101 protein-coding genes and 2 tRNA genes (2 of these 103 running past the window's edge) are annotated in these 115343 nt (G+C 56.4%); 52 read left to right on the top strand and 51 right to left on the bottom strand.

Annotated features, from left to right (window positions below; genetic code table 11):
* From Pan97_RS09550 to Pan97_RS09540, 3 genes are all read left to right on the top strand, one after another.
* A protein-coding gene (locus tag Pan97_RS09550; RefSeq protein WP_144971957.1) for a Gfo/Idh/MocA family oxidoreductase crosses the window boundary here: on the top strand, window positions 1-733 show its 3' portion. It extends 569 nt beyond the left edge of the window; 733 of the gene's 1302 nt are visible here — the last part of the coding sequence; its start codon lies beyond the left edge, outside the window; the stop codon is at window positions 731-733.
* 77 nt (window positions 734-810) lie between these two features.
* Complete coding sequence (locus Pan97_RS09545; protein ID WP_144971955.1) at window positions 811-2418, top strand: ABC transporter permease; 1608 nt, start codon at window positions 811-813, stop codon at window positions 2416-2418.
* Window positions 2419-2482: 64 nt separating this feature from the next.
* Complete coding sequence (locus Pan97_RS09540; RefSeq protein WP_144971953.1) at window positions 2483-3619, top strand: DUF1570 domain-containing protein; 1137 nt, start codon at window positions 2483-2485, stop codon at window positions 3617-3619.
* Between the two features lie 127 nt (window positions 3620-3746).
* Here the strand turns inward: Pan97_RS09540 and Pan97_RS09535 are convergent, their stop codons facing one another.
* Window positions 3747-5075, bottom strand: coding sequence for a PQQ-like beta-propeller repeat protein (locus tag Pan97_RS09535; RefSeq protein ID WP_144971951.1), 1329 nt, complete (start codon window positions 5073-5075; stop codon window positions 3747-3749).
* Between the two features lie 58 nt (window positions 5076-5133).
* The gene (locus Pan97_RS09530) at window positions 5134-5373 is read right to left on the bottom strand and encodes an FmdB family zinc ribbon protein (RefSeq protein WP_144971949.1); all 240 of its coding nucleotides are present in this window, start codon (window positions 5371-5373) and stop codon (window positions 5134-5136) included.
* A 78-nt stretch (window positions 5374-5451) separates the two neighbouring features.
* On the opposite strand from Pan97_RS09530, the gene Pan97_RS09525 reads away from it, so the two are divergent.
* Entirely contained in the window at window positions 5452-6129 is a 678-nt protein-coding gene (locus Pan97_RS09525) for an NAD(P)H-hydrate epimerase (protein ID WP_144971947.1), read from the top strand.
* A 50-nt stretch (window positions 6130-6179) separates the two neighbouring features.
* On the opposite strand, the gene Pan97_RS09520 is transcribed toward Pan97_RS09525, so the two are convergent.
* The 4 genes from Pan97_RS09520 to Pan97_RS09505 all read right to left on the bottom strand — a co-directional run bounded on the left by Pan97_RS09520 (window position 6180) and on the right by Pan97_RS09505 (window position 10430).
* Entirely contained in the window at window positions 6180-6668 is a 489-nt protein-coding gene (locus Pan97_RS09520) for a GNAT family N-acetyltransferase (RefSeq protein ID WP_144971945.1), read from the bottom strand.
* 37 nt (window positions 6669-6705) lie between these two features.
* Window positions 6706-7641 (bottom strand): DNA integrity scanning protein DisA nucleotide-binding domain protein, encoded by a 936-nt coding sequence (locus Pan97_RS09515; RefSeq protein ID WP_144971943.1) that lies wholly within the window; start codon window positions 7639-7641, stop codon window positions 6706-6708.
* A 145-nt stretch (window positions 7642-7786) separates the two neighbouring features.
* The gene (locus tag Pan97_RS09510; protein WP_144971942.1) at window positions 7787-9355 is read right to left on the bottom strand and encodes a hypothetical protein; all 1569 of its coding nucleotides are present in this window, start codon (window positions 9353-9355) and stop codon (window positions 7787-7789) included.
* A 373-nt stretch (window positions 9356-9728) separates the two neighbouring features.
* Complete coding sequence (locus tag Pan97_RS09505; RefSeq protein ID WP_144971940.1) at window positions 9729-10430, bottom strand: HEAT repeat domain-containing protein; 702 nt, start codon at window positions 10428-10430, stop codon at window positions 9729-9731.
* A 381-nt stretch (window positions 10431-10811) separates the two neighbouring features.
* Here Pan97_RS09505 and Pan97_RS09500 point away from each other — a divergent pair, with 381 nt between their 5' ends.
* Together Pan97_RS09500 and Pan97_RS09495 are read left to right on the top strand one after the other, a co-directional pair.
* On the top strand, window positions 10812-11336 hold the full coding sequence (locus Pan97_RS09500; protein ID WP_144971938.1) for a hypothetical protein: 525 nt from the start codon (window positions 10812-10814) through the stop codon (window positions 11334-11336).
* 197 nt (window positions 11337-11533) lie between these two features.
* Window positions 11534-12955, top strand: a complete 1422-nt coding sequence (locus Pan97_RS09495; RefSeq protein ID WP_144971936.1) for an SPFH domain-containing protein — start codon at window positions 11534-11536, stop codon at window positions 12953-12955.
* 69 nt (window positions 12956-13024) lie between these two features.
* On the opposite strand, the gene Pan97_RS09490 is transcribed toward Pan97_RS09495, so the two are convergent.
* Entirely contained in the window at window positions 13025-13252 is a 228-nt protein-coding gene (locus tag Pan97_RS09490) for a hypothetical protein (protein WP_144971935.1), read from the bottom strand.
* 385 nt (window positions 13253-13637) lie between these two features.
* On the opposite strand from Pan97_RS09490, the gene Pan97_RS09485 reads away from it, so the two are divergent.
* Complete coding sequence (locus Pan97_RS09485; RefSeq protein WP_144971933.1) at window positions 13638-14546, top strand: nuclease-related domain-containing protein; 909 nt, start codon at window positions 13638-13640, stop codon at window positions 14544-14546.
* Between the two features lie 31 nt (window positions 14547-14577).
* Here the strand turns inward: Pan97_RS09485 and Pan97_RS09480 are convergent, their stop codons facing one another.
* The gene (locus Pan97_RS09480; RefSeq protein WP_144971931.1) at window positions 14578-15114 is read right to left on the bottom strand and encodes a hypothetical protein; all 537 of its coding nucleotides are present in this window, start codon (window positions 15112-15114) and stop codon (window positions 14578-14580) included.
* Window positions 15115-15129: 15 nt separating this feature from the next.
* Between Pan97_RS09480 and Pan97_RS26240 the strand changes: the two genes are divergently transcribed.
* The 7 genes from Pan97_RS26240 (at window position 15130) to Pan97_RS09450 (ending at window position 22114) form a co-directional block, all read left to right on the top strand.
* Window positions 15130-15291: a hypothetical protein gene (locus Pan97_RS26240; RefSeq protein ID WP_165698679.1), complete on the top strand. Its 162-nt coding sequence runs from the start codon at window positions 15130-15132 to the stop codon at window positions 15289-15291.
* A gap of 190 nt (window positions 15292-15481) precedes the next feature.
* Window positions 15482-15874, top strand: coding sequence for a hypothetical protein (locus Pan97_RS09475; RefSeq protein WP_144971929.1), 393 nt, complete (start codon window positions 15482-15484; stop codon window positions 15872-15874).
* 229 nt (window positions 15875-16103) lie between these two features.
* On the top strand, window positions 16104-17108 hold the full coding sequence (locus tag Pan97_RS09470) for a hypothetical protein (RefSeq protein WP_196782337.1): 1005 nt from the start codon (window positions 16104-16106) through the stop codon (window positions 17106-17108).
* A gap of 142 nt (window positions 17109-17250) precedes the next feature.
* Window positions 17251-18231, top strand: coding sequence for an MOSC domain-containing protein (locus Pan97_RS26495; RefSeq protein WP_196782336.1), 981 nt, complete (start codon window positions 17251-17253; stop codon window positions 18229-18231).
* Between the two features lie 148 nt (window positions 18232-18379).
* Entirely contained in the window at window positions 18380-19735 is a 1356-nt protein-coding gene (locus Pan97_RS09460) for an arylsulfatase (RefSeq protein WP_165698678.1), read from the top strand.
* A gap of 33 nt (window positions 19736-19768) precedes the next feature.
* On the top strand, window positions 19769-20839 hold the full coding sequence (locus Pan97_RS09455; protein ID WP_144971926.1) for an alpha/beta hydrolase family protein: 1071 nt from the start codon (window positions 19769-19771) through the stop codon (window positions 20837-20839).
* Window positions 20840-20923: 84 nt separating this feature from the next.
* On the top strand, window positions 20924-22114 hold the full coding sequence (locus Pan97_RS09450; RefSeq protein ID WP_165698677.1) for a M14-type cytosolic carboxypeptidase: 1191 nt from the start codon (window positions 20924-20926) through the stop codon (window positions 22112-22114).
* 11 nt (window positions 22115-22125) lie between these two features.
* On the opposite strand, the gene glsA is transcribed toward Pan97_RS09450, so the two are convergent.
* The 5 genes from glsA to Pan97_RS09425 all read right to left on the bottom strand — a co-directional run bounded on the left by glsA (window position 22126) and on the right by Pan97_RS09425 (window position 25389).
* Window positions 22126-23166, bottom strand: coding sequence for a glutaminase A (gene glsA / locus Pan97_RS09445; protein WP_144971922.1), 1041 nt, complete (start codon window positions 23164-23166; stop codon window positions 22126-22128).
* 18 nt (window positions 23167-23184) lie between these two features.
* Complete coding sequence (locus Pan97_RS09440) at window positions 23185-23955, bottom strand: MinD/ParA family ATP-binding protein (RefSeq protein ID WP_144971921.1); 771 nt, start codon at window positions 23953-23955, stop codon at window positions 23185-23187.
* 71 nt (window positions 23956-24026) lie between these two features.
* Window positions 24027-24518: an FHA domain-containing protein gene (locus Pan97_RS09435; RefSeq protein ID WP_144971919.1), complete on the bottom strand. Its 492-nt coding sequence runs from the start codon at window positions 24516-24518 to the stop codon at window positions 24027-24029.
* Window positions 24519-24769: 251 nt separating this feature from the next.
* Complete coding sequence (locus tag Pan97_RS09430) at window positions 24770-24958, bottom strand: hypothetical protein (RefSeq protein WP_144971917.1); 189 nt, start codon at window positions 24956-24958, stop codon at window positions 24770-24772.
* A gap of 95 nt (window positions 24959-25053) precedes the next feature.
* The gene (locus Pan97_RS09425) at window positions 25054-25389 is read right to left on the bottom strand and encodes a flotillin-like FloA family protein (RefSeq protein ID WP_144971915.1); all 336 of its coding nucleotides are present in this window, start codon (window positions 25387-25389) and stop codon (window positions 25054-25056) included.
* Window positions 25390-25541: 152 nt separating this feature from the next.
* Here Pan97_RS09425 and Pan97_RS09420 point away from each other — a divergent pair, with 152 nt between their 5' ends.
* A complete protein-coding gene (locus Pan97_RS09420; RefSeq protein WP_144971913.1) occupies window positions 25542-26381 on the top strand; it encodes an alpha/beta hydrolase in 840 nt (279 codons plus the stop codon).
* A 4-nt stretch (window positions 26382-26385) separates the two neighbouring features.
* Here Pan97_RS09420 and Pan97_RS09415 read toward each other — a convergent pair whose 3' ends face one another.
* From Pan97_RS09415 to Pan97_RS09395, 5 genes are all read right to left on the bottom strand, one after another.
* On the bottom strand, window positions 26386-27645 hold the full coding sequence (locus tag Pan97_RS09415; protein WP_144971911.1) for a glycoside hydrolase family 71/99-like protein: 1260 nt from the start codon (window positions 27643-27645) through the stop codon (window positions 26386-26388).
* A gap of 43 nt (window positions 27646-27688) precedes the next feature.
* Entirely contained in the window at window positions 27689-29179 is a 1491-nt protein-coding gene (locus Pan97_RS09410) for a di-heme oxidoredictase family protein (RefSeq protein ID WP_144971909.1), read from the bottom strand.
* 166 nt (window positions 29180-29345) lie between these two features.
* Window positions 29346-30794 carry a di-heme oxidoredictase family protein gene (locus tag Pan97_RS09405; RefSeq protein WP_144971907.1) on the bottom strand — a complete coding sequence of 483 codons (1449 nt, stop codon included), beginning with the start codon at window positions 30792-30794 and terminating at the stop codon, window positions 29346-29348.
* A gap of 105 nt (window positions 30795-30899) precedes the next feature.
* Window positions 30900-31349: a hypothetical protein gene (locus Pan97_RS09400; protein ID WP_144971905.1), complete on the bottom strand. Its 450-nt coding sequence runs from the start codon at window positions 31347-31349 to the stop codon at window positions 30900-30902.
* 51 nt (window positions 31350-31400) lie between these two features.
* Entirely contained in the window at window positions 31401-32291 is an 891-nt protein-coding gene (locus Pan97_RS09395) for a DUF1559 domain-containing protein (protein WP_144978266.1), read from the bottom strand.
* Window positions 32292-32541: 250 nt separating this feature from the next.
* Between Pan97_RS09395 and Pan97_RS09390 the strand changes: the two genes are divergently transcribed.
* Complete coding sequence (locus Pan97_RS09390) at window positions 32542-32937, top strand: methionine-R-sulfoxide reductase (RefSeq protein WP_144971903.1); 396 nt, start codon at window positions 32542-32544, stop codon at window positions 32935-32937.
* Window positions 32938-33048: 111 nt separating this feature from the next.
* Entirely contained in the window at window positions 33049-33945 is an 897-nt protein-coding gene (locus tag Pan97_RS09385; RefSeq protein WP_144971901.1) for a LysR family transcriptional regulator, read from the top strand.
* An 89-nt stretch (window positions 33946-34034) separates the two neighbouring features.
* Here Pan97_RS09385 and Pan97_RS09380 read toward each other — a convergent pair whose 3' ends face one another.
* On the bottom strand, window positions 34035-35066 hold the full coding sequence (locus Pan97_RS09380; protein WP_165698676.1) for a PDZ domain-containing protein: 1032 nt from the start codon (window positions 35064-35066) through the stop codon (window positions 34035-34037).
* Window positions 35067-35303: 237 nt separating this feature from the next.
* Between Pan97_RS09380 and Pan97_RS09375 the strand changes: the two genes are divergently transcribed.
* Window positions 35304-36248 (top strand): GNAT family N-acetyltransferase, encoded by a 945-nt coding sequence (locus Pan97_RS09375; RefSeq protein WP_165698675.1) that lies wholly within the window; start codon window positions 35304-35306, stop codon window positions 36246-36248.
* A 445-nt stretch (window positions 36249-36693) separates the two neighbouring features.
* Entirely contained in the window at window positions 36694-38103 is a 1410-nt protein-coding gene (locus tag Pan97_RS09370; protein ID WP_144971896.1) for a DnaA/Hda family protein, read from the top strand.
* A gap of 56 nt (window positions 38104-38159) precedes the next feature.
* On the opposite strand, the gene Pan97_RS09365 is transcribed toward Pan97_RS09370, so the two are convergent.
* Window positions 38160-38900, bottom strand: coding sequence for a DUF6690 family protein (locus tag Pan97_RS09365; RefSeq protein WP_144971893.1), 741 nt, complete (start codon window positions 38898-38900; stop codon window positions 38160-38162).
* Between the two features lie 125 nt (window positions 38901-39025).
* Between Pan97_RS09365 and Pan97_RS09360 the strand changes: the two genes are divergently transcribed.
* The gene (locus Pan97_RS09360) at window positions 39026-40219 is read left to right on the top strand and encodes a class I SAM-dependent methyltransferase (protein ID WP_144971891.1); all 1194 of its coding nucleotides are present in this window, start codon (window positions 39026-39028) and stop codon (window positions 40217-40219) included.
* A 12-nt stretch (window positions 40220-40231) separates the two neighbouring features.
* Here Pan97_RS09360 and Pan97_RS09355 read toward each other — a convergent pair whose 3' ends face one another.
* The 6 genes from Pan97_RS09355 to xseA all read right to left on the bottom strand — a co-directional run bounded on the left by Pan97_RS09355 (window position 40232) and on the right by xseA (window position 47006).
* Window positions 40232-41344 (bottom strand): hypothetical protein, encoded by a 1113-nt coding sequence (locus tag Pan97_RS09355; protein ID WP_144971889.1) that lies wholly within the window; start codon window positions 41342-41344, stop codon window positions 40232-40234.
* Between the two features lie 82 nt (window positions 41345-41426).
* Window positions 41427-42434, bottom strand: coding sequence for an NAD(+)/NADH kinase (locus tag Pan97_RS09350; RefSeq protein WP_196782335.1), 1008 nt, complete (start codon window positions 42432-42434; stop codon window positions 41427-41429).
* Window positions 42435-42497: 63 nt separating this feature from the next.
* Window positions 42498-44405, bottom strand: coding sequence for a 1-deoxy-D-xylulose-5-phosphate synthase (gene dxs, locus Pan97_RS09345; RefSeq protein ID WP_144971887.1), 1908 nt, complete (start codon window positions 44403-44405; stop codon window positions 42498-42500).
* A gap of 5 nt (window positions 44406-44410) precedes the next feature.
* Window positions 44411-45307 carry a polyprenyl synthetase family protein gene (locus Pan97_RS09340; protein WP_144971883.1) on the bottom strand — a complete coding sequence of 299 codons (897 nt, stop codon included), beginning with the start codon at window positions 45305-45307 and terminating at the stop codon, window positions 44411-44413.
* Window positions 45308-45396: 89 nt separating this feature from the next.
* Complete coding sequence (xseB, locus tag Pan97_RS09335; protein WP_144971882.1) at window positions 45397-45762, bottom strand: exodeoxyribonuclease VII small subunit; 366 nt, start codon at window positions 45760-45762, stop codon at window positions 45397-45399.
* A 20-nt stretch (window positions 45763-45782) separates the two neighbouring features.
* The gene (xseA, locus tag Pan97_RS09330; RefSeq protein WP_144971879.1) at window positions 45783-47006 is read right to left on the bottom strand and encodes an exodeoxyribonuclease VII large subunit; all 1224 of its coding nucleotides are present in this window, start codon (window positions 47004-47006) and stop codon (window positions 45783-45785) included.
* A 182-nt stretch (window positions 47007-47188) separates the two neighbouring features.
* Between xseA and Pan97_RS09325 the strand changes: the two genes are divergently transcribed.
* Window positions 47189-48994 (top strand): NPCBM/NEW2 domain-containing protein, encoded by a 1806-nt coding sequence (locus Pan97_RS09325; protein ID WP_144971877.1) that lies wholly within the window; start codon window positions 47189-47191, stop codon window positions 48992-48994.
* A gap of 11 nt (window positions 48995-49005) precedes the next feature.
* Here the strand turns inward: Pan97_RS09325 and Pan97_RS09320 are convergent, their stop codons facing one another.
* Both Pan97_RS09320 and dapF read right to left on the bottom strand, forming a co-directional pair.
* Entirely contained in the window at window positions 49006-49860 is an 855-nt protein-coding gene (locus Pan97_RS09320) for a lysophospholipid acyltransferase family protein (RefSeq protein WP_144971876.1), read from the bottom strand.
* Window positions 49861-49891: 31 nt separating this feature from the next.
* On the bottom strand, window positions 49892-50770 hold the full coding sequence (dapF, locus tag Pan97_RS09315) for a diaminopimelate epimerase (protein ID WP_241676379.1): 879 nt from the start codon (window positions 50768-50770) through the stop codon (window positions 49892-49894).
* A 190-nt stretch (window positions 50771-50960) separates the two neighbouring features.
* On the opposite strand from dapF, the gene Pan97_RS09310 reads away from it, so the two are divergent.
* Window positions 50961-51185, top strand: a complete 225-nt coding sequence (locus Pan97_RS09310) for a hypothetical protein (RefSeq protein ID WP_144971874.1) — start codon at window positions 50961-50963, stop codon at window positions 51183-51185.
* Window positions 51186-51192: 7 nt separating this feature from the next.
* Here the strand turns inward: Pan97_RS09310 and Pan97_RS09305 are convergent, their stop codons facing one another.
* The 3 genes from Pan97_RS09305 to Pan97_RS09295 all read right to left on the bottom strand — a co-directional run bounded on the left by Pan97_RS09305 (window position 51193) and on the right by Pan97_RS09295 (window position 56413).
* A complete protein-coding gene (locus Pan97_RS09305) occupies window positions 51193-51534 on the bottom strand; it encodes a hypothetical protein (RefSeq protein ID WP_144971872.1) in 342 nt (113 codons plus the stop codon).
* 235 nt (window positions 51535-51769) lie between these two features.
* Window positions 51770-55003: an AsmA-like C-terminal domain-containing protein gene (locus Pan97_RS09300; protein WP_144971870.1), complete on the bottom strand. Its 3234-nt coding sequence runs from the start codon at window positions 55001-55003 to the stop codon at window positions 51770-51772.
* A 108-nt stretch (window positions 55004-55111) separates the two neighbouring features.
* On the bottom strand, window positions 55112-56413 hold the full coding sequence (locus Pan97_RS09295; protein ID WP_144971868.1) for an ArnT family glycosyltransferase: 1302 nt from the start codon (window positions 56411-56413) through the stop codon (window positions 55112-55114).
* A gap of 332 nt (window positions 56414-56745) precedes the next feature.
* On the opposite strand from Pan97_RS09295, the gene Pan97_RS09290 reads away from it, so the two are divergent.
* A complete protein-coding gene (locus tag Pan97_RS09290) occupies window positions 56746-58344 on the top strand; it encodes an MFS transporter (protein WP_144971866.1) in 1599 nt (532 codons plus the stop codon).
* A gap of 238 nt (window positions 58345-58582) precedes the next feature.
* Window positions 58583-58771, top strand: coding sequence for a hypothetical protein (locus Pan97_RS09285; protein WP_144971865.1), 189 nt, complete (start codon window positions 58583-58585; stop codon window positions 58769-58771).
* Window positions 58772-58786: 15 nt separating this feature from the next.
* On the opposite strand, the gene Pan97_RS09280 is transcribed toward Pan97_RS09285, so the two are convergent.
* Together Pan97_RS09280 and tilS are read right to left on the bottom strand one after the other, a co-directional pair.
* Entirely contained in the window at window positions 58787-59911 is a 1125-nt protein-coding gene (locus tag Pan97_RS09280; RefSeq protein ID WP_144971863.1) for a glycoside hydrolase family 16 protein, read from the bottom strand.
* A gap of 20 nt (window positions 59912-59931) precedes the next feature.
* Entirely contained in the window at window positions 59932-60933 is a 1002-nt protein-coding gene (gene tilS, locus Pan97_RS09275; protein ID WP_144971860.1) for a tRNA lysidine(34) synthetase TilS, read from the bottom strand.
* 738 nt (window positions 60934-61671) lie between these two features.
* On the opposite strand from tilS, the gene rny reads away from it, so the two are divergent.
* A complete protein-coding gene (gene rny, locus Pan97_RS09270) occupies window positions 61672-63222 on the top strand; it encodes a ribonuclease Y (RefSeq protein WP_144971858.1) in 1551 nt (516 codons plus the stop codon).
* A gap of 27 nt (window positions 63223-63249) precedes the next feature.
* Window positions 63250-64062: a TIGR00282 family metallophosphoesterase gene (locus Pan97_RS09265; RefSeq protein ID WP_144971856.1), complete on the top strand. Its 813-nt coding sequence runs from the start codon at window positions 63250-63252 to the stop codon at window positions 64060-64062.
* A 13-nt stretch (window positions 64063-64075) separates the two neighbouring features.
* On the opposite strand, the gene Pan97_RS09260 is transcribed toward Pan97_RS09265, so the two are convergent.
* On the bottom strand, window positions 64076-64957 hold the full coding sequence (locus Pan97_RS09260) for a leucine-rich repeat domain-containing protein (RefSeq protein ID WP_144971854.1): 882 nt from the start codon (window positions 64955-64957) through the stop codon (window positions 64076-64078).
* A gap of 144 nt (window positions 64958-65101) precedes the next feature.
* On the opposite strand from Pan97_RS09260, the gene Pan97_RS09255 reads away from it, so the two are divergent.
* The 5 genes from Pan97_RS09255 (at window position 65102) to Pan97_RS09235 (ending at window position 71059) form a co-directional block, all read left to right on the top strand.
* Window positions 65102-65515, top strand: a complete 414-nt coding sequence (locus tag Pan97_RS09255) for a hypothetical protein (protein WP_144971852.1) — start codon at window positions 65102-65104, stop codon at window positions 65513-65515.
* A 99-nt stretch (window positions 65516-65614) separates the two neighbouring features.
* The gene (locus Pan97_RS09250) at window positions 65615-68677 is read left to right on the top strand and encodes a PVC-type heme-binding CxxCH protein (protein ID WP_144971851.1); all 3063 of its coding nucleotides are present in this window, start codon (window positions 65615-65617) and stop codon (window positions 68675-68677) included.
* Between the two features lie 135 nt (window positions 68678-68812).
* The gene (locus Pan97_RS09245) at window positions 68813-69247 is read left to right on the top strand and encodes a DUF2752 domain-containing protein (RefSeq protein ID WP_165698674.1); all 435 of its coding nucleotides are present in this window, start codon (window positions 68813-68815) and stop codon (window positions 69245-69247) included.
* Between the two features lie 58 nt (window positions 69248-69305).
* Complete coding sequence (locus Pan97_RS09240; RefSeq protein WP_144971847.1) at window positions 69306-69977, top strand: hypothetical protein; 672 nt, start codon at window positions 69306-69308, stop codon at window positions 69975-69977.
* Window positions 69978-70114: 137 nt separating this feature from the next.
* On the top strand, window positions 70115-71059 hold the full coding sequence (locus tag Pan97_RS09235; protein WP_144971845.1) for an alpha/beta hydrolase: 945 nt from the start codon (window positions 70115-70117) through the stop codon (window positions 71057-71059).
* A gap of 40 nt (window positions 71060-71099) precedes the next feature.
* On the opposite strand, the gene Pan97_RS09230 is transcribed toward Pan97_RS09235, so the two are convergent.
* From Pan97_RS09230 to Pan97_RS09200, 7 genes are all read right to left on the bottom strand, one after another.
* Complete coding sequence (locus Pan97_RS09230) at window positions 71100-71984, bottom strand: LysM peptidoglycan-binding domain-containing protein (protein WP_144971843.1); 885 nt, start codon at window positions 71982-71984, stop codon at window positions 71100-71102.
* 551 nt (window positions 71985-72535) lie between these two features.
* A complete protein-coding gene (gene secD, locus Pan97_RS09225; RefSeq protein WP_165698673.1) occupies window positions 72536-76393 on the bottom strand; it encodes a protein translocase subunit SecD in 3858 nt (1285 codons plus the stop codon).
* Window positions 76394-76504: 111 nt separating this feature from the next.
* Complete coding sequence (gene yajC, locus Pan97_RS09220) at window positions 76505-76858, bottom strand: preprotein translocase subunit YajC (RefSeq protein ID WP_196782334.1); 354 nt, start codon at window positions 76856-76858, stop codon at window positions 76505-76507.
* Window positions 76859-77166: 308 nt separating this feature from the next.
* A complete protein-coding gene (locus Pan97_RS09215; protein ID WP_196782333.1) occupies window positions 77167-78513 on the bottom strand; it encodes a PQQ-binding-like beta-propeller repeat protein in 1347 nt (448 codons plus the stop codon).
* A gap of 107 nt (window positions 78514-78620) precedes the next feature.
* A complete protein-coding gene (gene tgt / locus Pan97_RS09210; RefSeq protein WP_144971839.1) occupies window positions 78621-79787 on the bottom strand; it encodes a tRNA guanosine(34) transglycosylase Tgt in 1167 nt (388 codons plus the stop codon).
* Window positions 79788-79851: 64 nt separating this feature from the next.
* Window positions 79852-81183 carry a DNA-directed RNA polymerase subunit alpha C-terminal domain-containing protein gene (locus Pan97_RS09205; RefSeq protein WP_144971837.1) on the bottom strand — a complete coding sequence of 444 codons (1332 nt, stop codon included), beginning with the start codon at window positions 81181-81183 and terminating at the stop codon, window positions 79852-79854.
* A gap of 154 nt (window positions 81184-81337) precedes the next feature.
* Window positions 81338-81411: transfer RNA gene (locus Pan97_RS09200), tRNA-Thr, on the bottom strand.
* A 760-nt stretch (window positions 81412-82171) separates the two neighbouring features.
* Between Pan97_RS09200 and Pan97_RS09195 the strand changes: the two genes are divergently transcribed.
* The 3 genes from Pan97_RS09195 (at window position 82172) to Pan97_RS09185 (ending at window position 85971) form a co-directional block, all read left to right on the top strand.
* Window positions 82172-83098 carry a diacylglycerol/lipid kinase family protein gene (locus Pan97_RS09195; protein WP_165698672.1) on the top strand — a complete coding sequence of 309 codons (927 nt, stop codon included), beginning with the start codon at window positions 82172-82174 and terminating at the stop codon, window positions 83096-83098.
* Between the two features lie 179 nt (window positions 83099-83277).
* A complete protein-coding gene (gene kdsA, locus Pan97_RS09190) occupies window positions 83278-84102 on the top strand; it encodes a 3-deoxy-8-phosphooctulonate synthase (RefSeq protein ID WP_144971834.1) in 825 nt (274 codons plus the stop codon).
* 9 nt (window positions 84103-84111) lie between these two features.
* Complete coding sequence (locus tag Pan97_RS09185; protein ID WP_144971832.1) at window positions 84112-85971, top strand: tetratricopeptide repeat protein; 1860 nt, start codon at window positions 84112-84114, stop codon at window positions 85969-85971.
* Between the two features lie 13 nt (window positions 85972-85984).
* On the opposite strand, the gene Pan97_RS09180 is transcribed toward Pan97_RS09185, so the two are convergent.
* Complete coding sequence (locus tag Pan97_RS09180; protein WP_144971830.1) at window positions 85985-86845, bottom strand: phosphoribosylaminoimidazolesuccinocarboxamide synthase; 861 nt, start codon at window positions 86843-86845, stop codon at window positions 85985-85987.
* A 297-nt stretch (window positions 86846-87142) separates the two neighbouring features.
* On the opposite strand from Pan97_RS09180, the gene Pan97_RS09175 reads away from it, so the two are divergent.
* From Pan97_RS09175 to Pan97_RS09165, 3 genes are all read left to right on the top strand, one after another.
* Window positions 87143-88636: a hypothetical protein gene (locus tag Pan97_RS09175; RefSeq protein WP_144971828.1), complete on the top strand. Its 1494-nt coding sequence runs from the start codon at window positions 87143-87145 to the stop codon at window positions 88634-88636.
* 106 nt (window positions 88637-88742) lie between these two features.
* Entirely contained in the window at window positions 88743-88964 is a 222-nt protein-coding gene (locus Pan97_RS26490; RefSeq protein ID WP_196782332.1) for a hypothetical protein, read from the top strand.
* Between the two features lie 228 nt (window positions 88965-89192).
* A complete protein-coding gene (locus Pan97_RS09165; protein ID WP_144971826.1) occupies window positions 89193-90806 on the top strand; it encodes a 3-keto-disaccharide hydrolase in 1614 nt (537 codons plus the stop codon).
* A gap of 86 nt (window positions 90807-90892) precedes the next feature.
* Here the strand turns inward: Pan97_RS09165 and Pan97_RS09160 are convergent, their stop codons facing one another.
* Window positions 90893-92581 (bottom strand): SpoIIE family protein phosphatase, encoded by a 1689-nt coding sequence (locus Pan97_RS09160; protein ID WP_144971825.1) that lies wholly within the window; start codon window positions 92579-92581, stop codon window positions 90893-90895.
* A gap of 223 nt (window positions 92582-92804) precedes the next feature.
* Between Pan97_RS09160 and Pan97_RS09155 the strand changes: the two genes are divergently transcribed.
* From Pan97_RS09155 to Pan97_RS09140, 4 genes are all read left to right on the top strand, one after another.
* Window positions 92805-92875: transfer RNA gene (locus tag Pan97_RS09155), tRNA-Gln, on the top strand.
* Window positions 92876-92964: 89 nt separating this feature from the next.
* The gene (locus Pan97_RS09150) at window positions 92965-94170 is read left to right on the top strand and encodes a S1C family serine protease (RefSeq protein ID WP_144971823.1); all 1206 of its coding nucleotides are present in this window, start codon (window positions 92965-92967) and stop codon (window positions 94168-94170) included.
* 29 nt (window positions 94171-94199) lie between these two features.
* On the top strand, window positions 94200-94877 hold the full coding sequence (locus Pan97_RS09145) for an HAD family hydrolase (protein ID WP_144971821.1): 678 nt from the start codon (window positions 94200-94202) through the stop codon (window positions 94875-94877).
* A gap of 125 nt (window positions 94878-95002) precedes the next feature.
* Window positions 95003-96097, top strand: coding sequence for a M24 family metallopeptidase (locus tag Pan97_RS09140; protein ID WP_144971819.1), 1095 nt, complete (start codon window positions 95003-95005; stop codon window positions 96095-96097).
* 11 nt (window positions 96098-96108) lie between these two features.
* Here Pan97_RS09140 and Pan97_RS26800 read toward each other — a convergent pair whose 3' ends face one another.
* Window positions 96109-96546, bottom strand: a complete 438-nt coding sequence (locus Pan97_RS26800; RefSeq protein ID WP_196782331.1) for a hypothetical protein — start codon at window positions 96544-96546, stop codon at window positions 96109-96111.
* Between the two features lie 287 nt (window positions 96547-96833).
* On the opposite strand from Pan97_RS26800, the gene accB reads away from it, so the two are divergent.
* The 10 genes from accB (at window position 96834) to Pan97_RS09085 (ending at window position 108643) form a co-directional block, all read left to right on the top strand.
* Complete coding sequence (gene accB / locus Pan97_RS09130) at window positions 96834-97343, top strand: acetyl-CoA carboxylase biotin carboxyl carrier protein (protein ID WP_144971817.1); 510 nt, start codon at window positions 96834-96836, stop codon at window positions 97341-97343.
* 48 nt (window positions 97344-97391) lie between these two features.
* Entirely contained in the window at window positions 97392-98735 is a 1344-nt protein-coding gene (gene accC / locus Pan97_RS09125) for an acetyl-CoA carboxylase biotin carboxylase subunit (protein ID WP_144971816.1), read from the top strand.
* A gap of 240 nt (window positions 98736-98975) precedes the next feature.
* Window positions 98976-100550 (top strand): arylsulfatase B, encoded by a 1575-nt coding sequence (locus Pan97_RS09120; protein ID WP_144971814.1) that lies wholly within the window; start codon window positions 98976-98978, stop codon window positions 100548-100550.
* Between the two features lie 459 nt (window positions 100551-101009).
* Window positions 101010-101642, top strand: a complete 633-nt coding sequence (locus Pan97_RS09115; protein ID WP_144971812.1) for a hypothetical protein — start codon at window positions 101010-101012, stop codon at window positions 101640-101642.
* A gap of 132 nt (window positions 101643-101774) precedes the next feature.
* A complete protein-coding gene (locus Pan97_RS09110; RefSeq protein WP_144971810.1) occupies window positions 101775-103538 on the top strand; it encodes an HDOD domain-containing protein in 1764 nt (587 codons plus the stop codon).
* A 123-nt stretch (window positions 103539-103661) separates the two neighbouring features.
* Window positions 103662-104528 (top strand): LamG-like jellyroll fold domain-containing protein, encoded by an 867-nt coding sequence (locus tag Pan97_RS09105; RefSeq protein WP_144971808.1) that lies wholly within the window; start codon window positions 103662-103664, stop codon window positions 104526-104528.
* A gap of 244 nt (window positions 104529-104772) precedes the next feature.
* On the top strand, window positions 104773-106068 hold the full coding sequence (locus Pan97_RS09100) for a 6-phosphofructokinase (protein ID WP_144971806.1): 1296 nt from the start codon (window positions 104773-104775) through the stop codon (window positions 106066-106068).
* A 204-nt stretch (window positions 106069-106272) separates the two neighbouring features.
* Window positions 106273-106800: a c-type heme family protein gene (locus Pan97_RS09095; protein WP_144971804.1), complete on the top strand. Its 528-nt coding sequence runs from the start codon at window positions 106273-106275 to the stop codon at window positions 106798-106800.
* 276 nt (window positions 106801-107076) lie between these two features.
* Window positions 107077-108147 carry a DUF1559 domain-containing protein gene (locus tag Pan97_RS09090; protein WP_144971802.1) on the top strand — a complete coding sequence of 357 codons (1071 nt, stop codon included), beginning with the start codon at window positions 107077-107079 and terminating at the stop codon, window positions 108145-108147.
* Between the two features lie 82 nt (window positions 108148-108229).
* Window positions 108230-108643, top strand: a complete 414-nt coding sequence (locus Pan97_RS09085) for a hypothetical protein (protein ID WP_144971800.1) — start codon at window positions 108230-108232, stop codon at window positions 108641-108643.
* Here the strand turns inward: Pan97_RS09085 and sigJ are convergent.
* Together sigJ and Pan97_RS09075 are read right to left on the bottom strand one after the other, a co-directional pair.
* Complete coding sequence (sigJ, locus tag Pan97_RS09080) at window positions 108640-109509, bottom strand: RNA polymerase sigma factor SigJ (RefSeq protein ID WP_241676414.1); 870 nt, start codon at window positions 109507-109509, stop codon at window positions 108640-108642. The genes Pan97_RS09085 and sigJ overlap by 4 nt on opposite strands.
* A gap of 60 nt (window positions 109510-109569) precedes the next feature.
* Entirely contained in the window at window positions 109570-110082 is a 513-nt protein-coding gene (locus tag Pan97_RS09075) for a hypothetical protein (RefSeq protein ID WP_144971796.1), read from the bottom strand.
* Between the two features lie 202 nt (window positions 110083-110284).
* Here Pan97_RS09075 and Pan97_RS09070 point away from each other — a divergent pair, with 202 nt between their 5' ends.
* Entirely contained in the window at window positions 110285-111409 is a 1125-nt protein-coding gene (locus Pan97_RS09070; RefSeq protein WP_165698671.1) for a sialidase family protein, read from the top strand.
* Window positions 111410-111420: 11 nt separating this feature from the next.
* Here Pan97_RS09070 and Pan97_RS09065 read toward each other — a convergent pair whose 3' ends face one another.
* The 5 genes from Pan97_RS09065 to Pan97_RS09045 all read right to left on the bottom strand — a co-directional run.
* On the bottom strand, window positions 111421-111885 hold the full coding sequence (locus Pan97_RS09065; protein WP_144971792.1) for a hypothetical protein: 465 nt from the start codon (window positions 111883-111885) through the stop codon (window positions 111421-111423).
* Between the two features lie 94 nt (window positions 111886-111979).
* Window positions 111980-113017: a DUF1559 family PulG-like putative transporter gene (locus tag Pan97_RS09060; protein ID WP_144971790.1), complete on the bottom strand. Its 1038-nt coding sequence runs from the start codon at window positions 113015-113017 to the stop codon at window positions 111980-111982.
* 278 nt (window positions 113018-113295) lie between these two features.
* Complete coding sequence (locus Pan97_RS09055) at window positions 113296-113598, bottom strand: hypothetical protein (RefSeq protein ID WP_144971789.1); 303 nt, start codon at window positions 113596-113598, stop codon at window positions 113296-113298.
* A 125-nt stretch (window positions 113599-113723) separates the two neighbouring features.
* A complete protein-coding gene (locus tag Pan97_RS09050) occupies window positions 113724-114773 on the bottom strand; it encodes a DUF1559 domain-containing protein (protein ID WP_144978254.1) in 1050 nt (349 codons plus the stop codon).
* Between the two features lie 347 nt (window positions 114774-115120).
* Window positions 115121-115343, bottom strand: the 3' end of a protein-coding gene (locus Pan97_RS09045) for an FG-GAP repeat domain-containing protein (RefSeq protein WP_144971787.1). The gene runs 965 nt beyond the window's last position; the window shows 223 of its 1188 coding nt (coding positions 966-1188); the start codon falls outside the window, past its right edge; the stop codon is at window positions 115121-115123.

Raw genomic sequence — 115343 nt, 5'->3', positions numbered from 1 at the left:
ATCGGTGATCGCGACGGTCGAAAAGATTAAGGAAGGCCTGATCGGCGACGTCGTTTCGATGCAGGAAAACTACCTGGCCGGTACCCTCTGGCACCGAGGTAACAAGGAAGAATGGTCGGAGATGGAATACCAGATCCGCAACTGGCTGTACTTCACCTGGCTCTCCGGCGATCACATCGCCGAGCAGGCCATCCACAGCATCGACAAGGCGCAGTGGATCATGGACGACCAGCCCCCGGTCAGCTGCTACGGTCTGGGCGGTCGTGAAGTCCGCACAGGAGAAGAGTACGGTAACATCTTCGACCACCACGCCGTCATGTTCGAGTACGCCGGCGGCCAGAAGATGTTCCACTACACCCGTCAGATGGCTGGCTGCTTCAACCAGACCGAAGACTTCATCATGGGCACCAAGGGGAACGCCAAGATTCTCGCCGGTGTGATCGAAGGTCAGAACAACTGGAAGTACGACGGCCCCGGCGGCAACATGTACGACCTGGAACACAAAGCCCTCTACGAAGGCATGCGTTCCGGTAACATCATCAACAACGGTGAGTACATGACCAAGAGCACCATGTGTGCGATCATGGGCCGTATGGCTACCTACACCGGTAAGCAGGTGACCTGGGACGAAGCCTGGAACAGCCAGGAAGACCTGACTCCCAAGTCGTACGAATGGGGCCCCGTCACCATTCCTACCCCGATCGCCGTTCCTGGTAAGACCAAGTTGGTTTAAGCCACGGATCGTGCAAGCGAGCCCGTCGGATTACACTAGAGGCCAGGAATTTCCCTGGCCTCTTTTCTTTTCCGCTTGTGACTTCGCACCTTACCCCAGCTCGACGTCCTCTGCTGCCAGCGGCCCTGTTTGCCCTGACCGCCGCCGCATTGGCTATCGCACTGCTGATCTGGGGCGATCCCCTCTCGGTTCGCTTAACCTTCGCGACGGCCATCTATGCGCTGGCCGTGATCGCGATCACCTTGCCGCCGGCAACCGCGACGAGCCTGCTTCTGTTTCGCTCGAACCTCATCGGCCGAGGCGTACTGGTTTCGCTGCTGACGATATGGCTGTTCATTCCGATCTACGTACACATCGCCGGCTGGCGAGATCTGTTCGGACCGCAAGGATGGCTCGAAATTCCCAGTCCTTTTGACACCAGCGCCAACCTGATCGATGGCTGGACGGGCCTCTTGTGGCTGCACAGCCTGGCCGCGTTTCCTTGGGCCGTGCTCATCACCGGCATGGCCTTCACGCGAAGTTCCGCTGGTCTGGAAGACGATGCCCGGCTGGAAGTCACGCCGCTGGCCGTGCTGGCCAAAGTCACTTTGCGGCAAAACTGGGACGCGGTGCTGGTGGCCGCGGCATGGATCATCGTCACCGTCTTCGGCGAGATGAGCATCGCCAGCGTCTGCAACGTGCGAACCTATGCCGAGGTCGTCTTCACGGGCATTCCGCTGGGGCAATCGACCAGCCAGTCGACGCTCACCGTTGCCCCCGGCACCGTCTTGATCGTCGGTCTGATCTTGCTCACGGCCTGGCTGGCCCATGGTCTGCGACCGGCACCCACCGACGTCGAAGTCAGGCAGCCCAAACTGTTGCCGCTGGGGCATCGCCGAGCCATCGCTTCACTAGCCGTGTGGCTGCTCTTTCTGATTGCCCTCGCGCCGCCGATCGTCGGACTGGTTTACAAAGTGGGAATCACCATCGACCAGGTCGACGGCCAGTTCGTTCGCGGCTGGTCGTTGGCGAAGGTCTTCATGCTTACGCTTAGTAGTGCGAGCATCTACCGTAAGGAACTCCTCTGGACGCTGGCCCTCAGCATGTGCGTGGCGGCCGTGACCACGCTCATCAGCTTGCTGCTTAGCGATCTTGCAACACGCGGCCGCTGGGGAGGCCGCCTGGTCTCGCTGACATGCGCATTGCTTTTCGCATTGCCGGGACCGATCGTGGGGATCGGCATTGCCTGGGGTTCGAACTGGCCATGGCTGGCACCGCTGGCACCACTGATCGACCGAAGCATCTTTGCTCCCACGCTGGCGATCCTCACGGTGACGGTGCCGCTGGTGACCTTCTTTTACTGGCACACGCTCAATGCTTCGCGGCAGCTGTACGAGATGGCCCGCATCGACGGTAGCTCCTGGTGGCGAACGTGGACACGTGTGGTCCTTCCGGCGAATATCCCGGCGATCGTCGCTGGCTCGCTGATCGCGCTGGTGCTGGCAGCTAACGACGTTTCGGCCTCGGTGATGGTGCTTCCGGCCGGCATCGATACCATCTCGCGAAGGATCTTTGGCCTCTTGCACTTCGGCGGAGAAGACAACGTCGCCGGCATTTTGTTGATGAACCTGGGCGTAGTGGCCGTGCTTTCGGTGGCCATCCGCCGCCTGGTCAGTTGGCGCGGTCCTAGCGATTTTGGCGATTGAGTGCCGTAAATCGCAGTCGCGTACTATACTGCCAGTGTCCGTTTGCTTGACCCAAGGAGTCCCGATGCGTTTATGGAATTCACTATCGTTGTTACTCGCGTTGCTCGCCGCGGTCCATCTGTGCGCGGACGAGATCTCGTTTGAACGCGATGGCAATCGAATCGATCTTAAAGGGGAAGTCATCGCCACGCATGAGGCTGGCGTCATTCTGCATACGCCGGACGGGAAGATGTGGCCGATTCAAAATGAGGAGATCGTCCAGCGAGCGAAGACGACCGCTCCCTTCCAATTGCAAACCAAAGAGCAACTGATCGAGACGGTCCTGGCCGAGATGCCGCCAGGCTCGCAGGTGATCGAGACCTCGCACTACATCGTCGCCTACAACACTTCGCGGGCCTACGCCCAGTGGGTCGCCGGGATGCTCGAGCGGCTTCATCGCGGCTTTACCAGCTACTGGACGCAGCGCGGCATGAACCTGGAAGAGCCGCAGCAGCCGCTGGTCGCGCTGGTGTTCGACAATCAAGACAGCTTCGCGCAGTACGGTCAGGCCGAACTGGGAGACGCGGCCAAGAGTGTGATTGGCTTTTACAGCATGCACACGAATTACGTCGTGATGTTCGACCTGACCGGCGGCGGAGCAGGGGACGCGTCGCGCCGCACGATCGGCATTCGAGACATTCAGCGGCTCATGTCACGGCCTGACTTCCAGTGGAGCCTGGCCACGATCGTGCATGAAGCGACCCACCAGTTGGCCTTCAATGCCGGTCTTCAGCAGCGTTATGCCGACGTGCCGCTGTGGTTCTCGGAAGGGCTGGCCATCTACTTCGAGACGCCGGACGTTTCCAGCAGCCGCGGCTGGCGAGGCATCGGACAGGTCAGTGCCCCGCGGCTGAAGCAGTTCCAGCAAGCGGCCCGCGAAAGCTCGCAGCCCTTTTTGCCGGACATGCTGATCAATGACGACTCGCTGCGCAAAGCAGCGACCGCGATGGATCGCTACGCCCAGGCCTGGGCCGTGACGTACTTTCTGCAGAAGCGTAAGCCGGAACAGTACGACGCCTACCTCCAAGAGCTTTCCGAGATTCAACCACTGCACGATCCCTCGCAAGCCGAACGCGTTCGCTTGTTCCAAAAACACTTCGGTGCGGATCTAACCGAACTCGAAAACGAAGTCCGCCAGATGATGCTTGGCTTGCGGCCGTAAGTTTCTGGCGAAGAAGGTTTAGCCACGGAGGGCACAGAGAGCACTGAGGGAAGAAGGGAAGAGTGACCACGGATTACACGGATGGTCACTCTTCCCATCCTCCCTCCGTGGCAAAACCTCGTCCAAATTACTTCTCTTCACGAATGCGGTAGAGGTTCTCGGCGGTGCGGATGACCAGGTTGCCGTCCAGGAAGATGGGGTTGGCCATGATGCGTTCGCCCAGGTCGTTTTCGGCGATCACGTCGTACTCGTCCCCAGGCTTGATCACAGTCGTCATGCCGGACTCGCTGCAGAAGTAAATGCGACCGTTGGCGTACGTCGGCGAGGCGGCGTAGTTGCCGCCCATGCGGCTGGTCCACACTTCCTGGCCCGTCGCCGCATCAACGCAGGTCGCCACGCCACGATCGCTGACCATGTAGATTCTGCCGTCGACGACGACCGGCGAAGGGGTCGTGGGAACCTGGCGGCTGAAGGTCCATTCGATGTGCGAGTCGGTCACGTCCCCCTCGCCATCGGTGCGAATCGCAAACAGTTGAGGACGCATGAAACCGGAGCAGATGTAGACGGTTCCGTTGTCAAACACCGGAGCTGGTACGTTCGAGAAACCGCTGCCGTGATCAGCACGCCATAGCTCTTTGCCCGACTTGGGATTGTAGGCACAAACCCACTGGGCACCTGGGATGATGACCTGGGTTTGACCGTTTACCTCGACCACCAGCGGCGTGGCATACGCCTTCTTACGATCGCCGTCGTCGGTACGGAAAGGAGGCCGCTGGGTCTTCCAGGCGGTCTCGCCGGTCTTCTTATCGACGGCGGTGATGTACTGCTCGTTCACCCCGTCGCACGTCAGGATCACCAGGCCCCCCACGACCACCGGCGAACTGCCAGGACCGACGTTGTATTCGAGGGCATTTTCGTTGTTCCTCCAAATGACCTCGGCCGTCTCGGTATCGATGCAGCACGCGCCGTAGGTTCCGAAGTAGCAATAAACGAACTTGCCTTCGGCAACCGGGGTGGGCGAGGCGTACGAATTGGTCAGATGCACCGGCAGTGGATCGGTCACGTGAAACAGGTCTACCGTACGCAAGAGCTTGCCGGTCTTGTAGTCGACTTCGACGGCTTTCAAATCGACGGTCGATGCAAGGTTCGATTGATCACGCTGAAATGGCTTGGCGTCTTTCAGGCGTTCGTTCTTCTCCTCTTCCGACAGCAGCGTCACCAGGGCGGTGGTCAGCCAGATCTTGTCACCCACCAACACCGGCGACGACCACCCTTTGCCGGGGATGGCTGTCTTCCAAACGACGTTCTCGTCGGCCGACCACTTCAACGGAACGTTCTTCGCCGGGGCGATGCCGTCGCCACTGGGTCCGCGGAATTGCGGCCAGCTTTCGGCCGAGGCCGCACCGGTCCAAAGTCCCGTCACAAGAGCAAGCGTAAGTAGGCGAAAGATGGTCATGGGCGAGAACCTGATTGGGTGGGAAGGAATTAGGAGAGAGAGGATTGGCGAAGTGAACTTAACCGAACTGGCAACCGCCGCTACCGCATTGAGGCAGACCACAGCCGCCGCCACTGCTGGGCATCGGTCCGCATACCGGAAGCGAATTCGACTTGCCGCCGGTATGTGCGGCAGGCACGCTCCAGGCCTTTTCCAATTGGGTACTGCCACACTCGGGGCACTTGGGCTTTTCGCTGCCACGCACTAGCAACTCGAACTGGCTGTGGCAGGCCTCGCATGTGAATTCAAACAGGGGCATCGGTTCACCTGAAATCAAAATCGGATAGAGTCAAGTAAGCTCACCGTATTGTAAATCATAACCCAGGAAACTCCATCCATGTCGGATCGACCCTTGCTTACCCGAGAACAGTCGCGCGCCGTCGACGTGCTGGCCGCCGAGAAATACCACATTCCAGGGGTGATTCTCATGGAAAACGCCGGGCGGGGCAGCGCCGAACTCTTGATCGCTCGCCGGCCTGCCAGCGTGCTGATCTGCTGTGGGCCGGGCAACAACGGCGGCGACGGCTACGTCATTGCCCGACACCTGGACCTGGCTGGCATACCGGTGAGAATTGCCTTGCTGTGCCCTCGCCAGCGAATCCAGGGGGACGCACTGATTAATTTTACGATTCTCGAAGCCGCTGGCATTGAGATTCTCGATTTCGCCGATGAGTCTCTTTGCCCGTCGTTTGCCCAGTCGCTTGATAGGGCTGACTGGGTGATCGATGCGATGCTGGGGACCGGCGTCACTTCGCCGCCGCGCGAGCCAATCGCGTCGGCCATTGGCCAAGTGAATGCGGCGACGGCCCAAGTCATGGCGATCGACATTCCCAGCGGCCTCGACTGCGACAGCGGCGTGCCTTACGAGCCAACGATCGTCGCCGACTTCACCGCGACGTTCGTGACCTCGAAGCCTGGCTTCGCCAAACCATCGGCCGAGCCGTATGTGGGTGAAGTCCACGTCGTCGACATCGGCACACCCCAAGCACTGCTGCGCGAAGTGTTTCGATCGTAGAGGGATCTCTTGTCCCCTCTCCCCCGCCTCGCGGTGGAGAGGGGACAGGATTAGGACACAACAGGCTTCTTGAAGAAGCTCATCGCGTCGGTAGCCGGGTTGCCTTCGACGAAGCCGTGGCGCAGATACAGTTGGCGGGCTCGGTTATCGGCTCGGACTTCGAGCGTGACGAACGCACAGGCCTCTTCTTTCGCGAGTTGATCGACCGCCTGAAGCAGGGCACTGCCGACACCTTGACCGCGCGCTTCCGGGGCGACGGCCAGGTCATGGATATTGATCAGCGGCCGGGCTTTGAAGGTCGAGAAACCGAGGAAACAATTTGCCAGCCCGACGAATCGCCCTTCGAACTGGGCCAGGAGCCCGCGAAATTGATCGACTTGCCGCAAGCGCGGGATCAAATTCTCGTGCACCTCGGGGGGCAGCGGAGCGTCGCTCCCCATCGGGTCTTGCGAGTATTGATCCAACAAATGCACTAGCGCTTCGGCGTGCCGCAGATCGTTTAAATCGATGCGAATGATCTCGCCAGAAAATGCAGGCATACGTGAACCTCGCCTGGGAAAAGCAACGTGGCGGTGACTAATCGTTCGCGCTTTGAATATTGTCGAAGTCGAGATCCTTCCACTTCATCGCCCGCCGTGAAGGCTCGATGCGTAGTACGACTTCACCGTCCTGGAACAAGCGAACCGTTCCGTTTGACTCGCTGACGGCAATGGAGATGCCCTTGGTCTTTTTACTGATCGCGGCCGCGGCCCAATGACGAGCCCCGAGCCCTTTGCTTAACGTCACGTTGGCCGAGGTGACGTCGAGCATGCGACACGCGGCTTCGACCGTACCATCGGCGGCAATCACGAACGCTCCGTCCAGTTGGGCGAGTTCCTTGAGGTTCTCGCGAACGCTGCGATCGGCGATGTTGCGTTCTTTCTTGGCGTATCCCTTCGCCGGATCGAAGCCACTGGGGGCGCTGTTGGCCAACACCTTGCGATGATCCCCCACGACGAAGCAGGTACCCACCGGCTTCCCTTCGCGCCCTTCACGGCCGATCTCGACGGCCAGGTCGACGACGATCTTGAGGGTTTCCAGCGGCACGCTCGTTTCGAGCTTGCGAAGATCGCGCGAGGTCAGTCGGCCCAGGCGTTCATCGAGGCGAATGAAGCTGATCGTATCGATGCGTTCTTCGTCGAAGCCGCTATACAGGGCAACCACTTTGGCCCCGGTGGAAAGCTGATCGTTGGCGACCGCCTCGACCAGTGCGTGCATCAGCTTTTCGAGGATGGGGCTCTCTTCCAGTTCGACCACCACGCCGTGCAGGTCGGTCTCGTCGATGCCTTCCAGGAACTCTTCGCGATCAGCAGCGACGATGACCTTGTGGTCATCGGCCACGGCCTTGAGCTTGTCCCACTCTGGCTGGCCATCCACGAAAATGAGTACCGCGTCCGCCTCGGCGATTTCGAGCATTCGAATCGCGAGCTTCAGAAACTCGGTGAACTGACTCGAGAGCTTTTGATATTTCATCCTCGGCGGAGTTTCATTCCCAGAAGTAAAGCCGGCTATCAACGCGCATGTGCCGACAATCGTAGGACAGATCTCCTCCACTGACAAGCGCTGCCCACGCATTTCAGGACCAGGGACAGCCAATTTTTAGAGAAACCGTCTGCGATTAGTCGTGAGACGCTTGCAGGATCTCGGCGGTGCGACTGCCTGGCTTGGTTCCGAAGACAAGCTGGTCGTACAAGACCAATGCGTGCAGCGCGTGCCCCTTGGGGCCGATGCTCCACTCATGCTTCGGATTCCGCTCCAGGATCGTGGTAATGTAGTTCACGGCCCGCACGATTTCAGGCGAAGTCAGCTCTTCGGGCGGCAGCGAGAAAATCAGGAACTCCAGGATATGACCGGAGGTCTGAATGCGACGGTCGACGTCGCGGTCCATGCCGCGTCCCTCGAACCAATTGGTGCTGAAGCTGCCGTCTGGGTTCTGAATCTGAAACGAATGCTGGTGGTAGGCGTTGATGTACTCTTCGGCCTTGGCCCAGACGCCATCCATCGGCAAGCCGGCCTTCTTGCGGCTGGACACGGCAAACGCAATGCCGGTCAATCGGTGCGTTCCACCGCAGGCCGCACCCACCACCTTCTGCGTGATTTCTTCTTTGAGCAGCCGCTCCAGGCTCCACTCTTGCCCGTCGCGCGAGGTCCACTTGGCGTCCGCTGGCAGGTAATAGGAAAGAGAGATCAGCTTGAAGGTCAGTTCCGACTTCGGCTGGCAGGTCTCTTTCTCGAACTCGATCAGGTCGGCGACGGTGAACGACTGACCGTCGACTTGGATCTCGAACGAAGCAGGCACGTAGCTCTGGGCGAGCATGGCCAGGAACTGACCGTGATGCCCTTGGACGCGCGGCCCTTGCCGGGCTTCCAGTTTGCCGTTTTTGATTTCAAACAGACGATGGCCGCGACAAGGCTTGTTCCAGCAGATCCAACCGATCGTGCTGACCGGCTGGCGATACTGGGACGTGCGGATCAGGGCATCGACGCCCCACGGCAAAAAGCCATGCATCGTCTCCCACACGTCGTCCTTCGTGGCATCGGATGGCTGGGCTCGATAGTAATAGTTGAGCACCCTGGCGATGCGTGGCTGCAGCGATCGCACTTCCGGCGGCAGCGGCTTCTCGACTTGGGGCTCGTCTTCGGTTACTGAATCGGCCGGCTTGGTGGCCTTCTTCTCAGCCTCCGCGCCTTCCTCTTTGATCGGCTTGGCGTCTTTGTCCTGCATCAGCGGAGCCGGCTGCCGCGATTCGGCTTCGGCTGGCTTGCCTGGCTCTTCTTCTTTCTCTTCGGACTTGAGCGCATCGGCAGGTACATCCATCGCCTTGGATGGGTCCGGCTTCGCCTCAGCATTTTGACTCTTTTGCTCACTCTTCTCTGCTGGTGCATCCTCACCAGGAGCGGCATCCCCAGCAGTCTCGCCAGACTTCTCGTCTTGCTCAGCAGGGGGAACCACTTCCCCCTTGGGTTCTTCCGCAGGAGGAGCTGGTTTGAAGGGGTCGTTCTTTTCTTGCGGGACCGCCGCAATTCGGATCATCGGCTTGTCGGCTGAGAGTTCCACCGGAGTGCCGTCCGCATGACCCAATATCGGAGCCACAACTACTTCTTGAGCGAGCGTCGTGGTCATCGAGAGCGTTGTCGTACCCCAGAACGCGATCGCGCCGAGGAGGTTCACATTCCGTCTTAGCATGCGTCTTCGTCTTTAGTTCTTAGGCAGCCTGGTGGATGGGCATTGAGGCTGCGAGAGAGTCATCAAACAGTTCAAACCGAAACGTGGGGCAAAATGCGTGATGTGGCGTGGTTTCTCGCACAAGCGGCTGAGAAAGATGAAATACCGCGTTGTCGTTGCGAGGCTCATGCATCTTCGTTTCTGGTTTCAGTTATACGGCACGCCACGCTAATAGCAAACGGCATCCCTGGCGGTTGAACTGAAATGAAACCGACGCCATTCCCAGTTTTTGCGTCCCCATCAACATTGGTCAATTGGCGTAAGATGGGAATCCGTAACCGCACCAATTTTTCTAAAGTCAGCGCTTGCCGGTTATGCCAATCGCAAAGGACAACTACCGAAAAAAGCTGGGCACAATTTGATCGGCAATCGAATAAGGGGGCGGCTCAGGATTGCCACCCATGGCAAACTCGCGCCACTTGGCCGTGTCGCCTTGGTAGTCGACATTGCTGGTTCTGCGTAATGATTCGATGGCAGCGAAACGCATTGCCGGATCCCGTGCATCGAGCGCCGGCACAAGCGCCTCTTTCGCTTTCTGAGTTTTGTACTGGCCCAGCGCCGTCGCGGCCGCGATCCGCACATCATAGTCCCGATCACGGATCAGTACGTCGGCCAGGGCGTCGATCGCTTCGGGATTCTTCGATTCACCCAGCGCAACGACGGCTTCGCGACGCACGTCGGCAGCGCTATCGTAAATCGACGACTTCATCGCCGCGAACGCCTCGGGAGTGTTCAATTTAGCTAAGCTGCGCAGCATATGAACGCGGATCACTTCGTTCTTCTCTTCCGGAAGGGCCTTGGCGATCTTGGCGGCCTCTTCCGATCGCCGCTCGGCCGACATGCCGCGAGCACCGGAAGCCAAATCGTCCAACGCTTCAATCCGCTGAATTGGGGTCGGGCCATATTTGGCGAGGTCTGCTGGATCGTCTTTGTCCCACCAAATGATTGGGTCGACGATCGCTCCGTTCGAGGCACATCCGGTCAGCCCCAAAACAAGGGCGATCAGGATTCCGCAAAGCGGGGACTGCTGGTCCATGAATATTTGTCCAACTGGCCTAGGATTAAAGACTTTTTGCGACGTAACCGCACAGACGCTACCAAAATGATCGGCCCTGTTCCAGGCGAATTCCCACTCAATTTTTATGCCTACGATTGGCCCCTTAAAAAGTTCTAGAGATTGTTTCCCACCACACCAAAAACCTGATATGGTAACGGCTTAGCGTGATCTTACGGGCCGCCACAGACATCGCTGTTGGCCGATGCATCCCAAGATTCCACGCAATCCAGCGAAACACTGGCGGAGATTTCACTGAAATTCAAAGCCAACTTCGCCTTAGCACATGACAACTCATCGCACAGTTCATCGAGACACGCGTTACAGCGTCTCTTGCTCTTTACCCCCAATGGGAGGCCTCCGGTGATCGATCCTCAACAACATGCCAAGAATCGAGGGCTCGTCGAGTCGATACTCCAGTACATCCCTGGTTTTTCCGGCTACCTGGCCCGCGAGTATCGCCGCGAGAGCGATAGCATGACCCGGAACTTCCTGGCCGACAAACTTCAGAAGTCGAAGAAGGGGCTCGACGAGTATGGCAACACACTGGTCGGCCTGGGTGCCATCGATCAATTGCCGATGCTCGAGCGTCTTCGCAGCCGATTGGATCTGGCCATCAATCGACTGAAGTCCCAGATGCCAGGCTACAGCGGCTTCTTCGACTTCGTGCAAGTCGACGAAGAACTGCTGACCGACATTTACGAACACGACCTGGCCCTCGTCCAACAAGTCGATGGCCTGGCAAACGAAATCACGAACCTGGGCACCTCGCAGCTGACCCCAGCCCAAGTGGTGCCGGAGATCACCGCGAAGATCGATGGCCTATTGGCCAAGATCGATCATCGCGAAAACATGCTCAAAGGCGTCGCCGCCGGCGGGGATGCCTGATAGTAAACATAGGAACGAGTACCGTTCTCTTCTCCAGTCCCAATTCCTGTCCCCTCGCCCCTGCGGGGAGAGGGTTAGGGTGAGGGGGCGAACTGGGTACCCGCTTCACCAACCCTCACCCTAGCCCTCTCCCTTGGGAAGGGAGAGGGGACAAGAATTAACATCGCTAATAAACGTCATAGAAAGAGAGAACCCTGATGAGCCTGCAATTGGAAGTCATTCAGTTTTTCGATAACTCGAATCGCTCCATCGTGCATCGCATGCCGCCTGAGGGCTCGGCCGCCATTAAGTATGGTGCCCAACTGATCGTGCAGCAGAATCAGGAAGCCGTCTTCTTCATGGACGGCAAGGCGATGGATTCGTTCAGTCCTGGCCGCTATACGCTGCAGACGCAGAACATCCCGCTGATCACCAGCATTCTCACCATTCCGTGGGAAAAGTCTCCATTTCAGGCGTCGGTCTATTACTTCGGTAAACAGACCTTCCTTGATCAAAAATGGGGCACGCGACAGCCGATCACCATCCGCGATCGCGACTTCGGCATGATCCGCCTGCGAAGCTTCGGGAAGTTCTCGTTCCGCGTGGTCGACGCTCCGCTGATGCTCAACACGATCGTCGGTACCCAGGGCAAATACACCACCGACGAAGTCAGCAGCTACCTGAAAGACCTGATCGTTTCGCGTCTGACCGACCTGCTCGGTACGTCTCAGATCAGCATGTTGGACCTGCCGAGCAAGTTCGACGAGATCGCCGCCGGGACGCGCATCAAAGTCACCGACGACTTTGCCAAGTACGGGCTCGAACTGGTCGACTTCTTCATCAACGCGATCACGCCGCCTGAAGAAGTTCAAAAGGCGATCGACGCTCGCAGCAGCATGGGAGCGATCGGCGATCTTCGCGCCTTCACCATGTACCAGGCCGCCAACAGCATGAGCAAGATGGCCGAGAACAGCGGGGAAGGGGGTGGCGCCGGCCCCGGTGCGATGCAAATGGGCATGGGTGCCGGCTTCGGCATGATGATGCCCGGCATGATGCACGCCGCCATGCAAGGGTATCAGCAACCCGGTGCACCGCCGATGGGCGGACCAGGCACCCAGCCGATGGGCGCTCCGACCGGACCGAACCCAGGACCTGCCCCAGCCGCCGCCATGGGCGGAGCCATGAGCTTCGACGACCTGCAAGGCAGCAAGGGTGCCGCCCCCACGCCTAAGTTCAGTGCGAAGGACATCGTCAAGGCAGTCGCCCAAACCAGCAACTGGCCGCTGATCGAAAACAGCGAAAGCGACTGGACCATCAACGTTCCGGTCAGTTCGCTGCGCAAACAAAACGTACACGTCACCTTCGGCCAGAAGGATGACGACGGCAACGAACTGGTCGTCTACCACAGCCTGTGCGGCCCAGCCAACGAACGCAACGCGATGGCCCTGCTGCGCTACAACACGAAGATGATCCACGGAGCATTCGCCGTCGAAAAAGGAGACGCCGGCGAAGTGATCACCGTCCGAGCCAACCAACTGGCCGACGCCGTCGACCAACTGGAAGTCACCAAAACCATCACCGCGATTGCATGGCAGGCGGATAAGGTGGAGGAGAAGATTTTGGGGACGGATAATTATTAATTAGCAGTCCGCCTCACGTAGTGACCACGACATGAACTGCCACTGCATTTTTTAAGCCCCAAAGGAGCGCTAGATAATAGCCTCTGATTCGCGCTGCGGTACGCCTGCCTGCATGGCGGCCTGAAACGCGGTTTCCTCCTGGGCCTCCTGGCGACGGATAATGGCCTCCAACGTCGGCCCCTCCGGCCGCTTCATGCGCTTGCCCCCTGCCATCGTCGGGGGCGTAAACTCTTGCCCGGCTTCTCCTCCACTGGCTCGCCTGACAACACCATCAACACCTCCCCACAGCAAGGGCAAAGAAGCCGATCCCCCTCGCGCACGGCGACCTGAGGGCTGTGCTCCGAAGAGCCAGCTCCGTGATTTTCAGGTTGGGGTGCGTGGTGGTTCAACATGGTGAATGACGGTGTGAAAGCAAAGCCCCACGCCAGCTACGCAGCGGACGCGGGATCAGGCAGAAGTGACGTGCCCAGGGAGATTTCCTGGGGCATGGTTTAGGTATACCAGCCTGATCGTGCGGGAAGATAGTGCGCGCGGGATTTCATTGTGAAGAACCTATGAAGAGATGATGCGGAAAGTGCCTATGCCCCTGTCCTATCTATATGCAGAATATCTATCTATGTATAAGGTGTGACAACATTCCCCAACTCTATTTCCTATAACACCATCACTCTCACCACACCTTATGCTGATCGAATATCTCAAGATACTCTTGCCCGTGGCGGTTATCTTTTTCGCATTCTTGCCTCCGACCGCTTTACTCTTGTTTGCTCATCGTCTTCGCATGCAGCGTAAGACACCTTTAACTAAAGATCTTTTGCGCCCGCCAGGACACTCACTTCGTCTGGTCTATGATGAGTTACGGGAAAAAATCGACATGTATCTCGTCATGACCATCATACTCCCAGTCACCGGGCTCTCTGCCTACCTCCTTTGGGACCAATCCAAGTCTGAACCGATCGTTACTGCCGTAGCGATTTCCTTGGCAATCCTGTTTTGGGAATTGTTGCTACTTTGGCTAATGTGGAAGAGTGTACGTAAGGCCCATCAAATCCGCGTAGGACTCGATGGTGAAATGGCCGTTGCGGAAGAACTCAACTTACTCATGCTCGAGGGCTGTCGGGTTTTTCATGATGTACCCATCGAATATGGCAATATTGATCATGTGGTTGTTTCGCCAAGTGGCGTATTTGCCATAGAGACGAAAACGGTTACTAAACTTCCTGAGAAGGGGATGAACGCAAAGGTGTCCGTCGACAGCAAATCAAACGTGATTCATTTCCCAAACTTTGATTTCAAGATCAATCTTGATCAAGTCGAGACCCAAGTTCGATGCCTTACAGATTTCCTTTCCGAATCCACAGGAGATCAAATTCAAGTCAAACCGATCATCGTGATTCCCGGTTGGTACGTCGAACGTACATTTGGCCAACAAAAGGTTCGGGTCATCAACCCGGCACTCGCTCGCCAGTATCTTTGCACTTCCACAAAAAAGTTGAACAACGAACAGATTCAACGAATCGTCTTCCAATTAAACCGAATTTGCCGTGATGTCGAACCTTCTCTAAAACACAAACAGGAAACTCTGTCCTAAAAAAGTATCTTAGGCTGGGCCTATCACTTCGTTACGGAAGCGTCACAACAAAGACAAGAGCCTCCTCGTCATCCAACCCGTCTGACCACTCTGGGTTGTAGGCGCGATAGGAAACGCCACTGCTTATCGATACAAACCCGTAGGCGATCAGGTGATATTCATCTCCATACTTCCATAAGACGCCAAGCCACTTTTCACTGATGACCGGAAATGGAAAACCGCGGATTTCGTCTGAATCCCTAACAGTGCCTTGAACCTCAACGGTAACAGTTCCCCGAAAGACTTGGCGGATATCCGGATTGTCGGTCACCAGAAAGGGAAGCGTGATTTCGTCGACCGGTTCGATCTCTAAGAACCAGCCGCGACTATTAACGTGGACGTAGCTCGATGCCTCAGGCAAGGGAGTGACAGAATTCTCCAACACCATCCACAACGGCATCTTCGAGTCAAAAACACAAATGCCAAGATCACCGATGTAGAAGTTGAACCCTTCACATTTGAATCGCCGTGGGGTTTTCGGAGTTGCCGTGTCGAAGAATGCGTATCCGTATTTGTCTGGCTCAATCACGAAGTTGACCTAGATATGACTTACGTCTCCACCTCACCGAACCAACTGTATCAAAATCACATCCCCGGCAAAGCACCCGCCTTTATAGCAAAGCTGCTTCCCGCCACCACCGCCAGCGAATTTCTCCTGACACGCATTGCGGATAAGCCAGCCGGGGCCGTTGACGGAGCCGGTTAGATCGATGGCTCCGTCGGAATCGAAGTAGCTCGCTCGGCCGTAGTCGTAGTTTTCGCCGCCGAGGTAGGTGCTGTAGGTGAGCTGGCGGAAGTCGGGGGATAGAATGACGGCGGGTACCGTTCCAGGTAGTGCAGAGCTACATAGCGCACGTACGATTTTATACCTCTAGACCAGGCAGGCACCACCGACGATGTTTTCCTTCTTCAAACGGCTGTTCTCTTCCGAGAGCGGCCCAGTGCAGTCGAGCGGCCCAATCGAGCCACCGGTGATTCACTTGCAGCCCTCCGCAGTGGAACAATTCGAAGCCCTGATCGAAATCGACGCGGACTATAACCTGGCCGACAACCATATTCGCATCGGCCAGAACCAAGAGATCCGGGGGCGTTTCGCTCCCACCATTTCGATTGAGGCCCGTGGAGACATGCGTCCTGAAGAAGACTTTCTGGTGCATTCGAACGGCGTCACGTTGGTCGTTGCCCGGAATGTGGCACGGCACTTGAACGACACGATGATCTCGTTCGTCGATACGCCAGGCCGCCGGGGCTTTAAGTTTGAAGGGCCGTCGTTCGATGGAAGCCCTTAGACGCCGTGCGAATTCTCGATGCGCGGACGATGATTCTTCACATACGGCTTGCCTGAGCCAGGCTGCCAATCGCGCAGTGGCTAACCATTATTCGCGTTAGGAAAACTATGACGGCTACCGTACGATGAAACCCGTTTTCGCCTTTTTTTTCCGATAAGTAAACTACGAAGCCAGACGCTGCAAATACTGGCATTTCGAATCAAACTTATAGAAATTAGGGCGGGAAGTCATGAAGTTTACTGCGGCCATTTTATTTGCGGCCTTTGCCTTGAGCGGTGCCGCCAGCTGGGCAACCGCCGGGGAACTGTACGAGCCATGTGATCTTGCTTGTGCGACGTCTTGTTGTGCTAGCGACAGCTGCTGTGGGTGTTCGTCTTGCGATGGTTGCGGCTTGGGCATGCTCGATCTGCTTCATCCGAGCGATCACTGCTTCGACGACTTCATCAGCCCGATGATTAACTTCGTGTTTTTTGAAGATCCACGCACGGTCACCGAGCTTCGCCCGATCTTCGTGAATCACTGGGTGCCCGGCACCATCGGAAACAACATTCCCGCTGGCGGCAACGTGCAGTTGTATGCGGCCCAGTTTCGCGTTGCGTTGACCGATCGCTTGAGCGTGATTGCCACCAAAGACGGCTTCATCGTCGATAACACCAACGGCTCGCTCGACGGCCTTTTGGACGATGGCTGGGCGGACGTCTCGGCCGGTCTGAAGTACAACCTGCTGCGTGATCCTTGCTGCGGCACCATCGTTTCGACCGGTTTCACTTACGAACTTCCGGTGGGCAGCAGCGACGCTCTGCAAGGGCAGGGAGACGGCGAGTTCCACCTGTTTCTGACCGGCGGTCAACGTCTGTGGGATGGCGACGCTCACATTCTGTCGAGCATTGGCTATCGTTTGCCAGCCGACTCAAGCCTGCAGTCTTCGGCGATTCACTGGTCGAACCACTTCGACGTGCGATTGACCGATAAGGTTTACCTGTTCACCGAACTTGCCTGGTGGCACTGGACCGATGATGCTTCGCAAGGGGCCGCTTTGGGTGTGGCCGGGCACGACCTGTTCAACCTCCGTGTGAACGACGTCGCCGGCAACGACCTGGTCACGCAGAACATCGGCATGCGATACAAGCCGACCGGACACCTGGAAACGGGTATCGCTTATGAATTCCCGCTGACCGGTTTCAAAGACGTCACCGACAGCCGCCTGACGGTCGACATGATCTTCCGTTACTAAAAAATAAGTCACTCCAATTCCGCCGCCAAAGCCGCTTGAGTCCTCAAGCGGCTTTTTTTATGCTTTGCCAGGCCGCGAACCTGACCTGCCGGATGCTTGTCAATCGGAAGTGCCTTCGCAAACTTCCTGTTAAGAACCGTGCATGACCGACAAAGAGTTTCTTAGTGCATTTGAAGACTGCACGCTTCCGCCTGAGCGGTGGACGCACGCGGCCCACGTTCGCGCAGCGGTGCTGTATGCTTCGCGAAACAGGTGGGAAGAATCGGTCCGCTTGATGCGTTCTCGGATTCAAGCCTACAACGCGGCGACCGATACACCGGAGGAGCTCGAGCGGGGCTATCACGAAACGCTCACCCTGGCGTTCATGCGATTGATCTATGCGGCCCATCTTCAGGACGGTACGTTCACCAGCGCGGCGGCGTTCATGGATCGGCACCCAGAGTTGCTCGACAAGAAAGCCCTCTTGCGCTATTACTCGCGCGAGCGAATCTTAACCTGGGACGCGAAACAGCGATTCGTGCCTCCCGATCTTCACCCTCTTCCCAATTTGATAGGCGAGACGATGCCAGAGCATCTTACGTTAGAACAGTTACACGAAGGCCTGCCGCATATCCAACAATCGCCGAGCGACGAAGGCACGCTGGAAGCAATCGTCATTCGCCCCAAGACCAACGAGCGAAGCCAACTGGCCCACTGCGAACTGAGCCTGGAAGGTGGCGTGCATGGCGATAACTGGGCACTGGGCTGCTGGAAATCGCTGCCAGATGGTTCGCCGCATCCCGACGTACAGGTCGCCATCGCGAACACGCGGGCGATAGACCTGATCGCGGGGGACCCCGGGCGATGGGCGCTGGCCGGGGATAACCTTTACGTCGACTTCGATTTGTCGGCTGAGAATCTACCGGCCGGGCAGCAACTGGCGATCGGCGACGTGGTGCTGGAAATCACCGAGATCCCGCACAACGGCTGCAAAAAATTCTCGGATCGTTTTGGCAGCGACGCGGTGAAGTTCGTCAATTCAGCGATTGGCAAACAGCTGCATCTGCGAGGCATTTATGCCCGGGTGGTAAAGTCGGGCGTCGTGCGTGTTGGCGATGCGATTCGCAAATTATCAGCCACCTAGGCGGGGTGCTGAACTGAGGCAGCGGCGGGAAAAATCCATTTCTTGGGCCAGTTCGCCTGATTTTCCCGTAAGATATCGGGGGAAACGACAAGAAATAGGGTTAGCTAAGCCCCTACTAACCCTTCCTCCCTCCTTATCTTCGGTCGCCATGATTCATCGCACACTTCTGCTAGTCCCCCTACTTTTCTGCTTCCTATCAAGCACCTACGCCGCGGATACCAAGCAGCCCAACATCATTTACATCATGTTGGACGACGCCGGGTACAACGATTTTGGTGCAATGGGATCGAAGCACGTGCAAACTCCGGTCTTCGATCGGATGGCTGCCGAAGGGATGCGTTTCACCGATCACTACAGCGGCTCGGCCGTGTGTGCACCAACACGCTGCGTACTGATGACCGGCCTGCACACCGGGCATTGCCGGCGCCGCGACAACCAGGCCAAAGCCAACCGCGATAAGACCGACGAAAACGGTTTGGTCTTTTTGAAAGATGAAGACGTTACCGTGGCCGAGGTAATGCAGAAAGCGGGCTACGTGACCGGCGGGATCGGCAAGTGGGGGCTCGGCAACCCAGGGCACGAAGGCACGCCCGACAAGCAAGGCTTCGATCACTTCCTGGGTTATCTCGATCAGGTCCACGCGCATTCGTACTACACCGACTGGCTGTGGAACGATGGCGAGCGCATGGAGACCGGCAAGCGTTACTCGCACTACTTCTTCGAGGAAGACACGCTGCGTTTCATTCGCGAAAACCAAAGCAAGCCGTTCTTCCTCTACCTGCCGTACACGCTACCACACGGCAAGTATGAAATCCCTGCCGAGGATCCCGCCTATCAGATCTACCAAGACAAGCAATGGCCCCAAGAGGTCAAGAACTATGCGGCGATGATCACCCGGGCCGACATGACCGTGGGTAAGATTCTGGACCTGCTAAAAGAACTCGACATCGACGACGACACGATTGTGTTCTACACGTCGGACAACGGCCCGAACACGCCGTTCGTGAAGCACCTGCAATCCAACGCTCCTTTCAGCGGCATCAAACGAAGCTTGAAGGAAGGGGGCATTCGCGCGGCGATGACCGTTCGCTGGCCAGGCGTCGTACCGGCAGGGGAAACGAGCGATTTCGTGTGGGACATGCGCGATCTCTTTCCAACCGCGTGCGACCTGGCCGGTATCGATGCTCCTTCCCACCTCGACGGGATCTCGGTGCTGCCCACGCTCAAAGGCCAGTCGCAAGCAGAACGCCCGCATCTGTACTGGGAGTTCCCGGTTCGCTCGCAACAGGCCGTGCGGATGGGCAAGTGGAAGGGATACCGTGAAGGAACCGAAGCCCCGCTTCAGTTGTTCGATCTGACCAGCGACCCCGCCGAGAAGAACAACGTGGCCGGCAATCACCCGCAGATCGTCAAGCAAATCGAGACGATCATGGCCCAGTCGCATGTCCCCAGCGAGTTCTGGCCGCTGGACTCTGGCAATAAAAAAGGGAAAATGAGGCGGTAACCTGCCGCTTATCCCTCTGCCAGAGAGCCTGCCATGATTCGCTGCTTCGTTTCGCTACTGCTTTGTGCGCTGGCCCTATCACCGCTTACCGCGCAAGACGTCCCCTGGCTGGCCGACGTGAATACGCCGCCTGAGCAGTATCTGGAAAACGAGCAGATAGGGCTTCCGGAAGCCTCTGTCACTCAAGCATGGCCGTCGCAGCGCGCCAAAATCCGCGATCAGTGGAAGACGTTCCTCGGTGCGTACTCGTTCCCTGATCTGCCCTTGAAGATGGAAACACTCAGGGAAGAACGCCTGGATCATTGCACTCGAAGACTGATTCACTATCAAGCCGAACCAGGCCGCATAGTGCGAGCCTATCTGTTGATTCCCCACGACCACGCGAATTCCAAACTTCCGGCAGTCGTTGCCTTTCATGGGACGAACCCGCGGACGTTCGACAAGCTCGTCGGTCTCGACGCCGAGCCCGAGCGGCACATGGGCCTGCGGCTGGCCAAAGCAGGTTTCGTGGTAATCTGCCCGGAGAACTTCCTCTGGGAAAAGGATTCGTACAAGGCCTCGACCGAAGCGGCCTTGAAGAACCATCCCGGCAGCAAGGGAATGGCCGTGATGCTGGCCGATGGCATGCGGGCGGTCGACTTGCTGCTTACGCTTGACCAGGTCGATCCGAAACGCATCGGCACCTACGGACACTCGCTCGGAGCGAAAGAGGCGATGTACCTGGCCGCGATGGACGATCGCATTTGTGCGGCGGTTGCCAGTGAAGGGGGCGTCGAAATTAGCTTCAGCAACTGGGACGCCGTGTGGTACCTGGGAAGTGACGTCAAGCAAGAAGGCTTCTCGCGCAAGCACGAAGAGTTAATCGCGTTGATCGCTGGCCGTCCGTTTTTAGTCCTCGGTGGTGAAAGCGGCCGAGGCTGTGCTGACGGCCAGCGCAGTTGGAAAGCGCTGCATACTGGACACCAGGTGTGGCAAGCCCACTTCGATAAGCCGGTACGCATGGGGCTGTTGAATCATGGCCAAGGTCACTCTTTGCCATGGGAGGCCGGCGAGAAAGTCATCCAGTGGATGGTGGCTTACGTGGCGAGCCAGCCGGTCAAGTAAGCCGCTTTTCGTTGTATGCCGGTCGCGACGCGTGCTACGATAGGCCTGCTCACTCTTCCCCCCATCCCTGTGAAAGTCCCCCTCATGCGCTGCCTCGCGATTCTTTTGCTGCTAACACTTGGCCCCGCCCATAAGCTTCTAGCTGGGGAACTTGCCGTTGAAAGCGACTTCTCCGGAGGCTCGGCAAAGGTTCTCGAGATCGATCAAGCGAAACGCGTCATTCGCATTGAGCCAGAAGCGAATCCGCAACGGGGCTGGGAGTGCTGGTGGTACTTTCAAGTCAACGGCATCGAGCCTGGCGAAACGATCACGCTGGACGTGGGCAACGCTCCCTGGGCGACACCCGATCAAGCGGCGATCAGCACCGACAACGTGACCTGGAAACAAACGTCGCCCGGAAAACGCGACGGGAAGCGAATTGTTTACCGACATGAAGTCGACGGTGCGAGTTGCTGGTTCGCGTGGGGACCGCCATTTCGCGTGGAAGATGCCCAAGGTCTAGTCGACGAGACGGCCAAGAGCAGCCCGCATGCGACGGCTTTCGAGCTTTGCCAAACGCGCGCCGGCCGCTCGGTTCCGGCGCTGCGAGTCCAAGAAGAGGGAGTGCCTGACGAGCAGCGCAAGGGAATCTGGATTCAGGCGCGGCAACATGCCTGGGAGTCCGGGTCGAGCTGGGTTTGCCGAGGCTTCGTGCAGTGGCTACTCGGTGATGATCCGCGTGCGAAGGCATTGCGTCAGAAGGCGCGCATCACGATCGTGCCGGTGATGGATATCGACAACGTCGCGATCGGAGCAGGGGGGAAGAACCAGACTCCGCAAGATCACAACCGAGATTGGAGCGACCAGCCGCACTGGAACAGCGTGAAGGTCGCTCAGCAGCAGATTCAGCAGCAAGACAAAGCCGGGCAGTTCGACCTGTTTGTCGACCTGCACAATCCGGGTGCCAACGACAAGAATCCGTACTTCTACACGACGACCGCCGACTATCTTTCGGAAGAGGGAAAACGCAACCTCGAGCACTTCCTGGCGACGGCACGCTTGGAGATGATCGGCCCCTTGGCATTTAAAGGGGAAACACGCGAGTCGGGGCCCAACTACGACAAGAACTGGACCAAGATCAGTAAGAACTGGGTGACCAAAAACACGGCTGAAGGCGTGGTCGCCGTCACGTTGGAAACGTCTTGGAACACTCCCAACAGCAACCAAGAGGGCTACATGATCGTCGGTCGCCAGCTGGGCATGGCCATCGAGCGCTACTTTCGCAACATGCCGTAAGGGCCGACGGCCTACTTCGGTGGCGAGAACTGACTGACGAGCGATTGCTTCTTGTCGTCGGCTTCGAACACGTGCAGCCCAAATCGCTGGGCGAGTTCTTCAAAGACCTTAATCCCACGCACGCTATTCCCTTTGACGTCGAGCTTGGGCGAGAACGTCCCGATGCCTCCCTGGCCGGGAATCACCGCCACGATGCCGCCGCCGACGCCGCTTTTCGCCGGGATGCCGATCCGGTAAGCCCATTCGCCGGCATAGTCGTACATGCCGCAGGTATGCATCACGCTAAGCAGGTCTTTGACGTACTCGGCGTCGATGGCCCGCACGCCGGTGACCGGGTTCACGCCGCCGTTGGCCAAGGTGGCTCCCATCACGGCCAGATCATGACAGGTCACCAGCAAGCTGCACTGCTTGAAGTAGAGTTCCAGCGTTTCATCGAGTTGATCACTGACCATATCGAAGTTGAGCATCAAGTGCCCGATCGCTCGATTACGGTGGCCGGTCATGCGTTCGGAAGTGAAGACCGAATTGTCGACGTAGACAGTGCGTCCACAGTAGCGGCCGAACATTTCGATCATCCGCGTGACCCGCTCGGGATAATCTTTGCCATGGACCAGGTCGGCGGCGGCAATCGCCCCGGCGTTGATCATGGGGTTGAACGGGCGATTGGCGACTTGATCGAGCGTGATGGAATTGAACGCTTCGCCGATGGGTTGCACGCCAATCTTGGAAAGGACATGCTCGCGGCCGTGATCTTCCAGTGCCAAACCAAACGTGAACGGCTTCGAGGCGGACTGGATCGTAAACTGTTGATCGCTGTCGCCGACGTCGATGGACTGGCCTTGCACCGACACGGCGGAAATCCCAAACCACGCAGGGTTGGCCTTGGCGAGTTCCGGGATGTAGCTGGCAACCACGCCGTCATCGAGCGACGCATACTTGGCATGGATCTCGCGCAAGACTTCACGCAGCGGAGATGCGGCTGACTTCATCCGCGTGAGCAAAGCATCCAGATGCGACGGGGAATCACCGGTACCGTTTGGAGAGGAGCTCATGCAGTTTTCCTCACGTCACTACTTGGTCAGCGAGTTGGCTACCAGCCGTAACTCGCGTGTGAAGGGATGCTCGGGATAACGATTGACGAACAATCCGTTACTGGCCATGCGAACCAACTCGAAATTCAGCGGCAACAGGGCCAGTACATCCGTACTATAAATCGATTCGACCTTGGTCTTGAGTTGCGCTCGATCCATCCCAGGCGGAATCTTATTGACGATCAAGGATACCGCGTTCACATCGAGTCGGCGGGCCAGTTCCAACGTGACCAAGCTTCCCTGGAAGTCTTGTTGATCGGGACGTAGCACCAGCAAGAGATGATCGGAGATCACAATGGAAAGCAGCGTCTCTTCGTTCACGCCGGGGTGGGTGTCGATCAGCAGGAAGTCGAGATCCAACTTCTGGATCAGGCGTTTGAAACCATCGTTGAGCAGGCCAACGTCGTAACCTTCCTTCAGAACGCGACCAATCTCGTTAGTCTTGATGCTTGCCGGCACAAGGAACACGCGAGGACGGTCGTCCCCATCGGCGACATTGCCGATCGCCGCGTCGGTCACGTCGTAGGCGGCCTCTTCGATCGCGCAGTCTCCCCACAAAAAGTCATTCAAGCAGCGGGTAACGCGATCTTCATTCAGGTGAAAGACGACATGGATGCCGGGAGACTGAATATCGGTATCCACAATTCCCACGCGATACCCGGCCCGAGCGATGGTCACCCCAAGATTGGCGGTAACGTTTGACTTTCCCGTGCCCCCGCGAAAGGAGTGAATAGAAACGATTTTCGACACGCTGAAACTTCCTGGAGAGTAGGACTTGATGCGACAACACGGAAGCGAATCGGAAGGCGGCTAAGCGGAGACTACTTGTCCTTCATCTTGCGGGCACGTTCCTGTAGCTCTCGAAACACCTCGGTGTCGGCAATATTTTTGACGTCTTCTTCCAACTGGCCTTCATCGACCATCAAAAAGTCGAGCGCGATCGGGTCGATCTCGTTCAACGTCTGCAGGCTGGAAACCGATTCACTGGTCGTTGAAAACTGAAACGATGGCCCGTTGGGTCCCAGTTGGAAGACCGCATGGTCGTGGAGTATCTCGTCACTGACCATCGCACCATCGAGGACCGTTCCATTGCGCCCCAGCGATACGACCGACCAATGCCCATCGCGCAGGACGAGTTCCACGTGAACTCGCGAAACTTGCGGGTCGGCCAAGCTGATGTCGTTTTCGGCCGCTCGCCCGATAGTCACGCGACTGCAATCGTTGAAGTTCCATGTTTGAATCGCATGTCCCCGTGAGGAGTCGAGCAGTTTCAACGTGAATGGAATAACTACCTCGTTGGTTTTGTTTCCCATGAACCGCCTCGTTCGAAAGGATCACCTAGGTTAAATCTTCATGCATGCAAGTTATGTACCTCTCTAACCACTGGCGCTCTTCTCTTTTCACAACTTTCATAAAAGAAAGGGGTTACGATTTTGCAAGAGAATGTGCGCTCGCGCGGTAGTGCCCAATAAGAAGGCATCCATTCGCCGAGAGGATTGAGAATCCAAAAGATTACCTTCGCCCCGATAGCGCGGGGCGAAGGTCGAAGTGGGTGGCTGGCGGCTTACTTGGAAAGCTTCTTCTTGGCGGTAGTGATCCCTTTGCTGACGGTATCGAACGCTTCCGCCGCGTCCATCTTGGCCAACAGAAGAAAGGCCTCGCTCAGCACGCGCTTGGTTTCAGCAACGCTGATTTCGGTTTTGGCGGTGTCGACGCTGCGAGAAACTTCGTTGTAGAAATCGGTTAACTTCATGATGCTTTCCTATTTGCCCAGGTGGTAAGGTGACAGAGATGTGCCGTAATGTAACGCAATTCGCGTGGCAAGTCATGCTCTGTCCAAGGGGACTTCTAGCCAGGCGTACCTGAACCGAGGTTTTGCTCGACGATCTGCATCAGGTCCTGGCTTTCCACGATGACATTCTTGCGGGCAATGTACTGCGATTCGACTTCGCTCAGAGAAACCTTCTGCCCACGCTGCACCAGCATGACGTAGGCCTCGGTAACCAACCTCACATTCGAGCCGCGCATTCGCATCCCCAGTATCTGAAAAACGGAAGCCTTCCCGCCCGACAACATGACCTGGAGCCAGGGACGGAAGATACTGAAGAAGGTCGATAGCATGTAGAGGATGAATGCCAGAAGGAGACCGGCCACGAGGCCATAGATAAAGCTTTTTGCGTCCATAGACCCATCCAGACGAGAAGAGCTGATACATTCCGTTGATCATACCGCACAATCACAGGCGAGAAAATCAAGCGCGAAAACTCGCAAGTCGCTGGGCGATCGACTACCATACGCTCAGTACTCACCCACCTTTCTCTTCCGCGAGTGTCATCATGTTGAATCTTCGCCCTCTCTTGAGCTTCACCTGCCTGCTATTGATCACCACCTCCGCAATCGCTGCCAAACCTGAAGGCAAACCAACCGTTTACAAGACGGTCGGCGACCGCGAACTGAAGCTCTACGTCACCAAGCCAGCTGACTGGAAGAAGACCGATAGCCGGCCGGCGATTGTCTTCTTTCATGGCGGAGGCTGGGTCGGGGGTGCTCCTGGGCAGTTCACCGAGCACAGCAAGCACCTGGCCGAGCAGGGCATGGTATGCGTTCAGGTCGAGTACCGTTTGCTCGACAAAAAGAACAACGACCCGCCGGTGATCTGCACCGAAGACGCGTTGGACGCGATGAAGTGGGTTCGCTCGCACGCGAAGGAGTTAGGCATTGATCCGGATCGCATCGCCACCGGTGGCGGTTCGGCCGGTGGGCATTTGGCCGCTTACCTTGGCACGGTCGACCAAGGAAAGCAAGAGATTTCCACGAAGCCGAACGCGATGGTGCTCTTCAATCCGGTTTACGACAACGGCCCCGAAGGTTGGGGCAAGCAGCGTGTGAAGGACCGCTACAAGGAGTTCTCGCCGGCCCATAACATCAGCGCCGATGATCCGCCGTCGATCGTGTTTCTCGGCTCGGAAGACAAACTGATCCCGGTCTCGACGGCCAAGCGGTTTCAGGAGGAAATGAAAGCTGCCGGGGTCAACAGCGAGCTGCGCGTCTACGAAGGACAAGGGCACGGCTTCTTCAACCACGGCAAGAGCAACAACCGCTGGTACAACGAGACGGTCCAAGAGATGGACAAGTTTCTCACGTCGCTCGGTTGGATTTCTTCCGGCAGCAAGTAACCAGCTAAGGCCGGATGGGTATTCGCTCGCTCAGGGGCGTTTCCCCGCGGATCATCTTCGCTGCTTCGCCGGTCAGCCGCAGATACCAATCGGATGGAAGTCCCTCGTAGGTCGCGCAGTTGGCCTCAAACGGCGGATCGTTGGTCACTTTGAAGATCGCCGTCGCCTCGTCGACTTCATCGAACATTGCCACGTAGGCCATCCCACCGCCCAGTTTCTTCGCGGCCACGAACTGTTCCCAGAAGAACTCTCCGTCGCGGCGGGGGATCGTGTCTCTTTCGGCCCGCGGACCTTTCAAGTTCGTCCAGTTGAAGCCGGGATAGACGACCGGTAGAAACTTGGCGCCAGCTTCTTGGGCGGCAGCAAAATCTTTCTGCCAGACACGCGTGTGGGCGATCTTTTTGCCATCGCGCATCTCGACGTTCCCCACGTTCCAGGGGCTGATCACGTCGAGCTTGCGAAACGCCGCGGCCCAGCGCTGGTCGTTTTCGGTCCGCCAATCTGGCGGGACGCCCCCAATGACGGTCGCGCGGTAGGGGCCCTCTTCGTGGAAGAAGTCGATCAGCTGGTTGGCCACATCAGCCGAGAAGCGATCGGGATAGAGTCCCCAAATGAAGACGACCGGCAGGCCGTTATGGTCCAGGTAACGCTCGTCGCGGGTGACCTTTCGCTCGTCGCAAAGCTGTTTCCAATCGTCGGTCAGCCGGCTCACGATACGATCGGCCGGGTAGCCTGACAGATCGTAGCACACGGCAAACGTTCGTCCCGTATCTTGGGCCGAAGTGCGGACGTGCTCCAGAATCGTATCAAACGAAGGCTGCCGCAGGTTGACTAGAAATCGCTGCACGAACACACCGTCGATCCCGTACTGCTGCATCCACTGGAAGTGCCGCTCGATCGTCTGCTGGTGCACACTGCTATACAGATAGGCTGGCGTCCCGTCGGGGTACTTCATGCCGGGGACGGCGTACTTTTCCGAGGGAGTGAACTCCGACAGGTCAGGCCACATCTGGAAGGTCAGCGACTGGGGTGTGATCGTCGGTCGGCGACTCCAGTGCTGCCAGGCGGAATGGGTTCCATCATCCGGGCAACGGAACCAAGCCTGATAGCCGCACATCACCTTGCCGTCGAGCGTGGTTGCATCGACCGGCGACATCTGCTGGGCGGAAAGAGGGCTCGCACAGAAGCTGATCGCTGCCAGGCATAGAAGGATCAGCCACTTACCTAACAAGCAGGGCAGGCAGGGGGGTGCCCAATTTTGCATACCAGATCCTCAGGAGTATCAGTCAAAGTAGCTCGTGGCGAACCTACTTTCGCGCCGCCACGACTTCAATTGTACCACTAGGGATGCTGGAAATCCTCTCACCGCCGGGCTCGTCCGCTTCATCGCTGGTAATCCGACTGGGGACTTCTTCAGCGGTTTTGGGGGCCTTAAGGGAGTCGAGGAACTTCAGGATCGCGAGTTGCTCCTCTTCGCTAAGCTGAGCGAAGTTGGCCCGCGATGCGAGCGCCTCGCCGCCGTGCCATTCAATGGCTGCCCGTAGCGAAGTTGCCCGGCCGTCGTGCATGTAAGGGGCCGAGTCGGCAACGCCCCACAGCGGCGGCGTGCGGTATTCCTTGTAGTGATTCTGCTCTTCGACCGTGTAGAAAGTCTCGGTGTATCGAATCGGCTCGGAGCCGTAGTAGGAAGGCATCGTCATGCCGGCGGTAACTTCCGTTGCTTTGACCTTCTTGGCGGGAATCGGGTCCTCGAATTCCGATCCCATATCGTGCAATAAAAAGTCGGAGAAGACGCCGCTGAGTTGCCCGACGTCTTTTACATGACACTCGGCACAGCCAATCGCATCGAACAGGACCGCTCCCTGATTGACGTAGCTTCGCTCGTTGGGATCTTCCGGCATGACTTGCTCGGGGCGAGGAAGCGAACGCACAAAGGCCACTAAATGGGAGGTTTGCTCCGGCGTAAGATCGGTACCCTTAAGCTGGTAGTCTGGTTTCAGCGGGTCTTTCGATTGGTTCATCTCTTGAACCTGTAGTCCGACTTCCGCGGCACAGGCACCTTTGATGAAAAGATCGAGATCTTCCAGCTGCCCGCGCCAACCAAATCGTCCCGTAAAGCGCCCGGAGACGCCGTTTTTGCTTTGGATCTGCTGCCGGGCGATGGCTTCGATATCGCCGTCATCGATCATCGTAGCGATCAGATGCGTGCCGAAGAGCTGCGGCGGGTTGCGTTCGGCCAGGGCGTACTGCATATCGTGGTCGTTAATCACAAGGCTTAACGGCAACAACGAAATCTCGGAAATGCCGCGGCGGTTGAGCATGCGACGAATTCGCTTACGCGTTTCGATCGTTTCTTCCAGCGGCGTGGTCACCTTCTGGTGCACCTCGGCGTACTCCGGCGTCGTGCTGTAGCGGTGCAGCAGGATACCGGTGTAATAGCTTCCCTCGGAGTCGACAAACTCCGGATGCATCGTCTTCAGTCGACTGAGAAACGACCTTATGGTCCGCTTGTTGAGTTGTCCCGGCTCGGGCACGATCGCCAGCATCTGGGCGTTGTGATCCTTCGGGCCGCTTCCTCCCACACCGCCCTGGGCGTGACACGCCACGCAACTGGTCGCGTTGTACAAAGGGCCGAGACCGTCACCGTTGGGACTCAACTTGTCACCTGGCACCCACTGATGGACGAACAATTCGCGGCCGCGGGCCACCGTTTCCTCCGGGGTTTCAAATTGGGCGAACGCGGGTGCACTGATCGCGAGAAGTACGATCAGAGTGAGAAGTGACGTGAGTCGGGTCATCTTGATTCCCTTTCCAACGAAGCAAGGTGGCAGCCTGAAGCGGGGGGACACCCCCCTTACTTGTTTATGCAATTGCTACATCGCTGGCAAACATTTTGCTGGATGGCTTTACCAAACCGTTGGTGGGTAAAGCTCGCTGGAATGCATCGATCAATCGCGATGGGAATCACGAAGACGGCACGACATGCGCTACGGTGTCGATCAATTCCGCAGGTGCTTCTTCCGCGTTTTCGGGAGCTTTGAGCGACTCCAGGAATTGGAGCAAGCTGAACTGCTTCTCTTCGCTCATCAGCGAGAATCGTCGAAACGACGAGTAGGCTTCGCCTCCGTGCCATTCGATCGCGGCCCGTAGCGTCGTCGCGCGTCCGTCATGCAGGTATGGGGCCGAGTCCGCAACGCCCCACAGCGGCGGCGTTTTGTACTCGGTATGCTGCTCGGGTCCGACTTCCATCGTTTTGACCAGTTCGGTCGTGATCGCGCGACGCCGCATTCCATGGTAACTGGTAATCACGTCCATCCGTTCGCGTTCGACGAATTTTGCGATCGGCTCGGCAGGGATGGGGTCTTCGAACTGCGTGCCCATGTTATGCAGCAAGAAGTCGGAGTAAACGCCTGATACTCGACCAACGTCTTCGACATGGCACTCGGCGCAGCCAATCCCCGTAAATAGTTGTTTCCCCTCGGCGACCAACTCGCGCTGCTTCGGGTCATTAGGACGAATCTGTCGCGGCGAATCCAACGAACGGACGTAGTGAATCAGATCGCCTACCTGCTCTTGGTTTAAGTCGTTCCCTTTTAACTTGTACTCTTTGCGAAGAGGATCTTTGGTTTGTTCAAATTCGTGAACTTGAAGACCTAACTCCGTCGCACACGCTCCTTTGATGAACAGATCCAGGCTTCGCATCTGCCCGCGCCAACCAAACTTGCCAGCCATCCGACCCGAGACCCCTGTGCGGCTTTTCTCTTGAGCCGCCACGATCTGCTGCAAGTCTCCTTCGGTAATACCGCGATCAATCTCATCGAGACCAAACAACTGCGGCGGATTGCGTTCAGCCAAAGCGTATTGAAGCCCGTCTTGGTAGGTCACTAGCGTAAGAGGCAGAGCATCGACGGGGCGAATGTTCCGCTTGCTGAGCATCCGCCGAATGCGAAGTCGAGAATCGAAATTGGATGGAAGGGGCTCCGTGACTTCGTCATGGATCTCCGCATATTCGGGGGTCGTACTTTGCCGATGCAGCAGCACTCCGAACGAGAATTGATCCTTATCGTCGACAAAATCAGGATGCATATTCTTCAAGTGACCGAGAAAGCCTTTGATCACGTCGTCGGTGAACTTGCCAGACTCGGGCAGGAAAGAGAGAAACTGAGCGTTACGTTTCTTTTCACCACTCCCGCCAACGCCTCCCAGCGAATGACATTCAACGCAGCTCTTGCCGTTGAACATCGGCCCCAAGCCGTCTCCCTTGGGGCTCAGCTTATCGCCTGGCGTCCACTGGTGCAGAAAGAGTTCTCTTCCGCGAGCAACCGGATCATCGACCGTTTCCGTTTGAGCGAAGAGTGATTCGACCGAAAAGACAACAGTCGCGAAAAACAGCAAGGGGATGATTCGACTCACCAGAGTCCTCCTTCGTCAGCTGGCTGGCACGAACGGGGCTTGTAGCCACCTACTGTTTAAGCCAATACTGCCAAAGGAGCAACGAAATTGTCACGACAAACGCGGCTAATTTTTGGTCAATTCGAATTCCACGTGGTTCTTACCCGGCTGGATCTCGCAGGATAGTTGGCTCGTGGAGGGATTGTTGTATCGATCGGGAATAAGCGAAGCCTGGCCCGACCCCATGTACCCTTTGGCCAATTTCGCCTGGCCAACATCCGGCGAGGCCGTGACCGCAGAAACGGATTCGCCCGAGGTCGCATAAACCGCAACGGCAGCTTCCCCGACTGCGACTCCATCATTGGGCTCGAACGTGGTGACTTCGACGATCTTCCCATCCTTGATCTTTCCGGTCGCTGGACGGGCACCACTGACTTCGAAGATGATTGATCCCTCGGACACGGGCTTTCCCTCGAAGGTAACCGTTCCTTCGACGGTCCCCATGGGTGGCCGCCCGGAATCGATACATCCCGGTAAGAGCCCTGCTGCCAGGCAAATCATTAAGGTGCGGACCATATTACACTCACCATCTTCCCGAAAACGCTTTGTCGCCCAATCAATACGTGTCTAATTCGTGGCCAAGACTTCCCCTCCACCGCGTGACGCAAACCCGCGATAGGTTGTGCCATCGATCGTATCGGCGAGGAAACGCACCGAACCGTCCCCCATCTGAAACATGGCTCCACCAGGATGGAAACTGCGAAAGCCGATCGATTCGTCCCAGCGTGGATTCGCCTGATCAGGAATATCTGCCTGCAGCGATTTGTTCATGAAGTTGATGGGATGGGCCGTTGTGGCGAATGTTTGGGTGCCAAAATTCTGAGTGATGCAGAACGCTCCGACGCACTCGCCGACACAAATGGTGTTGCTCAACCCGTCGGTCACGTCGCGGAAATTGGCTGCCCAACCCCAACGACCGATCATGCCGCGAACCTGAGTATTGGTACCACCCACGTTGCCATAAGTTGGGTCTTCACCCACTCCCGTCGAGTTGCGATAGTCGCCAATGCAAGCCGCATAGTCGGACTGAGAAATGATCCATGTAGGTCCGGCGAAGCTCTCTTCTTCAAGCACCTCTTCTCCGAAAGGATCCGAAGGGCATAGAAACGGAGGCTGCACGGCGCGAATGATATCGATGTTGGTTCCCTGCCAGGAGTTAATGCTGAAATCGAGTTGCTCGTAAGCGTTCCCCATTTCCATGAACGCCATCATGCGTGGCTGCCAACCCCAGCGATTGGCGTGATGGCTGCCGTAGGGCAGCCGCAGGAAGGTATCGTGATAGTTGTGCAGCGCAAGCCCAATTTGCTTCATGTTATTGGTGCACTGAATTCGTCGAGCTGCTTCGCGGGCTTGCTGCACCGCAGGCAAGAGCAGGGCAATCAATACGCCGATGATGGCAATCACCACCAACAACTCGACCAGCGTAAAACCGCGATACGCGGGGTACGTACGTGCCATGAAAACACCTTCCAGAGAATAGAGAACATGAAAAGATGGAAGTGTCGCGGGTTTCGGCAAACGTCTGCCCGGTTTGCAAGTCACCCGATTTGCAAACTATAAAGATCTGCGACAACCGATGCAATCTTATTTTTGAAAAGCTGGCTTTATTTCTAACACAACTCAACTCGGTAGCCGGTAAATCGTGAAAGCCTAGAATTAGGTGACTAGAAACCTACGACGACTCTAAGTACATCGACAGGTCGATTCCATGACTGAGTACAACGAACTCAACGACTCCGAACGCCATGTGATTCATCACAAGGGGACCGAGTACCCGCACACTGGCGAATACACCGACCACGAGGAATATGGCACGTTCATTTGCCGTCAGTGCAACATGCCCATTTATCACTCGGAAGACAAATTCCACAGCGGTTGCGGCTGGCCAAGCTTTGACGAGCATCTTCCCGACGCCGTGAAACGTGTCCCCGATGCCGACGGACGCCGAACCGAAATCGTGTGTGCCAACTGCGGAGGGCATCTCGGGCATGTCTTCGAGGGCGAAGGATTCACCTCGAAGGATACCCGCCACTGCGTGAACTCGATATCGATGCGTTTCATTCCTGAAGGTGCCCCCCTGCCGGAGGTGATTCGTCGCAAGTAGATCGACCAGCGATTTGGCCACCGTGGGCATGGCAGCCGAGATGCATGTCTTGCATAATAACTGCCCGCACCATGTATTGTTTGCATTGATCAGACACCGCGGGCCACGCCAATGGAAATCGAGCAACTTCAGCAGTTTCTTAAAGTCGCCGAACTCGGCAACTTCACCCGGGCAGCCGAGTGCCTGGCGATCTCGCAGCCGGCATTGAGCCGCTCGATTGCCCGGCTGGAAGAAGCGTTAGGGCAACCACTGTTCGAGCGACAGTCACGCAAAGTCACGCTGACCGATGCCGGGCAGCTATTACTTCCCAGGGCGCATCGGATCGTGTCTTTGGTCGAGGACACCAAGGCCGAGATTTCCGACGATGGCGAAAGTGGACGCATTCGCCTGGGGGCGATTCCGACGATCGCTCCGTTCTTTTTGCCTGAGATGCTCAGTCCTTTTGCCGAGTCGTTTCCCAAAGCGCATCTGACCGTCCAGGAAGACACGACCGACAATTTGTTGCGTCGGTGCCAGCAAGGGGAGATCGATCTGGCGATCCTCGCGCTGCCGATTTCGGCCAAGCACTTGGAAGTGGAGTCGCTGTTCGACGAAGAACTACTGCTGGTGTTGCCGGTCGATCACCCACTTTGCGCGAAGAAGCAGATCAAGCTGGCCGACGTCGAACCGTACCCTTTTATCCTGCTGGATGAAGCTCACTGCCTGTCGGATAACATCGTTACCTTTTGCCGTCACCGCTCGTTCAACCCGGTTTCCGTCGAACGTACCAGCCAGCTGGCAACGGTCCAGGAACTTGTTTCCTTGCGGCATGGAGTTTCGATGATTCCCGAGATGGCAAAACAGTTGGATACCAGCAAGCGTCGCGTTTATCGATCACTATTCGGCACCAAGCCTACCCGCACGATCGCCATGATCTGGAATCCATACCGCTTCCAATGCAAACTGCTGGATCGTTTTAAAGAGCACGTTCGCCAGTTCGCTCACGAATTTCCGGTCAAGTCGGTTTAAGAATCAGGCTCGTCTTTCGCTTCACGTTGCCAGCGCACGAAAAAAGGGCTTCTAGCGAAACCCTTTTCCCATGTGAGAACAACGAATCGTTACAGATCGCGTGACGATTTGAGGGTGCGGAGTTCTTCGCGCAGCTGACGGACCTCTTGTTCGAGGTCTCGCACGCGGCGACTCAACGAATCGACTTGTTCCTGCGTCGCGATTCCGCCGGGTAATTCGCCGCCACTTTCCATCGCTTCCATCGCCTTTTGCAAAATCCGCAGGGCTGGGCGATCATCGCCGTAAGCGGGAGTGCCGCCAGGACCAGGCTGGGCAGGCAATGTTCGCGGGTCGCCAAAGAAGAGTTCCGTCGACTCCATACGATTACCGTAGTAATAGTTAACCGGAATCATACGATCGGCTGGCGAGTTTCGAACCAACTGAATCAGTCCGACTGCGTCGTCGACGCGCCGGCCATCGTAGGCCACGATCACGGCGCCAACGGGGATGTTCGCTTGATCGGCCACGCTACCACGGCTGACGCTTTCAACGTAGGCTCCGCGGCGAACCGAGATCCCCGTTTGGGCGCGGATCTGATCGGTGAGCGGAACAACGCGAACACCTAGCACGCGCGGCGAATCATCGACCTGCGGAGGTGGAAGTGGATCGGCGGGTCGCGGCATGTTTCCTTCGACATCCAGCGGATCGTACGGACGGGGCGGCCGGGGCGTGGTGGGTCGCACAGGGACCTCGACGTCACGGCTTCCGATCGTCAACGTCAGGCCGACGGTACGTTCGTTGCCGCGAATGACCTGGAGGATCACTTTGTCCCCCGGATTCATCGTTTCCATCCACTTGCCGACCTCTTCAATCGTGGTGAACGATTTATCGTTGAACGCCAGGATGCGGTCCCCCTCCTTCAAACCCGCTTTTTCAGCAGGGCCGCCAGGGTTCACCTTAGTGACGAGCACCCCGCGAGGTTGACCCGGTGGGAGGTCCCCGGCAACCGTGTCGAGCATCGCGCCCAAATAAGGACGCTGCACGATGGTGGTCTCTGGCACCGGTCGTGCGGGACGATCGGGACGATTTTGTTGTACCTGGTTGAGAATGTCTCCGAGTTTATCGAGGGCTCCTTGAGCCATGACTGTTTTCGGAGCGATAAGAAGAATCCCTCCCAAAACGATGGACAGTCCGAGCAAATATCGTGTCCGCATAAGATTCTCCTTCTCTGGGTTCCGCCACAACGCTTTCACGTCTGACCAATTTACCTTGCCGCTCTCATTGTCCCGCATCCACCCAAAGAAGGAAAGCGAAACCTGGGCGATCGTGCGGCAAAATCAATGAAGACACAAGCGGGCCTCGCTGTTACTCTAGGAATTATGAGCCCTACCGCCCCTGATCAGCCTGAAATTGCAGCCGCTTCGCCGGACCACTACGGTGCCGCCTTGTGGATGGCTACCGGAGGCCGCTCGCGGCATGCCCACCGAGGCCGCGTCACGGCGCTGCTGGCAGCAGAAAAGCAGGGCAAAATCAGTTTCGACGGGCTCATGACCGCGACACGTGGCAATCGGGTCGTCTCTTCCATCTGGTGTTTGAGTCAGCCAGGAAAGATAGGCACTGTATGGGGGCCGGGTATTCTCTCCGAAGAACCGGACTCCACCGCCGATTTACTCATTCAACGAGCGATCCAGTTCGGCAAGCAGCGTGAATGCCACCTGCTGCAAAGCCTGGTCGGGCAAGAGAACCGGGCCGCCGGCAACCTGCTCGCCGCTAGCGGCTTTCGATCGATCACGCTTCTTAGCCACCTCGAAGCGCTCACCGAAGATACCCATGCCGAGCCTCCCAGCAGTCACTTGACTTTTCGCCGCTGCGAAGACTTTCGCTCCGAGGCGTTCCGTACGCTGGTCGCCCAAACCTACGAGAACAGCCTGGACTGCCCTGAACTGGATAGCATGCGCGAGGTCGAGGACGTTCTGGACGGCTATCACGCCACCAGTGGTCGCTCGACGTACAACTGGTACACACTTGAGAACGACGGCGAGATGATGGGAGTCGTCATTACCGCCCATCATGCCGAGCCCCAGCAGTTGGAACTGATTTACTTCGGCTTGAAGCCGCGCTACCGGCAGTTGGGACTGGGGAGCGAAATGATTCGCTTCGTTCTGCAACTAGCCCAATTCCTGGGGTGCCGATCCACCATTACGGGGGTCGACCAAAGGAATACCCCAGCCATGGCTCTCTATCGACGCTTCGGTTTTCAACCCGTCGACGTGAAAGAGCTATTCTTGCTCCCTCTGCGATTGCTCAGTGTTGCGGTTGCGTAAGCATCGCTGAAAGCCGTGTTTACCGTCTCTTCCAACGATCTTCACTTTGCGTGACCAACCGTGTCCCCACCCTCGTCGGACTATTGTTTTTCCATAAAGTGTTTATGAGTAAGAGAATAGGATGACGGATCGATGAAGTCTTGAGTCGGAATTGTCAGGTTTCGACAATTTATCCACGGCCGTGTTCAGATCGTGTTAGAAAATGGAAAGCCGCAGCTCGCATCAAATCTCCGGGAAATCGCGGGCATTCGGCAGGTCGGATAAGCCCCCTTTGCTTTTTTTCTTCCAGGGCGCTACCGAGAGGTTTGACAGGGGTGCTAGCTTGCCTACAATCATCCTCCACGCGGTTGATGATGCCGCCTGTTTTTGCCTCTCTCCCGTCTGGGGTTGAAGGACGATTTTCGGATTGGAAATCGGAAATTCAACTCGCTGAAAGAGTCAGCCTGTGGTCACGGAAGACATCGAAATTCTGCCCGCGTTGCGTCTTGCAATGATTGAGAGGGTAGGACAAGATCGCTTCGAACTTTGGTTCGGTACGAACAACACTCAACTTCGTTTGAGCGATGGTTGTTTGTTGATCGAATCAACGAGCCGAGTGAATCTCGACTTCCTTCGCAAGAACTTTCACGAGGCAATTCGCCAGGCCCTCTCCGACGTGCAACTTCCAGGGCATCAAGTTATCTACCGCGAAGGATCGGCTCCTGCCCCCAAAGCTCCATCGCCATCCGCTGCGAAAGCGGAGAAGAAGATGCCAACCGCGGTTTCGAGCACTCAACCGACTCGCGCTCCGTCGAGCAGTTCGACGATGATCCAGCGCCGTCGGTTCGCTTCGCTGAAGGACTTTGTCGTCAGCGATTGCAACTCGATGGCGAAAACCGCCGCCACGATGGTCCTACAGCAGCCGGGGCAGATCTCGCCACTCTACATCCATGGCCCATCCGGCAGCGGGAAGACCCACTTGCTGGAAGGGATTTATGGCCTGGCTCAGCAGAAGAAGGAACTGGGGCGCGTCGTTTATCTCTCAGCCGAGCAGTTCACGACCTATTTCCTGGAAGCGTTGCAATCTTCCGGCGTGGCCAGCTTCCGCCGCAAGTATCGCGACGTCGGCGTGTTGATCATTGACGACGTCCAATTCTTTGCCGGCAAAAGGGCTACCAAGACGGAACTACTGCATACGCTCGATGCGATCACGCGTCGAGGTGGTCAGGTCGTTCTGGCCGGCAACCAACGCCCGACCGAACTGTCGGCCCTGGGAACCGAACTGGTCGCACGTTTCTCCAGTGGTTTGATCTGCAAAGTCGATCCCCTGGACGAAACCTGCAAGACGGCCATGATCCAGCGCCTGGCTGAGAAGCGGGATGTTCAGCTGACCGAGTCGATTGCCCATTGGCTGACCCGTCAGTTGCCCGGCGAAGGGCGGCTTGTATCGGGTGCGATCAACCGCTTGTGGGCCTACTGTGCGGTCAAAGGCAACACGCTTTCCATTCCCGTGCTGGAAAACCTGCTGGCCGACCTCATCCCGCAGCGCAGCAGCATGATGCGGCTGGATGACGTCGAACAAGCCGTCTGCCGCGTGTTCGGCGTCGATACGAAATTGCTTCGTTCGCAGTCCAAGTCACGCCGAGCCAGCAACCCACGTATGCTTGCGATGTGGCTGGCCCGCAAGCACACCGGTGCCGCTTTGTCTGACATCTGTTTGCACTTTCAACGTCGTAGTCACAGCACGGTGATCTCGGCCGAGAAGAAAGTCAACCAGTGGCTGTCCGACGATTCGATCGTGCAGATTGCCGATCGTTCTTTGAAAGCTCAAGAGGCCATCCAACTGGCCGAGGCAGAGCTTCGCTCGAGTCGATAGAGAATCCTGTCCCCACGCCCTTTTATTTTGCAAAGGGCGAGGGGACAGGATTCTCATTATTTAGAGCCCCAGCGACCGGCGTGTTTGTCGCGGTCGACGAGTTTGGCCATTTCGGGGCTCAGCGAGTAATAGCGTGACGGGCGGTTGATCTCTAGATCGACCTTCAACCGCGTGTGGGGTAGGTTCTGATTGATCACGGCAGCCGGTTCGACGCGTAGCACGCTCACGGGCTCGCCGTTCCACTTCACCATGTACAGCGAGCCAGCAACGCTTGGTTCCGACTCGAACTTGTAGTGCTGCGTGAGCATGGCGACCAGGCGGCGTTCGTCACCGGTGGTTCCATGAAAAGTAATCCGCTGCAGAGCTTTATCTTCGTCGAAGTAGTAAGTCAGAGAGCCGGCGATGTCATCGATTCGCGAACCACTGACCAGCGGGACGCGCAGTCCTTCCAGGTGAACGTCGGAAAGGGTCGTGCTCACGCGGGGCCATGTTTCCATGATCCAGCGCGGGTTGGCGTTGAAGTTGATGAAGTGATCGAACTGCTGAAACACGGGAGCGGCAGAGGGTGGGCCCAGAGGCTTCGCCACAGCGGCTGGCGCACTTACCAGGTTTTGACCTTCCGCTTTATCTTCGCCGGCAATCGAGGCCGCAGGAGCACCTTCCCCCGATGGCATAAATTCGCTGGCCTTGTTCCAATAGGAACTGGCCGTCTCGCGCACGGTCGGGTTGTAATAGCTATACGGCACGCCAAAACTGGCGGCTGCGGCAACCCAGAACATAACCGTTCGACGAAACACAATTGACTCCTTCCATTGATGATTCATCCATAGTCATCATCGAGCCCCAGGCACATCTCGCATGAAGTTGATGCCAGCACCTCGCAAGATCCGAGCCGTCGCCACATTTTTCGCAGACCAAAGAAATGTCATCTCCCGACCAATCGGAACCTCTTGCCACGTGCCAGTGGCTTGTCTCGGAAGAAGCCAAGTCGTGGTTTAAATGGCTTCGTGGCGTCGATGCCAACTCGATCGGAACCCTTACCCGGCTGCGTCAGGAACTCCGTAGCGAACAAGCGGCGGCACTTCTCAGTCAGGTCGAACTGCGCAAGCGCGCTGCCCGCAAGTTTGACCACGCCGACCGCATGTTCTTCACCGACATCGGCCTGCAACAGTCGACCGACCAGGAGATTGCCGCCTACAAAGCCAAAAGGTTTCCTGCCGACCAGCCACTGGCCGACTTGTGCTGCGGCATCGGCGGCGATCTGATTGCTCTGTCCCAGCGTGGCCCGACAACAGCGGTGGATGCTTCTGCCGATCATCTTTGCTTTGCCCAAGCGAACGTCTCTGCCCATGGCGCAAAGCTTGCCAATATACGTTGCGGCCTGGCCGAAGAGGTGCCGCTCGAACCATTCGCGGCATGGCACATCGATCCCGATCGACGACACGACGATCGTCGTACGATTCGCCTGGACAGCTTCAGCCCGAGTCTCGACCAGTTGGAAGCGATGCTACGGCGCAACCGCAACGCGGCCTTGAAGCTGGCTCCGGCTAGTCGCCTGCCCAAGGCCTGGGAAGAGCAGGGGCAGTGCGAATGGATCTCCAATCATCGCGAGTGCAAACAGCTGGTCTTGTGGTTAGGCGAGCTTGCCCAGCAGCCTGGCACACGAAGAGCCGCGCGGATCGATCATGCCGGTAACGCTGAGTTTTTCGAGGGGTTTGCCCGATCGTCGGTTTCGTCGACGATTGTGGGTGAGTACCTCTTCGATCCCGATCCGGCGCTGGTCGCCTCGGGCCTGGTCGATACCTTGGCTGAGAGCCTTCACCTGGCACGCCTATCGCCGGAGTCGCATTATCTGACCGGTAACGATTTGCTCGATCACCCGTTACTACAGACGTTCGAGGTGATCAGGCAAGAGAAAGTGGATGCCAAGCGGCTGAAGAAGACGGTCGCAGAGGCGGAGTGGGGAACGCTGGAACTCAAACAAAGAGGCCTCGAGCTGAAACTCGAGACCCTGCGAAAACAACTCAGGCCGCGCGGGAAAGGGGAGGGGACGATCGTCTTCACTCCAACCGTGGAAGGGAATCGAGCGATTCTTTGCCGCCGCGCCGCTGGCTGATGCCTGCGAAGCTTACTCCTTCTCAGGCGAGTCGAGTTTCAGCTCTTCTTCCTCGACCGGCCGAGTGGCGGGATCGGCCAGGGTTGGCACGCCGTCGACGCGAGGTCGTTCCGGCTTCGTGGCCACCTTGGCGGCAGGCTCTTCCGATTCAAACGTCTCTTGCTCGGCGGAGCCCTCGATCAGTTTGTCCCACGACTTCACTTCAGCGACGTCCTGCTTCACGGGATTGGTCGCTGGAGCCGCAGTTGTTGGCGTGTGCTGCATCTTCTTCGGTGCCATCGGCACATTGGCGACCTTGGCAGGAGCCTCTGGAATCAACTCTTCGGTCATGCGGCCGAGGTAGTTCATCACGCTCGTTTCACCCTGGAAGCCGATAATCGTTTCGTCCAGATCGAGTTGCTGTGAAGCGACGCGGCCTGCTTCGATATCGAACTTGATCGTTCCGCGAGTCAGCTTCTGAATCAGTTCGACCTTCAGCATCGGATCGTCGATTGGGGTGAGGATCTGGGTCTCGGTCGAAATGGTAGCGATACCACCGCTCACGCTATTCAAACGGAAGACCTGACGCGTCTTGATATGCTTTTGAGCGCCACTGCGGGTACGTACGGTGATGTCGTCTGGCGAGTACCAGGCTGCACCGACGGCAACCGGTTCGGCAGGCAGGATCGGCAAGATCTGCGATTCGCTGCTGGGCGTGCCACCAAGTTGCTCGCGATCGACCAGGCGGCCCATCGTATCGACGGTGATCTTGGCCAGCGGGATGCCCACGCTCTTGGCGGCTTCGCTATAGATGGCCGGAGGAACTTCGTCCTTCTCGCTGTTGTAGCGCTGTTCGGGACGATCGGTGACCTTTTGCCACATATCGATGTTTTCGACCGAGTGGATGAAAGTCGCGTCGCCGTCGGCGTTTACCTCTTGAATCTTCCAATTCTTGGTCGAGATGCTGCGCGACTGAGCGGTTTGCGTCGAACCTTTGATCTTCGTTTCGACCGTCGACAGATGCACCACCTTCGAGCGAATCACGTCACCCACGGCGAACTTGTACTCGAGTTTAACCTTGGCATCGTCGGCCATTGCCACGGTGGAAGTGGCAAGCACTAGCGCGAGAGTCGCGAGCGTTCTCATGATTTTGCATCCTTGCAGTTTTGGGTCATGCTTGTTGAAGGTTCCGTTTTCAGCGGGGGAGAAACAGCGGAACCTTTTCAACTTATCTACCGTGATCAATTTGACCGCCCCAGCCCAGCTTTTCGCGGAGCGTGCGGTAATAGTTATGGTCGTGGGTTGCGACGAGCTTGAATCGCGGTTGGGCCTGATCGACGCGAACGCGGTGATCGCTGGTGATCGGGCTGAGTACTCGGCCGTCGACCACGACCGACATCGTTCGATCCGATCCGCGCAAGTGCATCTCGAAACATCGATCGCCGGTGTCGACCACGCTCCGCATGGTCAACGTGTGGGGGCTGATCGGACTGACGACAAAGGCCCGCAAGTCGGCCCGCAAAATAGGACCGCCCGCCGACAGATTATGGGCCGTCGACCCGACCGGAGTACTGATGATCAAGCCATCGCAGCTATATGATGTCGCTAATTGGTTGTCTACGTAAAGATCAATCGTGCGGATTTGGAAGGGTGGTCCGCCGAGAAGTGCCATTTCGTTCAGACCGATCCGCTCGGCAATGACCTCTTCATCCTTGAAAACGCGACACCGCAGCATCATGTGTTCGATGATCTGACAGTCACCAGCACATAACGCCGCGAGTTGCTCGACCACATGGTCGGGCGTGAAGGCGGCCAGAAACCCAAGTTTACCCATATTCACGCCAATAATGGGAATCTGCTGGTTGCCCATGCTGCGAGCAGCCCCCAGGATCGAGCCATCGCCACCCAGCACGATCGCGAAATCGGCTTCGATTTCCGAAAGATCCGCGTCCCACTCCAGATCAGTATGCACGATCTCGGCAAATTGAGGGAGCAGGTGTGAAAGCCGCTCCGCTTCCTCCTCGACATGAGGACGATTGCCGGCACCAAGCAGCATGACACGCGGCTTGTCTTTCCCAGTCCAGGGTGGCTTCTTCGGCGAGGCAGGATCGACGGTGGTCATCGTGTTGTCCCCTCTCCCTTGAAGGGAGAAGGTCAGCGTGAAGGATTTGGATGTTTCAGCTTTAGGACGAGCGTAGGAAGCGATTGCCTCGGTCGAGTCGATCCTCCATGGCATCCCAATCCTCGTTCGCCCTCACCCTAGCCCTCTCCCCAGAGGGGCGAGGGGGTAAGAATTGGATTAATGCTGCGAGGAAATCTGATCGTGGGCAGCCGCAAGTTCTCGGCAGACCTTGGCGATGCCAAGGGAGTCGAGGTTGAGTTCGGCCAGGATTTCGGCTCTATCACCATGTTGCACGAAGAGATCGGGAATTCCAAGTCGTTTTACGTGACTTGCGTCGACTCCGGCCTCGTTGGCCGCTTCCAGGAGGGCACTGCCGAAGCCCGTCATCAAGGCCGCTTCTTCGACCGTCACGACGAAGGGAGCTTCTTTCAGAATCGGCAAGATCGTCTCGCTATCGATTGGCTTGGCGAAACGAGCGTTGACCAGCGTCACGTTCATGCCATCTTTGGCCAGCAGTTCAACCGCCTTCTTGGCCTCGGCAAGCTGCGTTCCATAACAGATGACCGCGCCGTCGGAGCCTTGCTTGAGGACTTCGGCCTTGCCGAGTTCAATCGGCTGGCGATCGCGGCTGATGTTCTCGGCGTTGGTCTTGGGATAGCGAATGGCGGTCGGGTGATCGACCGAGACGGCGAAATTAACCATTTCGGTCAATTCATCGGCATCGCCAGGAGCCATGACGATCATGTTGGGGAACAGACGCATGTAGCCGATATCGTACATGCCGTGGTGCGTCGGGCCGTCGGCCGCAGTAATGCCGGCGCGGTCCATCGTGAAGACGACCGGCAAGTCCTGCAAAGCGACTTCCTGGAAGACCTGGTCGAAGCTGCGTTGGAGGAACGTGCTGTAGATGTTCACGATCGGACGCAGCCCCGCTTTCGCCTGACCGGCTGCAAACGCGACGGTATGCGACTCGCAGATGCCAGTATCGAAGAAGCGGTCGCCGAACTCGTCGCGCAGCGGCTCCATCTTGGTCCCTTGGCACATCGCCGCGGTCATGACGGTGACGCTTGGGTTCTTCCGCATCACGTCGGCGATCGCGTCGCGTGCGTAGTTGGTGTAAGCCTTCGATCCGCCGCTGCTTTTGGGAGCCGCTTCGCAACTATCGTCGCTCTTGCGCAATACCGGCGGGGTGTGGTAGTAGACCGGGTCTTCGGCAGCCGGATCGTACCCGTGCCCCTTTTCGGTCACCACGTGCAGCAGGGTGGGGCCCTTCTGCGTCTTGACCATTTCCAGGTATTTCCGCAGCAGTTGAATGTTATGGCCGTCGATCGGGCCGATGTAGTTGATACCCAGTTCTTCGAACAACATTCCGCCATGCAGCCCCGCTTTGACCCCTTCTTTGAGCTGAGCGAGGAAACGTTCGGTCGGGTCGCCGAAGACCGGCACCATGTTCAGGGCTTTGACGACTTCGTTCTTGAAACCGGTGTAGAACGGATTCATCCGCAGGCGATCGAAGTAATCGGCCACGCCACCCACGCGAGGGCAAATCGACATCTTATTGTCGTTCAGGATGATCAGCAGGTTGCCGTTCAAGACCTTCGCGTTGTTGAGGGCCTCGAAGACCATACCGCTGGGGAATGCCCCGTCGCCGATCACCGCCACCGAGTGTCGATCGGGATGCCCGTTCAAGAAGTCGCCGCTGGCGAGTCCCATGACGGTCGAAACGCTGGCCCCAGCGTGACCTGTCATGAAGAGGTCGTATTCACTTTCATGCGGGTTGGGATAGCCCATCAGGCCTCCCTTGGTCCGCATGGTGTTGAATTGGTCGTACCGGCCGGTGACCAGCTTGTGCGGATAGACCTGGTGACCGGTATCCCAAATCAACCGATCCTGCGTGAAGTCGAATGTTCGGTGCAGGGCAATGCACAGTTCCACCACGCCCAGATTCGAAGCGAAGTGTGCCGTACGGGTTGCAACCAGATTACAGAGGACTTCCCGGATCTCAGCCGCCAGCTGATTCAATTGCGCGGCATTGAACCCTTTCAGGTCTTCAGGCGATTTGATGGTGGGGAGTAGTTCCGCCATGGCGATCAGTGATTCCTTTCCAGCACGTAATGAGCCAGGGAAATGAGCGAGTCGCCTCCACTGGGTAGTTTGGCAGCCGCTTCACATGCCTGATGGATTAATTGTTCCGCTTTTCGGCGGCTCTCTTCAATCCCCCAGACCCCTGGGAAGGTCATTTTGCCTTTGTCGGCATCCTTACCCACGCGTTTGCCCATCGACTTTTCGTCTCCTTGGACGTCCAATAAGTCGTCCGTGATCTGAAAAGCCAAGCCGAGGCAATCGCCATACTTGGTCAAAAGCGCTAACAATGCTTCGTCGGCTCCGGCCACGATCCCGCCCAGTCGGAGCGAAACGGTAATCATCGCCCCGGTCTTTCGCCGGTGGATGGCCGCCAGGTCGTCGGCAGTGCCATCGAGCTTCTCGAAACGAAGATCGTCGACCTGTCCACCGACCAGTTGGCTGGCACCAGCGGCATGGGTTAGTTCGCACAGGCATCGCCGAGATTGCTCAGCATCGGCGATTTCGGTTGCCAAAACCTCGAAGGCCCGCGTCAGCAGGGCATCGCCTGCCAGGATCGCGGTAGCTTCGTCAAACTGGCGATGGCATGTTGGCCGCCCGCGACGCAGGTCGTCGTCGTCCATCGCCGGCAGGTCGTCATGGATCAACGAATACGCATGGATCATCTCAACGGCACAAGCCGGAGCGATCGCTTTCTGTAGGTCAGAACCGCATGCTTCGGCGGCCAGCAACGCCAGGACGGGACGCAGCCGCTTACCGGGCGCGAGCAGACTGTATCGAATCGCTTCACGCAGGCGGTCGGGGCAATCTTGGTCGAACTCCGTGAGTCGGTTCAGAGCCGCGTCGATTTCGGGTCGGAGTCGCTGGGAAACTTCCCGAAAGGTCTCGGTCGACACTTCGGCCATTCTCAATCCTGGGTCGTCGTGGGGAATCTGGGCAATCGCGGCATGAAATTTAGCGGCCTCCGAGCCGCATCCCGCTGCAACATACGATTTTAGAACAACTTGCGTTCGTCGTCCACGATATCCGAGCTTGATTTGCCCTCAGATTTTTTGGAACTCCCCCTTCGCTTGGCCCGCGACTGGGCCTTCTCGTCGAGCGACAACTCTTCATCCTCAAACGGCTGAGTAACGGGGTTTCCTTCCGCATCGACCCCGGAAAGTAGCTCGATCTTACGCTCGGTCGTTTTTAATACGCCATGACACTGCTTGAGGACTTCGATCCCGCGCTGATATTTTTCGAGCGCGGCGTCCAAGCCCAACTGTCCCGCTTCTAGCTGCTGGACAATTTGCTGCAGTTCCTCCAGCCCCTCTTCAAACTTGGGAGCCGGCTGTGCTTCGCTTTGTTTCTTCTTGGCCAATGGTCATTCCTTGTGGGTTTTCACTGGACGCGGCTGTGGATGCTGCCTTTTTCCAGGATGGTTTCGATTTCGTCCCCCGGTTGTACCTGAGACGGATCACGCAGAACTTCCTCGTTTGCATTGCGCGTCACCGAGTAACCGCGCGAAAGCACCGCCAGCGGCGACATCGCTTCCAGCTGAGCGGCTCTGCGGGCGATCGCTTCCTGAGCTTGCTGCAGACGCTTGTGCATGGCCCGGGTCGCGGCGGCGTCCAATTCATCGAGCGCGCGTTGACGATCGTGCACGATCTCAAATGGATGGGTAAACACACGGCTGCGGGAAAGAAGCTCGAGCTTGGCAGCGGCCCGGTCATAGGTTGCCCGCAATCCGGTCGCCAGACGCGATTGCATTCCGCTTAATCGATCCTGGATTTCCGGCATCGACGGCACGGCAAGTTCTGCGGCTTCGCTTGGGGTTAATGCCCGTCTGTCGGCGGCAAAGTCGGCCAGCGTGACGTCGATCTCGTGACCCACGGCCGAGATGGTCGGGATGCTCGACTCGGCGATGGCCCGGACGACGATCTCTTCGTTGAAGCACCACAGGTCTTCCATACTTCCGCCGCCGCGTCCCACCACCAGCACATCCGGCTTCATGGCCAGTTGATTGGCTCGCTTGATACCGGCAGCAATTTCAGCGGCGGCCCCCTCACCTTGGACGCGGGCCGGGATGATCAACACCTCGACGTTTCGCCACCGCCGGTTCATCACTTCCAGAAAGTCGCGAACCGCGGCTCCCGTTGGACTAGTGACGAACGCGATACGTTTGGGGAACTTGGGAATCGGTCGTTTGCGATCCGCTTCGAAGAGTCCTTCGGCGGCCAACTTCTGCTGGAGCTGTCGCAGCTTGAGTTGCAGCGAACCGACCCCGCGCGGCTCGATCTCGCGGATGACCAGTTGGTAACTTCCCCGCGGTGGGTAAACGTCAAGCTGGCCGTGGCACAACACTTCCTGGCCGTCTTCCAACTGAAAGGGAAGTTTGGCGGCCGTGTTGCGCCAGATGACTGCCCGGATCTGGGCGTCGTCGTCCTTTAGCGTCAGATAAACGTGCCCGGAGCGCGGCTGCGACAGATTCGAGATCTCGCCAGAAACCCACACCGGTGGTATGGCCATTTCCAGCGTTCCCTGAATCAGGGCCGTCAGCTGCGAAACAGATAACACAGGGGGCTTCTCGCCGGGGCCTTCCCATTGTGCGTTTTCGGCGTCCATGTCGATCGTAAAACTTTGAAAAAATCGGTTTCTTATGCACCGTGCGAGGTCTCGATGATAGAACAGATTTCGGGAAATCGGAAGGGTCGGCACGTTCACGGGAAGACAGATCGCGCCTCGCAAGCTAATATACAAATGTGCGCAGCCCACCTTCCTACCAACCTCCCCAGGATTCCTTCCCTATGCTGAGAATGGCTCTCACGTTTTGTTTGCTTGTATCCGTTGGCGGTTTCTGCCAGGCCAACGAAACCTCGGTAGCCCAATCGCTTCAGATGCGTGTCCGAGCGTTTCACGCGGATGCTCCGAAGGAAGACCTCAAGCTGCGAGTGATTTACTTCTACCCTGCAGATCGCCAGCCTCAGGCCAATTATCGAGCACGCGTCAATCGGATGGTTCTCGATATCAAGGAGTTCTACGATACCGAGTTTGCCCGGATCGGGCTGACCAACTCTCCACTACCGGTCGAGATGGATGGAGATGAAGTGAAGATTCACCTGGTGAAAGGGGCCGAGAATCACGATGGCTACGGTTACGATGGTTCGTATGGGCGAAAAATTCTGCGTGAAATCGGCCATCAACTGCGAGGCACCGTCGATCCCGATCGCGAGTTCCTGCTGATCCTGTGTGCTCTGTGTGATAAGCAGGAAGATGGTCGCTACAAGATTTACTCTCCTTACTACGGCTTGGGGGGAGCCAACCATGTTCGAGGCATCTGCTTTGCGGCTGACTGCGAAATGCTCGATACGTTGAATCTGACCAAGACCGACGAACTCTTTCGCTACAACGAACACAATCGCGATCAACAACGCACGCTGGCAGACTTCAACACCGTCTTCATCGGCGGCATGGCGCACGAATTAGGGCATGGCCTGAGCTTGCCGCATAACCGTGAGCTTCCTTCCGAGAAGTCGAAGGGAACCGCTTTAATGGGCTCGGGCAATTACACCTACCGAGCCGAACTGGTCGGCAAGAAAGGAAGCTTCATGACCTTGGCCAGTGCGACGCGGATGATGTGCCACCCGCTGCTGACGCAGAGCAACAAGCAGCGATTCGAGCGAACCAATCTCGAAGTCACCGATATCGAGGTCAGCGGAAGCGGCAAAGCACTTACCGTTCGCGGAAAGGTTAAATCAAACGTCGAGCCGTTCGCCGTCATCGCCTACAGCGACGCGGAAGGAGGGAGCAACTACGATGCCTATCAGTGGACTTCAGAAGTCGCACCCGACGGCACCTTTGAAGTAACGCTCGACGTTCACAAGCCAGGCAACAACGCACTGCGACTAAGCTTTTGCCATGCTAACGGCGCGACCAATGACGTGAGCTACGCGTTTACCGCCAACAAGCAAGGCGAACCCGATGTTCCGGCACTGAAAGACGAAAGAGCGATCGCTTCTCTCAACCAGGAAATGCTCTCGGGAAACGTTCAACAGGCCCGCGAGTTCGCCCGGCAGTATCTGGCCGCGAATCCGCAGTCACGGCTAACACCGATGCTCGAATACATGGAGACTTTCGACGCGACCACGAAGCCAGTCCCACTGAATCAGGTCACGCAGAACGACGTTTTTCTTTCTGATGTGGAAGCCGCAAGCAGCAAGGTTGGCTACGGTCGCCCAACGCGGAACAGCTATTTGCCGCTCAAGAGTCGTCAGGATGGCGGATTCTTTCTGCGGCCCGGCGGGCAGTTTCATGCCAAGGGTTTTTACGCCCACGCCCCGTCGAGGTTCACCTTTAACCTTGATGGCCAATGGAAGCGTTTTACCGCGGTGGCCGGCATGCAATCAGGAGCCTGGCAAACGGCTTCGGCGATCTTCATTGTGAAGGGGGATGGCCAAGAGCTTTTTCGTTCGGGTAAGTTGCGTACGACCAGCATTGAAAACGTCGACGTCGACGTCACCGGCATCAAGCAGTTGGAGTTGATCACCGAATCGGGTGAAAACAACGTGAGCGGATGCTGGTCGGTGTGGGGCTCGCCCAAGGTCAGCCGCTAATCAATATCCATCTACGAAGCCGAGCGAAACGGCAGGATCGTGGGCTCGGCTTGTTCTTCCGTTGCGTCTTCATCGGCCGGCCGCGCTACCAGGTAGTCGCGCTGCGCCGCTTGAAGCCAGAAGCGTCCCTTCGCTGACGTTTCCTTTTGCTTCTCCAGCGGAGTGGCCGTTGCGAAGAAGGAGACTTCGTTCTCCCCAGCCAGGTGCGACTCGGCCCATTTTTCCGCGGCGACGGTCAAGTGATTCAGCACGCGTTGGACTTCGATGCGGTGAAATTCGACGTCTTCCTTGGAAAGCTTACGAGGGATGTCGATCGCCTGGCCCATGATCATGCGTGCCCGACTAAAAGGGCGGGGCAGGGCGAACTTATCCCATGTTCCCAAACGAAACGGTCGGTCCATGCCAAAGCCCATGGGGATGATCGGCATCTGCAATTTCGAGGCGAGGTAAATCGGACCTTGGGCCATTTCGCGGCGTGGTCCTTGGGGTCCGTCCGGCGTGATCGCGAGATGCTGGGTGCGCGAAACTTTGATCAACTCTTTCAGCGCCGCGATGCTTCCCCAGTTGGAAGAACCGCGTACCGTCCCAAACCCCATGATCGATGCCGCATGGGCGAGCCACTCAGCGTCGCGATGCCGGCTTAAAAGCATCGAGATGTTGCAGTGCCCGCGGAGGGCGAACGGAATGGTGATGTACTCGTGCCAGAAGACATAAATCCCACGCCGAGGGCAAAAGGGATTGGCCGGGTCGTTCTGGGCTTGAACGTACATGGCCCGCACGTCGAGCGTACTCATCATCGATTTGACGAAGGTCACCAGGGCCGCGCCACCGGTACGGGCAATCCAGGGAGGATGAGTTTTTCGCATGGCTTCCTTGCCTTTTGCAGTGGGTTCGACTCTAGGCGAGCTGCGAGTACAGCGGCACGCCGTGAGGGACTGGCCAAATCCCGCTAAAAACTTCTTCGGCTGGACCGGTCATATAGACGTGGTTGTCGGCTTCGTTCCAGTGCAGTTCCAGATCACCACCCAACAAGTGATTGAGAATCCTTCGCTCGAGCTTGCCGGTCAGCACGCCAGCGACACACACGGCGCTGGCCCCGGTTCCGCAGGCCAGCGTCTCGCCGCTGCCGCGTTCCCAAGTTCGCTGACGAACTTCGGTCGGGCTGATGATTTCGATGAATTCAACGTTGACGCGGGCCGGGAACTTGGCGGCCTTTTCGATCTGAGGACCGAGTTTCAAGACCAGTTCGTCATCCGCTTTGTCGACGAAGATGACGCAGTGCGGGTTGCCCATCGAAACGCACGTGACTTCAAACTCGCGTCCGCCTGCTTCCAGACGTTGATTGACGACGGGGCTTTCACCGAACGTGGTCGGGATCTTGGCCGCGTCGAGGATCGGCTCACCCATGTTCACGGTAACTCGCTTGGCCAGGTCGCCGTCCGTTTCCAGCTGCACCGAAAGTACGCCGGCCCCTGTTTCGAGTGCCAACTGATCCTTTTTGGCGATGCCGTGGTCGTACACGTATTTCGCCACGCAGCGAAGACCATTGCCGCACATTTCGGCCTCGGAACCGTCGGCGTTGAACATCCGCATCCGGGCATCGGCAACCTCCGATGGCGTAATCAAGATCAGGCCGTCGCCGCCAATACCGAAATGACGATCCGAAACCAGTGGGGCCAACTTTTCTGGTGGGGCCGGAAGGTGCTCTTCAAACAAATTGACGTACACGTAGTCGTTCCCGGCTCCGTGCATCTTGGTAAAACGCAGTTGCGACATCAGGTTCCCTGGAAGCAGTGCCAAGTAATCGGTGCAATGAAGTGTGTATCCTACCGTGAAGAGGCCCAAATCGTTAAGCCCGTTCGCGATCGGATGGAAATTTGCCCTGGCGGCCCCCCTGTCGATAGAAAATTTCTCAACCTGCCAAATTTTTATTGCGCACAATGGTATCTATTGGCTTGCTGATAAGTTGCCCGTTCTATCGGTCTATTCCCTCATCCCCGGCCCAAGCTCCAACGGCCAGAAACAGGGCGTGGTCGTAGGGGACTACTGGGTAACCATCTACGACCACGACATCGAATCAGGCTCGGTCGATTGGGTCCTCGACCGCTACAGCCGAATCGATAAAGGGTTTGACGTCTCGGTGAGTGAAGAAGGGCCGAACGAGTTTGCGTTCGAGTTGAAGAGGAAGTAGAGATCAATCAGCCGCTCAGATCAATCTCGCGGCCCTTGACCCCGGTCGGGTCTTTCTGTGGTCCGGCGTCGTAGGTGGCTTCTCCTTCGAGTTCGCCTTCCACTTCGTCCGAGTCATGGCCCGGGCGTTCCCAGGCTCGGCGTCCGTCGGCGTCTCGGTCGGACGTCTTCTCGCTTTCCTCGGGATCGCCTACGCCGGCGGCTTTCTCGGCTTTCTCGGTCGACTCGACCACTCGGGCATGAGTGCTGGTTGCCTGTTGGGCTCCGGAGACGTCCGAGGAATTGCGCTGGGCTAGATTGGTAGCCGCGATCGAACTGGCTATCGATGCCCCCATCGGTCCCACGCTCATGACTTCGATCCTCGTAGTGCCCCAGGCGATGCAGGCAGAACGTTGCCCGCTGGCACGGCCTTCAACTTAGAAGGGAGTGCTCTAGGATGAACCCTTGGTCAGGCTCACCATCAAGTCAAACAGCTACGGATGCATGAAGGCGTATCGAGGTGATTTCCGCGTGAATAATGCTTCTATCTGATATCATCGTCACGTCTTCCCCCCATCTTAAGGAGACTTTCGGGGGACGTTCGTGCTAGCGAGGAATGGAGTTCCCTCGACGAATGACCGCCGGCGAATCCGAGGTGGGAGGCGCGCCGATAGGAAGACGTACGGCTCTCGCGGGAAAAAGTTGCTCTAAAGTTTCATTGACCATGGGGAAAATTTCCTGCTCGGTCGTCGGATTATCGACCGAGCCCCCCACATGGATCACCATCAAACTGCGGCTGGCCTGGCCGATCATCTGGCGAACGACCGGCACGTCGAACGTCTGGTTGCCGAACTCGGTGTAGAAACGCATGCTGATCTGACCATCGAGATTCGCTTCGCCGTTGCCCTTAAGAGCCAACGTCTGGCCCGAGAGACGCATGTCGTCCAGATAAACATAGTTGCCGGCCACGCGGTACTTGATGTCGGCGGAGTTGAACGCGTTCGTATCGGGGAACCGCGCGTTGAGCACATTCAGCATCGCGACGGCGAGCGGCAGTTGATACATGTTCGCGTCGCGTAGCTGCAGCGAACCTGTTCCGTCCCAGGTATGCGTACCTTCCAGCGAGCCTGTCAGACTGATGTTACCGAAGAGGCGCCCCGACGTTTGACCACGGTTCTGTTGTCCCAGATCGATCAGCATCTGGCCGACCGTACCGTTAGCCAGCGTCACATCCGTTTGAAATGGCTGTGAGCCGGCCAGTTGCATGCGACTATCGATCGAGATCACGCCGCCAAACGCATTCGCCGTAACATGCCTAGGCGGCTGGTCTTCCGTGCGAGGAACATGAATCCCGGAAAGAAACTGCGCTTCATCAATCCAAAAAGGTCCACGCACGTTCGAGAGAGGGATGCCGCGGGACGTGACGCTATCGAGATGAAATTCACCAAACGATCGGGCACCCGACTCGTCGGACTGCCCTTCGAAACGAATCGCACCGTAGATATTGTTGATGATCGCTCCACGCTGAATCTGACCGCCAGCCATATGAACGGTCATATCCCAGTTCATTTGAACCGCGCGGCCTGGGTTGGGATTGGAAAGCACCACCACGCCATCGGCATGAAAGAGGGGACCGAGTTGTAACTGCTGGAGCGACTTCTCAAGCTTCTCAGGCACGGCCAACAGCAGGTCTCGATCGACCACGATGTTTTCAATTCGCAGACCTTCAAACCGGATCTGCCACCGGCGGTCTTCCGGAAAGTAGCAGCTTCCGTTGGTCGAAACGCGGACGTCGCCATGGCGCGCGGTCAGCTGGTTGAGCGTGATTTGTCCGTTACGAAACTCGACGTTGCCGACCACTTCATCCAGCACATAAGGAAAGCCGACTGGCTCGACCGAAATGGCCCGGCCGGAAAGGTTCCGACTGCGTTCCCACTTCTGAGCGTTCACCCACAGATCGCAATCACCTTGTGGGTTGGGCCAATGCAATTGGATATCCATGTGATCGATCGAACCGCGCGGACGCAGTTGATCCCAACTTTCCTGGGCCGAGCCGGGAATGGCCGTTTTGAGTTCGTCATCCAGGGGAACATCTTTGCAGGCAAACGTTATATTCAGATTGCCACGCTTATCCCCAGGCACCTCCTGCCAGGTACCGCGACAGGTAATGTGCCCGCTGTCGTTGTAGCCTTGTAGCTGTTCGATCGTCACGACACCGTCCTTCCAGACGATGTTCCCGTTGATTTTGGAGATGGGGTAGGGGAACTTCTCGTATTTGACCGAAGCGTCGATGATTTCCATCCGTAGCGACTTGTCCGGTTTTATTTCCGGCTGGCTGTGGGTGACGAGCGTGAAGTCGACATTGGCCGCCCCTTGCAGATGAAACTCGCGAGCCACATTGCAGACGTCTTCCTGAGCCACGTGCAACGCATGTTCGAACGTTGAATCCCAATGCACCGGATCAAGCGAACGTACGCGAATCGGTCCACTGCTGTTGGGACCAGGGTCCATCACGCTCCCGACGATGGCAATCCGCGACTTACCGGCGTGGGCCAGCAGGTCGATATCGAGCAAGCGATCCTTGAAGTCGATCTTTCCCCGGGCGTCGGTCACGGGGTAAGGAAACTCCTCGAAGACGAAATTCGTTCCCCGGCAATTGGCGTGAATTTCGGGAATCCACTTCTGCCCGTCAAAGTCCAGCTTTACCGACGCATCGAGCGTCCCGGATGGCTGGTAACGGCCCCAACTTCGCTGCATGCCGCTGGGCAACATGCTGGCCAAACCTTGATGCAGGGTCATGTTCTTCAGTGTCGCCGAGACATGCACGGGGCTGTTGGCTTGCCAACCATTTCTCGTAAGCGAAGCACTGACCGAACCGTTCTCGTAGTACGCGATGAGCTTCTCGATGCGAATGCCTGGAGGGGAAGCGACGACGCGGCCTTGAATTCGTTCCACGGTGCCAGGAATGCGCGGATCGCTCCAAGTTCCTTCACGCACGTCGACCATGGCGAGGTAGTTGGTCAGTCCGTTCCCATTGCCAGAGACCTGAAACGCAGCGTCAGCCGTGGCTTCGAGATGCACCAGGTCCTTAATATGCGTCTTCCACTCGTCGGGGCAGAGCCCCCACAGATGGTCATCAATTTGTAGATTCGAAATATTCCCTTGGGCGGCAAATGTCTGAGCGGTTTCGTCAATCAATCCCGTGAGCGTGGCCGACTCCCAGTTCTGGCAATTGAGGGTTGCCTTGATCCGTTTCTGAGTGCGTGTTTGTCCAGCGTAGTTACCCATGCCGGGGGCGACTTCGGTTTTGATTTGAAAGTCGACGTTGTCCAGAATTCGCCGTACGTTGCCACCTCGGCGATCGGCCAATAGCAGCGACGCATCTTCGACTTCGATGGCCGGATTGTCGTCACCCCATTTAGGCATGGGAAAGAGATGCTTCAAGTTGGTGCTTCCATCGGTGTCGATGGTGGCCGTCAACCGCGGACGCCGCGCAACGATCTTGTCGACCTGGAAGTCGCCAGAAGCCAGCTTGCGCGGATCGGTCGTGCAATAGACCATGATCTCGTCGACCGATACCAACTCTTGCGATTGGTACTGGCTTGACCGCTGGGCCATCGACAGCCCGCGGATCTCGATTCCCTTCCCCTCGATAAACCGAGCCGAACGGACCGAAACCAACAGATTGGTATAGTGGCTGGCAAATTTCTTCTCGACGTGCGAACGAATTTCGTTGTTCAGGTTGTGATAGAGATACAACCCCAGCGCGCAGGCCAACACGGCCACGGTTAACGTGGTCCATTTGATGAAGCGGCACGAAGCAGAAAAAAATCGACTCACCCGGGATGGAATCCTTTCCAAGCGGACAGATGTCGCTAAATCTTGGCAGAATCACGCCTTCTGGTAAACGCCGGTTTGGGTGCTGGCAGCGGTTTTCTGGGGCCGTTTTCAGTTTTCAGAGGGAAGGCTCGTCGCGATTCGCTGGCAGTACATTCGCCACCAGCCGGCAAGCAGGCCTGCACTGAGGATCGCCAGGGCTAGCATGGGCGGCTGGCGATACCGAATCGAACTGACGAAGACCATGTGCAAGCAACAGAAATAGAAGATCGGTAAGGCCAACAGACAGTAGATCCACATTCGTCGGGCAAACAGTACGATGGCCAGCAGGCCAGTCACAACGATCGGCAAATAGCCCAAAGCGGTCACGATGTCCATCTTGCCAATCACCTTGGGATCGTTCCCCAGCGGGTTCCAATAGCGCCAAAACTTGACGCCTGCCAGTTGGATCACGCTACCTGGGTTTTGCTTGGCCCAGTCGATCGATGCCTGCTTCATGCGATCGTCGAGACGCGATTCAAAGGTACCGGGCAGGGGGCCTTCCAGGGTTGCTTCCTCGGCGGCCAGATCGCGTTTGAACTCAGGGACGTAGCTCATGTCGCTCGCCCCCGTCGCCATGGGACTGATCCCATCGTACAAACTCGCCCCAACTTGAAGGGTCGTCGGGACGAACTTGCCGATTACGACGTAATTACGAACCCACCATGGCGTCAGCACCAATGCGGCCACGACTGCTGCGGTCGTGTAGGCATATAGCTGTTGCTTGCGGTCCGGGTAAAAGAGCAGCCCGATCGGTGCGGCGAACAAGGGAAACATCAACCAGCTGGGCCGCATCAAAATGGCCAGTCCGAACGCCAAACCGGAAAGGGCCGCGAACTTCATGCGACGTGATGGATCCTCGGCTCGCAGTGCGACGATTAGCCAGCCGAGATTCAAAAGCATCAGCGGCGCAAACGGGGCTTCGCTCAAGATGAAAACGCTCATCGCGATGGCCCCGGGATAGAACGCCACGAGCAGGGCGGCGAATACCGCGGCCACCGGATCAAACAACATTCGGGCAATCCACGCCGCCAACCCAATGGCCAGCGTACCGCAAACAATGCCGATCAATCGCAAGGCAAGCGTCGGCGGCTGTTCACCCAACCAGTACACCGGCGCGAGTAGCAACGGATAGCCTGGCGTTCGCGCGACCTGGGCATCTCCGTAAACGAAATCTTCTCCCCGCGCCAGATGACGCGCCAAGACTTCATAACTGAGACTATCGCCGAAGAAAAAACGTTCTCCCTCAGGAATTCTTGATTCCCACCAAACCGCGGCCCCCAGTCGAACCAACGCGCCTAAAACGACAATCGTTACCAAGAGCCAGACGTATTCTCGCTTTTGAGGCTCCGCAACTTGTTGGTTACTAGACATTTAGGTGACCGACAACCTTTGGGACGATTGCGACGTCGACGAATCGCCTCAGGAGAAACTGGCAAGCCAGGCAATCTGTACGCGTTTGTACAATATTAGCGTCTTAGGGGAAATCTTGCCCGAAATCACCCCAGGACAATAGTTTACTTCCATGAACGAGTCGGTATACTCGGACTGCCACGTAATATACGAGGCACAAATTCACTTTTTTCTCGTCTTCTCCGGTTCCACCCCATGAACTGGTCAAACTTGATCTAGCACTGCCCTCATCAAGAGCGGCCGTCAATACTGCCCCCCATTATGCACAGTTTCGTGTAGGAGATTTCCTTCCCATGTCCAACGATTCTTCCGCAGCCAGCCCGACCTATCATCGGATGGCGCTTCTCATCGCTAGCTTCATGACCCTGATTGCCGCAGGCGTCGGTTTTGGTGTTCGTGCTGGGATTTTGAACGACTGGGCCATCCGTTACGGTTTCACCAAGGTGGAACTCGGAACGATCACCGGGGGCGGCCTGGTGGGTTTTGGTGTGACGATTATCTTCTTCAGCTTCCTGGCCGATAACCTTTTGGGCTACAAGAAGCTGCTGGTGCTCGCCTTCGTGCTACACGTTCTGTCGGTGGTCATCACATTGGCCGCGACGCCTGTGTACGGGATCGCCGGGAAAGACGCCACCTATTGGTGCTTGTACATCGGCGTGTTCATCTTCGCTCTGGCCAATGGCGTTTGCGAAGCGGTGATTAACCCGCTGGTCGCGACCCTCTTCCCGAAAGAGAAGACGCACTATCTGAACATCTTGCACGCTGGCTGGCCGGCTGGTTTGATCATCGGCGGTATCATCGGTTACATGTTTTGTGGCGACAACGCTGCGATCAACCACCTGCCATGGGAAATTCCGCTCGCGCTGTACATGGTTCCGACCCTGGTCTATGGGTTCATGGTGTTGAAGGAAGCCTTCCCACCATCGGAAGCCGCTGCTGCCGGTGTGACCACGAAGGAAATGCTGCTGCAGTTCCTCTCGCCGCTGCTGTTGTTCCTGTTCGTCATTCACGCGATGGTGGGTTACGTCGAACTGGGTACCGACAGTTGGATCACGAACATCATGGAAAACGTGATCTCCGGCAAGGCGTTCCTATTGTTCATCTACACTTCGGCGATCATGTTCGTCCTGCGATTCTTCGCCGGGCCGATCGTTCACCAGATCAATCCACTGGGGCTGTTGTTTGTCTGTGCGATCTTCGGTTGCGCGGGGCTTTACTGGCTTGGCTCGGCCAATACCGGCTGGGCGATTCTCGCCGCGGCTACCGTGTACGGCTTGGGTAAGACCTTCTTCTGGCCAACGATGCTCGGTGTGGTGGGCGAACGCTTCCCGCGCGGTGGTGCCATCACGATGGGCGTGATGGGGGGTATCGGGATGCTCTCGGCGGGTCTCTTGGGTGGTCCTGGTATCGGTTACAAGCAGGACTACTTCGCTACGCAGAAGATGCAGCAGTTGGACGACGCATTGTTCGAAGAGTACCGCTCGCAGAATAAGAAGGCGTTCCTCTTCTTCCCAGAAGTTTACGCACTGGACGGTGCCAAAGTGGGGGTGCTTAAGGACGACGGGGCGGAATTGGCACGTCGTACGGAAATCGAAACCGAGGAAGGCAAGGTTTCCGAAGAAACCAAGGCCCTCAACGCCTGGTGGGAAGCCAACAAGCCGACCAGCGAACAGCAGTACGAGAAGGAACTCAAGACGATCGAAGAGGCCAACATTTATGGCGGTCGAATGGCATTGAAGTGGACAGCCATTATCCCCGCCACAATGGGCCTATGCTACTTGCTGCTGGTGATCTACTTCTGGAGCCAGGGTGGTTACAAGCAGGTCGTGCTGCACGGTGAAGAATCGGAAACCGAGCAATACACCGGCGGTGTCGAAGGACCGGTCGAGTAGCTCCATCCGCGTCGGTGATCAAAATCAAAAGGCGAGCCTCTCTCAGGCTCGCCTTTTTTCGTGCAAAGAGGAACAGATTGAAGTATCCTACGCGATCTTAACCACCACCAATAAACCTCGAGGTTCCTTTGATTACAGCATCACAACTAGCCGGTTTCTTTGCCGCCCATGCCATTTGGTGTGTCTCTGACGGCGACACATTGATCCCCATGCTGGCCTACTCCACCGAAGATGGCAAATGATGATCGCCATTCCCTACACCCCGGCAGGCGAGGCAGAATTCCGCGTCCACCGACCCAAACTGCTTCAATGGGATCAATGCGAAGATTTCGACCTGAATGCCGTCATGGAAGCGTTCCTTGAAGGGATCGCCAGTCATGAAAAGGGAGCGGCCATCTGGAATCAGGCATGGGACGAATCGATTTAGCGAATTGCGATTCGGTTAATCAATTGGCTTCCCATCTTGGACAAAGTTGTCGGGGTTCCGCCCCTTCATCACTCCGATCACATCCCCCTCGTCGCCGTACTGCCACACTTTCACGCTGGCGATCTTCATGCTGGCCGTCTTCCAGTCGGCCGGTCCGGCCCAGTCAGGCAGCCACACGCCCATGTTCAACTGAGCCGACATCGCAGGGACCCATTTGTCGTTCCCGGCGACCTTCTTGCCATCGATGTAGTGCATGGCAATCTTGCCTTCGTAAAGGGCATACTTGTTATCACCGAGTTTCTTAAGGGGGTTGCCCAGGTAATCGGCGAAGGGAACCGACTTATCTTGAATCCAGTAATAGCCTTCCGACTCGATCACCTGAGCGTCGCGAATCGCCGGCATCGGCCTAAGATGCGTTCGCCACTCGGTGACGAACGTGTGATACGATCCGTCGATGGCTCGGGGGATTTGAAAGAAGCGGTTGTCGTGGCGGTTCTGCAGGAACGTGTTGTACATCGAGTTCTCGAAGTTGCCTGCCTTGCCGAACTCCGGAAAGTCTAACTCCGACCAGTACTCGTTTGCAGCCAGGCCATAGGCAGGCATGTGCGGGTTGTACATTGGAGTTTCGGCTTGAAACTCACCTTGCCGGCTCTTGTCGGCTTCAACCCAGCGATACCCATAGGTCCACAAAGCAGGAATACATCCCTTGGGTCGCATCGGATCGGCTGGCCCTCCGGGATGCTTTTCCTGCGAGCCAATCTTCATGACGACCTCGAAACGCCCCGAGGCGAAGTACTGCTGGCTCACAATCACGCCGCCGACTCGGGTCTTATTGCCCCACCAGCCAATCACTTCGCCGTCGTACTGATCGCCGTGGGCCGTACAGACGAGCACGTTCTTCTGCTTGCCCCCAACTACGTCCTTGCCGATCGTTACGTTCTCAGGCACCACGCCGTGATTACCGTTGCCCCACTTCTTGCGATAGACGTACCACTTTTTTTCATCGATTTTGCTGCTAGACCAATCTTCCTCAAGCGTCACCTTAGCGCCGGAGGGAAGGGGAGGAAGTTCCTGGCCAATCGTCAGCGGAGGGCACAAGACTGCGGTGACAATCAACAACAACATCGCTCGAACCAACATGCACGAAACCTCAGAGGAGTCTAACGCCTGAGAATCAAAACATCCGCTTCTCGGGCAGCACGAATCGCCCCGGGCAGAACGTCCGCCACGGCATCGGTCTGTCCGAAGGCCAACTCACTTAGCTTATGCCAGTGTAACTGCGTCATGTCCTGACGAGGCCATTTCTGATCACGCCAGATGCGAACCAACAGTTCGCGCACCAGGTAAGGGCGAACATCACACAGCTTGCCTAGGTCGATGTGAACGGTCGTTGAATCGGCGATCGTGACAGCGGCTTCCACTAGATCGTCCACCAGGTCGTTGATCACTTCCTGGCACTCGGTTGCTTGAAGCGAGAGACGATAGAGGGACTGCTCGACCTGTTCCCCGAAGTCTTCACGAAGCTTCGGCAGCAGGTCGTTGCGGATCTTGTTGCGGGTAAAATCTTGCCCGGCATTGGTGGCATCTTCTCGCCACGGCTGATCAATTTCACGGAGATAGTCCACGATCTCACGACGCCTAAACGGCAGTAGCGGCCTTACCAACCCAATGCCGGGAAGCCACTGGCGAGCCGTGGCAATGCCGGAAAGCCCGGCAATGCCGGTCCCTCGCAAAATGCGATGCAGGACCGTTTCGATTTGGTCGTCCTGATGATGGGCCGTCACCAAATACCTGGCTTCGACCTCGCGGGCCACTTCTTCAAAGAACGCATACCGCGCCGCCCGGGCCGCGGTCTCGAGCCCATCCGCGGTTTGCTCTGGCGAAAGGGTATCGGCAGGAAGGGAACGGGTGCGAACCCTCAGTCCCAAGCTTTTGGCCGACTCCACCACGAACTGCTGGTCGTCCTCCGAGGCCTGGCCACGAAGACCGTGATTGACGTGCACCACCCACAACTTTTCACGCCCGGATTGGTTGACGCTGTCGGCCATCAGCCGCAAAAGGGCCATGCTATCAGCCCCGCCGGACACGGCGAGAAGGGTTACCCGGCCATGCCAGGCTGCCGGCGGCCAGCTTTCGAGAAATCGTTGCGGAAATGTCGCCATGTCTTGCGGCTTTGGCAAATGCAAGCTGCCAGGTCTTGAATGATTGAGAACGATTCCCGCAAGAAAAAAATGAATGCTTCCCTCCGACGGGGAACTCTGTTAATATAGCGTGAACGGGTTAGGCGTACTACCATTGTGCGCTTATCCCAACGATTGTGTTGACCTAAGCGTTTAACGAAATTTGGCAAACACGTTTGCTGGACGATCGGTTAGGGAAGCTCAGTCGATGTGCCGGATTGGTAAATCCTCTAGCCCCATTTGGCTTTTCGGAGGGCAGATAAGCGTGCAAGTACTCCTTCTTTTTCTGATACGGCTCCTTCTGGCGCTATGTCCATGGAAGGTAGAGATATTGAGCCCAGCTCGCGCGAAAGCGAAACCGGCTCTGCGACACGCAAATTCTCAACGAGAAACCGCAGTGGTTCATTTGCCACTGATTGGTTGGCTGGAAATTGACGCCCATCTTCTTCCCCACGACGCCTGCCAGCGAGCCCGACAAGGCTCCTCGAAACGTGCAGGCCCAGTCTCCGGAAACTCTTCCGGAACTCGATCCGACTACTGACCTTTCAGGGGCATACTGCGCTTGGTGGTTCTGTCGTTCGGGGGAACGAATTTCAAGTCTGGCACTTCGATGGTCTTCTCGACGTCGCGCTTGTGCGTCACTGGCGACGCACTGACCGTTCGTCTGTAAACAACTGCCACGTTAAACGCTATTCCATCCAGCTACAGGAGTAGTGGAACGTGTCTGGGTTTTATTATGCATTGACAGCGGCTATCGCGGCGATTGGAGCCGCGCTGCTTGTCAAGTTTATCGATCGGCTCCGAAAGAAGGACGTGGAGACCGAGGCCCAACAGATCCTGGAAAAAGCCAAACAGGATTCTGAGAACCTCAAAAAAGAAGCTTTGCTCGAAGCGAAAGAAGAAGCTCTCCGTCAGAAAACCGAAGCCGAACGAGACCTCTCCAAACAACGAGACGAAATCCGCGAACGCGAGAAGTCACTCGACCGCCGCGAAGAATCGATCGAACAACAAGCGACCCACTTGCGCAAGCAAGAGAACATGGTCGAAACCACGCAGCGGCGTCTCAGCGAGAAAATCGAAGAGAACGACAAACGCTCGACCAACCTCGAAAGCATCATCCGCGATCAGCAGGAACGCCTGCACCGGATGAGCGGACTCAACGCCGAAGAAGCCAAGAGCGAACTGCTCAAGCTGCTCGACCAACAACTTCAGTCCGAAACCGGCGCGATCATTTTGAAGCACCAGCGACGGATGGAAGAAGAAGTTCGCCCCATCGTCCAAGACATGCTGCTGACGGCCATGCAGCGGTTCGCCGCGGCCCACACCGCGGAGTCGACGACCAGCACGGTCGACATCCCCAGCGATGAAATGAAGGGGCGAATTATCGGTCGTGAAGGGCGTAACATCCGCAGCTTTGAAAAGGAGACCGGCGTCGACGTGATCATCGACGATACGCCAGGCGTGGTGATCGTCAGCGGTTTCGATCCGGTTCGCCGCGAGATCGCTCGGCAATCGCTTAACAAATTGATCGCCGACGGCCGCATTCACCCCTCGCGGATCGAAGAAGTCGTCAAGGAAACCCAGTCCGACATCGAAACGACAATTCGGAAGAAGGGGGAAGAAGCGACCACCGAAATCAACGTGATGGGACTGCACCCCCGCCTGGTCGAAATGCTGGGAAGACTTCATTTCCGAACCAGCTACAGCCAGAACGTGTTGCGCCACAGCATTGAAGTCGGTTTCATTGCCGGACTACTGGCCGAAATGGTTGGGCTCGATCCGCAAATTGCCCGGCGTGCAGGGTTGCTGCACGATATCGGGAAAGCAGCGGACCATGAACTGGAAGGGGGGCACCCCAAGATCGGTGCCGACCTCTTGAAGCGTCACGGAGAATCGCCCGAGGTGGTCCACGCCGCGTTTGGTCATCACGACGAGATCATCACCGAGTACCCTTACACGATGCTGGTCGCCACGGCGGATGCTTGCAGTGCCTCGCGTCCTGGGGCTCGCCGTGAGACGCTCGAACGGTACATCAAACGCATGGAAGAGCTGGAGTCGATTGCCACTGGCTTCCACGGAGTCGAACAGGCCTTCGCCATTCAAGCGGGTCGCGAACTGCGCGTGATCGCTTCGGCCAAGGAAGTGAACGACGAGATGGCTGCCAAAATCTGTCGCGATATCGCCAAAGCGTTCGAGGAACAGCTGACGTATCCCGGCGAAATCAAGGTAACCATGGTCCGCGAGTCCCGGTTCACGGAATTTGCTCGCTAACTACTCATCACGGAAAGGTTGTATCCCTTGAGGATTCTGCACATCGGAGACATCGTCGGGAAGGTCGGTCGCGATATCGTTCGCGACGTCGTTCCAGGCCTCCGTGAGAAGTACAACCTTTCCCTGGTGGTGGCCAATGCAGAAAACGCATGCGGCGGTTCGGGACTGACTCCGGCCGCCCATCGAGAACTGATCGATGCCCGGGTCGACTGCATCACCATGGGGGATCATATCTACCGACGCAAGGAACTCAACAAGACCCTTGAGTCGCAGCCCAACATCGTAAAACCTGCCAACTATCCGGCCGCCGCACCGGGAAAAGACTTTGCCATCGTCCAGTCGAAGGAAGGGTTGCGTGTCGCGGTGATCAGTGTGATGGGACGTGTCTTCATGCGTCCGGTTGATTGCCCCTGGACCGCCATCGATCGGGTTTTGTCCCAGATTCCGTCCGACATCAAAATCCGCTGCGTGGACTTTCACGCTGAAGCGACCAGCGACAAGCAACTGATGGGTCGTCATCTGGACGGAAGAGTCAGCTACTGCCTCGGCACGCATACTCACGTCGCGACGGCGGACGAGCAGATCTTTCCCAGGGGAACCGCTTTCATGTGCGACGTCGGCATGACCGGCCCGCACGAGAGCATCATTGGCCGGCGTATCGATCGCGTCCTGGAAACGACCGTTACCTTCCGTCCAACGCTATTCGACGTCGCCAAGGACGATGTCCGCCTGAATGGGGCGATCGTCGACGTCGATCCCCAAACGGGCAAAGCATCCGCCATCGAGCGTCTTCAGGTTCGTGAAAACGAGGTGAAAGAGCTGAAGGTTCAACGACCGTAAACCGGGCGTTCTTCTACAGTCTCAGCTTCTTACTCAGCATCTCAGCCTGTTCGTCCGTCAGTGGTTCCCACTTGATCTCGACACTGGGCATGGCTGCTTTCAGCTTCTCGACGTCCGCTTTCGAGATATCGACCTGGCTGATGATCAGCTTCTTGAGATTCGGCAGGTCTTTAGGCTGTATTACCGAGTCGTAGTTCAAGCGAGCTTCGGTCAGTTCAATCGACTCCAGCGACGGGATCTTCGCCAGGATCGCGATCGAACCGTTGTCAAAGCTGGCTGGCGTGTCCTTTCCCCAACTTGGCAGTCGCTGCCCCAGGCGAATCGACTTGAGATTCTTCAGCTTGACCAGGTTCTTCAGACCATCACTCGTTTCGGTATTGTGCCACTCGCGAAAGCTTTCCAGTTGCGTTAGCTCACCCACCGCTTCGAGCGCCTGGTTGCCTGCGGTTGCCCCGGCAAAGGTGAGGGACTCAAGCGCCGGCAAGGCTTTCAGATGCGCAAGGCCCGAACCGTTGAACGCTTCCAACTTGCGCGACGGGTGAAAGATCGAAAGCCGCTTCAGATTCGCAAACGCCGTGAAGTGCTGGTAACCGTCGTCGGTCAGCACGGTCCCGTTGACCATGATCGATTCAAGCTCCTTCAGCCCCGAGAGCATCTTCAACTGGTCGTCGTTCAGATCCTTCCCGCTGATCGAAAGAGACTTCAGCGTCTTCAATTGACCGATGAGTTGGTACTCCTGGTCGGTGTAGCCATCGCAATTTGCCGACAGGGAATAGACGGCCCCGTCACGCATTTGGATCTTGGCGTTGATCTTGTCGAACGCAGCCTGGGTGGGTTCAGCTGCGAGCAACAGGGCAGGGGAAAGTGCTACCAGAACAGCAAGCAGGGTCTTCATGAGAACTCCTTGGAAGATTGGGGGAGGCCTCGATTATAGTCAGCGACCTCCCACTCATTTCAACCAAAATCGAGCCTATTTTTTCGCGGCGACCTAGAATCAATGGCAGCAGGGGCAAGGCCACTCAATCCGAGGAGGCTTTCTATGTCCGCTTCTGAGAAACTCCCCTGCAAGATGTGCGGGGCGATGATCCGTCCGTCCACTTTCGAGCAGTATGGAGGAATCTGCGCGAAGTGCCACCACCAAACCAGGCGAGGTGGATTTGTTGATTCGCTCGAGGTCCTGGGAGCCCTTCTATTCCCACTGATCATGATCGCCGTGTTCGTCTTTGGCATACCGCTGGGGCATTATCTATTCTTTGGCGGACGCGACACCGATCTGCACCGTGGCATCACCAAGTCCGTCACCTTGGTGGCCGAAGTCCCCAACGTCGAACTCAACGGCAAACCTGCCCGGGTAACCACGCGTTATCTCGTGATCGAAACGGGCAACGGGGAGACCGTATGGATCCCGGATGAAAACGTGGCGGGCGTTGAATTCGAGGCCCAAGAGAGGTGATGTCTCGTATTATCAACTTAGAACTGGACTTCGGGGCGGAGGCAGGCTAGAACAGAAAACGTTCCGGCCTGCCTATCTACTTCCTACCCACAGATCGCCATGATGCACCGAAGCCTTTCGATCGTCGTCGCCCAGGTTATCCTTCTTACAAGCACCGCCTCTTGGGCATGGGGCCAAGAGGACGGGTCCAAAGCGAAATCGCTGGACGCCGCCAACAACGAAGCCGTTCGCGAACACATCCGCAACTTTGAAGGTCGCGGGCAGACCGCTGACTTCTCGGTGCCGGCTCTGACCCCCAAGCAAGCGCAACAGGCATTCGTCACGCCGGATGACGTCACCGTCAAGGCAGCACTCACCGAGCCGGAAGTTCGTCAGCCGGTGTGTATCAACTTCGACGAGCGAGGACGCATGTGGGTGGTGCAGTACCTGCAATATCCTTTCCCGGCCGGGCTGAAAATTGTGAAGTACGACGAGCACCTGCGTGCCGTGTTCGATAAAGTTCCGCCGGCGCCACCCCATCACGATCGCGGCGCGGACAAAATCACGATTCATGAAGACACTGACGGCGACGGGTCATTCGATAAGCATAAAACGTTCGTCGACGGACTGAACATCGCCACCAGCGCCCTCCCAGGCCGCGGTGGCGTCTGGGTGATGAATCCGCCGTACTTGTTGTTCTATCCTGACGAAAACCACGATGACGCCCCCGATGGCGATCCTGAAGTTCATCTTTCTGGCTTTGGCCTGGAAGACACGCACGCCGTCGCTAACAGCTTGACTTGGGGTCCCGATGGCTGGCTTTACGGGGCCCAAGGAAGCACGTGTTGGGCGACGGTCAACGTGCTCAAGAATCCTTCGCAACCGCCTGTTCATTTCAAAGGGCAGGCCATTTGGCGATACCACGTGGAAAGCCACCAGTTCGAGATCTTCGCCGAAGGGGGCGGCAATACGTTCGCCGTCGAGTTCGATGCCAAGGGTCGGCTCTACTCCGGGCACAACGGCGGCAACACGCGTGGCTTTCACTACGTCGAAGGGGGCTACTATCAGAAGAGTTGGGGCAAGCATGGGGCCCTTACCAACCCGCACGCGTACGGCTACTTCCCGGCGATGAAACACGCACCCGTCGAGCGTTTCAGCCATACTCTGGTTAAATACGAAAGCGACACGTTGCCGACGCGTTACCACGAACACCTCATCGCCCCGGTTCCGCTTCACAACTATGTTGCCGTCTCGCAGATGTCGCCAGACGGGTCAACCTGGCAGACCAAAGATCAGTTTCATGCGATGGCGACCGATGACATTTGGTTTCGACCAGTCGATATCAAGGTGGGACCTGATGGATGCGTCTATGTCGCAGACTGGTGCGACACACGGCTGACGCACGTCGATCCGCGGGATACATGGGATCGGGCACGGGGAAGAATCTGGCGAATCCAACCCAACGATTACGCACCGCGAAAACCAGTTAATTTGCGAGAGCTATCGACCAAACAGCTTATTGAAAAACTAGCCAGCCCTGACAAGCTGACGCGGCAACTTGCGCAGCGCATGCTGCGTGAAAAGGGAAATCCCGCGGAAGCAAATGAACTGATCGAGAAGCTCCCTGAGACCGAAGGGCAACTCGCGCTCGAGACTCTTTGGGCCATTCACGCGCTGGATCGTTTCGACATCGAAGTCGCCCAGGCGGCGCTGGTCCATCACGATCCGTACGTTCGACTGTGGGGCATTCGGCTTCTATCGAAGGATCAAGCTCAGGCCCTGTCGGAAAGACTGTTTTCCCTGGCCTCAAGCGAATCGCATCCGGAAGTATGCAGTCAGCTGGCATCCACGGCGAAACGAATTCCCGGCCCGGTTGGCCTGGAAATCGCTCAGCGACTGGCGTCGCGCAACGAACTCGCTTCCGATCCCCACATTCCGCTTCTTACCTGGTGGGCGATCGAAACGCATGCCGATGATTCTTCTTTGGCGGTCAAGGACCTCGCCCGTTCGTTATCCTCGACGCAGATCGGCGGACAGATCGTTCTGCCGCGACTTGCTCAGCGCCTGGCCGCGGTGGCCGATAACGGAAGCCTACTCAGGCTTGCTCAACTCATTCAAGCCACGGACGACGCAGCACTTCGTACCAAACTGCTGGAAGCGGTCGACGAAGCGTTCTCCGGCAGGAAGATTGATCGCCTGCCAGAGGAGTTGCGCGAAGCGATTGTTGCCTCGGCGTCGGGAAGCTCATCGGCTCAATTGGCCCTTCTCGTTCGAGCAGGCCAGAATCAGGCGGAACAAACGGCGATCGCGATGATCACTAACGAGAAGACGCCATCCAAAGAGCGATTGAAGTTTATTCAGCTCCTCGGACAGGTCGGCTCGAAAGAGGCACAAAACTCCCTACTGAAACTGGCGACCTCGACCTCGCCGGAGGCGATACGAATTGCTGCGATCAGTTCTCTAGGCACATTCGACGAACCCAACATCGCCCGCGAATTGCTTGCCTGCTACCCAGAGGAACCGGCATCGATTCAATCGGCAATTATCGATAACGTGACGGCCCGTCCGGTGGCCGCTCACCAGCTACTCGATGCGATTGAAGCAAAGCGAGTATCCCAACAGGCCGTTTCGGTTGACCTTCTGGAGAACCTGAAACTGCACGGCGATAAGAGACTGAACGATCGAATTGCCAAGCTGTGGGGAGCGACGAGAGCCACTCCCGCCCAGTTGGCTTTACAACTCGAACAAGCGGCCACATTGCTGAAAACGGGGGACGGCACCGCTGCGGAAGGAAAGCAGCTGTTCACCAAACGGTGCGGCACGTGCCACAAGCTGCATGGCGAAGGGGCCGACATCGGTCCTGATTTGACAGGCTACGAACGGACCAATCTTGACTTCATGCTGCTTTCTATCGTTGACCCGAGCGCCGCGATCCGCGAAGAGTACACCAACTACCGCGTTCTGACGGTCGATGGCCGTGTGCTGTCTGGCTTCCTGAAAAACCAGGACGACAAGACGATCACCCTTCAGAACGCGGACAACCCCGCACTGGTCATCCCGCGTGACGAAATCGAAGCCGGTCCCCTGGCGATCGACAAATCGTTGATGCCCGATCGCCTTCTCGAAGACCTAAGCGCTACGCAAATCCGCGATTTATTTGCCTATCTGCAAAGCGCGAAGTGATAGCACGACCTGCCCATGGGCCAGATTGCCTTTCTCGGCAGCAAAAACCGTGATAGCATCGAGAGTGTGAATCTTGACTTGTTCGATTTTCCGGTTTTCTGTATCGTTCGCGCCCGATGGAAGAGCAATTGCGTTATGGCTGAAGCGGCCACCATTTCACCACTTCGTTGGTATCAGCGAATCCTCATGGGAATTGGGGGAAGTATTTTAGCCATACTCCTGGCAACTGCCGCGTGGTTAACCCCGAGTACGCGAGGGATGGGCACGCACCAGCAGTTGGGGCTTCCGCCTTGTACGCTGGTCCAGTTAGCCGGCATGCGATGCCCTTCATGCGGAATGACCACCAGCTGGTCACACCTAATGCATGGCAACGTATGGGGTTCGCTCAAAGCGAATACGGCTGGCTGCCTACTGGGATTCATTGCTCTTTTCCTTGCCCCGTGGATGTTGAGTTCGGCCTGGCTGGGCAGGCTCACCGTCTCGGCTCCCAGCGACGCCGTGCTGATCACGATCACGATTCTGGTCGTCGTCGTCACGCTGGGAGACTGGTTAGTAAGAATCAATTTTTGACCGCTACCGACTTGCATGACGCAAGTCACCTGATCGATCACCACGGATGGACCAAGTCATGAGCCAAGGACGGTACCGACTTTCGCCCCAAATGTTTTCCGGCATTCTACCGTTGGGCCTGATCTGCTTGCTGCTGATCGGCAATAGCGGCTGCGTTGGCCTTCTGGCAGTTTTGCTTCAGAAAGGGGACTACGCACCGGCCAAATTCAAAGGGCTGTCGGAAAAGAAGGTTGCCGTTCTCTGCGTGGCTGGGCCCTCGTTCTACTCCGAGAATTCGACCTCACGCCGTCTCGCCGAGCGAGTCGAGGCCCTGATCCTGGCCCATGGGGACGAAGTGAAGGTCATTCCCCAGCAGAAAATCGATGACTGGAAAGACCGTAGCGGCTGGGACAACATGGATTACCGCGAGGCCGGCAAGGCCTTGAAAGCCGACATGGTCGTCGCCATCGACCTAGCACGCTTCGAGGTTCAACCAAACCCCGGCGTTTACAAGGGCTCGGCCGAATATGTCGTCTCTGTCTACGATATCAATCATGACGGCAAGCTCGTCTTCCAGGACACGCCCAAACCGATCGAGTTTCCCGTCAATGGACTGGGCTCAACCACGCAAAGCGAGCGGGAATTCCGCGATTCGTTCCTTCGCCTGCTCTCGCATCGAATCGCCCGCAACTTCTATAAGTACAACGTTCGAGAAGACTTGATGCTGGACGAGACCTTCGTTGCCAACTAGTCGACGGGCAGCAAGTTGTCCGAATATTTGACCGACCGGGAAACTGCGTCTAACATTTAGTAAAGTCAAATACGGACTTACGTTGCGTCGCATAGACGCCCTTTTCCGAACCCGACCTTTCAACCCATCCAGCCAAGATGCGTTTGCAAATCCTCTCATTAATCGTCGCCTTGTGCGCATTGTCGACCCTCGACCTTTCGATCCTCCAGGCTCAGGCTCCGGCTAAGCCCGGCGTGCGAAGAGAAATTCCACCACCGGAAGCCATCACCGTGACCACCAAAGATGGTGTGATCATTCACGGGACTTACTTTGGCAGCAATCTCGGCAAGAAGGCGATCCCAGTCATCATGCTGCCGGGCTGGGAACGCAGCCAAAAGGACCTGACCGGTCTGGCACTCGCCATGCAGAAAGAAGGGTTGGCGGTGCTCACGGTCGACCTTCGCGGCCATGGCGCCAGCAAGTCGATTCAAGGACCAGGTGGTCAAATCACCGAGATCGACCTGGAACGCATTCGAGCCAACGATTTCGACGCATTTGTTACCCAAGATCTGGAAGCCGTGAAGAGCTACCTGATGCAAGAGAACAACAAGGGCAACCTGAATATCGAGATGCTCACGATCATTGGCTGCGACTTTAGTGCCACTGCAGCGTTGAACTTCGCTGCCCAAGACTGGAGTTGGCCGATTTTGCCCTCGATCAAGCAGGGGCAGGACGTGAAAGGCCTGATCCTTGTTTCGCCCCCGAAGACCTTTAAGGGCTTCAATGCCAATCGTGCACTTCAAACGCCGGTGCTTAAGAATGAGCTGTCGCTCATGATCATCGCCGGAGAAGGAGATCGCACGAGCTTCAGCGACGCCAAGCGTATCTTCAGCACGATTGACAAGATTCGTCAGAAGAACGTGAGCGATGCCAAAGACCGAACCGTCTTCTTCGCCGGCAAACCCAATTCGCTGGAAGGAACCGAACTTCTGGTCGATCCACGCTCGAATTGCCTGAAGGATATTCTGTTCTTCACCAAGGTTCACCTGGCGGAACTACAAGCCAACGATCCTTGGACCGACCGTACGACTCCGCTTCAGTAAGGCATCACATTCTTGCTGAGCCCAAGCCGCCAGGAACCATCTAAGTTCCAGGCGGCGATAACGTCGTCCAAGGCTGGTCTCCACCGCGCACATCGGCAGCGGTGGAAACGGGACGCAGGCGTGTCATCGGCCTGAGCCGCCCATCCACCTCTGGGGCTGCTTCCTCCATCGAAACACTGGGAATCATCAGCGTCACGCCAATCGGCAGTAGATCGGGGGTATCGAGTTGCGAGCGGTTCGCTCGGAAGATTGTATCCGCGAGGAGCGGATCGCCGAGGTATTTCTCGGCGATCGACTCCAGGCTGTCACCATCTCTTACGCGGTGCTCCCGCGTTATCGTCGATCCGCTGTTACTGGCACCATGATTGGGTGGCGCGATGCGGGGTAGGGGAGTGAACTGCTGCTGGACTTGCGTCTCCGGCAGTTCCGGCTTCATGACCTGACGCGTCGTGATCACAGGCGAGGTCATCGTCGGCGGCAGCGGTTTGGCTGAGCCGGGGATCTCGATCGGAACCACTGCATGCGAGGCAGTCTTCGGTGCGTCCATGTCTTCTACGCGAGAAGCCAGCGAGACGGTACCGACTTGATTGATGGGCACGTCCGCCAGAATTGGCCGAGCAGCGACCGGAGTCGCTTGCTGCATGTCCATCGAAAGGGAAGGAATCTGGGCAGGGTTATCAAGCCCCATGCTTTGCCCACCGCGAGGCGTTAGCGTCACGACATCGGGGCGGGATACTTGTTGATCCCAATACTGCTGCGCGGTGAACTGAGGTTCGGCCGCTGTTTGTGATACCGCCGGTTGGGCGGTGGTAACTTCAGGCGGAGCCTGATCCGGAGCCGACCATGCCGACCAATAGGGCATGGCGGAACCTAGGCCAATCACTCCGAGTGCGGCCAAGGTAAGAAATTTGGAATCGCCGTTCATGTTGCGTACCGTCGTCTTGGGGAGTCACGTGTACGCCATCCATTGCATTACTCTTCGAAGACCATCCTGATGCTTCGTTTCATCGACGTATGCTAGCGTCGCTCTCTTCAATTTCCGCAGTCCTCCGGTGCATTTTTCGCTTCACCAGGGTGCGAACGTAAGCGACGCACACGTCAGGCAAACTTTACGCTGGAAGACTTTTCCGACTGCGAAAGACAGACGGAAAATATCAGTTGACTGAAGGTGCCACTGCCAAGCTCGACTCATTGGAAGAATGCTCCATGCGGTTTGCTTCAGGACCCGATCTGAACTTCACCGGAAAGTCGGTGAAAGCCGTAGGGAGTCATCCTTGGAAACCCACACGCGAGGCCAGCCAGCAGTGGCACCTACGCCAATTGAAGAGGAACACTGCTCATAGAATCCCATACGCGATGCTTGCGCTGGCCAGTTCGAGCCCGTGCGTTAGGTTTGGGCGCAAAAAAAGAAGTCGGCATCACTTGATGCCGACTTCGTAAAGTTTGCCGATTAGCGAAGCTGAGGGCTTACCCCCTTTAAGCTTGGACCTTCTTCGAGCCCTTGTCGCGGTTCATCAACCAGATCAGTACCGGGCACGCGATAAAGATCGTGCTGTACGTACCGGCAATCACACCGACGACCAACGAGAACGAGAAGCTATGAATTCCTTCACCACCAATGAAGTAAAGGATGAGCACCACAATCAACGTGGTGAGCGAGGTCAAAAGGGTACGACCCAGCGTCTGGTTGATGCTGATGTTGACCATCTCGCTGGTCAGGTCAGGGCTCTTGCCGCGGACTTCGCGAATACGGTCGAAGATCACGATCGTATCGTTCAGCGAGTAACCGATGATCGTCAAGAAGGCCGCAACCACCGGCAGACTGATCTTGAATTCCGTCACTTGTAGGAACCCAAACACAGGAGCCAACCAGACACTCAGAGCAATAAAGCCCAGCGTGACCAACACGTCGTGCACCAAAGCAACCACCGCGGCGACGCCAAAGGCCACGCTCTGGAAGCGGAACCAGATGTAACCCACGATCCCGATCAGACAGAAACCGATCGCCAGGATCGCCATGGTCTGCATGTCGCCGGCAACCTTGCTGCCAATCTTGCTGGACGAAGGCCAGACTGGCGTTGAATCGAGCTTCTTGCTGACCTGTTCCAGAATCTTGGCCGATTCGTCAGGCGCCGACGAAAGCTTGACCGTCCAAGTCGTTTGGCTGACGCGGCTATCAACCGGCAACGTCTTGCCTTCGTTGTCCAACAGGGCAACTTCCGGGCGAGCGACTCGCAGGCTGTCGGCTGCATCGTTGACCAAAGTACGGACCGTTTCGGCACTGATCCCTTCGTCGAACGACATTTCGGTCTGCGTCTTGAAACGAGGAGTTTCGGCACCTGAGGTCAGCGGACCGAGCGGGCCGGTCGCTGGGGCTTCTTCCGTCGGCGACTCGGGCATCGGCGCATCGGCAACCGGTGCTTCCGTCATCGGTGCGGCAGGCTCTTCAGCTGGCTTGTCTGCCATCGGAGCTTCTTCCATCGGCTTCTCTTCCGCCGCTGGTGCATCCGCTGGCTTTTCTTCTTCCGCTGGCTTTTCGTCGGCGGGCGCTTCTTCAGCCGGTTTTTCGGTTGCCGGAACTTCCTCTTCACCGTTGTCTTGCAGCAGAACGTCTAGTGAAACATGCCACGGCAACATCGCGAACAAGCGGGAAGAAACTGGAGCGATCAACGACTGCATATCCCCTTCGGGAGTCTCAGGCTTTTCTTCCGGAGTTTCCGCAGGAGCGTCCTCCTTGTCTTCTGTCGCTTCCGGTTCCGGAGCCGTCTCCATTGGCTCGGTCGTCGTAGGCGTCGTTTCGGGGGCCTCGACCTTGACTGGCGGCGTGCCCTGGGCCCCTGCGGCAGTTGCTGGTGGGGTGAAGTCCATGTTATGCATCACCAGCAAGCTTTCGCCATTGGGGCCGGTAAAGACCTGCGAGATCCGATCCTGCACGACTTCGACGCCCGCTGGAATCGCGCCAGTGTTGTATCGCAAGGCATCGGTACTGAAGTTCATTCGCAGGTGATCCGCCGTCTGCGTCTTGTCATCGACATTCTTGACAGACATCGCACCTGAATCGGCACCTGTTTCGTCCTGGAACTCAATTCCGTCGCCGTCGGTGTTCTGCAGAACCGCCACGCCCACCTCGGCGGCGGCCAGGCGTTCGATGATTCCGCTCAGGGTTTCCACGCCAGCCAGGTCTACCTCGGCCGAAGCCCCGGTACGGTCAGTGATGACGACCTTGCCTAGTTGACCGTATTCCGCCATCGAAGTATCGACCTTGTAAATACGATCTTCGTAACCTTCCATCGTCACGGCACTCACCGAGAGGTCAGGCAGAACGCCCGTCAGCTTGCTGCGAACTTCCGAGATCGGCATCGGTTCTTCCAGGAAGACCTGAACCGAAGAACCACCGTTGAAGTCGATGTCGAAGATATCCTTGCCACGAACGCCAACGCCGATCATGCCAACCAGAATCACCACCAGCGAAATCATCCCGGCCATTTTCTGCTTGCCGATGAAATCGTAGCCAATGCTGGAGGCCGACGGCATGAACTTGAGCGTCGAGAGGATACGCTTCTTTTCGAGGATATCGAAAATGCCGCGCGAAACGTAAATCGCGGTGAACATACTCATCAAAATACCGACGAACAACGTCACGGCAAAACCACGCACCTGGTCGGTACCGATGCGGTACAACACGGCGGCGGTGATGAGCGTCGTAATATTGGCGTCCACAATGGTCGACATCGCTTTGCCGAAACCATTGGACAGAGCAACTCGAAGCGTTGCCCCGCCGTTAATTTCTTCACGTATACGCTCGTAGATCAGTACGTTCGCGTCGACCGCCATACCGACGGTTAACACCAAACCGGCAATACCAGGCAGCGTCAAGTCAGCCTTGATGGCAATCATGACGGCCAGGATCAATACCAGGTTGAAGACCAGGGCGAAGCAAGCCACCAAACCGGCAACGCGGTAGTAAATGGCCATGAAGACCAACACGGCGATCAACGAAACCGTGATGGCGACCTGCCCCTTGCGGATCGTGTCGTCACCCAGCGTGGCGCTGATTTTCTGCTCGCTGATCGGTTCCTTGCGAAGCACGACCGGAAGCTTACCGCTACGAAGCACCTGCACCAGGTCGGTGACCTCTTGCTGGGTGAAATCGCCGGTGATGATACCGCGATCGGTGATCATCGCGTTGATTCGCGGAGCCGAGATCAGGAAGTTATCCATCACGATCCCAAGCTTACGCGGGATGTTGGGTTCACTCAGGTTCTCTTGCGACAGCCGACCCATGCGGTTGGCACCATCGACGCCAAATTCGAAGGAGACCGCAGGCTTCCCATATTCGTCTCGAGTCACGGCCGACGACGAAAGGTGCTTACCGCCCAGACGAGCTTCCGGGCGTTCGACACGCATCAACACTTCAAACGGAACGCCAGGACCACCGCCACGCACCAGGTGACGTTGGCTGTTGAGGTAGGGCGTCAAGTTGGGATTGGCGAAGTTGGGTTCGCCCACGGCACCGCGGGCATCGTCATCCACGCGAACCCAGCGGCCAATGCGGTTGCCTTCGCGGTCGGTGACGAATGTCACGCCGATCTGGCCTTCGTCTTCGGCACGCGTGATCAGGTAGTCGTGGTCTTGCTTGTTGGCCACGATCATGAAATCGAGCACACCGGCCTTGGTAATGAGTCGCTTGATCGAGTCGAGATCAGCCGATTCGGCCTGCGGCACGATTACTTCCACTTGGTTTTCGCCGTAAGGACGAATCACGACTTCGGAAACACCGGACGGATTGATACGCTTTTGCAGCTGCGTAATCAGCTGAGCAGTACCTTGTTCCAGCTGTTTTTCCGGCGTCATATCGAACGCGGCGTTCTCACTGGTATCCGAAGCGAGCAAATCCAAGCTGGCCTGTTCGTCGACTTCGTAAACCAGAATGACGCCACCTTGCAGGTCGATGCCGAACTTGGGCGGCCAAAGCAGAAAGCAAATCGTGATGCTACAGACCAGGCTGGCAAAAATAATGCCTAGCTTACGGCTCAGTTCCGGCAAGCGAATCGCGGTCGCCAGCCAAAAGCCCAGGATGTACGGCACCACGATCGTGAGGAGAATGATCCCCAGCACGTTGAATGTCTGTGAACTTCCGGGACTCGGCGTTTCAGCTGGTGCGGCATTGACGGTAGGGACCGGTACTTCAGGCGCTGGCGCGTCTTGTGCCATCGCGGTTGAGCCCAGCCACGAACTTCCGCCGGCGTCCAGCCCGAAATCGACGCCGGTCAACAAGGTGACGGTCAGCGTCAGCACGAGCATGACAGCAAAAATCGTGCAACTCTTCTGCATTGCGTGTCTCCAAGCCGTGGGAGCTTCTGCGATCCCAGGCAAGTCGTATAGTGGAATATGGAAAGGGGAATTCGTCCTTGAATCGTCCATTCAAGCCGTGACAGGCGGAAATCAGGATTCGGCGTTATCGCTCGCTTTTCCCTCGCGTGAGAGAACAGTGGCGATCGCTCGCATGCGAACCCGCATCTCTGTGCCCGACTTGTCGTCCAGGCGAAGCACGACCTCTTGTTGGTCTTTCTTCACGCTAACCACGGTGGCGATGATCCCTCCGATCGTCTCCACGCGGTCATTCTTCTTGATCCCTTCCAGCATTTTCTGGGCATCGGAGGCTTTCTTTTGCTCCGGCCGGATCAACATGAAGTAACCCAACACCAGAATGGCCACGATGGGCAACCAGGTCAGAGGATTCGCGAAACCGCCTTCTTGCGCTAAGATGTGAACCGGCATAGCCGTCAAATCAAACATTTCCGCCGACGCTTCCTACCACTTGCCTGGCTCCCTGATAGCATTCCGCTGCCCCAGTTGTCGCCGCATTCCCCAAAGGGGCGCTGCCACACCTGAAATAGGTCAGAATCACCGAGAGAATGGACTTACTTCTGTACCGTCAGCAAAGTGACAGCACATTGAAACCGCTCATGATAAGAGTTTCGTTCTATACCGGCAATAGCGGCCAATCCGCCCAAAAACGGTAAAAGGTGGCCCTGTAGACCACCTTTTACCCTCCGCTTTCCTACCGGCTGACGACAGGAATTACCCAAATCACCCTGTCGAACCTATTTTTGACTCAAATCGACCGCGACCAGTTCTTTGTCGTTGCGGAAAAAGCCCGTTTGATTGGCATAAGCAGGGTGTGTCCAGACAACCTGGCGACCGAACGCTTCGCTTGTGGGATCAATCACATGGAAACGCCCGAGCGACTCGAAACCGCTTTTGGTCATTTTGGCAACCAGCAAATCCCCCACTTCACTGAAAAGAAGGTATCGATCACTCTCCCCGAGCCGGGTCACAAAAGCGGTGCCATGCTTAATAAACCGAGTTTCGTCCGGCACCGTCGCCTTGAAGGTCGTCCATAGACGCTCTCCGTTCTCAGCATCGACGGCGATCAGGCTACCGACGTTACAGTCGCTTCCATAGACCACTCCATCCACAAAAACAGGGGTCGAGGTGCCACTGTAGACCGAAGTCTTCGGCTCGCCATGCCAGAGCACTTTCGCCCCTGGCTCGCTCTGGTTTAGCTCAATCATGACCGATTGGTTACCAATTCCGCTGGCATACATGCGGTTTCCGTCGACCATGGGGCGAGCTACCGACATCTCGTACGCAGGCTCGATCGGGACTTCCCAGTACGTCTCGCCTGACTTCGGATTGAGCGAAGCCACCCCTTCCGGGTGATAGATGATCAGTTGCCGCTTGCCAGCTGCTTCAATGATCGATGGCGGAGCATAGCCCATCTTCGTGTCGAGTGCCTTCCACTGCACCTCGCCGGTTCGCTTGTTGAGGGCAACGACGCCTTGCCCCTCGCCACCTACCATGACGTAAAGAAGGTCACCATCTACCAGCGGATGTCCGGCGCACCCCCAGATTGGGATCTCTGCTCCAAAGTCATCTACCAGGCTCCGGCGCCAGGCCAACTCGCCCGTTTCGACCTGCAGGCAGATCAAATCTCCTTCGGCCCCCATCCAATACAACAGCTCACCATCGACGGTCGGCGTGCATCGCGGTCCCACGGCGTAGCTAATGGAATAGGGACGATTGTAGGCATATTCCCACAACGGCTTGCCCGTCTTGGCGTCGAACGCGAGCACGCGTTCTTTCCCTTGGCGATCTTGCCGAGCACCAGGGTTATTCGAGATCTCGTTCGACTCGGAAAGGTAGTCGGTCACGAAAACTCGACCATCAGCAACCGCTGGGCCGGCATAACCACCGGAAATTGGAACGCGCCACTTCACCTTCAACCCCTCTTCGGGAATGGAACTGATGACGCCTGACTCACGATACACATCGTCACGGTGCGGCCCCATCCATTGGGGCCAGTCGTCGGCCAGAACAGACTGCCAGGCGAAGAGGACACAAAACGTAACAGCCAGCAGAGCTCGACCAGTAGTGCCAATGAGATGCATCAAAATTTCCTTCCGGATCGGCGCGCAAATAAAGAGTACGACGTAGCTCTTGGACGCCAAAGCATGCGGTGAGGATTCGCAATCTTCGTGAAGAATCTGAGAAAGACTTAGCCGCCTGACGACCAACCGGCCATCTTCTGTTCGTAGTACGCCTCGAAGCGGTCTTCCTCGATCGCCTGGCGTGCCTCACGCATCAATCGCTGGTAGTACGCCACATTATGCAGAGACAAGAGAATCGGCCCCAGCATCTCTTTGGCCATGAACAAATGCCGAAAATAGGCCCGGCTCAGCCCAGCAACCTGCGGCACGCTCTTGGGATCCAACGGTGTTGAGTCTCGCTGATACTTGGCATTGCGCACACGAACCGTTCCTTCATCGGTGAAAGCCAATGCGTTACGCCCGTTTCGCGTGGGCATCACGCAGTCGAACAGATCGACCCCGCGGCGAATTCCCTCTAGCAGATCTTCCGGCCGGCCAACTCCCATCAAGTATCGCGGCTTATTGGTCGGCAGGGCAGGGCAGGTCGCATCGAGTATGCGGTACATCTCCGGTGGCGGCTCACCAACGCTCAACCCGCCGATCGCATAGCCGGGGAATTCCAATTCGGTAAGACGCTGGGCACATTCCACGCGCAGGCCTTCATCGAGCCCTCCCTGCACGATGGCAAACTGGGCCTGATCTTTCCGCGTTGCGGCATCCTGACATCGCTTGGCCCAGCGAATCGAGCGGTTCATTGCTTCGCGAATCACCTTCGTTTCGTTGGGTAACTCGACCACATGATCAAGCACCATCGCAATATCGCTGCCCAAGTTCTCCTGGATCTCGATACTACGTTCCGGTGAGAGATGAATCTTGCGGCCATCGATGTGCGACTGAAAGATGGCCTCCTTCTCGGTGACCTTCCGCATCTGGGCGAGACTGAAGATCTGAAAGCCGCCGCTGTCAGTCAGAATGGGGCCGTGCCAGCCCATGAACTTATGCAGGCCACCTAGCTCGGCCACGATGTCGTCGCCTGGCCGCAGCGAGAGGTGATACGTGTTGCCCAAGATCATCTCGGCACCCGTCTGATGCACCAAGCCGATTTCGAGGCCTTTAACCGTTCCCTGCGTTCCCACCGGCATGAAAGCAGGCGTTTGCACGACGCCGTGCGGCGTCACGAATTCACCGCGACGCGCCTTCGACGTGACGTCTACGTGCTTCAGTTTGTACTGAAACCAATCGACTTCCGCGGGACGTTCCAACGCAGATTGATCCAAAGTGTCTCGAAGCTCCATGAAAAAACCCACGCGGCTATCCGCATGGGTTTGAGTTTTAGGCCACTGGCCGCACAGCGAATTATTAGTCGCCGCGAAGCTTCAGATTGTAAGAAGTCAGCTTCTCGCGAACTTCGTTCAAGCTGGTCACGCCAAAGTTCTTGCATTCGAGAAGTTCGTCGCCGGTGCGTCGAACCAGTTCGCCAATGGTGGAAATGCCCAAGCGAACCATGCACTTGCGAGCACGAACCGACAGACTGAGTTCGGCGATCGGACGATCCAGCAGTGCCTGTTCGTCCGGCGAGAGCCCCGAAGTGTCGTAGCTGACCTCTGGCGTCGATGGCTTTTCGTTCGACATCTGGCCCAGTTCCAGGCCCTTGGAACGCAGCATGTCGCGAATTTCGATCAGCGAAGTTTCGCCAAAGTTCTTACTGGCCAGAAGCTCTTGCTCGGAGCAGCGGCACAGGTCGCCCAGGGTCATGATGCCCATCTTCTGCAGGCAGTTCCGGCTGCGTACCGACAATTCGAAGTCGGTAACCGGAATGCTGAGGACCTGCGACATGCGGTCGCGTTTCTTTTGCTCTTCTTCGTCGTAGTACATGTCGCCCGATGCCTGGGCATCCTTCATGTACATGCGAGCCCGCTTCTCGGTCGGGTAGGAATCGAGAACCCGTTGGTAGCAGTGGGTTGCCCGATCGTATTCGCCACGATCTTCGTGCAGCAGGCCAAGGTTCAGCAGAGCACCGACGTGGGTTGGAAAAACGGCGGCAGCATTCTGGTAAAGCTGCAAAGCCATCGCGTCGTTGCCGCGACGGTCGTTTTCCAGTGCCAGGCCGAACAGAGCCCCAGCATGACCGGGATCAGCTTCGACGGCTCGCTCGTAAAGAGCAACCACTTCGGCTGGATTACCACCCAGCGAAGCGATGGTGGCACCACGCTGATACAGGTAATTGGCGGTCGATTCGACGGGACCGAACATGTTGTCCAGCATCTGGAGGGCTTGCTCGGAATCCCCCTTGGTGCGAAGCGCTTCGATGATGCCCAACTGGCAATCGTCTTTGTTATAGCCAGCGGTCTGAGCCGACTGGAATGCTTCGATCGCCTTGTCGAAGTTCTGCATGCAGAAATAGCTGCGACCCAGGTAGTAATGGGCCAAGGCTCCACCGTCGGCGGCCGAAAGCGTTTGCACGGCGCCGTTGTAGTTACCCATGATGAACTGGCAAACGCCCAAACGGACATTGGTGGCCGGCGAACGTTCTTCCGACTGGCCTTCCAGTTCGGAGACGCTGTCGCGAAGCGTCGAAAATGCGTTGTAATCGCGTCCTACGGTTCGCAGGATTTGACGAATTTCCTCCGGACCGAAGGACGAATTCGTGAGGACAACGCTCTTAAGGTCGAAATCGATTCCTTGAATCATCAACGGGGCTCCAAACGTTTTTGTCGTGGCCCAAGTGCGAAAGCTCGGGGGAGATAACTGGGCAGTGCGATTCCCCGCTTTTTCTTAACCAAGTTAGGACCGGTCCCTACAGGAAGCGAGTCGATATACCCATCCGCATTTGGGAAACAAGAAGAGCCAGCGACGAGAGTCGAACTCGTAACCCCAGCATTACGAATGCTGTGCTCTGCCAATTGAAGCTACGCTGGCTTACTCGCGAGTCGCGAATCAAAACGCTCCAAGATACTGAAGGTCGCTGATTGCGTCAACTTACCCTAGCCGTTGATTTTAGAAACTAAGACAAGGTTTGGCCCGCCGCTGATCTCAAAGATGAGTCTGGGACGCGGAAGTTCGCGAGAAAACAGGCTAAACCAAAGAAGAGTCGCCACTTAGGCAAGAAACGCTGGCCAAGAAAAAATCGAGGGACCGCTGTCGTACCAACCCGCGTTGGAGAAGCTGAATCGTCAGGGGCAAGGCAAACCATCCAGCTTAAGTTCGACAGCGGCCCCACGGGCCAGCTTACCGACTCCTCCGAGGAGCCGATGACGCCTTTACATGCAATAAACGAACCAAACCGGCGATAAAATCGAAAACTATTCCAAACTTGCTTGCACGTCGAACTTTAGGGAATCTCGTCCACTAGAGACATAAATGACGACATATGGGTATTTTGCAGATGTGACTCAAGATGCCACAAAGAAATAATACACACCCCTATATTTGGCTGTTTTTAACAGATTTTTTTCTGACTTGGCGCCTGATATCGAGACTGATCACCGCAAATCCTTTCTAAAAAAAGACTTGCATCGTCATCTCGATATTTCATATTGAGACACGAAACGATCGGGCCTGCGCAGCAAGTTGAAAACGTCTCAATATGAAATGGATTGGTCTATGCCTTCGTTTTTGTTGGGTGGATCGATAGGATGAGGGAATCCTTACTTCGGAAATCTCCACAAGTGATGCAACTGTGACCTTTACGGAAATTCACCAAGCCACTTCCACGGATACGGCCTGGCTCTTCATCAATCGAATTGCAGGAGGCTACGACAAGCCCCAAAGCCATGCGCGTCTGCGCGAGTTGTTGAAGGACCTGGGGCTGAACACCATCGAGATAAACTCTCCTCAGCAATTAGCCTGCCAATGGGAAGACGATGCAACGCCGCGCCCCGATTTCATTGTTTCTGTCGGGGGGGATGGAACGGCGGCAATGATCGCAGGCCAAACGGGCGGAACCGTTCCGATCGCCATTTACCCGGCGGGAACCGAGAACATCCTCGCGAAATACCTGCGAATCCCCACTGATATTGGGGCCTTTGCAAAGATGTTGTCGAAACGGGTCGTTCGGCGCCTGGATGCAGGGCAACTGGGTGACCGCACCTTCCTACTGATGCTCTCGGCCGGGTTTGAAGCCGAAGTCGTCCACAGGGTTCATGGACAACGTGAAGGTCATCTCACCAAGTTTCATTATGTCCGACCAACCTTTGAGATGCTCGCCAAGTACCCGTATCCGACGTTGGAACTCGATATCGAGTTGGCCGATGGCAGTCGGACGCAAACCGAAGGTTACTGGGTATTTGCCTTCAACGTGCCACGCTATGCACTCGGCCTGGAAATGACGCCTGATGCAGTCCCGGATGATGGCCTGCTCGACATCTGCGTGCTGACGCAGAAGGGTTTCGGGGCAACCGCAAGCTACATCACCTCACTTGTTTCCGGGACCATCGCCCGTCGTAGTGACGTGAAACGGTTCCAAGCTCGCTCGGCCGAAATCCGTTGCCCATCCGGTCCCGTCCCTCTGCAAACCGATGGCGATCCGGCTGGTTTTACCGATGTCCGTCTCTCAGTCCTTCCGAACTATCTGCCGCTGATAGTTCCTCCGAAGCGATCAAAGTAAATCACCCGGTTCGATACGTGAGCGAACAGGGCGGATGGGAATTTGGCGAAACTCGTGGCAAAATACGCTTAACCAAGATCTCGCCCTAAGTCTTTGCGAATAATTAACCTGAGACGCCCTGGGAGAATCTTCGGCGGGAAAATAGGATGGATGATTCCCCACAAGTCACGAGATAGCCCTTGAACGCTTCGGCCCCAAATTCATCGACGTTTGCCCTCAACTCCGAAGGGCGATTGCTACTGATCGCAGGCCCCTGCGTGCTCGAGTCGCGCGAGTTGTCGTTCCAAATCGCCGAGCACTTGTGCGACCTGACCCAGCGGCTGCCGATTCAGTTGGTCTTTAAGGCATCGTTCGACAAAGCGAACCGTACCAGCATTCATTCGTACAGAGGATTAGGGCTGGAAGAAGGTCTTAAGCTGTTAGAAGCTGTTCGTAGTAAATTCCAGGTTCCGGTCACGACTGATCTCCACGAATCTTATCAGGCCGCTCCTGTGGGCCAGGTTTGCGACATCCTTCAGATCCCAGCCTTTCTCGCACGGCAAACCGACTTGCTGGTTGCCGCGGCACAGACCGGAAAATCGGTCAACGTGAAGAAGGGGCAGTTCATGGCCCCCTGGGATATGAAACACGTTGTCGAGAAGCTCAAAGAAGCAGGTGCCCGAGAAACTTTTTTGACCGAACGTGGAACGTTCTTTGGATATGGGCGACTGGTCAACGATATGCGAAGCTTGATCGAGATGCGATCGCTCGGCGTACCAGTCGTCTTCGATGCCACGCACAGCGTCCAGGAACCAGGCGGGCTGGGTAGCCAAACGGGCGGAAACCGGGCGATGGTGTTTCCTCTTGCCAAGGCTGCCGCGGCGGTTGGAATCGACGGACTGTTCCTGGAAACCCATCCCGATCCTGACAAGTCGCCCAGCGACGGTCCTAACATGGTTCCGCTTGCGGAATTGGAAAACTTCCTTCAGCGCATTTTGGCCGTCCGCGCAGCGGCCCAAGGTTAATCAATCCTCATGATCCGCACGCATCGCACCTCTGTCCTTTTCCTCTTGCTCCTCGTTTTCGTGCTCGGATGCGGTGGCAGGAAGATTCGCCCTCAGGTCGACGACACCAAAGCGACTGTCTCGACCGACGGCGGCAGCTCCAAGCAGTTCGTCGATCAAGCGATGACCTATCTGCGCGACTTGGATCGTTATCCGGCCGGCAAAGTCAAAGTCGAAGTGCTCGAGCGGATGAACCGCTGGCTGATGTCGCAGAAGCTTGATCCTCGCTGGCAACCTGATCCGATGGTGACTGAACTTCCCGCTGAGATTCAAAGCTTGCCGGGTCTTCAGAACCTGCCCAATCGAGGGTTCCTCGATCATCCCGAGTCATTCGCCGCGGTCACGTTTCGTGGCAGCGAGTTTGACTTTCTGGTCGGCAACTATTGGGCCAAGACCATTTCCGACTGGGTCAAAGAAAATCAGACGCCACCGTCCGACATGCAGGCTTTCCTCGACGCACAAACGAATCAAACGCTGGACGATAGCCAGGTGAATGACCTCGGTCTGGCTTACCTGCTTTTCGATTGGACCGTTCGGCACATCCATCCAGTTCGCCCCAATGAACTGGAAGAAGGTCAGTTCGCACCGGGAACAAGTCGCGATACCTGGAACGCATTGCAGTTGAACGAAGGTGACCCACTGGAGCGAGCCCGCGTCTTCATTCAATTGTGTCGCCAACAAGGGCTGGATGCAGTCGTCGTCAAGTTCGGCGAGGGAGAGAATGAACCCCAGGTCGTCGGCGTCGCGATCGGCCAGGAGTTGTTCCTCTTCGACATGGCCTATGCACTGCCCATCGCGGAGAAAGATGGTAAGGGTATTCAACGCTTGTCACGCCTGGTCGAACACCCGGAAGACCTGCAGGCGATGGCGTCTAAAAACTACAAGTACCCGGCAACGGCCGAGGACCTTAAGAAGGTGACGCTTTTAATCGAAGCCCCGTCGACCGCCCTTACCCAGGCAACGCAGTTGCTGGAAGGGGTTCTCTCAGGCGATTCGACGATGAAGGTTCACGTCAAACCATCTTCCTTGAAGGATCGCCTGTCGAGCTTCCAAGGCGTTACCGATATTCAGCTCTGGACGGTCCCTTTCGAAGCCGAAACGGCCATTACCAAGCGACTATCTGATCCCACGCTGAAAGCACTTTTCCAGGTCGAACGCTGGATCTACGACACGATGACCCCCTTTGCAATCGCGCGGACGCTTCAGCTGATGTGCAAGTTCGATGACCAGTCGCAGCAAAAGGGGGCCCGGTCGATGTTCATGGAAACGCGTGTGATGGAACGCCAATTCCGCATCGCCAATCCTCGCGAGCAGCTTGAAATGCTGGCAGTTGGCGGTATGGACTTGCCGGATGATCCCAAGGTGCAGCAGTTCTTCCTCGACCGTGTCCGAAAGAACGTCTTGTTATGGCGTGAACTGGCTAGTTTCAATCTCGGTGTAATCGCGCTGGGCGATGGGCAATATGAATCAGCCATCTACTTCTTTGAAGATGGAACGCTCAAAGAGTTTCCCACCACGCGATTCAAATCGGCGGCGTTCTACGGCATTGCTCGCAGTGCGGAAGCGATCGCGCGGCAAGACGAAAACAAAGAGATGGCTCAGAAGGCGTTTGATTTCTACACCGATGACGATGACGTGCTTTCGCCTTATCGCCGCGGCAATGCCCTGCGGGCCGAGCGTTTGCCTCTTCTGGAATCGAAAGAGGAGACCGCGCAGCAGCAGTCGGCGGAAGATTCCGAAGTGAAGGAATCGCCCAAGGAGGCCGAAGACAAAGAAGCAAGCCCGTCGGAGCCGTCTTCTCCCGAGGCTGAAACGACTACGGAAAGCTAAATCTCGAATGTGCTTACCACGCGAATTTTCGCTCGGTAATTCGCTCGTAGGCTTCGATATACTTGGCCCGAGTTTTCTCGACGACTTCCTGCGGGAGCGTTGGCGGCTCGCTGTTTTTATCCCAGCTACTTGCTTCCAGCCAATCGCGGACGAACTGTTTGTCGAACGACGGCGGGCTCATGCCAACGGCGTACTCATTTTGCGGCCAGAACCGGGAACTATCCGGCGTAAGCACTTCGTCAATCAGTAGCACCTCTCCGTTGACGACGCCCCATTCAAACTTAGTGTCGGCAATGATGATGCCATGCTCAAGTGCCCGCTGGGCACCCGCCTGGTAGACGGCGATGCTCTTCTCACGAAGCAGATTCGCCATGTCGGGGCCGACGATTTCCACCATCCGCTCGAACGAGATATTCTCGTCATGCCCCGATTCGGCCTTGGTAGCCGGCGTGAAAATGGGCTCCGGCAGCTTGGCGGCTTGCGGCAACCCTTCCGGCAGGGGAATATCGCAGACCGTTTGACTGCGTTGATATTCCTTCCAACCAGATCCGGCCAGGTAGCCGCGCACGACGCATTCGATCGGGATCACTTCCGTCTTCCGCGCCAAAGTCGCGCGCCCATCCAGCTCGCTGAGATCAACATCGCCATCCAGTTTCATTTGCTGAACGTCGGTTGAAATCAGGTGATTGGGGATATCAAGCGTCTCGAACCAGAATTGGCTCATCTGCGTCAACACCCGCCCCTTATCCGGAATAAGCGAAGGAAGAATATAATCGAAGGCACTAATTCGGTCGGATGCAACCAACAATACCTGCTCGCCCAGATCGTAGACGTCGCGAACTTTGCCCTGTCGAACCGGATAGTTAAGACCCATGTTTTTCCGATGTGAGTCGTTTGAGGGGGATATACTGGGGATTCCGAGCCAAATGATCGATTCAGTCGCATTGGCCACTTTAACCGGCATTTTGCCACAGCCAGCGCGTGTGAAACAGACCTAGCAAACTCGATTACCCGCAGAGTTGCTCCAGGCGACATACCCCACGAGATGGACATTTTCGTGGTTCATCCCAGCATGGCCGACGATTAGAATTGAAAGAGCGTGCTATCACGCGGGGAGAGCAGCATGATTGGCATTCTCGATTAAACCCCATGTACGAGAGCGAGCCGGGTTTTGCCCAAACTAACGTTTCGAATTCCTAACGAACTGAACATCTCGGACGAAGACTGCCGCGTGATCCATGTGGTTGGCTGTGATCGATTGGTCCGTGCTACGTCCGTCAAACGATCCGAAGACCGTCTCGTCCTTGATGTGTTGGAAACCGACGGGGTAAAGGTCAAGGTACCGTATCGAAACGAACGACGATCCTCTCAGATCTTGTCGACCTGTGCCCTTCGCGTCGACAACAAAACTTCCTATAGCTTGTTGCTGGAACTTGCCCGTGGTTCGCTCTTCCGCTTTCGCACGCTTACCAATGCTTGCCTCGATGCGGAACTCGACCTGTTGGATGTGACCAAAAAGCTTCTGCAGGATGCGACCAACTATTTTGCCCGGGCTGCGGTAACGAAAGAGGATCCTGCCGAGTCAGACGCAATGGCGGTGAAGAGCCTGACGTACTCGCTGAAAGGCCTATCTCACCTGGAACACGTCTATGCGACGGCTTCGTTTCATGCGATCTCGAATCAGTCCCATGAACGGGCCTTCCTGCGCGGCATTGCCCTGACGGAACCGTTGTCGGCCGAGATCAAACCACTGCTGACCGATTCGCTGAATACGATTCTCGTCGAGCCCAACTGGAAGCAGTGCGAACCAGAGGTCGGGCATCATGAATGGGAGGAAGTGGACGCCACATTGGATGCCGTTCGCGAACAAGGGCACGCGACGGTGCTTGGACCGATGTTTTGTCTCGATCGATTCGCTACCCCTGACTGGCTCTACCTGTGGGAAAACGACTTCGAGGAAGTACTCAGTGCCGTATCGAAGTACACCCAGGCACTCATTCAGCACTATCGCAATCGAGTCGATCTTTGGTACTGCGCGGCAGGCCTCAATGCCCAGACTTCGCTCGATTTAAAAGAAGAGCAGCGACTTCAGTTGCTGCTGCATATCATTCAAACGATTCGTACTACCGGCCTGCGTGCTCCACTGCTTGTGAGTTTCGCCAAACCATGGGGCGAATACATGACCAGCCGCGATCGCGAATTGGCTCCGATTCATTTCGCGGAAGAGTTAGTCCGGGCCCGCGTTGGAATCACGGGGATAGGTCTGGAACTGAACTTCGGTGAGTTGTCTCCGGCAACGTACTTCCGAGGTTTCTTCGACGTGGTCGATTTGCTCGATTACTGGAGCCTGTTGGGCGTGCCGCTGTTTGTGACGCTGTCGGCTCCCAGTTCGTGGCGTCCTGACGAGGGCGCACTGTACGGTGCCCATCGCGAGAAAGAACCGCAAGAGCGAATCAGCCGGCGTACTCAGCGCGAATTGGTCGAGCATGTTTTGCCCGCGCTTTTAACGCATCCGCAAGTGCAAGGCGTCTTCTGGAGCCAGGTCTCCGACACGCAGCCCCACCGCTTTCCGCACGCGGGACTGCTCGATCCGCGCGGACGTCCTAAATCCGCTGTGACCAAGATGACCGAATTGATCCGAACCTACTTCCCAGAAAATATTTAGAAAAGGTTAAGAGGCACGTTTTTTCGGAAGCCCGCAGCCCCTACAATTAGGGTCTCGGCTTTCCCGCCACGAGATTTTGCTTTTGACGCTTAGGAGTTTTTTCACCATGTCAGTTTTGAAGTGGATGTGCTCGGCCAGTTTGGTCATGGGCTTAATGGTATTCTCGATTGGTTGCAGCTCGAAGACAGCTGAACCACCCGTCGAAAACACCTCAGAACCAGAGATTTCGATGCCCGCCGAAGGAGAAGCTCCGGCTGAAGAAGCTGCTCCCGCGGCCGAAGAAAAGCCAGATGCGGCTGCCGAAGAAGAAAAGCCCGCTGAGGAATAAGCGGCACGGTCTGACTCGCAGAAATTCAAAGGCACCCAGTTGTTGCTGGGTGCTTTTTCATGCGCGAATCGAGAATAACTCTCTCAAAACTTGATTCCCTTTGCCTCATTATTCAAACTAGAATTTCTTACCCATCCCCCCAAAACAATCCATGACAGAATAGTCCTGGGCGGCGTCTCTTAGACCGTTAGACGCCCAGTCCAAGGTTCGTCGGTCGGAGTTACCATCATGTCGTTGTATCGTGCTTTGTTTTCCCTGCTGATCATTACCTCGTTGCTTGCTGGTCCGGCAATCGGCCTAGAGCCATCTGCCAATAAGGACGACGAGCGCATCGAGAAGCAAGAGAAAGAGAAGAAGGAATCTCCCAAACACGACTCGAAAGAGCAAGGCAAGAAGAAGCACGACGAACACAAAAAGCACGAGAAAGATCACAAGGACGGCGACAAGGACAAGCCTGAAGCTTCCGACAAAAAGAAGCCGGAGAAGAAGGACGACCAATCAGGCGACAAGTCGAAAAAGGATGCTCCTAAAAAGGAAATGAAACGGGAGCCAAAGCTAGAAGAATCTAAGAAGGAAGAGAAACCCAAGCCTTCGAAGGATGATGCCAAAGATCAAGTTGAGAAGAAGGACTCCGACGACAAACCGGCCAAGGGTGCCCCGAAGAAGGAAATGAAGCCTGAGGCTAAGAAGGAAGAGCCGAAGAAGAACGAACCAACTCCGGCCAAGAGGCCTGCTCCCGAGCCAAAAATGGAAGAGGGAGAAGGCAAGAAGATGGAATCGAAGCTCGAGCCGAAATCGGAAGACAAGCCTGAAGAGATTCCGCCCCCGAAAGAAGCTCCCAAGCCAGAGCCGAAGCCGCAGCCTAAGCCCAATCCGCAGAAGTTCGCGGTCACCGACCTATCTCAGGTCGATGAGGACTTCGCCTACCAAGGGGAATATTATGGCAAACTACGATTGCCGGGCGGGATCCTCGAAGCGACGGGCATCCAAGTCATCGCCCGCGGCGATGGTAACTTTGTCGGTCGTCAGTTGCGGGGTGGGTTGCCGGGCAATGGCTGGAGAAACGATCAATTGATCGATCTGAGCGGTAAGCGAGATGGCGACCAACTGGTTCTCAGCCAAGGGAACTACCAGGTCCATATCACCGGTAAGAAAGCGACGGTGATCAACTCGGCAGGCGATATCCTGGGCATTCTGACCAAGGTCAGCCGCCGCAGCGAGTTGCTGGGACTCAAGCCAAGTTCTCGGGCAACGATTCTGTTTGATGGTACCTCCGCCGATGGTTTCGTTGATGCTAAGGTCAACGAGAAAGGGGAACTGCAAATCGGAACGACCACAAAAGATCCTGTCCAGGATTTTCGTCTTCACCTTGAGTTCCGCCTGCCATACATGCCGTATGCGACCGGTCAGGCTCGCTCCAACAGCGGACTTTATATTCAGGAACGCTACGAAGTCCAGATTCTCGACTCGTTTGGCCTTCCAGGAGAGTTCAATGAATGTGGAGCCCTCTATCGCACCAAGAGCCCTGACGTCAATATGTGCTTTCCCCCGCTGACCTGGCAGACCTACGACGTCTACTTCACGGCCGCACGTTTCGACGATGAAGGGAAAAAGATTTCACCGGCTCGCATCACGGTGCAGCACAACGGCATCTTGGTTCAGGACAACTACGTGATCCCCAACAAGACCGGTGCCGGTAAGCCGGAAGGGGCCGAGCCGCGCCCGATAAAACTGCAAGACCACGGCAACCCAGTCGTCTTCCGCAACGTCTGGATCGAATACCTTGGTGGCCCCGTGGTGAACAGCCAGGCCGAAGCCATCGATACGCCTGAGCAGAACTAGCCGCTAAAGCGGTTCTGATCACAAGAAAGGTCTCAGCAACAATCCTCCTTGAAAGTGATTTGCTTTCGAGGGGGATTTGCTTTCGGCTACCCTTTGCGCTGGATTGTCACCATGCACATATCGTCGAATTGAGGGCTGTCCCCCATGAATTTCCGGCAGTCGTCGATGATCGCCGTGCTGCAGACTTCGACGTCGTCGGTCTTCTGGGAAACGCACTGAAGCATGCGTTCCATCCCGTATTGATCGCCATCAGCGTTCATCGCTTCGTTGATGCCGTCGGTATAGATGAAGAGCATCTCGCCCGGTTCGAGCATGAACTGGGCAATGTCGTAATCCATGTCTTCCATGATTCCCAGCGGCAGGCCGATCTCTTCCTCGGCAATCATCGAGCACGTGCCGTCCGGTTTCCGCAGAATAGGTGGATTGTGACCCGCGTTGATGAGCGTTACCTGGTGCGTTTCCGGATGCAGAATCGCTATGGCCAGCGTGACGAATTTATCGGCCGGGGTATAAGCCGCAAAGTTGTTATTCAGGTGAAATGCAGCTTGCTGAAGATCGGCCATCGACGCCAGGCAATACCGAGCTTCGGCCGACAATTTGGCCATCATCAACGAAGCCGCGATCCCGTGCCCCACGACGTCCCCGACGAGGATCGCCGTACCGCCGTCGGGTAGCGAAATGTAGTCGTAATAGTCACCGCCAACCGAATTCGCGGCCAGATAGTAGTGATAGAAGTTGTAGCCAGGCACCGAAGGCTGTTCCGACGGCAGAAAACCAATCTGAACCTGCTTGGCCGTGTGCAGGTCGCGTTCGAAGGCGATCTGCCGAATGGCCTGATCGTGCAATTGGGCTCGTTCGATGGCCGCCGCGGCCTGCATCCCAACGCTGACGGCGACTTCCAGGTCTTCCTTCTGGAATCGTTTTCGTTGATCGAGCGTATCGATCTGGATCACGCCGATCACTTCATCATCGGCATTCACTAGCGGAGCGCACATGATCGACCGAATCTTGAAATCGGTGATGCTCTGGCTCATCTCAAAGCGTGAGTCTGCGGCCGCGTCGGCCGAGAGGACCGCTTCGCGCGTCTGCATGACGTGCTTGACGATGGTACGGCTGATTCGGATTTCCTCTTCGTCACTTTCCTTTCGAGCCTTGGTCCAGCGGGGGACCATATTGCCCGAGCCATCCGGCAGGATGATGAAGCCGCGATCGGCTTGCAGGAAGATATGGAACAAGCCCTCAAGAACTTTTGGCAGCACCTCGTCTAGTGAGAGGGTCCCCGTTAGTCCGCGCGTGATCTCCAGCAGCGCGTTCAGCTTTACTTCGGGACTTGCCGTCAGGTGAATGGAACCGGTCTGCGACGAAACCTCGAACTTCGACATGATCGTGGAGGTCGCCCCGTCATCGTCCACCATGACGGCACCGAACGCGCCAGGGCCATCGGCCTTGAGGCCAACCGTTTCAGTCGGGGCCGGTTTGACCCCTTCCTGCCTGAAATCGAACGAGATGTCGCAGACGCGGATGGTATCGCCATGCTGCAACTTGTGGGGCGTGGCGATTTGCTCATCGTTAACGAAGGTCCCGTTTCGACTTTTCAGGTCCTCGATGATGTATCCGCTATCTTTGTGCGTAATTTTTGCGTGGTACCGACTTACGGCACCTACTTCGACGACGATATCGCACTCGGGATGACGACCGAGGGTAAATTCCTCGCCAGCGAGGAATATTTTCTTACCGGAATCTGGACCATTCAGAGCGACGAGGTAGCTGGACATGCCTTGCGATGATCTCCCGCCAGTGTTGTCGGGTCCCAATTGCTGGGACACCATCTCGGAAAAGGGTTGAGGGAAACGGTCTTATCGTCCGAAAACTTAAGAATCGTTTCAAAGGGGTGCAGGCAGTAGTCTACCAATTAAGGCAGGCCTCTACTATAGTTCGCTGCCTGAATCCCTTGACGCCAGACGACTTAGGCCATACCCTTAATCGCTGCAAAATTATTGGGGAATAGTGTAACGGTAGCACGACAGATTCTGACTCTGTTAGTCTAGGTTCAAATCCTAGTTCCCCAGCTTTGTTGGCTCGCACGATTGGCGAGCTAATTTTTCGCGCGGAATTGAGTTCCGCACCGCTGATCCCCTCAAACCCCCTGCGTGCTTCCATGGAGCCTACCCCTCATAACGGCCCTCCAGAGGCCGCAAATTCGACCCCGTCGCAGCCCAACCCGGTCGCCTTCTTGCGGCTGTTTCTGTACTGCCTGGTCGCCGCTTTCTGTGGGGCCTGGGTTATCAGTTATTGGACCACCTCCAGTGACAAGCCCTCGCTCAATCCCAATGCCGAACCTCGGACGATTACCCCCCGAGGGGATTTGGCCGACGACGAGAAGTCGACGATCAAATTATTCGAGAAATCTGCCAACTCGGTTGTTTTCATCACGACCTCGCAGCAGGTTCGGATGTATGGAAGTGCGAAAATCTCGGAGATGGCGACCGGGCAGGGAAGTGGGTTCGTCTGGGACGAACAGGGGCATATCGTCACCAACTACCACGTCGTCAAGTCAATCGCCAACGGCTCGGGCACGGCTCGTGTCACCTTCGCCGACGCTTCGACCTATGTGGCCACGATTGTTGGCTCGTCTCCCGAACATGACCTGGCGGTCCTCCAGGTAACTAACTTCCAAGGAGATGCCTTTGAGCCGATCGAGGTCGGGGAGTCCGCCAATCTTCAAGTTGGCCAAAAGGTATTTGCGATCGGAAACCCATTCGGTTTCGACCATACCCTGACCACTGGTGTCATCAGCGGCCTGGGACGATCGATCGAAGCGGAAGATGGGCGGCAGATAGACGACCTGATCCAAACCGACGCGGCCATCAATCCTGGCAACAGTGGCGGGCCACTATTGGACAGTGGCGGTCGTTTGATTGGGGTGAATTCCGCAATTTACAGTCCCAGCGGAGCTTACGCCGGGATCGGTTTCGCTATTCCGGTCGACACGGTTAACTCCGTAGTTACCGAGTTGATACGGCACGGTCAGATCAAGCGGCCATACTTGGGTGTTCGCGTCGCACCACCGACAATCAACGCGCGCCTGGGCAGAGAAGGGGCCCTGGTCGCTGAGGTTGTTCCTGGTAGTCCGGCGGAAAAAGCTGGTTTTCAACCCACAATCATCACCTCGGACCAACAGGTGGTGCTGGGGGATTTAATCATTCAAATCGACGGCAAACCCATCAAAAACTTCGGTGATATCGTTCAGCAGTTATTCGATCACAAAATCGGAGACACCCTCCAAGTCACGGTTATTCGTGGACTGTTGACCGAAAAACAACGGGAAGTCGAACTCGAAGTCGTGTTGGCCGAGTCGACTTAACGAACCAAGCAGCCTTGCCAAGGAACATTATGAAAGTCTGTCTCTTCGATATCGATGGAACCCTCATCACCACCGGCATGGCAGGCAAAGACGCCATGATCGAGGCGTTTCTGAAAGTGGCCCAGTTGACCGAACTGGAACACGTCTTTCAGGTCAGCGGCAAGACAGACCGAGGTATCTTCGCCGAACTTTACGAACTGCACGGCAAGACGCTCTCTGAAGAAGCCTGGCACGCGTTTCTCGATCAGTACTTGGGCGGACTGGCGACCAACCTTCCCCAGCGGCAAGGGCTCGTGCTCGAAGGGGTTGCCGCGTTGCTGGCCAAGCTCTCGCAGCGCGATGATGTCCTGCTTGGCCTTTTGACTGGAAACGTCGAGAAGGGGGCCGCCTTGAAACTGGGGCACTATGGAATTCACGAGTACTTCGCGTTCGGCGGGTTCGGCGATCATCACCCCAACCGAGACGACGTGGCGCGAGCCGCATTGGAAGCCGCCGAGGCATTTCATGGCGAAAAAATCTCGCCCGAGGACATCTATGTCCTCGGTGATACGCCCAACGACGTGAAGTGTGCCCGGGCAATCGGCGCGAAAGCCGTTGCCGTCGCCACTGGGGTCTTTTCGATCGAAGAACTCGAAGCCGCCAAACCCGACCTCTTGCTCGCCAATCTGGCCGATACCGAGGCCGTAACTCAGTTCATCTTTGGCTAAAAAACGAAGGAAACTTGGCCGTTCGCGCGAAATTTAACATTTGCAATGCTTGCGAAAACGGTCCATTCCTCGAAAATTGAAGCGGAATCTGGATAACGCTGACCTCTCATCTTGAAGCAGAAACCATGGCCACCACGCGTACTCGTGTTACCAAGCTCCGTCGCCAACTGAAGCAGAGCGGGGCGGATGCCTTGCTGGTCACCAACTTCAAAAACGTGACCTATCTGACCGGCTTCACCGGCGACGACAGTTATTTGCTGGTGACCGCCAAGGAAGAAATCCTGTTCAGCGATCCTCGTTACAGCGAGCAGCTCGAAGCAGAATGCCCCCACGTGAAGCTCGAAGTTCGCGAGCAGGGCACCTCCATACTCGACGCCGTCGCCAAGACGGTCGGCAAAGCCAAGATCGGCAAGCTCGGGATCGAAAGCGAGTCGATGACCGTTCAACTGTTCAACAAGGTGGTCGCCAAACTGCCCAAGGTCGAGGTCAAGCAGCTTGATGGGTTCGTGGAAGAATTGCGGGTCGTGAAAGACAAAGGAGAAATCGCTCTCACGCGCGAAGCCATTTCCCTTGCCGAGAAAGCGTTTGCTGTCCTGAAAGCGGGCCTTCGCGGCGATCAAACCGAAAAAGAACTGGACGCGTTGTTAACCTACGAAATCCAACGCAACGGCGGCCGCGGCACCAGTTTTCCTCCGATCGTGGGTGTCGGTCCACGGGCAGCTCGCCCCCATGGAACGCCTGGCATGGTCAGGATGGAAGAAGACAGCTTCGTCCTGATCGATTGGGGAGCCGACTATCGGTTCTACAAGAGCGACCTCACCCGCGTCCTCTTCTACGGCAAAGTACCGGCCAAGATGAGAAAGATGTACGAGACCTGCCTGAAAGCTCAGTTGGCCGCCATCGACGCGATCCAACCCGGCGTCATCATGTCCGACGTCGACAAAGCGGCTCGCAGCATCATCGCCAAGGCAGGCTGGGGAAAACAATTCGGACACGGCCTGGGTCACGGCATCGGCCTCGATATTCACGAATCCCCGCGACTGAACTCGCTCAGCCATCGCCCCCTGGAAGCCGGCATGATCGTCACCGTCGAACCTGGCATCTACTTCCCAGGCTTCGGCGGCGTCCGGATTGAAGATGACGTCCTGGTCACCAAAGATGGCCATGAAGTACTGACGAGCGTGCCGAAGTCGTTCGAGGAAGCGACGATTACGCTTTAAGTCGACTACCGTTACCCTTTCCACTTCTTGGAAGAGGGTGAAATGCGATCTGCTTTCACTTCGGTCGCTCGACTCAACAGCGAGTAGTGGCACTTGGAACCTTTCCCATACGGAAACCCCGTCGGCCGTGCGAGGCCGGCATGGCCTTGCAGATGCTCGAGCCTATCGCCCACCCAGCGGATGATGCCGCGATGCTCTCGGCCGTAGTGTTCACCAAACTCGATCAACTGATCCAGTAGCGAATACTCAACCCCGCGCCGGATATCGAAACGACCTCGCTCCAGGCAGGTTTCGCCGTCGAAAACTCGGTAGCAGTAACCCTCGAACTCAATCCGTGGTTTTCGAAACCAAGAGATGTAGAAGGGGGCTTTGAGCCCATCGTCCCCAAAGCGGATGCAAATCCACGCCCCTTGAAGATCCTCGAGCGTCGGACCGTGGAAGTCACTCATGGCGGGCAACCAATTCTACGAAATCGGCGATTCGAGCGATGGCGGTGGCAGTGTTCACGCAAAAAATCAGCCCATGACAATCAAGACCCGTCAGTTCGGATCTGCGAACCGGCCCAATAATCCTACGAAAGGGCTGCTAATTGTCCCTTATGTCGAAGATGTCTGTCAAATCTTCTCCCCGCTTACCCATCTGGACGAAACCTACCTTTATCCCTTACGCTGTAAAGCTTTGCCAAAATACAATACGACCATATTCCCCTAGCGGATGATCCCGTGGGAGAGAACGAATGTCCGATTCCAAATCGACTTCCAGCAATGTATTCAACGTCGAGACGGTTCGCTCGCTAGTTGAACTGATGAAGCAGCATGACCTGAGCGAACTCGACCTTCGCGAAGGGGACCAGAAAATCTCGCTCAAGCGAGGTGGTCAGCCCCCCATTTATGCCGCTCCGGCACCAATGCAGGCCGCTCCCATGCCGGTTGCTCCGGCGGCATCGGTCTCTTCGGCTCCGACAACTTCTGGGGGTGGTGAAGCTCTAGCTTCCGACGCCCACCTGATTGCCATCAAGAGCCCGATGGTTGGTACTTATTACTCAAAGCCCAAGCCCGATGCCGAATCGTTTGCTCGCATTGGTGACCACGTCTCGGAAGACACCGTTGTGTGCATCATCGAAGCCATGAAGGTCTTCAACGAGATCAAGGCCGAAGTCTCCGGCAAGATCGTCAAGGTTTTGGTCAAGGACGAAGAACCGGTTGAATTCGGCCAGCCGATGTTCATGGTCGATCCGCAGGGCTAATTCCATCCTCATCGAACCTCGCGTCCAAGTAGCGAGGAATCAGAAGTCATGTACAACCGCATTCTGATCGCCAATCGCGGCGAGATCGCTCTTCGCATTATTCGTGCCTGCAAAGAACTGGGCATTGAAACGGTCGCCATTTTTAGCGAAGCCGACCGTGACGCCGCCTATTTGAAACTGGCCGACGAAGCTTACTGCGTGGGTCCTGCCAAGAGCTCCCAAAGCTACTTGAAGATCGATCGCGTCATCAGCGCCGCCGAAGTGGGTAACGTCGAAGCGATTCACCCCGGCTACGGCTTCCTGGCCGAGAATGCCGAGTTCAACGACATTTGCCGCAGCTGCAACATCGACTTCATCGGCCCCACGCCGGAAGCCATGGCCAAGCTGGGCGATAAGAACACGGCCCGTAGCATGGCGCGCGAAGCGAACGTGCCGGTGGTGCCTGGTTCGGCAGGTTTGATCGAAGACGAAAACGAAGCCCTGAAGATCGCCCACGAGATCGGTTTCCCCGTGCTGATCAAAGCGACCGCCGGTGGTGGTGGTCGCGGGATGCGTGTGGCCGCCAACGACCTGGTGCTGAAGAACGCCTTGAATCAGGCCCAAACCGAAGCCGGCGCGGCCTTCGGCAACGCGGGCGTGTACATCGAAAAGTACGTCGAACATCCACGCCACGTCGAAGTGCAGGTCATCGCCGACCATCACGGCAATGTGGTCCACCTGTACGAGCGTGAGTGCAGCACGCAGCGTCGTCATCAGAAGCTGATCGAAGAGAGCCCGGCCCCGAATCTTTCGCAGAAGACTCGCGACGAAATCTGTGCCGCCGCCGTGCGGATGATCAAAGCAGCCGACTACCAAAACGCTGGTACGGTCGAGTTCATCGTCGACAAGGACGAAAACTTCTACTTCATCGAAGTGAATGCCCGTATTCAGGTCGAACACTGCGTCACCGAGATGGTCACCGGCGTCGACTTGATCCAAGCTCAAATCCGCGTCGCTTCCGGCGAACCACTTCCATGGAAGCAGGAAGACATCAAGCTGCAAGGCGCCGCGATCGAATGTCGTATCAACGCCGAAGACGCCGACAAGAACTTCATGCCGTGCCCTGGTAAGATCAACCAGTTGATCGTCCCCGGCGGCCCAGGCGTTCGCTTCGACTCGCACGTCTACAGCGGCTATACCGTGCCGCCGCATTACGACTCGATGATTGGCAAGTTGATCGTTCATCGCAACACCCGCGAAGAAGCCATCCGCTGCATGCTCCGGGCACTCGACGAGATCCGCACCGACGGCATCACCACCACGGCCAACTTCCACAAGAAGGTGCTGAACCATTCTGCCTTCGCGGAAGGAAAGATCGACACCACGTTTGTCGAACGCACCTGGTTCTCTTAACCGCACACATCGCGCGGCTTGAATCGGCAAGTCGCGCTCGCGGGACACTCATCCCGCATCTGATTGCGTAACAATTGCGGTCGCTTTTCCACCAAAATCGGCAATTGGGTGTAACCGGCGCATACGGAAGTGGTAAATCTCTACGACGCAGCGAGTTTTGCCTTCAATTTCGCAGGCAACCTGCGAAAATAGGACGCTCGCCCACCACCCACCCCGTCTAGCCGAGATTTGGTGCTTCTGATGATCTCTCGTCGACTACTCCTGCTATTCGCTGTTGCTTTCTCCGTCCTGCTAGAAAACGCAGTACTCGCCGATGCTCCTGGCAGTCGGCCCAACATCATGTTCGTGCTGGCCGACGACATGGGCTGGAACCAGCCTGGCTTCAATCATCCCGAACAAGCCTCGCTAACACCCAACATGGACAAGCTGGCCACCGAAGGGATGCGGCTCAACGAGTTCTACACGCACAGCGTATGTGCTCCGACTCGTGCGGCCTTTCTGACGGGCCGGTACGCCTTTCGGACATGGAGCGACTGGCGAACCGAAGACTTCGGCAAACCAAGCTATCTCGCCAAGCTGGGGCTAGAACTTGCCCATACCAAAAGTGGCGAGCCAACCCGGCGGATTCACGCCCTCGATACCAACGAGCGCACCATTGCTGAAGCCTTGAACGAAGCAGGCTACTTCACGGCATTGCTGGGTAAGTGGCACTTGGGAGAGTGGCTGCCGGAACATCTTCCCATGGGGCAAGGCTTCGACTACCAGTACGGGCATTATGCCTGGGGCATCGACTATTACACCAAAACAATCGTGCACAATGCCCCGGCCCGCTATGCCGTTTACGACTGGCATCGCAATCAGCAGCCGGTCAACGAAGAGGGCTATGCCACCGATTTGATCGCGGACGAAACAGTTCGGCTGATCGAATCTCGTAAAGGAAACGACGAACCGTTCTTCATGTACGTCGCGTTCAACGCGGTGCATGGCCCCTTGAACCCACCTCCCGGTTTCCAAGGAGATCCAAGCGACACCGACGCGGTGCGTGACGCGATGCTCGAAAGCCTCGACAGGGCCGTGGGGCGTATCGAAGAGGCCATCGAAAAGAATGGCTTCAAAGACAACACGCTCTTCATCTTCGCCAACGATAACGGCCCTGTGCTGGAAGAGATGAGCAAGCCGTTTCGCGGTACCAAGAACACGACCTTCGAAGGAGGCGTTCGTCAGCCGTGCGTGATTCGCTGGCCAGGGCATGTCGCTCCTGGCACGGCGAAAGATGGGCTCGTTTTCATCGCCGACTTCTTCCCAACCTTCATCACCCTGGCCGGCGGCAACCATCAGCAAGAACGCCCGATTGACGGTTTGGACATGACCGGGGCGTTCTTCTCCGGCGAGAAGAGCCCTCGCAACGAGATCATTTACGACGTCGCTGGCAGCGTGCGTCTGCCGACGATTCGTCGTGGCGACTTCAAGCTGATGGGAGACATGCTGTTCAACATACAAGAAGATCCTTCGGAGCAGACTGACGTCGCTATCAAGCATCCGCGGCTCGTGGCGGAGCTAAGCGAGCGGCTGGATGTCGTCGGCAAGGAACGTCCGCCACTGGGAGACAAACCGCTGCTGATGGATCCGCCACTTCCTTATGTCTACGGCGCAAACGAGCAGGAAGACGTGCCGCAGTGGCTGATTGAAAAGGTCGAAGCGGTCCGCGCAACGCAGCCCAAAGAGTGGCCCCCAGGCGAAACTCCTTGGCCCAAAGCCCCTCAAGGCGCCGAAGCAAGCAAGATGGATGGCCTGCGGGACGAAATCGTGAAGTAAGCGGGACTGCCGTCGCCAACCAAACCGTTTTGCTTCTCGGATGCTTCCGGCAAAACGAAGCTTCCCAAGCATGAGTGGACAATGCTCGCCAACTTCCACAAGAAGGTGCTGAACCATTCGGCCTTCGCGGAAGGGAAGATCGACACCACGTTTGTCGAACGCACCTGGTTTTCTTAAGTCGAGTTCTCGACTGCCCAGTATTCATTTCGCAAAGCACCTGCTCTTCGTGACAGAGACGCATGGTATAAGCCTGCGCACTGAATCTTCCGCAATAATCGATTCCCTTCCTCTAATCGTATCATTCGTCATCTTGCGCTGAGGGCGAAGTCAGCATCGACCGCAATTCCCCATCTATTTTCTACTATTTCACCGCAAAAACTTACCCTGGGTGTATTTCAGTATCCCATATTAGAACTAGTCACCCTATCGGTTCTCGTACATGCGGCCCAGAAAGGTGAGATGATGTTTTTCCACCATAAGTATGGATACCTACTACTATCTGGCATCATTGCCGTTGCCATTTTCATAACAGATCTTGTAGTCCCTCTGGGCAACCTCGTCGGCGGACTGTATGCCTTCGCGGTGATGCTAGCCTCCTTGGGAAAGGAACGCAACAGCCTCATTGCGATTGTCGTGGCCTGTGCGTTGCTGGCATTCGTCGGCTCGCTGCGGTTGGCCGGCGAAGAAGCCAACGCACTCGACTATTTAATTCGTCTGCTCTGGATTGCCTTAGCGTCTCCCTTTGCATTCATCTATTGCTCCACACAATCCGACCAGGTTCACCAGCACTTGGATGGGTTCACGGCAGAGCACTTGGGTTACGAAGTTCGAGAAATCGCGCACGAAATGAGCAACGTTCTCCAAGTGATCCTCGGCCTTGCCTTCATGTTGCAAGAAGACCTGGACTCCGACGACCCTCGCCGCAGCGACCTAGAGGTCATGGTAACCTCTGCCCGCAATGGTTCGGCACTCACCGAGAAGCTTGGTCTTCTTGGCAGACAAGTGCAAAGGACGTCCCAATTAGAGACATCCACCGATACCGCTTCGAAAACTGATTATCGAGGAGAAATCTCTGAGGCCCTATTTCCGTAGAAACACGACGAATATTGATTGGAACAATCACTTTTTTGGGAGTAACCTCCGCAAGACGCGGCCGACTGACGAAACCGTATTCCCAGTCTGTAATGTGTAAAAATCTTCCTTGGACAATATAAGGACTAGAAGATGGTCACAGAACATTTGACCGCGTTAGTTGTCGATGATGAATTGCCGGTGCGTGCACTTCTTGCAAAAGCATTGGGCGAAGTCGGTTTCCAGTGCGTCGAGTCATCGGACGGTCAGGATGCATGGCAACAACATGAAAAGTCTCCGTTTGACCTCGTGGTTACCGATTTGAAAATGCCGAAAATGAATGGCCACAAACTGTGCGTTGACTTGCTTAACTCTCCGACGCGTCCGATTGTGAGCGTGCTGACAGGGATTCGTCACGAGCGACTGATCCAGGATCTGGAAAGCCGCGGCATCGATTTAATTCGTCACAAACCGATCAACTTTCGCAACTTGGCCAGAGAACTGCGTGGTTTGTTGGATCAAAAGGTGACATCCGTTCAAAACGCATCCGAGCCGCTGACTGAGTCCGAAGATCCCTCTGACGAAAGTCTGACACCCAAAGCTGAGCAACATAGAAAGCATGCAATCGGCGTTCTGCTAAAGGACAAGAACGTTGCCAACGAGTTAGCGGGAACACTAACCGATTCGTCGAAATCCCTTTTCGTGACGACCAATTCCGAACAACTTTGCCAAGTGCTTGATCATCATCGCATCGACTTACTGTTGATTGAAAACGACTTGGGCGGATTTCTTTCTGGCATCGAAATTGTCGAACGGCTCAACCATCAACTCATTCGCCCCAAGGTCGTTCTTTTTGCGGAAGAGTCTTCCAAGATCCACCAGATTGCGGACGAAAACGGTGTGGAGTTCGTCACTCCCATCAACACGGACCGGAATGAGATCAAGACTTCGGTGCAGCGTATTCTGAGAGATACCCTCGAGCATGATGCTTTCATTCCGCCACTTGCGCGGCATCTGGTGAAGGACTTTGGCGATATACCTCCGCTGCCTCAACTGGTTGTCAAACTCGCCGGGTACCTGGCGATGCCGCTGAACGATATTTCGATCGATGAGTTGGCTGACGACATCTCGGCGGACACACGTGCGGCAACTGACCTTTTGAAAGTGACCAATCGGGGACGTTCCCACTTCGAGCAGACGACCAGCGTTCATCAAGCGGTCAATCTACATGGCCCTAAAAGGACCATTGCCATGGTCATGTCCATGGCAACCATGAAAGCACAGTCCGATGTTCTGAACAAATGGGACGAAACACATCGCCAGTGGTACCAGAAACGAAGTGTGATCATCGCCGCTGCCGCGTCGGTTTTCGCGGAAAGACTGGAAAACTGTTCGCCGGACACGGCTTATATCTTGGGCTTGGTGCAGGACATTGGCTGTCTTGTTCTGGCGAACAAATTTGGCAGTCGCTACGACCTGATCGCGGAACGCGTGCAAGGGGTGGGACGCACCCAACTTCATCAATTGGAGTTAGAAAGCTTTCAAATCCATCATGCGCATGTCTCAGCGGCTTTGCTGCAAAAATGGCGACTACCCCAGGCGCTGGTTCGCACCGTCGTCGCTCACCATGACCCAGACGCGGAAGAAGGTCTCCCGAAGGTCGACGCCTCCTATCTTCGGGTGATTCAGTTGGCCGAGGCCTTCGCGAACGCAATGGACATGCCACATCCCTATCGGAGCTTCGTCCTTTCTCAGTGCCTGGAAAAATTCACCGACCATAGCCATGACCAACGGGTCATGGCTTGCACCGAGGCACTTGAGAAGGCTCAAAGTCTTTGCGAATTGTTCGAATTCCCAGTTCCCGACCAAGCGGAACTAGGATCGATTCTGCAAAAATCAACGGCTTCGCTGACCTAAAGTGGAAACGTTCCAAGCAAATTCGTGAAGTAGGTACGACTTCGTGTGGCAGGCAGACTACAATCGTCTACGATCCATCAAACCTGCCACGCGTCCTTCCTAGACCTCGGCCTGCCTTCATCAATGCCATATCGCCTGCTGTTTCTTATCGCACTGCTTAGTTTTGCTTCGGTTGCCTCCGCCCAGGAGGTTTCCTCTCCGGTCGTCCAGCGTCCCGGACTGGTTTGCTTCTGGGATTTTCAGCGGCAATCGACCGATGGCTATATCAGCAGCGGGTCGCACGCCTATCCGCTAGCACCGCAAAACGGCCCCATCGAAAAGTCGGAAGAAGGCGTCTTCGGCAGCAGTCTGAAGATACGCCAGGGGCAGTGGTTGCTCTTACCGCGTGAAGATTGCCCAGGTCTGAACTTCCGCGGCCAAGACGAGATCACGATCATCGCTTGGATTCAGCGCGAGAGTGACGCCAATTGGCAGTACATTGCCGGGATGTGGAACGAACGGGACGCCAAGCGGCAATATGCGCTGTTTACCTGTGCCGCCAGTCAAACCAACTTTGAAACAATGGATCGCATTCCTGCCAAGCACCAAACGCATGGCTACGCCTCGGACGTCGGCGGCGCAACGCCGGGTAAGCCCTTCTGTTTCTCGTACGCTTCCGGCCAAACGAAGCTTCCCAAGCGTGAGTGGACGATGATCGCCTACACCTACGATCACCACTTCCTGCGGGTCTACGTCAACGGCCAGCTAGACGAGCATCCCGGCTACAATCCGTTTCCCTGGCACAAGCCGATCTTTGATGGGGGCGAGAAGGGAGCCGACTTCACGGTGGCTCGCCAGTGCCTGCCCAATTGGCCCCATTATCCTGAAGCCGAGAAGCCGATGCTCAAACAAGGTTTCGGCGGAAAGTTGGGCGGCCTGGCCGTGTATAAGAGAGCCTTATCGGCGGACGAACTAGCCGAGATCCATTCCGCTACGCTGCCGGCGAAGTAGCGTACGATCAGGGGGTGCTCAGGCATCCCTTATCTGCAGCCCATCAATTGTTGTGGAGGCATCCCAGTCGGACATCCTTTAATCGCAGCAATCCCCCCGTTACCAGCAATCTATCGCCCAGCATCTCCCCGCAACCAATTCCCCAGGCTGTCGTCAATTCACGCAGGTTGAAAACAACCCCATAACGCATAAAATCAGCGGTTCAGACAACTTACTGCTTTCGATTCCCTTATGGATTTTGATCATGGCCAACAGCCTTTCCCGTCCCGAACAGCCAGCACATAATTTCAAGCGAGTTGCGATCCTCTTTTCGGGTGGGCCTGCACCTGCTGCGAATGCCGTGATTTCGACGGCGGCCGTTTCGTTTTTGCGAGCGGGGATCGAGGCCGTTGGTGTATTGAATGGCTACTCGAACCTGATGCAGTTCGGTCCGGATCGTCCGATGGAAGAAGACCGTGACTATATCATCCTGAACCATAAGGTCCTCAGTCGTAGCCGTGCCAAGCAGGGGATCATGATCGGTACGGCCCGGGCTAACCCCGGCAAGGCAATCTCGCACCCCGATCACCTGAAGGACAAGGAACGCTGCAAGGCTTTCCAAACCACCTACGACGCGTTGTGCTCGCTGGGTGTCGACGCGCTGATCTCGATCGGCGGTGACGACACGCTGAAGACCGCCAACAAATTCAAAATGTTCCAAGACACGCTGCCCGAAGGCAGCAAGAAGATGCCGGTCGTTCACCTGCCCAAGACGATCGACAACGACTACAACGGCATCGACTTCACGTTTGGCTTCTTCACCGCGGTCGACTTCCTGGCCACGGAAATCCGCACGCTGCTGTACGACGGCGAAGCCTCGAAGGCCTACTTCCTGTGTGAAGCCATGGGCCGCAGTGCTGGCTGGTTGGCTTACGGTGCGGCGATCGCCGGCGAAGCTTCGCTGGTAATCAGTGTCGAGGACATTACCGGCGACTACGTCGAGAAGGAGTGGGAAGAAGGGGGCAAGACCAAGAAGACGATGAACGTACCAAAGGTGGTCGATCGCATCGTCAAAACCATGCTTGCCCGGGAAGCCGAAGGCAAGGAATTCGGCGTGATCGTGCTTGCCGAAGGACTGGCCGAAATGTTGCCGGAATCTTACCTAGAAGGGGTTGCCCGCGACGACCACGGTCACATCGCGATCACCGACATTCAACTCGGCCGCACGTTCAGCAAGTGGGTGGCCAAGGCCTACGAAGAGAAGACCGGCCGCAGCCGCAAGGTCACCGGGATTCAACTGGGCTACGAGTCGCGCTGCACCAAGCCGCTGGCCTACGACGTGATCCTGGGCAGCCAACTCGGCGTCGGTGCTTATCGCGCTCTGGTCGAAAAGAAGCTCAACGGCGTGATGGTTTCGGCCAAGGGTCAGTTCGAACTGCAGTACGTCGACTTCACGGAACTGGTCGATCAAGACAATCTGGTTACGGTCGTTCGCCACATCGAACCAGGCTGCGACTTCCAGAAATTGGCCCGTTTTCTGGAAACGTACGTCAACGACTAAGTCACGTCGAGCAGACACCTTCCGCCACGAAAGAGGCCGCCCAAGTGCGGTCTCTTTTTTTGGCCCCCAAAAAAAGGACATTGACATCCAATTTAAGCCCTCTTAAACTAATGCTACAAAACAGGACTTAAATATCCAATTTAAAGCCTCCGACCTTAGTTGGTCTGCTTCCATCCTCATTTGTTTTTCACTAGGAGCTCCCTCATGCGTGCGTCCCAGGCAGTTTTATGGGTATTGTTCGCGACAATCCTATCGTTCTCGTTTAGCTCGATCAGTCATGGTGAACCGTCCGAAAAAGACGCGTCCGTGGAAAGGGCCCGGAAGACGGTGCAAATGATCGATGACATTTATAAGGGGGGCATCGTTCTCATCACCGAGAATTACGTCCACGACGAGGACGACCTGCCTGCAGGTATCGCGTTCAAAAAGCTGTTCGCCTCCGCGGAAGAGAAGGGGTGGCACAGCGTACGTCTACTCGACGCGACCGACGAACCCTACAACCCCGAGAACGCACCGGCCGATGCGTTTGAAAAGAACGCGATCAAGGCGCTCCTCTCCGGCAAACCAGGCTACGAGCAAGTGATCGAAAAAGAGGGCAAACGTTACCTCCGCTCGGCCACTCCGGTGCCAGTCGTCATGCAAAAATGCACCATGTGCCACGAGCACTACGCCGACGTCAAACCCGGCACGCCCATTGGTGCGATCAGCTACACCGTGCCGATTGAAAACTAGCTCTTCCAGCGAAATCAGGTCTGCTTTCAGAGGTCGCTTCTTGCGACCTCCTTTTTTTGTATCTATGCGTCACGCATGCAAATCGGGCACCTTATCTAAAAAAACAGCTGGCAATTTGGGTAACAAAAAACCAGCTACTCCCGGACACACAGAATAGAATTCCTTAAATCACGAGAATTATTTATTGACCCACTAATTTCGGGGCGATAAAACGATTTAAGCCAGCCTTCGATTAGCTGTCTCATCATTTTATCTCTTTTCAATTGAGGTGATTCCATGGCAAGTCACTGTCGCAATTCAGGCACACGACTTGGTTTTACCCTGGTAGAGCTCTTAGTCGTCATTGCAATCATTGGCGTGTTGATTGCTCTGCTTCTGCCCGCCGTACAACAAGCCCGCGAAGCTGCCCGGCGGATGCAGTGCAGCAACAACATGAAGCAATTGGGCCTGGGAATTCACAACTTCCACGACACATATGGGGTTGTCCCTCCAGGTGGGGCCGTCGATCAAATCCCATTCGGTACACACGCCACAGGAAGTGCGTGGGGCAGTTCCTGGATGGTCTACCTGCTTCCATTCATCGAACAAAACGCCCTGTACGACAAGTTCAACCTCGGCGGCGGTTCTGGCTGGGGAACGAATGCATCGAACAATACGGCTGCCTCGAAGAATGTCTTGATCGATGGCTATCTTTGTCCTTCTTCGCCTCTCGAAGAGTTTTGCGTCAGTCCCAACTCAAATGGTCCTATCATGGCGGCCAGCTATGCCGCGATCTCGGGTGCCGTGGATGGACTTATCCCCAATTACACTGAAAGCCGCATCAACACACCTGGCTCGTCGGCCGGCTGTTGCTCTGGGGGCATCGCCAGCGGTGGTGGCGTAATGATTCCCAGTGGTAAGCTCGGGTTGGAATCAATCACCGACGGTACATCGAACACGGCCGTGATTGGTGAAATCAGCGACTTCCTGATCACCGCCGATGGGTCGAAACGCGACTATCGCAATAGCGCTCGCCACGGCTGGATCATCGGCTGGCGTTCGACCAACGCCCCACCCAAAACCGGCAATGGAGGTGATCTGCGAACGTTCAATCAAGTCACCATTCGCTATCCCATCAACCAAAAGAAACGCCCTGGAACCGGCTGGCCGAACTGGCCTGGCAACTGCGGTTCAGACGGGATCTGTGACAATGCCAGTACCAACATGCCGTTGATCTCCGCCCACCCGGGCGGCGTGATGACTTTGCTGGCCGATGGCTCGGTGCGTTTCCTCCCGGAGACGATGTCGATGGACCTCCAAGCGCGGCTCGTGACGCGTGACGATGGACAGGTCATCGAACTTCCGTAGTCGTCTCGTCATTCTTCCGACGGGGCAACACGAATCGATACGTGTTGCCCTTGTGGCTCAACAACAACCCATCCGAATGATCATGAATAAATCGTCCGCAGTCATCACCACGCTGTTGTTTCTGGCTGGGATCGCTTTGCTCGGCTGCAACAATCAGCGTCCCATCCCCAAGTCGTATCCCGTTCAGGGAGAAGTCACGCTCGACGGCAAGCCGATGGAATCCGGCGAGGTAGCCTTCGTTTCGGTTGCCGAAGGGATTCGCGATACCGTGAAAGTGGAAGGCGGCAAGTTTTCCGGTGAGGTCCTCGCCGGCGACCGAAAAATAGAAATCCGTTCTTACATCGCCAAAGAAGGGAACACCAAGATGTACGGGGCCGATGCCGAGCCTTCGTACGTGAACATCATTCCCAAGAAGTACAACGAAGAAAGCGAAATCACGGCGACCGTGAAAGAGTCGGATGACAATTCGTTTTCCTTCGAGGTCACTTCCAGCTAACTCGCCGAGGTTTGCTCGAAGATCGCCAGCTTGTCGGGATTTCGGTAGACGAATAGCGAGGCAATCTTGCCGTTGACCACTTCGAAGTGGTAGGCGGCAATGATCTTTTCCCCCTGGTAACTGACCACGCCAGGGGCTCCGTTGAACCAGGCCGGACGAAACGTGATCTTGACTTCGTGCTGAGCGTTGCGGAAGACTCGAATCATGAAAGTCGTTACCGAGTGGAAGCCCACGATCAGGTCGCGCGCGGCGCTCACTTTGCCGCCACTATCGGCATGCAGTACGACGTCTTTCGACAGGACGTCACGCAGGCGATCCAAATCCCCGGCGTTTACTGCCTTAAAAAAAGCGTCGGAGATTCGCTTGATGCCTGCCGGATCGGCCCCTCCGCGCGGCTTTTCGCCACGCAGGTGAACCCTGGCCCGCTTGGCGAGTTGACGGCAATTGGCGGCTTCCAGTCCGAGGATTTCGGCGACCTCTGGAAACTCATAGCCGAACAGATCGTGCAAAATGAACGCGGCCCGTTCGGCGGGTTTCAAGCGTTCGATCATCAGCATGAGTGCGATTGAAAGCGTTTCGTCGAGTTCCGCGCGATCGGCATGATCGTCCATGATTGGCTCTGGCAACCAGGGACCGATATATTTCTCGCGTTGATAACGGACAGACTTCACGCGGTCCAAGCAAAGCCGCGCACACACGCGCAGATACCAACTTTTGGGCGAATCCAATTCCGGCCGCCCGGCCTGTTCCCAGCGGAGGTACGCTTCCTGGGCGATGTCCTCGGCATCGGGAAGACTTCCCAGCATTCGATAGCAGAATCCAATCAAATCGTGCCGCAGACGTTCAAACTGATCGCCGGTTACCATCACGTCGATTCCTCAAAGCGCGGAAGGGCGTTTGTCCTGTCACCAACAGACGACGAAACCCTAGAAATCTAGTTTCGCAAGTTCACAGTGATTGGCCATCCCCATGGCTCGTTTCAGCGTCGGATAGATGCGACACCCGACGATCACCACGGCCAGTTCGGCGAAGGCCTCGATGCCGTAGTGATTCCGGATTCGCTCCATGCGATCGGCGTCATCGTTTTCGTTACGAATCACGGCCACCACATGATCGTGAACGTCACGGAGTTTCTGCGGCAGTGACTGCGGATCCTTCACGGCGATCTTGAGCAGTTCGCGATCGATGCCTTGCTCGACCCCCATCTTCAGACTCAGGTTCAGGCACGGGCCACAGTCTTCCGTTTTCATCACGGCAGTCTTGGCGACGAAAAACGCATCCAACGGCAACGCCTTATGGATGTTCGGCATGGCCTGGGCGGCCGCGAAGGCCTGAAATGCTTCCGGAGAGTCCTCCAGAAGTTGAACGATGTAGCCGTTATCGTAATCGTAGTGCTGAGCGAACTGCTCCAGGCTCGCTCTTGCCTCTTGGGCATCCATGATCGTCTCCTCGGTTACCTGGTCGTTGGGATAAGTTGTCTCCTGTCACCTAACCAGACGAGCAGTTTCCCCGAGGTGTGACAAACGATCGAAAAAAATGCTTGGAATCCCTTGCGGGTTCGTTATTTGCCCGGGAAACGTCAGGTGTTAAGATAGATTCTCAAGCCCCACCTTGATACGCCTACCTTGCTCGAGAATGCTCATGAGTCGCTTGTTTATCGTCGCCTCGGCGCTGATTGCCATCGTAATGTTCTCATCCGCGTCGCAAGCGGAGACCCCCAAATCCCAGGTTGTCTTGCCACCTATGCCTGGTAATCCGCGGAACAGTGAAGGGGACGTCGTTCAGCTCAAAAACGGCGACGTCCTGTTGATCTATACGCACTTCGTGGGAGGCGACGGGGATCATGCCAAGGCGCACCTGGCCAGCCGCATTTCTCACGACGGAGGAGCGATCTGGTCAAAGGAGGACAAGATCGTTGTCCCCAACGAAGGGGGCCTCAACGTGATGTCGGTATCGTTACTGAGACTTGCCGACGGCCGGTTGGCACTTTTCTATTTGCGTAAGAATGCCCACGACGATTGCCGCCCGCAGATGCGCATCAGCACCGACGAAGGTAAGACATGGGGAGAAGCGATCAGCGTCATCCCTGATCAAGAGATCGGCTATTACGTCCTGAACAACGATCGCGTCTTGCGGCTTAAGAGCGGTCGGCTCATCGCCCCCGTCGCGCAGCATGTCGGGCCTGGGATGCCCAAACGGAACAACGCCGCGGCGATGCTCGTTTACTACTCTGATGACGCCGGAAAGACTTGGACCCGAAGCGCCGCCGCGGCGCGGCCTCCCAAGCGTAATGGCCGCGATGTAATGACTCAGGAGCCAGGCGTCGTCCAACTAACCGATGGGCGTCTGCTGATGTGGTGCCGCACCGATGCCGGCAGCCAGTTCGTTTCCTTGAGCGACGACGAAGGAGAAACCTGGTCGCAGCTACAGCCTTCGAACATGCAGTCTCCACTATCGCCGGCAACGATCGAACGCATTCCATCGACGGGAGATCTGCTGTTGATCTGGAACGATCACTCCCGCATCGATGCTTCGCTTCGCGGCAAAAGAACGCCGCTCAAGTCGGCCATCTCCCAGGACGACGGCAAGACATGGAAGCATGTCAAAACGTTGGAAGACAAGCCGACCGGCTGGTACTGTTATATCGCGTTGGATTTCATTGACGACCATGCCGTGATGGCCTACTGCGCCGGCGACCGCCAAGAGAACAACGGCCTGGCGGTCACCAATATCCAACGTTTGCCGATCGAGTGGTTCTACGAGTAACGCAAACCTCGCTACTTGATTTCAAACTCGAACGTGTTTCCTGCCTCGGTAGACGTGACCGTAGCCGAAAGCCCGGAAGTATTAAATCGGCTGTACTTCACTGGCAAATGTTGCACGACCTTCGTTTGCCCAACGGAAAGGGGATCATCTGGGTCCGCTTCTTTCAGAACTTGCACTTCTTCTTTGCTGATCTTGACCATATGTTCGCCAGCAACGGCCCCATCATTCAGATCAAAAGTCGTTAGCTGAGCAATGCCGTCGGCATTGGTAATCCCCGAGGCACCGCGCTGCTGACCTTTGGCACTGAACGCCACTTTGGCGCCCTCCACCGGCTGTCCATCCTGAACCACTTTGACTTGGGTCTTGTAAACATCAACACCTGGATTTAGCGAGGGCGTCGATTCGCCGCATCCAGTCAAGCAACCGATCAATCCGATCACACACAAACAACACAGAAGCGGCATAGCAAGACGCATAGTTCACTCCCCAAGAATATTGGCATTGCCGGAAGAGCAGAGTTTCTTCCGGCAATATTCGATAGAAACATAGACAAATTTCAGTAGCGACAAGTTATGGAAGCGGCTTGGTCTCGCCACCGCTCTTGCTACCCAGCGCACCCCAAACACCATAGGGACTTTGTCCTGAAGTTGGCTGCGCTTGGGTCATGTCGCCGGTATCAATGGTCTCGGGAATGAATCGAACCGAGGCATCTGCCAGTACCGCACAAATGCCCCCGGGATGATTACTGGAAACCGTCGTTATAGCGCGGTCTGCATTCTCGTTGGTGCTGTCCCAGCAGGAAGGACCATTCGGAGCAATCACGGTATTGAAGCCCGTAAAGCAAGCTTGCCCATCATTCCAACGCTGGCTTGCAGCAGGGTTCGCCCCACTGGAAAACTGATCGCGTTTGGTCGTCGAAACTGCATCCCAACATGTGCTGGGGTCGCTCAAAGATATGCTGTTTGCGTGGGTCTGATTGATGAACGGTGTTTGGAAATCGGTCAGGCGTTCAGCCATCATGATGGTATTGCTCGTCCCATCCGTGATGTCACGAAACTTCTGATCGAGCTTCGCACTGAAGATACCTCGGTAATTCGTTTTGTTATCCTGAGGGTTGTAGGCATCGAGATACGAGTCACCGATCGAGAACCGGTAGCTACTAGGCGCCACGGGACGGTCAGCACGGTAGGTCTTATCTGCCCCCGTGTCTGACGGACAAAGCAACGTATCAATGCGTTGTTTCCAAGGAGAAAAGGACGTATCCCATGGGGAAGGGGGACTGCTCCAGACCGACGTGTCGTAGTTCTTGATCTGCTCCGCAAGCGCGTTTTGCTCCATGAACGGCAGCAGCGGAATCATGGCCCCAACGCGGATATGGTAAGGCCCTTCCAGAACGGCGAGCCGTGGAAAGTGCTGATAAGTATCGTGATGGTTGTGCAACGCCAATCCCAGTTGCTTAAGTTGGTTAGTGCACTGACTTCGCCGGGCCGCTTCTCGGGCTTGCTGTACGGCAGGCAGCAACAGGGCAATCAACACGCCGATGATGGCAATAACGACCAAGAGTTCGACAAGCGTGAAGCCACGCTTGCCAGGCGAGTAGGGCAGCATACTCAGTTCCTGTGGGGGTGATTCGGAAGGGAAGAAAGGGGGATGATGTTGTTCAGCAAAAAGGGAGGGGGTGATCGCTCGATGGCACCTTGATGCCGATGGCTTTGAGTTCAATAGACGATCAATCGCCCTAAGACTAGAAGAGCGATGTCCGTTTTGCCATCCTATCCAAGACCACAGAATGCGGCAAGAATCTAAGCTGAATTTTGATTTTTTATCTTTTTAACAAAGAAGAGCTTGGCGCTGTGTATTTAACTAACCCGTTCCAATAAAAGGGATTATAGCTTCTCCATCATCCTCTTGGCCTGACGGGCAGGGCTGCCTGACGACTTTTGGAGCTTTTCGTATTCCTGGCGAAGCTCGGCCGCTTTATCTGGCTCTGTCTCGGCCAGTTTCTGCAGATTTTTATCGATCGAGACCATTTCGCTGCCGAGCTGATTAGAGCTGACAATTCCTTGCAGATCTTGGCGAATCAACTCGGTGACCGGACGCGTATCGGGAGGGACCGGCGTACTTCCAGGACCACAACCAATAGCAAACAGAACCAACCCCAACACCACCAATCGTGAGCCAGAAAACATCAAACAAAACTCCGTGCGGCAATCAACAGGATGACCGCGGATGAAAGAAGTGAAGAAACTCAGTCCACCTCACCAAACGGAAAAGTGGACTGTTGAGAAATAACATGTCGAGCTATTTGGCACGACTACGGCAGTTGGACGGTGTTGCCGTCGTCTCGTCCGCCAAAGTACTGCCACGTTTTCAAGTCAATCGTTTCAGGAATGAAACTGGCTGAAGCATCCCCCCGAGTGACCAACACACCGCCCGGATGACGACTGCGTGCTGTGTAAACCCCATCACGATCTGACGCAATTCCGCTGCTGCTCTCCTGGCAGTTGGGATACTTCCAGTTTGGTGGGGCAATCGTATTGAAGGTCGTTTGCGTGGGCACCGGCATCATCCAATGCTGGCCGTTCTCTCCGTTGTGAGCTGTTTGCGAGGCACAGTTCGCGCCGAACGAATCGATATCGGCCTGGGTGGGATATTGCCAGGTGGGTACGTCGGAACCAATTCTCGGTTCGGAAGTGTTTCCGTTGGCCAACTGGTCGTCATTGTTGTCGCCGGTTAGATGCTCAGAGGTCATGAGCGTATTGCTCAAGCCGTCAGTCACCGAATTAAATCCCAATTCCGGGGCAGCCAGTTCATTCCCACTGGAATCCACTTTCACCGGCCCACGAAACATTCCGTTCTGCGTATCGGGATTGGCCCATTGGTTCGACGAACCATAGCTCACCGCATAGTTACAGCCAGGACCATCCTTCCATGAATCGGTGCCAAGGATCTGGGGAAACGCGATGTCCGAGGGACATAAAAATGCCTCGACTCGCGTTTGACGAACACTTCGGTTCGAAGTGGCTCCCCACGCCTCGTAGAAGTCTCCTGACGAGACTTTGAGCTGATCGTAGAGATTCCCTTGCTCAATGAACGGTAAGATCCGAACCAAGGCGCTATAGCCCTGGTAGATCGATGCCCCGTTGCCAGCGCGATAATTCATCGCCGGCAACGTGTTGTACGTGTCGTGGTAGTTGTGGAAGGCCAAGCCGAGTTGCTTTTGGTTATTGGTGCATTGCATCCGCCGGGCAGCTTCACGGGCTTGCTGGACTGCAGGCAGCAGAAGGGCAATCAGAACGCCAATGATGGCGATCACGACCAACAGCTCCACCAAGGTGAAGCCAGTACGTTTAGCGATAGGCATGGGTAGGGTGTCCAAGCTTGCGGGAGAAAGGGGTGGGAAAGAAATGGCCAGGGGGCCAATGGAAATTGGGGCGGGAAGCGCGACAAAAGTGCCGGATTTATTATTGAAACATAGGCCTAGACTTGGGTATTGTCAATTCCGGCACCCCTTCAAGACGGCCGCAACACCAACCACAAGTCTTTAATTTATAATAAGTTACACCACCGACGCCGTCACATCACAGCTGCTTGATTCTTCGTCTGACACGAACGCGCAAATGACCAAAACACGCTGGCAACCGGCAGCCAACCAGCGTGCTTTCCTGAGTGGACGAAACGAAACTCCAATCGAGCAAAGAGGCTCGCGAACTACTTCGCCTTGAAAACGAATGTTCCCTTTTTGTTGCCTGCGACGATGTCGACCTTCTCGTCGCCATTGACGTCATCAAGCGTGATCTGCCGGCCGGTGCCGCTGTTGTCGTCGAGGACGATCGGTGTGAAGCTTACTTCTCCCTTGTCCGAGCGATTCGTCTGGAAGATCACCAGCACGGCGGGGTCTTTTGCCCCGGGGTCGTGGCCGTTGTGGGCCCAG

It is taken from the genome of Bremerella volcania (genome assembly GCF_007748115.1).
Taxonomy (GTDB): Bacteria; Planctomycetota; Planctomycetia; order Pirellulales; family Pirellulaceae; genus Bremerella; species Bremerella volcania.
Note: the sequence above shows the minus strand (reverse complement) of the source record. Positions and strands in the feature narration are given on the sequence as shown.

Coding starts and splice junctions, on each gene's coding strand:
- Pan97_RS09325 (WP_144971877.1), top strand. CDS start 47,189: ATGCTGAGAATGGCTCTCACGTTTTGTTTGCTTGTATCCGTTGGCGGT.
- Pan97_RS09160 (WP_144971825.1), bottom strand. CDS start 92,581: ATGTCCAGCTACCTCGTCGCTCTGAATGGTCCAGATTCCGGTAAGAAA.
- glsA (WP_144971922.1), bottom strand. CDS start 23,166: ATGAGCTCCTCTCCAAACGGTACCGGTGATTCCCCGTCGCATCTGGAT.
- Pan97_RS09320 (WP_144971876.1), bottom strand. CDS start 49,860: ATGCGAAAAACTCATCCTCCCTGGATTGCCCGTACCGGTGGCGCGGCC.
- Pan97_RS09240 (WP_144971847.1), top strand. CDS start 69,306: ATGAGCCAAGGACGGTACCGACTTTCGCCCCAAATGTTTTCCGGCATT.
- Pan97_RS09495 (WP_144971936.1), top strand. CDS start 11,534: ATGAGCCTGCAATTGGAAGTCATTCAGTTTTTCGATAACTCGAATCGC.
- Pan97_RS09255 (WP_144971852.1), top strand. CDS start 65,102: ATGTCCGCTTCTGAGAAACTCCCCTGCAAGATGTGCGGGGCGATGATC.
- Pan97_RS09455 (WP_144971926.1), top strand. CDS start 19,769: ATGATTCGCTGCTTCGTTTCGCTACTGCTTTGTGCGCTGGCCCTATCA.
- Pan97_RS09510 (WP_144971942.1), bottom strand. CDS start 9,355: ATGCTAAGACGGAATGTGAACCTCCTCGGCGCGATCGCGTTCTGGGGT.
- Pan97_RS09395 (WP_144978266.1), bottom strand. CDS start 32,291: ATGGCACGTACGTACCCCGCGTATCGCGGTTTTACGCTGGTCGAGTTG.
- Pan97_RS09055 (WP_144971789.1), bottom strand. CDS start 113,598: ATGTTTTCTGGCTCACGATTGGTGGTGTTGGGGTTGGTTCTGTTTGCT.
- Pan97_RS26240 (WP_165698679.1), top strand. CDS start 15,130: ATGACTTACGTCTCCACCTCACCGAACCAACTGTATCAAAATCACATC.
- Pan97_RS09340 (WP_144971883.1), bottom strand. CDS start 45,307: ATGGCCGAAGTGTCGACCGAGACCTTTCGGGAAGTTTCCCAGCGACTC.
- Pan97_RS09415 (WP_144971911.1), bottom strand. CDS start 27,645: ATGCAAAATTGGGCACCCCCCTGCCTGCCCTGCTTGTTAGGTAAGTGG.
- Pan97_RS09260 (WP_144971854.1), bottom strand. CDS start 64,957: ATGAAGACCCTGCTTGCTGTTCTGGTAGCACTTTCCCCTGCCCTGTTG.
- Pan97_RS09380 (WP_165698676.1), bottom strand. CDS start 35,066: ATGGCTCAAGGAGCCCTCGATAAACTCGGAGACATTCTCAACCAGGTA.
- Pan97_RS09420 (WP_144971913.1), top strand. CDS start 25,542: ATGTTGAATCTTCGCCCTCTCTTGAGCTTCACCTGCCTGCTATTGATC.
- Pan97_RS09060 (WP_144971790.1), bottom strand. CDS start 113,017: ATGCTGCCCTACTCGCCTGGCAAGCGTGGCTTCACGCTTGTCGAACTC.
- Pan97_RS09295 (WP_144971868.1), bottom strand. CDS start 56,413: ATGTCTAGTAACCAACAAGTTGCGGAGCCTCAAAAGCGAGAATACGTC.
- Pan97_RS09410 (WP_144971909.1), bottom strand. CDS start 29,179: ATGACCCGACTCACGTCACTTCTCACTCTGATCGTACTTCTCGCGATC.
- dxs (WP_144971887.1), bottom strand. CDS start 44,405: ATGGCGGAACTACTCCCCACCATCAAATCGCCTGAAGACCTGAAAGGG.
- sigJ (WP_241676414.1), bottom strand. CDS start 109,509: ATGGTAACCGGCGATCAGTTTGAACGTCTGCGGCACGATTTGATTGGA.
- Pan97_RS09430 (WP_144971917.1), bottom strand. CDS start 24,958: ATGAAGTTAACCGATTTCTACAACGAAGTTTCTCGCAGCGTCGACACC.
- Pan97_RS09065 (WP_144971792.1), bottom strand. CDS start 111,885: ATGCGTCTTGCTATGCCGCTTCTGTGTTGTTTGTGTGTGATCGGATTG.
- Pan97_RS09165 (WP_144971826.1), top strand. CDS start 89,193: ATGTCGTTGTATCGTGCTTTGTTTTCCCTGCTGATCATTACCTCGTTG.
- Pan97_RS09085 (WP_144971800.1), top strand. CDS start 108,230: ATGAATAAATCGTCCGCAGTCATCACCACGCTGTTGTTTCTGGCTGGG.
- Pan97_RS09460 (WP_165698678.1), top strand. CDS start 18,380: ATGATTCATCGCACACTTCTGCTAGTCCCCCTACTTTTCTGCTTCCTA.
- Pan97_RS09050 (WP_144978254.1), bottom strand. CDS start 114,773: ATGCCTATCGCTAAACGTACTGGCTTCACCTTGGTGGAGCTGTTGGTC.
- Pan97_RS09285 (WP_144971865.1), top strand. CDS start 58,583: ATGATGATCGCCATTCCCTACACCCCGGCAGGCGAGGCAGAATTCCGC.
- Pan97_RS09525 (WP_144971947.1), top strand. CDS start 5,452: ATGTCGGATCGACCCTTGCTTACCCGAGAACAGTCGCGCGCCGTCGAC.
- Pan97_RS26490 (WP_196782332.1), top strand. CDS start 88,743: ATGTCAGTTTTGAAGTGGATGTGCTCGGCCAGTTTGGTCATGGGCTTA.
- Pan97_RS09515 (WP_144971943.1), bottom strand. CDS start 7,641: ATGAAATATCAAAAGCTCTCGAGTCAGTTCACCGAGTTTCTGAAGCTC.
- Pan97_RS09305 (WP_144971872.1), bottom strand. CDS start 51,534: ATGAGCGTGGGACCGATGGGGGCATCGATAGCCAGTTCGATCGCGGCT.
- Pan97_RS09360 (WP_144971891.1), top strand. CDS start 39,026: ATGTCATCTCCCGACCAATCGGAACCTCTTGCCACGTGCCAGTGGCTT.
- Pan97_RS09475 (WP_144971929.1), top strand. CDS start 15,482: ATGTTTTCCTTCTTCAAACGGCTGTTCTCTTCCGAGAGCGGCCCAGTG.
- Pan97_RS09450 (WP_165698677.1), top strand. CDS start 20,924: ATGCGCTGCCTCGCGATTCTTTTGCTGCTAACACTTGGCCCCGCCCAT.
- Pan97_RS09140 (WP_144971819.1), top strand. CDS start 95,003: ATGGCCACCACGCGTACTCGTGTTACCAAGCTCCGTCGCCAACTGAAG.
- secD (WP_165698673.1), bottom strand. CDS start 76,393: ATGCAGAAGAGTTGCACGATTTTTGCTGTCATGCTCGTGCTGACGCTG.
- Pan97_RS09100 (WP_144971806.1), top strand. CDS start 104,773: ATGGCCAACAGCCTTTCCCGTCCCGAACAGCCAGCACATAATTTCAAG.
- Pan97_RS26495 (WP_196782336.1), top strand. CDS start 17,251: ATGACCGACAAAGAGTTTCTTAGTGCATTTGAAGACTGCACGCTTCCG.
- Pan97_RS09235 (WP_144971845.1), top strand. CDS start 70,115: ATGCGTTTGCAAATCCTCTCATTAATCGTCGCCTTGTGCGCATTGTCG.
- Pan97_RS09390 (WP_144971903.1), top strand. CDS start 32,542: ATGACTGAGTACAACGAACTCAACGACTCCGAACGCCATGTGATTCAT.
- Pan97_RS09355 (WP_144971889.1), bottom strand. CDS start 41,344: ATGAGAACGCTCGCGACTCTCGCGCTAGTGCTTGCCACTTCCACCGTG.
- Pan97_RS09505 (WP_144971940.1), bottom strand. CDS start 10,430: ATGGACCAGCAGTCCCCGCTTTGCGGAATCCTGATCGCCCTTGTTTTG.
- Pan97_RS09280 (WP_144971863.1), bottom strand. CDS start 59,911: ATGTTGGTTCGAGCGATGTTGTTGTTGATTGTCACCGCAGTCTTGTGC.
- Pan97_RS09095 (WP_144971804.1), top strand. CDS start 106,273: ATGCGTGCGTCCCAGGCAGTTTTATGGGTATTGTTCGCGACAATCCTA.
- Pan97_RS09245 (WP_165698674.1), top strand. CDS start 68,813: ATGGCTGAAGCGGCCACCATTTCACCACTTCGTTGGTATCAGCGAATC.
- Pan97_RS26800 (WP_196782331.1), bottom strand. CDS start 96,546: ATGAGTGACTTCCACGGTCCGACGCTCGAGGATCTTCAAGGGGCGTGG.
- Pan97_RS09470 (WP_196782337.1), top strand. CDS start 16,104: ATGAAGTTTACTGCGGCCATTTTATTTGCGGCCTTTGCCTTGAGCGGT.
- Pan97_RS09350 (WP_196782335.1), bottom strand. CDS start 42,434: ATGCCATGGAGGATCGACTCGACCGAGGCAATCGCTTCCTACGCTCGT.
- Pan97_RS09375 (WP_165698675.1), top strand. CDS start 35,304: ATGAGCCCTACCGCCCCTGATCAGCCTGAAATTGCAGCCGCTTCGCCG.
- Pan97_RS09075 (WP_144971796.1), bottom strand. CDS start 110,082: ATGGATGCCCAAGAGGCAAGAGCGAGCCTGGAGCAGTTCGCTCAGCAC.
- Pan97_RS09520 (WP_144971945.1), bottom strand. CDS start 6,668: ATGCCTGCATTTTCTGGCGAGATCATTCGCATCGATTTAAACGATCTG.
- accC (WP_144971816.1), top strand. CDS start 97,392: ATGTACAACCGCATTCTGATCGCCAATCGCGGCGAGATCGCTCTTCGC.
- Pan97_RS09070 (WP_165698671.1), top strand. CDS start 110,285: ATGAGTCGCTTGTTTATCGTCGCCTCGGCGCTGATTGCCATCGTAATG.
- Pan97_RS09530 (WP_144971949.1), bottom strand. CDS start 5,373: ATGCCCCTGTTTGAATTCACATGCGAGGCCTGCCACAGCCAGTTCGAG.
- Pan97_RS09115 (WP_144971812.1), top strand. CDS start 101,010: ATGATGTTTTTCCACCATAAGTATGGATACCTACTACTATCTGGCATC.
- Pan97_RS09205 (WP_144971837.1), bottom strand. CDS start 81,183: ATGATTCAAGGAATCGATTTCGACCTTAAGAGCGTTGTCCTCACGAAT.
- Pan97_RS09090 (WP_144971802.1), top strand. CDS start 107,077: ATGGCAAGTCACTGTCGCAATTCAGGCACACGACTTGGTTTTACCCTG.
- Pan97_RS09485 (WP_144971933.1), top strand. CDS start 13,638: ATGCTGATCGAATATCTCAAGATACTCTTGCCCGTGGCGGTTATCTTT.
- xseA (WP_144971879.1), bottom strand. CDS start 47,006: ATGGACGCCGAAAACGCACAATGGGAAGGCCCCGGCGAGAAGCCCCCT.
- Pan97_RS09230 (WP_144971843.1), bottom strand. CDS start 71,984: ATGAACGGCGATTCCAAATTTCTTACCTTGGCCGCACTCGGAGTGATT.
- Pan97_RS09540 (WP_144971953.1), top strand. CDS start 2,483: ATGCGTTTATGGAATTCACTATCGTTGTTACTCGCGTTGCTCGCCGCG.
- Pan97_RS09400 (WP_144971905.1), bottom strand. CDS start 31,349: ATGGTCCGCACCTTAATGATTTGCCTGGCAGCAGGGCTCTTACCGGGA.
- Pan97_RS09435 (WP_144971919.1), bottom strand. CDS start 24,518: ATGGGAAACAAAACCAACGAGGTAGTTATTCCATTCACGTTGAAACTG.
- Pan97_RS09385 (WP_144971901.1), top strand. CDS start 33,049: ATGGAAATCGAGCAACTTCAGCAGTTTCTTAAAGTCGCCGAACTCGGC.
- Pan97_RS09110 (WP_144971810.1), top strand. CDS start 101,775: ATGGTCACAGAACATTTGACCGCGTTAGTTGTCGATGATGAATTGCCG.
- Pan97_RS09150 (WP_144971823.1), top strand. CDS start 92,965: ATGGAGCCTACCCCTCATAACGGCCCTCCAGAGGCCGCAAATTCGACC.
- accB (WP_144971817.1), top strand. CDS start 96,834: ATGTCCGATTCCAAATCGACTTCCAGCAATGTATTCAACGTCGAGACG.
- Pan97_RS09180 (WP_144971830.1), bottom strand. CDS start 86,845: ATGGGTCTTAACTATCCGGTTCGACAGGGCAAAGTTCGCGACGTCTAC.
- Pan97_RS09120 (WP_144971814.1), top strand. CDS start 98,976: ATGATCTCTCGTCGACTACTCCTGCTATTCGCTGTTGCTTTCTCCGTC.
- Pan97_RS09425 (WP_144971915.1), bottom strand. CDS start 25,389: ATGGACGCAAAAAGCTTTATCTATGGCCTCGTGGCCGGTCTCCTTCTG.
- Pan97_RS09185 (WP_144971832.1), top strand. CDS start 84,112: ATGATCCGCACGCATCGCACCTCTGTCCTTTTCCTCTTGCTCCTCGTT.
- Pan97_RS09105 (WP_144971808.1), top strand. CDS start 103,662: ATGCCATATCGCCTGCTGTTTCTTATCGCACTGCTTAGTTTTGCTTCG.
- tilS (WP_144971860.1), bottom strand. CDS start 60,933: ATGGCGACATTTCCGCAACGATTTCTCGAAAGCTGGCCGCCGGCAGCC.
- yajC (WP_196782334.1), bottom strand. CDS start 76,858: ATGTTTGATTTGACGGCTATGCCGGTTCACATCTTAGCGCAAGAAGGC.
- Pan97_RS09535 (WP_144971951.1), bottom strand. CDS start 5,075: ATGACCATCTTTCGCCTACTTACGCTTGCTCTTGTGACGGGACTTTGG.
- dapF (WP_241676379.1), bottom strand. CDS start 50,770: ATGTCGCAACTGCGTTTTACCAAGATGCACGGAGCCGGGAACGACTAC.
- Pan97_RS09145 (WP_144971821.1), top strand. CDS start 94,200: ATGAAAGTCTGTCTCTTCGATATCGATGGAACCCTCATCACCACCGGC.
- Pan97_RS09250 (WP_144971851.1), top strand. CDS start 65,615: ATGATGCACCGAAGCCTTTCGATCGTCGTCGCCCAGGTTATCCTTCTT.
- Pan97_RS09215 (WP_196782333.1), bottom strand. CDS start 78,513: ATGCATCTCATTGGCACTACTGGTCGAGCTCTGCTGGCTGTTACGTTT.
- tgt (WP_144971839.1), bottom strand. CDS start 79,787: ATGGAGCTTCGAGACACTTTGGATCAATCTGCGTTGGAACGTCCCGCG.
- Pan97_RS09290 (WP_144971866.1), top strand. CDS start 56,746: ATGTCCAACGATTCTTCCGCAGCCAGCCCGACCTATCATCGGATGGCG.